The following is a 115043-nucleotide window of genomic DNA, read 5'->3' on the forward strand; positions in this document are numbered from 1 at the left end:
ATGTACTTGAATGGTCGCCACTCGGACCGCACCAAAGAGCGCGCTCTGCACCTTGGGCTGCCACTGATTGTGTCGGGCTTCTTGCTGCTCGGGGCGATTTTCACCCATAACCTGATTTTGGCCTACATCATGCTGGTGCTGACCGTCGGGCTGAACTGGGCCATCACCCCCATCTTCTGGGCGGTGACCACTGAGACGGTGGCGGGCGTGGCGGGTGCCGCCTCGATTGCGCTGATTAACGCGGTGGCGAACATTGCCGGGTTAACCTTCCCGCCGATTATGGGACGCATCAAAGACGTGACTCACAGCTACGACGCGGCGCTGATTGCCGTGGCTGCCGCGCTGATCCTGGGCGGGCTGCTGGGGCTGATTCTGGGCCGCAAACGCTCCATGCTGGTGAATGCGGGTAAAGGGGCCATGCCCGCCGCCAAATAGTGTTCCCATAAACAAAAACGTTTACTCTTAAACAAGGCCGCACAGGGGCAGAGAATAAGAGGAAGCAAACGTGGTGGGTGAAAAGCAGTTAACCGACGATGCTCGCGGGCATCAGCTGACCAACATTAACGTCTGGACGCCGGACGGCCAGTGGCTGGTCTATGATGTCCGGCCGCACGGCGGTTCATTTACCGGCTCAACCATTGAGCGGGTGAATGTCGAAACCGGCGAAGTGCAGGTGATTTATCAGGCCACGCAGGCGGCGCACGTCGGCGTGGTCACGACCAGCGCGCAGCCGCCGGTGCGTTATGCTTTTATCCACGGGCCAGAAAACCCAGATGCACAGTGGCAATATGACTTTCATCATCGCCGTGGCGTGATTGTCACAGAGCCAGAAGCTGAAGCAGTTACTCTCGATGCCCTTGATATTACGGCACCTTTCACCCCCGGCGCACTGCGCGGCGGCACCCACGTTCACGTCTTCAGCCCCGACGGCAGCCGCCTGAGCTTTACCTATAACGACCACGTTTTGCACGAGCTGGATTTGCGGCTCGATCAGCGTAATGTCGGCATCGCGCTCTCTTCCTCGGGCGTCGTTTCCCCTAAACATCACCCGCGTGAATATGACGGCAGCCACTTCAGCGTGCTGGTGAGCCACACCACGCCGGACCCTCGGCCGGGCAGCGATGATATTACCCGCGCCTATGAAGAGGGCTGGATTGGCGCCGAGGGCTATCTCAAGCCGGACGGCAGCCGCCAACGCTGGGCGCTGGCGTTTATCGGCGACACGCTGTCGGCCAGCGGCGAGAAGCTACCGGAAGTCTTTGTGGTTGATTTACCAGAAGATGACGCCAGCTATCGGCAGGCCGAAGAGTTGCCGTTACAGGGCACTCCGGCTTCGCTTCCCGCGCCGCCCAAGGGAGTGCGCCAACGCCGCATAACCTTCACCGCGCAGCAGGCTTTCCCCGGTGTCGCCTTGCAGCCGCGTCACTGGCTGCGTGCTTCCCCGGACGGCTCAAAAATCGCCTTTTTGATGAAGGATAACAACGGCGTAGTTCAGCTGTGGACGGTTTCGCCGAACGGCGGGCAGGCGCAGCAAATCAGCCGAACCACCACCGGAATTCAGTCGGCGTTTAGCTGGCACCCCAATGGCAAAGCGTTAGCACTGGTTTGCGATAACAGCGTGATGGTGCTGGACGTGGCGAGTGGCGAGATGCGCCGCCTGACCGAGCGCAGCGAAATCGCGCCCTGCGGCGACGCGGTGGTGTTTTCACCCGACGGGGCGAAAGTCGCCTATATGCGCCAGTGCGGCCAGTTTGCCCAGCTTTTTGTGGCGCAGAATGTAGGCTAAATAAAGAAGCTTGGCCGCATAAAAAGCAATAAACCGGCCTGATGAATGGGCCGGTCTGTTTTTAATAAAAGAGGCAGAGGTGGGGAATATTAATGTGATGCCCGCTTTTTCTGCTTCGTCGACTCAGTCATTGGCGGCACGTGGTCAATATCAATGCCGTGGCTGATCGCTAAATTCTGCTCCTCGCTGGCTTTTATGCGATCCCGCGTGTTGAGTTTGTCCTGGCGGTAATAGTCATAAGGCAGCAGCAGGGTATCAAGTAATGCACTAAAAGGCAGATCGACAATCAGCAGTGGCGTCATGGCCCAGCTGGTGTCGTCGCTTGAAATCATCGATACGTCGGCGCGTGTGCCCGGATAATAACCCTGATGGCCGCCGGTATGACTCATTACGCTAGAGCAACCGCTAACCGATAAAAACGCGCATCCCGTCACGAGCGGTAATAAAACTGATTTCATCATGTAGAACTCATCTCATGCTGTCGGGCTGAGGATATTTCGTCAACGTTGATTTATATCATTCAGCTAAAAGATTTAACAAAGCAAAGCGCGGCTCTGTGCTAGCCATCCCAATTTATCTTTTTCATCCGTGAATCGTGTTTATAAATGTCGCAGCGATCTGTCCTAATTATTTCGCTGGGTTATCTGTTTTGGCTTTGTCACAAAATTACAGCGTTAGTTATAGTGTAAGAGATAACTGAGATCCTGCCGCCCGATGTCAATTTTTATAGGGTTTAAGCTTTGTTTAGACATCTATAGCTCCCTGCTGACTTACACTGATAAAAAACTTTTCTTTCCCTGACTTGAAAATCTTTTTTCCGTCGCCATTTTTATCATACGACGCAGGAAAAGCATACGCCGACAGGGTATGAAGCGTCGCAGACCTGTCCATTAGGAAGGTCGTTTAACCGACTCGCTGCATAATCAGGAGAAGTAATAAATGCGTAATTTTGATTTATCCCCTCTATACCGTTCCGCTATTGGTTTTGATCGCCTGTTTAATTTGATTGAATCTGGTCAAAATCAGGGTGGCGGCTACCCTCCTTATAATGTTGAACTGGTAGATGAAAATCACTATCGTATCGCGATAGCGGTCGCCGGTTTTGCTGAGTCTGAGCTGGATATTACTGCTCAAGATAATATGTTGCTGGTCAAGGGCGCGCATAAAGATGCAGCCGCAGAGCGTACCTATTTATATCAGGGTATCGCTGAGCGTAATTTCGAGCGCAAATTCCAGTTAGCAGAACATATTCAAATTAAATCCGCCAATTTGGCGAATGGTCTGCTGTATATCGATCTCGAACGCGTGGTCCCCGAGTCTTCAAAACCGCGTCGGATAGACATTCGCTAATTTCTAACGAATTTTAAATTTTCCACCTTGCTCGCCGTCAGGGAGCAGCAGCGTCACGCCGATGAATAACGTGGCGCTTGATGAATAAACATTATCTCGCTTCACAGAAGGAGTTTTAATTATGCGTAACTACGATCTTTCCCCATTACTGCGTCAGTGGATTGGCTTCGACAAACTCGCCAGCTCCATGCAGGGCGCTGAACAAGGCTTCCCGCCATATAACATTGAGAAATCAGACGATAACCATTATCGCATCTCACTGGCGCTGGCCGGTTTCCAGCAGAGCGAACTGAATATTGAAGTCGAAGGCCCGCGCTTGACCGTCAGCGGCACCCCGGCTGAGGCGGATAAAAAAGTGGAATATCTGCATCAGGGGCTGGTGATTAAGCCTTTCAGCCTGAGCTTCACGTTGGCCGAACATATGCACGTGTCGGCGGCTGAGTTCGTCAACGGCCTGCTGCATATCAGCCTGGTGCGCGATGTTCCGCAGGCGCTGCAACCGCAGAAAATCGCCATCGGCACTGAGAAGCCTGCGTTAGAGAATCAATCGGCTGAATAACAGCCAAAAGCAGCAGAAATGAAAAAGGAGGACATCACGTCCTCCTTTTTTATGTGCGTTTTCCAGCAGTTAGCGAATCAGCCCTCGGCGTGTGCTCGCTCGACTTCTTCCGCCAGAATCTTCACCCCGCGTTCGATCTGCTCGGCGTCCGGCACGTAGTTCATACGCATACACTGGTGAGTGTGCGGCCACGGGTGCTCAAGGCCGGGGAAGAAGAAATGCCCCGGCACCATCAGCACGCCGCGCTGTTTTAGGCGCTGATAGAGCGTTTCAGTGCTGATCGGCAAATCTTTGAACCACAGCCAGAGGAAAATCGCCCCTTCAGGTTTATGAATTAAGCAGCGATCTTCCGGCAAATAGCGGCGTAAAGTAGCAATGGTTTCCTGCACGCGCTGATAGTAAAACGGCTTAATGACCTCTTCGGAGAGGCGCAGCAGATCGCCGCGAGCAATCATTTCATTGGCGATGGCTGGCCCTACGCTGCCCGGCGCGAGGCTGATAATGCCGTTCATGTTGCTGATTGCCGTAATGATTTTCTCATCCGCGATGACAATTCCGCAGCGCGAACCCGGCAGGCCGAGCTTGGACAGACTCATGCACAGAATGATGTTCGGATTCCACAGCGGCGTGGCTTCGCTAAAGATAATGCTCGGGAAAGGCACCCCATAGGCGTTGTCGATCAGCAATGGCACGTCGTGCTGCTGGGCGAGAGCGTCGAGGCGCTGTAATTCCTGATCGGTTATCACATTGCCGGTCGGGTTGGTCGGGCGTGAAACGCAGATCAAGCCAACTTCTTCATTGATGTTCAGATGGTCGAAATCAACGTGATACTTAAACTGCCCTTCGGGCAGCAGCTCAATGTTTGGTTTGGCGGAGATAAACAGGCTCTCGTCCAATCCGGCGTCGGCATAGCCCAGATACTCTGGGGCCAGCGGGAATAGCACTTTGGACATTGAACCGTCTGCGCGACGACCGGCGAACAGATTGAATAAATAGAAGAATGCGCTCTGGCTGCCATTGGTTAACGCAATGTTTTTTGCATCTAACTCCCAGCCCAGCTCTTTCTTCAATAGCGCCGCCAGCGAGTGGCGCAGCACGTCTTTACCCTGCGGGCCGTCATAGTTGCACAAGGCTTCTGTCAGCTTGCCTTCGCTTAACATCTCGGTAAACAGCGTCTGGAAATAGTCCTGCATTTCAGGTATTTGCGCAGGATTCCCCCCGCCGAGCATCACAGCGCCCGGCGTGCGCAGACCTTCGTTCATATCACCCATCAGGCGGCTAATGCCTGTGGAACGGGTAAATTTATCGCCGAAAACAGAAAACGTCATAGTCAAACTTTGTGTTATCAGAATGTGATGACCACCTTAACGCTTGCTTTAAAACAGTGCAATCAGGTGCAGGTTTTTGCATGAATTCCTCTCCCCGCGCAAGGCGAAGGGAGAGGTGAAGTGGTGCGGTTTTTACAGCAGAAAAGGCGGAAAAAATTACTTATTTAGAACCTGCGGGTTGACGCAATTCTCTTTCACATCGCCGGTCAGGGCGGCAATCAGGTTGTCCACCGCGCAGGCGGCCATGCCGTAGCGGGTTTCATGAGTGGCGGAGCCAATGTGTGGCAGCGCGACGACGTTCGGCAGGCTAAGCAGTGGAGAATCTTTCGGTAGAGGCTCAGTTTCGAACACGTCCATGCCTGCGGCGTGAATGGTGCCGTCCTTGAGCGCGGCGATCAGCGCCTTTTCATCAATGACCGGGCCGCGACCGGCGCTGATCAGAATCGCGCTGGATTTCATCTTCGCCAGCTGCTCTTTGCCGATGGTGTGGAAGGTCTGGTCAGTCAGCGGCAGCAGCACGCAGACGAAATCAGATTTAGCCAGCAGTTCGTCCAGCTCGCACTTTTTCGCGCCAAAACGCTCTTCCGCCGCTTTATGCTGGCTGCGGGCGTTGTACAGCACCGGCATGTCGAAGCCGAAGTGGGCGCGCTGGGCCAGCGCCATGCCGATGCGGCCCATGCCGATAATGCCGATAGTCTTGTGGTGCACGTCAACGCCAAACCAGTCCGCGCCGATGTTGCTGGTCCATTCGCCCGCTTTGACGCGCTCGGCCACGTTGACCACGCGGCGCGCGGTGGAGAGCACCAGCGCCATCACGGTGTCGGCCACGGTGTCGGTCAGCACAGTCGGTGTGTGCATCAGCGGGATTTCGCGGCGAGTCAGCTCGTCTACGTCGAAATTGTCATAGCCCACGGAAATGGTGGATACGCCGCGCAGGCGCGGAGCGTGGTCCAGCAGTTCTTTGTTCACCGCACCGCCCGAGCCTATCAGCCCTTCAGCCTGTTGCAAGGCATCGAACACCTTGGCGCGGTTTCCTTCATTAATTCCGTCGAATTCAACAATTGAAAAATGCTCTTCCAGACGTTGATGCAGGTCGGCAGGTAGTTTTTTGTATAAAACGATAGACGGCTTCATTACGGACTCCAGAAACGAATGAATGTACCCAACCTATTGAAATGGCTGGAATAGCGATTTAAAGGTAATGTCTAAACATAGCACAGGCTTAGGCCGACTGCGGCTTGGCGGCATCGCGTTCCGGCTTCACCATCAGGGTCAGTATCACGGACACCAGCAGGGAGACGGCCATGAAAATGAAAGAGGCCGCCGGGCTGCCGGTGTTGCCGTTGAGGTAGCCGACGAACCATGAGCCGAAGAAAGAGCCGAGCGCGCCGAGGCTGTTAATCAAGGCCATCGCGCCACCGGCGACGTTTTTCGGCAGCATCTCAGGGATGATGGCGAAGAAGGGGCCATAAGGCGCATACATCGCGGCGGCGGCGACCACCAGCAGCGAGTAGGAGATCCAGAAATTATTCGGCCCAATCGCCCACGACGCGAAGAACGCCAGCGCGCCAATCAGCAATAGCGGCCAGACGAAAATTTTGCGGTTTTGCATTTTATCCGACGCCCATGACACCAGGATCATGGCGATGGTCGCCGCCAGGTAAGGCACCGAGGAGAGCCAGCCGGCTTCCACCATGCCCATCTGCATGCCGCTGCGTAAAATCGACGGCAGCCACAGCACGAAGCCGTAAACCCCGATACTCCACGCAAAATATTGCATGCAGAGTAAAATCACATTGCGCGACTTAAAGGCTTCCGCGTAGTTATGCACGGCCTTGATGCCCTCCTGCTCCTTGGCCAACTGCGCGGCCAGCGCCTGTTTTTCGTCCTGCGACAGCCAGCTCACTTGCTCCGGTTTGTCCTTCACCAGGAACCACCAGCAGAAGGCCCAGATCACCGCCGGAATGCCCTCGAAGATGAACATTTCGCGCCAGCCGAAGGCGTGGATCAGATAGCCGGAGAGCACTGACATCCACAGCACGGTGACCGGATTACCCAAAATCAGGAAGGTGTTGGCCCGCGAACGTTCGGATTTGGTGAACCAGTTACTGATATACACCAGCATGGCGGGCATCACGGCGGCTTCTACCACGCCGAGGGCGAAACGGATCACCGCCAGCATCGGGATGTTGTTGACCACGCCGGTCAGCGAGGCAAAACCGCCCCACAGCAGCAGGCACCAGAAGATCAGTTTTTTGACGCTGCGCCGTTCGGCGTAAATCGTGCCGGGAATTTGGAAGAAGAAATAACCGAGGAAAAACAGTGCGCCGAGCAGGGAAGACATGCCTTTGGTGATGCCAAGGTCGTCATTGATGCCCGCGGCCGAGGCAAAGCTGAAGTTCGAGCGATCGACATAGGCCAGACTGTAGGTAATAAACACGATGGGCATGATATACCACCATCGTCTGATGGCAATTTTGGCTTCGTTCATGACTTTTATCCTCAGTTTCGCGACTGATTAGTATTATTTGATGTTATATAGGGTGCTAACTAAGTGTAGCAAACAGGGTATTTTAGGCTTGGCCCAGTTGCTCGCGGGTCGGCAATCCTTCGCTATCGCCCACCGCCTGCACCGCCAGGCTGCCAATTTTATTGCCGCGCTTCACGGCTTGCTCAAGGCTTAATCCTTCCAGCAGGGCGCTAATCAGCCCAACCGCGAAACCGTCGCCAGCGCCGACGGTATCCACCACGTTTTCCACTTTGCAGGCCGCAACGTCAGCCTGCTCGCCGCTGGCGCTTTTAAACCACGCGCCGTCCGCGCCGGTTTTGATGATCACGGCTTTCACACCTTGCTCGAGGTAGAAGTCGGCGATGCCCTCTGGCGTCTGTTGACCCGTCAGCAGCTGGCCTTCACCAAGGCCGGGCAGAACCCAGTCTGCGGCAAAGGCTAAGGCATTAATTTCTTTGCGCATTGTCTCCTCGCTGCTCCACAGTATTGGGCGCAGATTGGGGTCAAACGAGATGGTTTTGCCTGCTTTACGCATCTCGCTGGCGGCGAATTTCGACAGTGCCAGAGAGGTATCCGACAGCGCAGCGGCGACGCCGGACAGGTGCAAATGTCGCGCGGCGCCGAAGTAGTCCGGATTGAAGTCTGCGACCGACAGATGGCTGGCCGCCGAGCCTTTGCGAAAATACTCGACGCGCGGATCTTTACCGCCCAGCTCTTTGGATTTGAGCTGGAAGCCAGTCGGAAAACGCTTATCCACCGTCACCTGCCCGGCGTTAATCTGCTCTTTTTCCAACTGCTTAAGTACAAAGCGGCCAAACACGTCATCACCCACGCGGCTGGCCCAGCCGACCTTCAGCCCGAGGCGCGACAGGCCGATCGCCACGTTCAACTCCGCCCCCGCCACCTGACGAGTAAAATGGCTGACGTCCTCGAGAGGACCGGTTTCACAAGCGACAAACATCGCCATAGCTTCGCCGACGGTGACCACATCCAGCGCGTCGGGTTGCGACAGTTTCGACATCTTATTGCTCCTTGGCTTAGTCGCGGAGTAAATCCACATAGTGGCGCGTCACGGCGGTCAGATCTTCGCCCACCAGTGGGAATTCGATGCCGCGCGGCGCGTTCTGCGGTAGCTTCGCCAGCAAAGGTTTCCAGCTGCCATCGCTGTCGTCGAGGGCCACGGCGTGCCACTTGTCACCGCGTTTTTCGGCGGCTTTAACGTGGACATAGCCCACATGGCTCGCCAGGCGATCGGCGGCGGCCATCGGGTCTTGCCCGACCCACAGCCAGTTAGCCATGTCGAACGTCATCGCCAGAGGTAAATGGCGGGACTCGGCGGCAAACATAAACGAGTTCATCAATGACAAAATGCCGCAATCCGACGTCTGGTCATTTTCCACCACCAGTTTCACCGGGCTGGCGTCCAGCGTGACTTTCAGCGGCGTCAGGTCTGCGCCCACGTTGAAATGGCCCAGTGCCAATTTCAAGCTGCGCGCGCCTAGCGTTTCGGCTTCTTTTAAAAAGGTCGCCAGCGACGGGTTCACTTTTCCACCCTCGACAAACAGGGATTCCGGTACCGAATAAACCGTAAATAAATTTTTCTGGCGGATCTTTTCGGCCAATTCGGACAGGGAATTAAAGTCGGCGTCATCAAACAGTTCGCGACGAATTTCTACGCCATCGGCACCGGCGTCGGCAACCACCGATAGCAGCTCCGCCTGGCCGCCCAGCGCCTTCACGTTGTCGTTCCCATAGGCCGCCATCACTACCACAATGTCTCTTTTCATCTTGATGATCCTTGTTAGAAATGGCCCAGTCACGTGGGTCAACGTTCAATTTTAGACGGTTAAACGCAGTGCCGATTTTTGTTAAGCACTTGCTGCACCTTTTTAACGCCTTTTCCACAGTAATTGGGACCGGTACCATTCGAAAGTCGTAAGGCTGAAAAGTATGATCCCGCTCACGAAGTAAAAACTGGATTTCACAGCAATAGGGTATATGCTCAACAGTATGTGTGGACTCATTGTGCCCACAAATTACCGGAGGCGTTATGGAAACCAGTATCAAAGCCCGCGTGTCAGAGGAGCTTAAGCGCGAAGCGGCCGAGGTTCTGCATGATTGTGGGCTGAACGTGAGCACGGCAATCAGGCTGTTTCTCGAACAAGTGGTTAAGTCAGGAGGGCTGCCATTTGAGGTCAGGAGATATCCGTCCGAAAGTATGAAGACCGCGTTAAAAGAAACAGCGGAAATCGAGGCTTCAGGAAAGGAGCTGCACAGCTCATTGGAAGATATGTTCAAAGGAATGAACCATGAAATCGAAGGTCAGCAAAAGAGCTAAACTACCGCGCTGCGTGGCCTATACACGTACTTTTGAGAAAGCCTGGACGCGCTACAACAATGCAGGCCGGCATAACATGAACGCTGTTCGAACCGTTATGGGCCTGCTTTACATGGGCAATCCACTCCCGGCAGAGTATCTCGACCATGAGCTTAAAGGTGCAGAGTGGGATAAGGCCCGTGAGCTTCATATTGAGGGAGATTTTCTGCTGGTTTACAAAGTCTGAGAGGCACAAAACCTGCTGACATACATTCACTTAGGTACGCACAGCGAGCTATTCGGCTGATCAATTCATTCCTAATGTCGAACCACGCACAATCAGTTCTCCGGCGAAGGCTTGCTCGCGGATAGGGTCTTGGCTGCCCTGAATGCGGGTGACCAACTGCTCTAGCGCCGCGACGCCCATATCATAGGTGGGTTGCTTCAGGGTGGTGATGCCCACGCCCGCCAGCTCGGCCCATTCCAGTTCGTCGAAGCCTAACAGGCCAATGTCCTGACCCCATACCAGCTCCATCCGGCGCATGGCGCGGGCGACCAGCAGCGTCATGGCGCCGTTGGCGGCCAGCACGGCTTTGCATTTGTGCGGGTGGCGGGAGACGAAATCGTGCAGCAAAGCTTCCAGACCGGCGGTGTCGCTAAGCTCCACTTCGCCCTGTTCGGCAATGCGGTCCGGCTCGCGCTGCATGCGTTTGAGAAAGGTGTGTAGACGGTCAAGACGAGTGTTGACCGTCATCGGCTCGCTGAGGAACAAAATGGCCTCAAAGCCTTGCTCCAGCAGGTGTTCGGTGACTTCGGTGGTGGCCTGAGCATTGTTTAGGCCGATGACGTCGCAGGAGAAGTTCTCCACTTTGCGGTCAATCAGTACCATCGGCAGTTGGGCCTGTTGCAGCGTCGAAATCGCCGCTTCGCGCATACCCACCGCGTTGACCACCATCCCATCGACCCGATAGCTGCTGAGCAGCTGAAGATAGTGCTTTTCTTGGTCGAGCTGATTGTTGGTATTACACACCAGCAACGTCAGGCCCTGCTGGCGGCAGGCGGCTTCGACGCCGCGCATCACTTCGACAGAATAGGGGTTGGTGATATCCGCCAGAATCAGGCCGATTAAGCGCGTTTGCCCACTCTTCAGGCTGCGCGCCATCTGGCTTGGCTGGTAATCCAATAAGGTAATGGCCCGCTCAATCCTTTCTTTCAGATCGTCGGAAAGCAGATTCTTTTCGCCATTCAGATAGCGTGAAACGCTGGTTTTACCGGTTTTAGCCGCACTGGCGACATCACGTATCGTGGCGCGGACGGCGTTGCCCGGCTCCTTTTTTCTGCTCACAACCTTTTCCTCAAAATGCATAACCACAGGAGACTAGCATAAAAAACGGGGCCATTAGGCCCCGTAATTACCAAATCGATACCACTTACTGCAACGGACTGAGGGTAATTTCTACGCGACGGTTCTGCGCTTTGCCCTGTTCGGTGCTGTTGCTGGCGATTGGGTTGTCCGGGCCTGCGCCCTGAGTGCGCACGCGGCTGCCATCCACCCCTTGGGTGATCAGCGCGCTACCTACGCCGTCAGCACGCTGCTGGGACAGTTTCATGTTCAGCGCGCGAGTGCCGGTGCTGTCGGTGTAGCCGACGACGTTAACGGCAGTTTTCGGATATTCTTTAAGTACCATCGCCACGCCGGTCAGGGTGTTGGCACCGGCCGGTTTCAGGGTGCTGCTGTTGGAGTCAAAAGTGACGTTATTTGGCATGTTCAGCACGATGTTGTCGCCCTGACGGGTCACGCTAACGCCGGTACCGCGCATTTTGTCACGCAGTTTGGATTCCTGCACATCCATGTAATAACCCGCGCCGCCGCCCAGTGCTGCGCCTGCCGCTGCGCCAATCAGTGCGCCTTTGCCGCGGTCATGTTTAGATGATGAAAGCATCCCTACGCCCGCGCCCAGTGCGGCCCCAAGACCTGCGCCGATGCCTGATTTTCCTGCTTCAGATTCGCCGGTGTACGGGTTGGTGGTACAGGCTGACAGGCCCATAGTGACGCAAAGTACGCCCGCGACCACAAGAAGTTTTCTGTTCATCTTAATTTCCTTTAGGGATGTTTTATTTCAAGCCGAATCGTTTTGATTATGACGCCGCAATTCGTCATAAGTTGCACATAAAAAGGTGTCAAAACATAAAGAAATGAAACCGGCTGTCATAGGGATTTCGGCGTTCTGGCGCTCTTTATGCGGAATTTTGCTGCGTTAAGCAGTAGGAGAATTCCGGTTCTCTTTTTTTGTCACTTCTGCGGATTATTACGGAACTTTTTAAAACTTACTACGGCGCTAAAGGCTTTTGCCAGCGCAGTACCCAAGTGGGGAGAGAAGTACCGGGATGAGTTGTTTCATTGACCACCAAAAAACCCTCTTTGCGATAAAACGCCACCGCGCGGTGATTTTGTTGGTAAACCTCTAACAGCAGCAGTGGGAAATTAGCCTTGGCTTGCTGCATCAACTGTTGAGCAACACCTTGACCATAAAGGCTTTCCTTGATGAACAGCGCACCAATAAACTGCTTGTTAAGCACGCTGATGAAACCCTCGATCTCTCCCGACGCGTCGCAAGAAACCCAGGTTATTGCTTTAGGTAAGAACTCTTCGCGCACCATCGCGGCACTCTCGAACCAGTACGACTCCTCGATAAAGGGGTGGGCGGCGAGGGTGCTTTTCAGCCATAGCAGCATAATGGCTTGCGTGTCGTCGGGCGCGGCGAGGCGGATCATGCCGGGCGGTTTTTAGGGTGGCAGAAGCAGTAAGATTGATGATCGTTCACCAGCCCGGCGGCCTGCATAAAGGCATAGCAAATGGTCGAGCCGATAAACTTAAAGCCTTTCTTCTTCAATGCTTTGGACATGCTATCAGACACGGCGGTTTTGGCCGGAATGCCTTCTGGGCCGAGAGGGTTATTGATGACCGGTTGGTTATCGACAAACTGCCAAATGAAGGCGGAGAACTCTTCGCCGTTGGCTTGCATCGCCAAATAGGCCTGCGCATTGGAGATGATGGCTTTGATTTTACCGCGATGGCGAATGATGCCCGCATCCAGCACCAGCGTTTCGACATCCTCATCGCTCATTTTTGCGATGCGAACCGGGTCGAAATTGTGAAAACAGCGGCGATAATTCTCGCGTTTACGCAACACGGTTATCCAGGAAAGGCCGGCCTGCTGGCCCTCAAGACACAACATTTCGAACAGTTCGCGGCCATCTTTCACCGGAACGCCCCATTCTTTGTCGTGATACTCCAGATAAATGGGTTCTTTGGATACCCAACTACATCGTGTCATTACGTTAATCCTTATCGTCATGGCGGTGGCCCATAGTCCTACTAATGGGGCGAGTCTGCAACTTGATGAGACTACTCTGCAACTTCCCGCTTTTGCGTTCTCATCCTTGACTCCCCGGCATTCTGAACCATAGTCAACACCACAAATTACGCAATCCTTACATACAGATGGGTCTTCGACCTTCTCGTTGATGATGGAAAACATGATGATGAGCCAACACCTGATGGATAAGAATAAAAAACCTCTTTCACGCCTGACCCGATGTGCTCTGGCTACTGCCATTCTGCTTGGCACCAGCGCCTCAGCCCATGCCTATGACCAACTTTATGTGTTCGGCGACAGCCTGAGCGACACCGGAAATATCGGCCGCTGGACCTTCGACAGCAGCTCCCATCAGCTTTATGACGAAATTCTGGCTGGCAATATCGGCACCACCTTAACGCCTTCTTCCAAAGGCGGGTTGAACTATGCCGAAGGCGGCGGCGTGGCCGTGCCGGGGCTGGATTCCGACTACACCACGCAGGATCAGGTGAAAAACTATTTGGCCTCGACCGGCGGCAAAGCCGATCCGAATGGCCTGTATATCCACTGGATTGGCGGCAATGACTTGGCGGCTGCAGCGCTTAACCCATTAAAAGCCTTGGATATTGCGACTAACAGCGCGACTCAGGCCGCCTCGCAGGTTAATGACTTACTGAAAGCCGGAGCAGGAACCGTGGTGGTGCCGACGGTGCCGAACATCGGCCTGACGCCGGTATTGATGGAAGGCATTATTCAGGTCGGCATGCTGCCGGTGCAGCAGCAGGCGCTGGAAGCAGCCTATAAGTACCTCAACGCGCAAAACACCCCGAGCACCGATGCCCGTACTCAGGCCATCCACGACGCGTTAAAGGCCTCGACTACCGCCGGGCTGGACTCGGAGATCGTGCAGGACTTGGTGTCGAAGGGGATGATTGCCGCCTATGACGCGCTGCGCGGCGTAGCGGAAGGGCTGACTGAAACCTACAACACCACCGAAGATATCGCGCTGGCGAAAACCGGCGGCAACATCGCGCGCGTGGACATCAACGGCCTGTTCAACGAAGTGATCGCCAACCCGGCGATGTACGGTTTCGCTAACACCGCGGGCACCGCCTGTCCGGTCGGCACCTCGGCGTCAGAATGTACCTCGAACCTGCCGGGCTTCGACAGCAGCAAAAACTTCCTGTTTGCCGACCACTTCCACCCAACGCCGCAGGCCCACGCGCTGATCGCACAGTATATGCAGTCGGTGATCAACGGGCCGCTGGAAGTCACCGCCCTAAACCAAGGTTCACTGGCCTTAGCGCGTAATACCCAAGGGCTGCTCGACAGCCGCTACCAGCAGCTGCGCACGCAGGATAACAAAGCCGGTACCTTCGGCATGTTCGGCGGTTATGCCGGGCAGCACTTTGATAATAAAGCGAATTCGTCCCTGAGTAATGGCGATACCACTACCAACTCCGGCAACATCGGGCTGGATTATCAGCTGACCGACAACTGGATGATGGGCCTGATGATCTCCGGCTCCAGCGACAAGCAGGACCCGACCGACAACTACAGCTATCGCACGCGTGGCTGGATGGCGACGGCCTTCACCGGAGTGAAAATCGCCGAAAACGGCTGGATCAACGGCGATTTCCACTATGGCTCGCTGAACTATGACGACATCAAGCGCAGCATCACCCTCGGCCCGGCGACCCGCACCGAGCAGGGCGATACCGACGGTAAAAACATCGGCGGGCGCGTGACCGCCGGTTGGGATATCCCGGTGCTACCGGTGCTGACTACTGGCCCGGTGGCGCAATACAGCTGGGATTACAGCAGCGTGAACGGCTACGCCGAGAAGGACAACACCAGCACCTCAATGCGCTTTGGCGACCAGACCTCCCACTCGCAGATTGGCGCGCTGGGCTGGCGTCTGAACGCGCAGCTGGGCATCGTCAACCCGTATGCGCAGGTCACCTATGACCGTCAGTTCGGTGATAACAACTACACCGCCACCGGCGCGATTAAATCGACCCGCACGCGCTTTAGCCGCACCACGGAAGATCAGGATAAAGACTGGGTGGATATGACCCTCGGCGCCAACGTGCAGATAACCGACAGCGTCGCGGCCTTCGCCGCCGTTTCCCAGACCACTGGACTGGATTCTGGCGAGCAGACGTCATACAACGCGGGTATCAGTGCAAGGTTCTAAGCATTAAGTGAGTCATCAACAGGGGCTGATGAGCGATCATCAGCCCCTGTTTTATCAAAAAGAATCAGATCTTCATGTCAGTAGGGATTCTGGCTGATTATCTTCCGCTCAGCGGGTATACTGTCCGACTCTTTTAAACTCACTGTCTCGCGTGCGAAACCAACATGCAAAAGTTTGATACCAAGACCTTTCAGGGCCTGATCCTGACACTTCAGGATTATTGGGCGCAGCAGGGCTGCACCATTGTTCAACCACTGGATATGGAAGTCGGCGCGGGTACCTCGCACCCGATGACCAGCCTGCGCGCACTCGGCCCTGAGCCTTTTGCGGCAGCCTATGTCCAGCCGTCACGCCGCCCGACTGACGGTCGCTACGGTGAGAACCCAAACCGCCTGCAACACTATTACCAGTTCCAGGTGATGATCAAACCTTCCCCGGACAACATACAGGAGCTGTACCTCGGCTCGCTGAAAGAGCTGGGTATTGACCCGCTGATCCACGACATCCGCTTCGTTGAAGACAACTGGGAAAACCCAACGCTTGGCGCATGGGGTCTGGGTTGGGAAGTGTGGCTGAACGGCATGGAAGTGACGCAGTTCACTTACTTCCAGCAGGTTGGCGGTCTGGAATGTAAGCCTGTGACCGGCGAAATTACCTACGGTCTGGAGCGTCTGGCGATGTACATTCAGGGCGTAGACAGCGTTTACGACCTGGTCTGGAGCGACGGCCCGCTGGGTAAAACCACCTACGGCGACGTGTTCCATCAGAACGAAGTTGAGCAATCGACTTACAACTTCGAATACGCCGACGTTGATTTCCTGTTCACCTGTTTCGAGCAGCATGAGAAAGAAGCGCAAACCCTGTTGGCTCTTGAGAAGCCGCTGGCACTGCCTGCTTACGAACGCATTCTGAAAGCGGCGCATTGCTTTAACCTGCTGGACGCGCGTAAAGCCATCTCCGTGACTGAACGCCAGCGCTACATTCTGCGCATCCGTACCCTGACTAAAGCGGTTGCTGAGGCGTATTACGCTTCCCGCGAAGTGCTGGGCTTCCCGATGTGCAAAAAGAACGAGAAGTGAGAAACAGTGATGACTGAAAAAACTTTTCTGGTGGAAATCGGTACTGAAGAACTGCCACCGAAGGCTCTGCGTAGCCTTGCTGAATCTTTTGCGGCTAACCTGACTGCGGAGCTGGATGCAGCAAATCTGCCACACGGCGACGTAAAATGGTTCGCAGCACCGCGCCGTCTGGCGCTGAAAGTCTCCAACCTGAGCGCCACTCAGGCCGATCGCGAAGTCGAAAAACGCGGCCCGGCCGTGTCTCAGGCTTTCGATGCCGAAGGCAAACCGAGCAAAGCGGCCGAAGGCTGGGCGCGCGGTTGCGGTATTACTGTCGATCAGGCCGAGCGTCTGGTGACTGACAAAGGTGAATGGCTGGTTTACCGTGCGCACGTCAAAGGCGAAAGCGCGCAACACCTGCTGGCACCGATGGTCGCTAACTCGCTGGCCAAGCTGCCAATCCCTAAACTGATGCACTGGGGCGACTCCGACGTGCAGTTTGTGCGTCCGGTTCACACCGTAACCCTGTTGCTGGGCGATGAGCTGATCCCAGGCACCATTCTGGGCATCGAGTCTGCGCGCACTATTCGCGGCCACCGCTTTATGGGCGAGTCAGAATTCACCATCGACAATGCCGATCAGTATCCGCAAATCTTGCTGGAGCGCGGCAAAGTGGTTGCCGATTATGAGCAGCGTAAAGCCCTCATCAAGCAAGATGCCGAGAAAGCTGCCAAAGAGATTGGCGGTATTGCTGACCTGAGCGAAAGCCTGCTGGAAGAAGTGGCCTCGCTGGTGGAGTGGCCGGTAGTGCTGACCGCCAAGTTCGAAGAGAAATTCCTCAAGGTGCCTGCCGAAGCGCTGGTATACACCATGAAGGGCGACCAGAAGTATTTCCCGGTATACGACGCCGCGGGCAAACTGCTGCCGAACTTTATCTTCGTGACCAACATCGAGTCGAAAGACCCGCAGCAAATCATTTCTGGTAACGAGAAAGTGGTTCGTCCGCGTCTGGCCGATGCTGAGTTCTTCTTCAATACCGACCTGAAAAAGCGTCTGGAAGATAACTTGCCGCGTCTGGAAACCGTTCTGTTCCAGAAACAGCTCGGCACCCTGCGTGACAAAACCGACCGTATCGAAGAGTTGTCAGGTTGGATCGCCGATAAAATCGGTGCCAACGTTGAGAACGCCAAGCGCGCTGGCCTGCTGTCTAAGTGCGACCTGATGACCAACATGGTGTTTGAGTTCACCGATACTCAGGGCGTGATGGGCATGCACTATGCGCGTCATGACGGCGAAGCGGAAGAAGTGGCCGTGGCGCTGAACGAGCAGTATCAGCCGCGCTTTGCCGGCGACCAACTGCCAGAATCGCTGGTGGCCTGTGCGCTGGCGATCGCCGACAAAATGGACACGCTGGCCGGTATCTTCGGGATTGGCCAACATCCAAAAGGCGATAAAGACCCATTCGCTCTGCGCCGTGCTGCGCTGGGCGTGCTGCGCATTATCGTTGAGAAAAACCTGCCTCTCGACCTGCAAACCCTGACCGAAGAAGCCGTTCGCCTGTACGGCGACAAGCTAACTAACGCCAAGGCTGTGGATGAAGTGGTTGATTTCATGCTCGGCCGTTTCCGCGCGTGGTATCAGGAAGAAGGTCACGCGGTCGACACTATTCAGGCCGTATTGGCGCGTCGTCCGACCAAACCTGCTGATTTCGACGCCCGTGTGAAAGCCGTGAGTCACTTCCGTACGCTGGATGAAGCCGCGACGCTGGCCGCTGCCAACAAACGCGTTTCCAACATCCTTGCTAAGTCTACCGACACCCTGCTGGACCACGTTCACGCTTCAGTCTTGAAAGAAGCGGCAGAGCTGAAGCTGGCGACCCATCTGGTGGTGTTGCGCGACAAACTGGAACCGCTGTTCGCAGCAGGCCAGTATCAGGAAGCGCTGGTGGAGTTAGCCGCGCTGCGTGAAACCGTCGACAGCTTCTTCGATACCGTAATGGTTATGGATGAGAATGAAGCCATTCGTGTGAACCGCCTGACGCTGCTGTCCAAACTGCGTGAGCTGTTCCTGCAAGTCGCGGATATTTCTCTGCTTCAATAAGCAGGGGATTTTCAGCTTTTAGAAAGCTGAAGATTAAGTGTTGAGAGAGAGGCTGGGTCTGGTGACCTAGCCTCTTTTTTTGATTGCAAATTTTAGGTTTAAATTTAAGACATTGCGTTGCCACGCAAGCTACCACGCGGTTTTCCACCTCTTGCTCGGCGTCACTTCTGAATGCGGCTTACTGGCTTCTCAACCGAGCCGTTTCGGTTTGTTTTGTTTAGGATATTGACGTTGGTTTTATCCCTTCCCCCCTTTTTGGGGAAGGATCAGAACAGTTTGCGTGGCGGCCCACGGTTTTGACGTTGAAGTTGAATTTAAACCCTTTTGCACGCTTTTTTAAAAAGCGTTCTCACCCCAGATGTTCTATTCTATTACACGCATGGAAAGCCCAGATCGGCACGGAACTGGCCGGTAAAAAGAACATTGAAATCAGGAGTCAGGACTCATGGCTGTAGGGATCAGAAGCAGGGCATTCGGGCGTTGGTTAGCGCCGTTTGTGGCATTGCTGGTCGTGTTTCAACTCACGGCATGCGGCGATAAAGAGCCGGAGCAACGCAAAGCTTTTATCGATTATTTGCAAAATACCGTGATGCGCAGCGGGCAGAATCTGCCGTCGCTGAGCGAAGATCAAAAACAGAAGTTCGGCAATTACGCTAACGATTACGGCATCATTCTGTCGTTCTCGCGTCAGCTGAAGTCATCGGTTGAAGGCGGTCTGGTGCCGGCGGTTAGCGCCATTGGTCAGATTCGTGCTCCGCAGGACTACATGACGCAACGCTCTGCGCTGCAACAGGCGGCGGGTTCGTTAAATCTTCTGAGTGCGCAAATTCGTGACTCGAAGAATAAAGCGGATACCGCGATGGCCGCGCTGAAGCAGCCGGATGATTTGAAAGCGGTTTATGGTCAGGTTTATTCCAATGTCGTGACCGAACCGGCTAACGTGCTGACACCGCTGGTGCCTGCGCTCAGCAGCTTCACTCAGGACATCATTGCCGTGGGCGATTACCTGCAACAGCAGGGCAATCAGGTGGCTTTCGCCAATGGCGGCGTGCAATTCCCGACTCAGCAGCAGGCAACGCAGTACAACACCATGATGTCGAATCTGGTGGGCAAACAGCAGACGCTGCTCAGCGCGCAGAAAGTCGCGCAAGGCGATTACAGCCATTAATTTCTGGTAACTCGCTGAATTATTGTTAAATAATCGAGCCACGTGGGAAACCTCGTGGCTTTTTTGTCTCTTGCGCCAGCGTCAGGATCTGTAAATTTATAAAAAATAACAATTTCTCAACTGCAACTGGCTGCGATTTACTCTACTTTTCAGCAATACATTTTCCTCTTTCCCGACTTTATCGATTAAGGAGCTATGAATGAAACGTCAGACGATGACTTTGCTGGCCGCACTGGTAATGACCCCGACGCTAGCGATGGCGGCTGATGCCACCACCGCCGATTTCACCCCGGCTCAGCAAGAAGCGATTGGCAAGATTGCGGCCGATTACATGGTCGCGCACCCAGAAATTTTGGTGCAGGTGAGCCAGAAGTTGCAGGCCCAGCAGGCTGACCAGCAGCAGCAACAGGCTCAGGATGCCGTGCTGGCTAACGCCAAAGCGCTGGTGAATGACCCGGCGACGCCAAGCTATGGCCCGAAAGATGCCAAAGTCGCGTTTGTGGAGTTCTTCGATTACCAATGCCTGTATTGCAGCCGTATGGCCCCGCTGGTAGAGCAAACGGTGAAGGCCAACCCAACGGTGCGTTTCGTGTTTAAAGAGTGGCCAATCTTCGGCGATCGTTGGAAAGAGTCGATCACGGCCGCTGAAACCGGCATGGCAGTGTGGAAAGAGAAGGGCTCTCAGGCTTACTTCGACTATCACAACAGCCTTTATCGCACTGGCCATGACGAAGGTAAGCTGACCAACGCGGATATTGCCGCCGCGGTGAAAGCAGCGAAAGCCAGCACGCCAAGCGCAGAACAGCTGAAAGCGACCCATGAAGCTCTGGCATCCAATGACGAATTGGCGCGTACTTTAGGCTTCGGCGGCACGCCGGGCTTCGTCGTGATGCCAACCTCTGGCGCCACCGCTGCAAACACCACCGTATTGCCAGGTGCCGTGTCTGCCGAGGAGTTACAGGCCGCCATCGTCAAAGCTCAGGGTAAATAACTCGCAGCTAACATCTTCAGGCTCCTCGATCGGGGGCCTGATGTTTTTTCTCGCGTTGCTCGAGTGTCCGAATTATCGGACCCATATTCTGGTCACACATTCTTAGATCTAACCTTGAAAAAATCATATAAGTTAGTGGCTGTATTTAATCGTAACAGAGAGTCCAAGTAGCTCTTTTCTGCCAATCTCTTATTCCATTACTGGTCGGAATGAAGAAAATTATTTCTATCCATACATCCCTTATCCGCGAACTGTTTTTCCATAAATTCACAATGATTTTTAACGTAGTTATTCCATTCACGTTGTGGCTCGGGCTGAGCAATCTCTCTCTTATAAGTCTCTTTGTCGATTATTGCTTTTAGTTCACGATTTCTCTCGTATGTTTGCTGATACAAACATGCATTCTGAGTTATCTTATACTCTGCACCGTCATCAGGACTATATTTGCAAATTTCATCTCTAGCTTTGATCCATAGTATCTGAGTTCTCTTAACTTCATTTTTTATTTTAGGGAGCAATGTAACTATTTTGTTATATAAATAATTAAGGATTACATCCTCCGATTTATAATTTTTATAAGAACATATTTCCAATGCTGTAGTACTTTCACTTGTACAGTTTTCGTAAGACAAGGCAGAAAAGCTAATTAGCGATAATAGTATTAATTTTTTCATTGAGATATTCTTCCTCAAATAATTTGGCTTCATCTTCCATCATGTCTATCAAACACTCTGAGCCCTTTCCAATCAAGGGTCTTTTCATTGAGTGCAGCTTATTGGAGATGTCGCTCTAATGTTAAAATATGGACTTCTATTAATCCGTATTTCAGGCGTTCCTCTTAGCTCTAACCATGAAATTCACGAGCAGCCCTTATAGGCTGTAAGCATTTTAAAATGGGGCCTTTCTGTTGATTGCCAGAGGTCCCCGATAAGTGTTTCACGTTCATCCCAAAACTGAATGCTAATTATTTTCTTTTAGGTATTTTATGCGCTCATTCGTTTTATCAAGAAGACATTGAGTGTGTATACTTTGATATCCAGTTCCAGTCTGGGATTCGTATGTTTCATAATCACAGCTTGCATCCCTAAATCTGATCCATATTTGTTGGGATTTTTTCAGGAACATATCTTTCGATAAGGCTTGCCCATAAAAATCACCACCTTCTTTTTTATACTTCTGCATTTCGGTACTATACAATTCGTTTAACTCATGGTCTGCTTGTGTATATTTTCTTTTAATATCAAGATAATTTGACTCCTCATCCTTAGATGTTGCATGTGCAATAAAAGATACAATTAATAGTGAAAATATCATTTTCTTAGAAATTAACATTATAAATACCCCTTCCTGGAATTAAAACGCTCAACTGGAACACCAAAATTTTCCTTCCAATATAAATTAGAAATGTTCTCTTTGAAATGACCTCTCCCTGCGGTTAAGTCCTTCATGAAGTATCGTCTTGTACGCGGAGAGTTGTCTCCTCTGAACGTCAAGTCTACTAACACATCCTGTAAGTCCTGTTCGAGCGTATCGATATTGGCAGTGAATCTGACATTGTCGATTTCAGCGCCATTGGCTATGACTCTCTTTGTAACCTCATACTGATGTTCATAGACAGCGTTGAAAAGATAATGCTGTTGTTTTCGTGTAAGATATTGCTCGCCCTTAGATACGTATTGATCTATGTCGTTGCAATAACTTAAGGCTTCCGGCCCTTTCTTACCTACACTCCCCAACAGCCATTGTTTTAAATTGGCAGATAATGGATTTGTATGTTGTTCCATTTTTATAAAAAGATTCTTTACATAGGTTTCAGATTGCTGCCCAAGATCCAAGCCTCGTCCGAATGTAACTCCAGATGCACCAATGACGATGCCTTTATTATTTGGAACATGTGGGTGGCGTGAAAAATAAATACTATTCTCTATATCATTTCCCTCTGAGTTAAAAGTCAATTGCCCTTTGGGAACGTGCAACCATTTGAAATCCATTTCATCATCGCTACTAATCGCATCCAAAAAAACCAAAGGATGCATGTGCCACAGTGCCTCTGCGCTTCGAATTTCCGGCACCTCTTTCATCCATACCAGTGCGTTGATATGCGCGTGATTGTACTGTGCGATCGCGGGATAACGTTTCGACAACTCTGCCAGCCTCGGCCGCCATAGCGCGGAGTCCGCGTCGTGCAACCATTCGCTATGGTGCTTCACCAACAGTCGCTGCACGATGTCACGGCACCAGCTTTCACGACAGTGTAAACCACGCCATATCTCGTACCCGGACAGTTTCTGGTCCCCGTCTAAGTCCCACTTGCGCAGCCGTGTCTGGTAGTACTCCGTCAGGCTCAGCGAATACATCCCATTCTGCTTCGTCGAATGCACTTCAAGCTTTCCATAAACGTCACGCAGCCAGCTTTCCTGAAATCCTTTAGTGACGTCCGTCGGCGGCTCCTCCTGAACCAGCATGACAAAGCCCCGCGCAGACAAATCGTACTGTTCAACCTCCGTCACATCCGACGCAGGCAGCCAGCCGTTTTCCTGCTCAATGAAGTACCAGAGCTGGCCGTCAACCTCGGTCTTCTTCGCGTCAGTCAGTTTGGTAAATTGGCGGTCGCCGGTCTGGCGGGCCGAGTCTCCTTCCATCGCAACAAAGCGATTTTCTCGCTCGCGGTACCGCCACAGCGTTTTTCCCGCCTCTGACCTGAGCAGCTTCTCGCCCACACTCAGGCCCGCTTTGTTCTCCACAAAATCGGGGAAGCGGCTGTCCTGGCTAAATATCTCAAGGTGTGAAAACGCACAGGGCGCGACGCCCGGCGACTCATGGTTTCCGGCGTGGCCAATCTTTTCTCCCGCAGTCACGGCGATAAGGTCATCACCGGCCAGTGTTACCACCTGATTAAACACGTCCCGGGCTTTCGCCTTTTGCATCCAACCCGGAATGGTTGAAGGCTGACGTTTCAGGTATTTACCCAGTCCAGACACCCAGCCGGTTTCCCCCACCGCAAGCGACGAGTTTTTACCCGACGGGACGGAAATCACCCGGACAAATACAAAAGGAGAAGCGCGCCGCTTTAGGAAGAAACTGGCCTCCTCCAGTATTTCTACCTCGGCGCCGCGAGGCAGCGTGCCGCCGCTGTCGACGGGGGCGCCGTAGAGGGACAGATTCTCGCCAGACGCATTGACAGGATGGCCTGCGGGGATGCCGCCGCGCGCCCAGCTACCGTCCGTGCTGACCTGCCGGACCTTAAGGCTGCTTGCGGTGACCAAAGCAGGTCTATCACCGCCGTATTTTGACAGCGGAGAGAGCTGCATCCACAGGGTATAAAAGTCTAGCGCGTCCGCCGGTTTGTCAGCGTCGGGTGTGCAGGTCGATTTGATGAGGATGAATGTAGAGGTGAATTTCAACATTTTTGGCCCGCTAGGGGCTCTCAGGTAGTCGTCATTCAGCCGGTAGGCCACGATATGGCCGTCGGTCATGCTTCGAAAACCGGACGTTCCGGAAATGCTGTCTTTGAGGTGGATGCCGCCGTGCCAGTGACCTTCTGCTTTCGCCAGCCAGAACGTATCGCCGTTTGTTCCTTGCATTGCTTCCATCAGCGCGTGGGCTGACGCATACCCTTCCACGGGTAGTTCCGTTTTCATCACTCAATCCTTGAGGTAATTTGGTTGCCCCAGAATCATACTCGGCGCCATCTCAAACCAAAAAACTTTTTAAAGCTTGTTGTTCTACGCCATATAACCTCATTAGAGGGAGGGTCGAGGACATATCAGTAGTACCCAGCGCATTTCTGCCTCCCCAGACCGTAATTTTCTTTCAACCTTCCCCCTCGTAAACCGGTTCATTGACGGCGCTCGTACAGCTGGCCGCTTTTTGAACAGATTTTTTGCCGTCATCGAAAAATAAATTGTGATGAATGTCACATTTTAATAACAAAGCGACAAAGTAAAATTGTGATTTTAATCACATTTTAAGCGCGATAACGCGCAAAAATTATTCGTTGTACCTAAGTTTCAGGGGTGTTTTGTGATGAAAGTCACTAAAAAGTGGGGTGTGACGGGGTGGGCTGCGTGATCTTGCTCACGTAATGCGCAGCGTCTACGCGGTGCCATAATCACGTGGTAGAGTCCGCCTCGCAGACAGCAATTCGACGGACGGATTTTTAAAGCAGTGGCACGAAAACCGTATTAACCGTCACCGATAATTAACAGATATCACGCGCTCTTATTGTTAGCGCGTATCAATAGGGGTGCGTTTTATGTTTTCACCAGACGTTAAGGTCGGAGTTCAAAACTTTGGCCGCTTCCTGAGTAACATGGTGATGCCTAACATCGGGGCATTTATTGCCTGGGGTATCATCACGGCGCTGTTCATCCCAACGGGTTGGTTGCCTAACGAAACGTTAGCGAAGCTGGTTGGCCCGATGATCACTTACCTGCTGCCATTGTTGATCGGTTTCACCGGTGGACGTCTGGTTGGCGGCGACCGTGGCGGCGTGGTGGGTGCTATCACCACCATGGGCGTTATCGTCGGTGCAGACATGCCGATGTTCCTCGGTGCGATGATTGCAGGTCCGCTGGGCGGCTGGTGTATCAAGCGCTTTGACCGTCTGGTTGACGGCAAAATCAAAAGCGGCTTCGAGATGCTGGTTAACAACTTCTCAGCCGGTATCATCGGTATGCTGCTGGCGATCCTCGCCTTCTTAGCTATCGGCCCGCTGGTTGAAGCCTTGTCCAAAGTGTTGGCGGCTGGCGTGCACATCATGGTTATCCATAACCTGCTGCCACTGGCTTCTATCTTTGTTGAACCGGCGAAAATCCTGTTCCTCAACAACGCCATCAACCACGGTATCTTCTCTCCACTGGGTATCCAGCAGGCGACTGAAACCGGTAAATCAATCTTCTTCCTGATCGAAGCTAACCCAGGTCCGGGTATGGGCGTACTGATGGCCTATATGTTCTTCGGTCGCGGCAGCGCTAAACAGTCAGCCGGCGGCGCGGCAATCATCCATTTCTTCGGTGGTATTCACGAAATTTATTTCCCATACGTGCTGATGAACCCGCGCCTGCTGTTGGCGGTAATTCTGGGCGGTATGACTGGTGTGTTCACCCTGACCGTATTGAACGGCGGCCTGGTTTCTCCAGCGTCTCCGGGCTCTATCCTCGCGGTTCTGGCTATGACGCCAAAAGGCACTTACTTCGCTAACATCGCGGCAATCGTGGCGGCGTTCGCGGTCTCCTTCATCGTGTCTGCTTTCCTGCTGAAAACCAGCAAAGTGAAAGAGGGCGACGATCTGGACGAAGCCACTCGCCGCGTTCAAGACATGAAAGCACAGTCTAAAGGCGGCAAAGCTTCTACCGCTGGCGTGGCTGGTGACCTGTCTACCGTGCGTAAAATCATCGTGGCTTGTGACGCAGGTATGGGGTCAAGTGCCATGGGTGCAGGCGTGCTGCGTAAGAAAGTGCAGGATGCTGGCCTGACTAACATCAGCGTCACCAACAGCGCGATTAACAGCCTGCCGGACGACGTGGACTTGGTTATCACCCACCGTGACCTGACCGAACGTGCAATGCGCCAAGTGCCACACGCACAGCACATTTCACTGACTAACTTCCTCGACAGCGGCCTGTACACTGATCTGACTGCCCGTCTGGTTGAAGTGAATAAAACCAGCCAGTACAAAGAGAAAGTGAACACCACGCTGAGCGACAGCCTGGTGAGTGAGCAAGAGAACGAACACCTGTTCCGCCTGAGCGAAAGCAACATCTTCCTCGGCCTGCAGGCGAGCAATAAAGAAGACGCGATTCGCTTCGCCGGTGAGCAACTGGTGAAAGGCGGTTACGTTCAGCAGGAATACGTTGAAGCGATGCTGGCCCGTGAGCAGCTGACTTCCACTTACCTCGGCGAATCTATCGCAGTACCGCACGGTACTATCGAAGCGAAAGACCGCGTGCTGAAAACCGGTATCGTGTTCTGCCAGTACCCGGCGGGCATTCGCTGGGGCGATGACGAAGATGACTCAGCCCGTCTGGTTATTGGTATCGCGGCGCGTAATAATGAGCACATCAACGTGATCACCAAGCTGACCACGGCGCTGGATGAAGATGGCGTAATTGACCGTCTGGCCAACACCACCAGCGTGGAAGAGGTTCTGACCATCCTTCGCGGCTAATCAGCCAACAAGGGAAACGGTCGAGAGTATTACTAAGCGGGTCTTTCGAGACCCGCTTGTTGATTCGGACTCGAAGGAAATATTGTTATGAAAGCACTACATTTTGGCGCGGGCAATATTGGCCGTGGATTTATCGGTAAACTGTTGGCCGATGCGCAAGTTGAATTAACCTTCGCTGACGTCAGCCCTGTGCTGCTGGAAGCCTTGAACAGCCGTCATGGTTACGACGTGCACGTGGTTGGCGAGAAGGCCAGCGTCGAGCCAGTGAAAAACGTTAACGCGGTCAACAGCGCCGGTCAGGAAGCTATCGACCTGATCGCTAAAGTCGACTTGGTGACTACCGCCGTTGGCCCAACCGTGTTGGAAAAAATCGCTCCGAACGTGGCGAAAGGTCTGGTTCTACGTCACCAGCAGGGCAATGAGTCTCCGCTGAACATCATCGCCTGTGAAAACATGGTGCGCGGCACCAGCCAGTTCAAACAGCACGTGTTCAACGCACTGCCGGAAGATGAGAAAGCCTGGGTTGAAGCCCACGTCGGTTTCGTTGACTCCGCCGTTGACCGTATCGTGCCTCCGGCTGCGGCGGGCACCACCGATCCGCTGGAAGTGACGGTTGAAACCTTCAGCGAGTGGATTGTCGATCAGACCCAGTTCAAAGGCCCGTTGCCGACAATCGCCGGTATGGAGCCAACGGATAACCTGATGGCGTTCGTCGAGCGCAAGCTATTTACCCTGAACACCGGTCACGCGATCACCGCGTATCTCGGCCAGCAGGCAGGCCACGCGACGATCCGTGATGCGATTCTGGACGAGAAAATCCGTCTGGTCGTGCGCGGCGCGATGGAAGAGAGTGGTCAGGTGCTGATCAACCGCTACGGTTTTGACCCGGAAAAGCACTTCGCTTACATCGAAAAAATCATTACCCGCTTCGAAAATCCATATCTGCATGACGACGTTGAGCGCGTTGGCCGCCAGCCATTGCGTAAACTGAGCGCGGGCGATCGTTTAATCAAGCCACTGCTGGGTACACTGGAATATAATCTGCCACACAACAATTTGGTGATCGGTATCGCCGCCGCAATGCACTACCGCAGCGATGAAGATCAGCAAGCCAAAGAGTGGGCAGAGTTGCTGGAAAAAGTCGGTCCAAAAGCGGCGCTGGCCCAGGTTTCAGGCCTGCCAGAAGACGGCGAAGTTGTCGCGCAAGCCGTGAGCATCTACGAGAAAAAGCACTAATTTTCAAAAATTAATGCCCAAGTGATGGAGCTACAGCGGTTCGCGCCGTTGTAGCTTTAAGCACCACTGGGACTCACGGATGACTATGGACACATCAGAAGCCGTAATTCATGACGCGATTCGTAACGTAAGTAACTCGATGGAAAAAGCACAGGCGTTTGAAAACCGGGTACTGGAAAAACTGAACGCAGGCAAATCTGTGCGCAGCTTCTTGATGACTGCCGTAGAATTACTGGCTGAAGCGCTGGATATTCTGGTGATTCAAGTATTCCGCAAAGACGATTACGCGGTGAAATATGCCGTCGAGCCTTTATTGACCGGCAACGGCCCGCTGGGCGATCTGTCCGTCAGGCTCAAATTGATTTATGCGCTGGGCGTGATCAGCCGCCATGAATATGAAGACGCCGAGCTGCTAATGGCGCTGCGCGAAGAGTTAAATTATGACGGTGAAGACTATCGTTTTACCGACGATGAAATCCTTGGCCCCTTTGGCGAACTGCACTGCGTAGCCGCACTTCCTCCTGCGCCAACCTTCCTCAAACCCGGTGAAGCCGACGAATCCCTGATCGCCATGCAGCAGCAGCGCTATCAGCAAATTGTCCGTTCCACCATGGTGCTTTCCATTACTGGGCTGATTGCTCATATCAGCAATCAGCAGCCGTCGCGGCTCTCTCCCGTTCAGCGTTAATCCCTTTGTTACTTAGAAAACGCGCTAGTTAAAAGCATGGCGTAACTCGTCAAACATCAGCCAGACGGCGGTGATTGCCATCAGGCCGGCCATGATGCTGTTGAACAGTTTCAGCTTCCACGTCACCCGCAGGGCCTGGCGCAGACGGTCGCCCATCACCACCCAAACCAGAATGCACGGCAGGTTGATCAGCGCGAAACCGATACAAATCATCAAGGTATGGCTTAACAATGCCCCTTCGCGCGGGGTGAAGAGGATCGCCACATTGGTCGCCATCAGCCAGGCTTTGGGGTTCACCGCCTGAAACAGCGCGCCGTGGATCATCTTCATCGGTGCTTGCTCCGCACCTTCTCCCGGCGTGCCCGAGCGATAAATCTTCCACGACAACCAGAAGAGATAGGCGCAGCCCAACACCGCCATCGGCAGGCGGATCACCTGCATCCAATTGAGTAAAATCGCCAGAAGCGAGGTGGTCAGCGCGCATTGGATCACGCAGCCGAGGGTGATGCCGAGCATCATCGGCACGGTGCGGCGCAGGCCGAAATTCACGCCAGAGGCGGCGAGTAAAATGTTATTCGGGCCGGGCGTTATCGACATGACGGTGACGTAACTGACAAAAGCGGTGTCCAGCATAGGGCGTTCCTCGGGAAAAAATCTGTACCGCCAGAGTAAACAGTCAGTCAGTTAGGTAACAGAACCAAAAATAAGCTATTGTCATGGTTACAGTTTTACTAAAAATAAACTGTACTCATTCAATTTTGCGGAACTGACACCATGGCCGAGATGCTAACCCCTTTGATCGATGCAAACAGCGCGGGCGACACGCGCTACAACCTGTTGGCCGATAATCTGGCTGAGGCGATTCGGCGCGGCACCTTGCCCGCTGGCAGCCGTTTGCCTTCGGTGCGGCGCTCGGCCCAGACCTATTCGGTCAGCATTAATACCGTGGTGGCGGCCTATCGCCGGTTGGAAGATCGCGGACTGATTGAAGCGCGGCCGCAGTCGGGATTCTACGTGCGCACGGCGCTCCCGGCCCTCGAGGTGCGGCACTTGCCCCACGGGCCAGCGGCGGAGCCAGCCGACAACGTGCTGGACCTGATTGACACCGTGTTTGCCGCGCAAATCAACCCGGCCTACACCAATCTCTCGCTGGCTTGCCCGCAGGCCAACGACTTCTACCCCGGCGCGAAACTGGGGCGCATCATGTCCTCGCTGCTGCGCCGCCAGCCACACTTGATTGGCCAGTACGCGCTGCCGCCCGGGAATCTGCCGCTGCGCCAGCAAATCGCCCGGCGCTCGCTGGCTCTGGGCATGATGCTGGAAGCCGCCGACATCACTCTGACCCACGGCTGTATGGAAGCGCTGCAACTGGCGCTGCGCGTCACCACCCAGCCGGGCGACAGCGTCGGGCTGGAGACGCCGACCTACTTCTATTTGCTGCCGCTGCTGGCGAGCCTTGGGCTGAAAGCGGTGGAAATCCCTACCGATCCGCAGACCGGCCTGTCTCTCGACGCCCTCGAATTGATGCTCAATGAGAAGCGGCTAAACGCGGTGATTGCCATGCCAACCGCGCAAAACCCGATGGGCTTCACCATGCCGCTGGCGGCGAAAAAACGGCTGGCGCGCCTGATGAACGATCATCGCGTGCCGCTGATAGAAGACGGACTGTATGCCGAAATTCAGTTTAGCGACGCGCTCTCTCCGGCGGTGAAATCCTTCGACAAGTACGGCTGGGTGCTGTTTTGCACCAGCTTCACCAAGACGCTGGCCCCCGATTTTCGCATTGGCTGGATTGCGGGCGGGCGCTTTGCCGACAAACTGCGCAAGCTGAAGGCGGTGTCGTCGATGACCGAGTCCTCTTTGCTGTCGCAAACGCTGGCGGTGTTCCTCGAGTCAGGGGGTTACGACCACCATCTGCGCAGTTTACGCCGCCGCTATGAGGCGCAGGTGGACGAAGCGCGAGCGCTGATTGCAAAATACTTCCCGCAGGGAACTCGCTCCACGCGGCCGATGGGCGGTTTTGTGTTTTGGGTAGATTTCCCGGCGGGCGTGGATACCGTGGCGCTCTTTAAGCAGCTGATTGAAGAGAAAATCTGCCTGACGCCCGGCACGCTTTACTCGCCGAGCGGGCGCTACAGCAATGGCCTGCGGCTCTCATGCTGTTACCCTTTCGACGTGCGTTACACCGCCGCGCTGGCGCGCCTGGGGCAGCGAGCCTGTGAGATGAGCGGCCTGCCGCCGGGGCTGGCGGAAACTACCGATGATGCGCGGGCTGATGAAACCCGCACTTCCTGATACACTAGCGGCTATTGTCTTTAGCAACATCGTGCCCGCTGCGGCACCTACGGGTCGAAAATACTATGAAAGAAGTCGAAAAAGCCGAAATCAAACGCCTCAGTGACATGCTGGACGCGTTGAACCACAAAGATGCGACCGTTATCCAACAGGGTAACGCTGAGCTGATTGCCAAGCATGAAGAAGAGAAAGAGAAGCTGGCGGCCGAAATCGCTCGCCTGAAAGACGTGCGCGTTAAGAAGCTGAGCAAAGAAGCGCAAAAGCTGGAAACGCTGCCATTTAGCCGCGAAATCACTAAGAAAGAGCAGGCCGACATGGGCACGCTGAAGAAAACCGTGCGTGGCATCGTGGTGGTTCACCCGATGACCGCGCTGGGCCGCGAAATGGGCCTGAAAGTGGTGACCGGTTACGCCAAAAAAGCCTTCTAAGCCGCGAATCTCCTCCCTGCATCGCGCAGGGAGGAGCTAAAATCATTTACCCGCCGAACCAAACAACCTTCTGCCAAAATCCTCAATCTTGCGATTAATCAGCCGCATCTGCATGGTTTTATTCCAGCTGGCGGACAGCCCCGCTGCGTTCATTAATCGGCGATACTGCTCTTCGTCGAAAGGCATGTTGAAAGCGATGGAAATCGCCTCAGCCACCGACACGTCGCTGTTGCGGGTCATCAATTCAAAGGGTTTATCTCCGCTCACGCTGCCAGTGGCGATCACGCGGTAGAGCCAGCCGCATTTGCCGGTGTCTTGTAACACCTGCGACATCTGCGGGCAGTGCAAAAAGGTATTGAGCTTGTAGCAGGGGGATCGCGGCTGAGTGACCTGAATCAGCGCATCGCCCCAACGGAAAATATCGCCGATGAAGACGTTAGCTTCGGTCAGGCCGAGGGTGGATAAATTTTCCCCAAAGGCGGGCGGATGGAAACGCTCTTCCTGCTCGGGAAAGTGCTGGCGCAGCCACGCATAGTGCTCGCGGGGGAAGTGGCATAAGGCGCGATCTGGCCCGCCGTGGTAGCTGCTTTCGGCCTGCTCGTCACCTTCTAACCCTAGCGCTTTGAGCTGTAAAATACCGTCTACCTGCCGTTTGCCGATGGCGCTCGGTCTGTCATTCTCATAGGGTTTGACCGCGCCGATATACACGTCCGGGTAATGCATAAAAACCTCCTGTCATGTCGTTGCCCTGGTGCTTCAGCATACCCCGCAATTGCCCGGCTAAACAGGCGAAAAAAAATGCGCCCGGCTGGGCGCATTTCACGGGGAGGGTAACAGGCTTAGAAGGTTTCCCAATTATCCTGACTGACCCCCGCCGGGCGCGGCAGCAGCGGGGAGTGCAACTTTGGCGCGCGCGCAGTTACGGCTGACGTCTTGCTGTCACTGTCCGACAGGCGGAACACCGACACGGCCTCGGTCAGCAGGCGCGACTGCTCTTCGAGAGAATCAGCGGCGGCGGCGGACTGCTCAACCAGGGCGGCGTTCTGCTGGGTGGTGCTGTCCATCTCGACAATCGCTTGCGAGATCTGCGTGATGCCGCGGCTCTGCTCGTCAGACGCCGAGGCAATTTCGCCCATAATGTCGCGCACGTTGGTCACCGACTGCACGATGTCCTGCATGGTGCGACCGGTGCTTTCCACCAATTTAGCCCCGGTATTCACCCGCTCGACCGACTCGGCAATCAGCCCTTCAATCTCTTTGGCGGCCTGCGCGCTGCGCTGGGCCAGCGTGCGCACTTCGGAAGCCACCACCGAGAAGCCGCGTCCTTGCTCACCGGCGCGGGCAGCTTCCACCGCCGCGTTCAGCGCCAAAATGTTGGTCTGGAAGGCGATGCCGTTGATCACGGAGGTTATCTCGGCGATGCGCTTGGAGCTGCTGGAGATCTGCTGCATGGTGAGCACCACGTCGCCGACCTGCTTGCCGCCGAGGGTGGCGGTTTGGGAGGCATCAGAGGCCAGTTTGCTGGCATGGTGGGCGTTCTCGGCGTTTTGTTTCACTGTCGAACTGAGCTGCTCCATGCTGGCGGCGGTCTCTTCCACTGCCGCCGCCTGCTGCTCGGTGCGCGAGGATAAATCAGTATTCCCTGCTGCAATTTCCGCCGCCGCGTGGGACACCTGACCGACGCCCGTACGAATTTCATAAATCATTTTGCGCAGGTTCTGGCTCATTCCGGCCACGGCGTTCATCAACATGCCCAGCTCGTCGCGGCGGGCGGTAGGCTGCGCCGCCGTGAGATCCCCCTTGGCAATCAGCTCGGCGGTGGCCAGCGTGGCACGCAGCGGATGGGTTAACTGGCGGGTGATGTGCCACGAGAACAGGGTGCCGATAACCAGCACCGCCAGCGTAATAATACCCATCAGCATCAGCGCTTTGTTGATGTCGGCGTGGGTGCTCTCCAGCTCGTTTTTGAATATATCCGCCACTAAGGAGTTCATATCATTGGCTTTTACCGCCAAGATCTGCGAGGCCGCCTTCTCGCGCTCGACGGCAGGCAGGTAAGCCACGACGTGTGATTTATAGCTCGCCAGCGCGTTCATCAGCGGCGCCAGCGTCTCTTGCTGGTTTGGCAACAGCAGGGCGTTGAGCTTGGTAGCATTGGCCTTGGTATCGTCAATTGCCTGCAATAATGGCGCTTCTGACGCCTGAGTTGGGCTGAGCAGCAGGCCGCGAACGTAATAGCGGATGCTGATCAGCTTCTGAATCACTTCAGAAAGCGACATGCGAATCGACGGATCTACATCTTCTACCCGCAGCTGTTCTTGTAAGCGTTTGAGGATGTCTTCAGTGTCCGACAGGTTCCAGCTCTTGCGCACCGCGTCTTTTTCATCCACCGCGTGCTTGAAAGCCGTCTGCGCCTGTTTGTATTCCTTAATTTTTACCGGCACCTGATCCAAATTGGCTAGGTTTCTTGGCTCCCAGCTCATCCTGCCTTTGGACTCATCCAACAGTTGCTCAACCTGCGCGATGAGCTGCTGGTTTTTCTCCAGATAAACGGGGTCGTAATTGAGTTGATATAAAGTGCGATTGATGCGTGCGTCGTGTAGTAACGTATTAATTTTGTTACTGAAATCGACCTTATCGGCCCGCTGGTCGATGCTTTTAAACTTGATCATGCCGACGGCGGAAATCACCACGGCAATCAGCAAAATAAACCCCAGACCTAACCCGAGCTTGGTGCCGACTTTTAGGTTATCAATGCGCTGTACTAAACCGATTCCCATAACTATTTTCCCCCAACGTCCATGCTTAAAAAGAGATGCCTTTGTGATGGGTCTATCGGAATGACTTAAGCCAAACTTTAGGGGGATGGGGCAGGATATTTAAGAAGTGCGAGCAAGGTCTGAAAATTGAGAGAAAAGGCTGCAATAAGGGGGCGAAAAATGGGCGTAAAAAAGGCGGGGAAGCCCCCGCCTGATGTGCGTTGCTGAACCCCTAGGGGCGCGAAATTATTTCGCTTCAGCCAGGCGTTTTGCTGCTTCGTCCCAGTTCACAACGTCCCAGAATGCTTTGATGTAGTCAGGGCGTTTGTTCTGATATTTCAGGTAGTAAGCGTGTTCCCAAACGTCCAGACCCAGCAGAGGGTAGCCAGATGCGCCAGAGATTGCTTCACCCATCAGCGGGCTGTCTTGGTTAGCAGTAGAAACTACCGCCAGTTTACCGTCGGTTTTCAGCACCAGCCACGCCCAGCCTGAGCCGAAACGAGTAGTTGCTGCTTTCTCGAAGGTTTCTTTGAAAGCGTCAACGCTGCCGAAGTCACGTTCGATTGCCGCTTTCAGGTCGCCCTGCAGGGTGGTACCGGTTTTCAGGCCTTTCCAGAACAGGCTGTGGTTAGCGTGGCCGCCTGCGTTGTTGCGCAGAGCAACTTTCTTGTCAGCTGGCACTTTGTCCAGGTTGGCAATCAGTTCTTCAACAGACAGTTTTGCCAGTTCTGGCAGGCTTTCCAGCGCAGCGTTAGCGTTGTTAACGTAGGTCTGGTGGTGTTTAGTGTGATGGATTTCCATCGTTTGTTTGTCGAAATGCGGTTCGAGTGCGTCGTATGCGTAAGGCAGTGATGGCAGTGAATAACTCATGTTCATCGTCTCCATAGTGTAGGGCGGCACCGTCATTGTGAGCACCGCGTAATCAGTGGGATCATTATAGTTAATTAAATGATATTGAAAATGATTATCTATGCTCCGCACTTTGTGCGGGTATTCTCTCAGGCCCGTCAGGCGGGGCTTTCGGCCGCCCTTAGAGCAAGTACAAATAAGCTGGTAATAAACAATCTAACGCTGAATTGAGAGCAATCCGACGCGCTTAGCCTCTCAACCTCTGTGGATGAGTATAGACCGTCGCCCGCCCCGGCTTGCTGAAGCCGACCAGCGTCAGGTTACAGCGTTCGGCGACATCCACCGCCAGTTGCGTGGCGGCGGAGACGGCAAACAGAATTTCGACACCGCACATTGCGGCTTTCTGCACCATTTCATAGCTGGCGCGGCTCGATACCAGCGCCGCGCCCTGATGCCAGTCGGCTTTCTTGGCCCGCACGCCGAGGATTTTATCCAGCGCGACGTGGCGGCCGACGTCTTCACAGCCGCCGAGCAGTTCGCCCTGTGGGCTAATCCATGCTCCGGCGTGAGTGCAGCCGGTGAGCTGGCCGATGGTTTGCACCGATTTCAACTGGCTCAGCGCCTGATCTAACAGCGCTAAATCAAAGGCTTGAGTAAAAGGCAGCGGCTTGAGCGGGCGGAACAGATCGCCGAGTTGCTCAATGCCACACACGCCGCAGCCGGTGCGTCCGGCCATCGCGCGGCGGCGCTCTTTTAAACCGCTAAAACGTCGGGTTGATAACTCGATGTTAACTTCGATGCCATTGCAGTTGGATGACACATCCATACCGTAAATGTCAGAGACGGATTCGATAATGCCTTCTGATAAAGAAAATCCGAGCGCGAAGGCGTCGAGATCTTTTGGCGAAGCCATCATCACCACGTGAGAAATACCGTTGTAGACCAGTGCTACCGGCACTTCTTCGGCGATCCAGTCATCCTCTGGCGCATCCAGATGCCCGCGCTGCATCACCGGCTTGCGGGTTGCCCCGACAATCGACGTCAGGGTCTGATCGTCTTTTTCGTCAGAAGGGTTCTGGCGCAGAACATCCATCGAAATAACCTTTTAAACACTACGAAATTTAAACAATATTTTAACGCTTCGCTTCTCAGAGGGGAAAGCCTGATTGCGCAAAACCGAGGCTGACGCGGCAGAAAGGCATTTTTGGTGTAGGACGCGTGAAGGGCAATTCTTAAAAATGGCGCTTTGCGCGGCGTAGCTTGGTAAAGCGGGGCTTGGCTGCTAGCTTTAAAATAGGTCTTAACGCGGGAGAATATGATGAAGCTAGTCGGCAGCTACACCAGTCCATACGTGCGTAAAATCTCAGTCATGCTGCTGGAAAAGGGCATTCCTTTTGAGTTTGTGAATGACCCACCGAGCGAGCCGGGCAACAAAATCACCGACTACAATCCGCTGGGCAAAGTGCCCGCGCTGGTCACTGACGAAGGCGAGGTGTTTTACGATTCGCCGATCATCGTGCAGTTTATCGAGTTGCAGAATGCTTCCCCTACGCTGCTGCCCTGGCAGCCGCTGGAGGCATTGCGGGTTAAACAGATTGAGGCGCTGGCCGATGGCGTGACCGACGCCGCCGTGGCGCTGGTGTTAGAAAGCAAGCGCGACGCCGACAAGCGCAATGAAGAGTGGGTGGTAAGACAGCGCGCCAAGGTGCTGCGCGGCCTCGACACCTTAGAGCAGCATGCCGCAAATCGCACTTTGTTGAATGGCGAAAGCCTGAACGTGGCGGATATCGCCGTCGCCTGCGCACTGGGATATATCAACTATCGACGCGTGGCTCCCGGCTGGTGCGTCGAGCGCCCGAAGCTGGTTTCGCTGGTAGAGCGCCTGTTCCAGCGCGAAAGCTTTTCCCGCACCGCGCCGCCTTAATCTAGCTCTTTCTTGCCGATCTATCCCCCTTTGAGCATCTCGTGCGCCTCCGGCTGAAAAGTTGTGAGGCTGCTCGAAGAGTTCCCTTTACATCCCGCCACTAATTTCCTGACTGCCTACGCTTTATACAGCATTCTGCGTTTTACTCTCGTTCAAGGCAGCATAAAGGAGATTCACCATGGCTTATGACAAGACCCCGCACGCCGTAAAACCCGAAGAGTATGGTTTCCCGCTGAAACTGAAAAAACGTTATGACAACTTTATCGGCGGCGAGTGGGTCGCGCCGGTGAAGGGCGAATACTATTCCAACCTGACGCCAATTACCGGCGAGGCGCTGTGCGAAGTGGCCAGCTCCAGCAAAGATGATATTGAACTGGCGCTGGACGCCGCCCACGCCGCCAAAGCCGCATGGGGCAAGACTTCAGTGCAGGAGCGCGCCAATCTGCTGCTCAAAGTCGCTGACCGTATGGAGCAAAATCTCGAGCTGCTGGCCAATGCCGAAACCTGGGATAACGGTAAGCCGATCCGCGAAACCTCGGGTGCCGACGTGCCGCTGGCTATCGACCATTTCCGCTATTTCGCCTCTTGCGTACGCGCGCAGGAAGGCGGCATCAGTGAAATCGACAGCGAAACCGTGGCTTACCATTTCCACGAGCCGCTGGGCGTGGTGGCGCAGATCATTCCGTGGAACTTCCCCCTGCTGATGGCCTGCTGGAAGATGGCACCGGCGCTGGCGGCGGGTAACTGCATTGTGATGAAACCTGCCAAGCTGACCCCGCTTTCCGTGCTGCTGCTGATGGATCTGCTGAAAGACATTCTGCCCGCTGGAGTCATCAACGTGGTTAACGGCGCGGGGGGCGAGATTGGCGAATATCTGGCGACGTCTAAACGCATCGCCAAAGTGGCCTTTACCGGCTCCACCGAAGTGGGCCAGCAGATTGCCGGATACGCCGCGCAAAACCTGATCCCCGCCACGCTGGAGCTGGGCGGCAAGTCGCCGAACATCTTCTTTGCGGACGTAATGGACAAAGAAGACAGCTTCTTCGACAAGGCGCTGGAGGGCTTCACCCTGTTTGCCTTCAACCAGGGCGAGGTCTGTACCTGCCCGAGCCGCGCCTTGGTGCAAGAGTCAATTTACGAACGCTTTATGGAAAGGGCGATCAAGCGCGTGGAGGCTATTCGCACCGGCAACCCGCTGGACGCGGATACCCAGATGGGCGCGCAGGTGTCGGCGGGCCAGATGAAAACCATTCTGGACTATATCGAAATCGGCAAGAAAGAGGGCGCTCAGGTACTGACCGGCGGTGCACGCAAGAAACTGGAAGGCTCGCTCAATGAGGGTTATTACCTGCAACCGACCATCTTGCTGGGTAAAAACAACATGCGCGTGTTCCAGGAGGAGATCTTTGGGCCAGTGCTGGCCGTCACAACCTTTAAAGACATGGACGAGGCGCTGGAGATTGCCAACGATACGGCTTACGGGCTGGGAGCTGGGGTGTGGAGCCGCGACGGCAGCGTGGCCTACCACATGGGGCGGAACTTGCAGGCGGGGCGCGTGTGGACCAACTGTTACCATGCCTATCCGGCCCACGCGGCCTTCGGCGGCTATAAACAGTCGGGCATCGGGCGCGAAACCCACAAGATGATGTTGGACCACTATCAGCAGACCAAGTGCCTGCTGGTCAGCTATTCCGATAAGCCGATGGGTCTGTTTTAAGCATAAAAAGAAGGTCCGCTATTGCGGACCTTTTTCTGCTACACCACGCTGTTCGGTGCGACGAACACCTGACGGCGGCGGATAAACACGGCCACTAAGGCTAACCAGCACAGTCCGCTTATCAGGTTGAAAAGGTTAAATAAACCACTTCCACCCTCGACGTAAGCCACTTTCGCCAGCTCAATGCCCAGCGTAAACACCGCCATGCTGATCATCCCCATCGCGGCGGATACCGTGCCTTTGCTCATGGTGCTGGAGAACAGCGTTAAGCGATATAAGCCGGCGTTAGCCACCCCTATGCCGAAGGCGTAGAGGCTCAGCCCTGCGGTCATCCAGAAGTAGGCGTGGCCCGACAGCAGGGTGGCCGCCGCGGCAATAATCAGTCCGACTACCATGGGTCCGGCACCCAGCTTGATTAACTGCTCGACGCTGCGTTTGCCAGTCAGCTTCGCCAGCGTGATATTACCGATGATGAGCGCGCCGAAAATCGGCACCTGCAACAGGCCGTATTCGAACGGTGGCAGGCCTTCGCCGCTGATCAGAATCACCGGAGATTGGGCAATCCACGCCAGCAGCGGCAGGCTGGCAAAGCCAATGGCGAGCGCGCCGCACAGGAACTGACGGTTTTTCAGCACCTCTTTATAGTCTTTCCACAGGCTCTTCATGGAGAAGCTTTCGCCCAGGCGCGATGCGGTTTCCGGCATTGATTTCCACAGGCCCCAGAAGGCAATGGCGGCCAGCAGGGCGAACAGCACGAACATGGTTTCCCAAGGCGCGAACTGCACCAGCGCGGCTCCGGCCAGCGGCCCGAGTAGCGGCGCTATCAGCGCGACGTTAGCCATCATGGCGGTGATTTTGATGCACACCGACTCTTCGAAAGATTCCTGAATCGCTGCATACCCCACCGCGCCGATAAAGCACAGGCTAATCCCCTGCAAAAAGCGCATCACCATAAATTGCTCGATGCTTTGGGCGAACAAAATCGCCAGACAGGTTACGATGAAGAAACCGACCCCGGCCAGCATCACCGGCCGACGCCCACGGCGATCCGACAGCGGCCCGAGCAGCCATTGCAGGAACATGCCGCCAGCTAAATAGGCGGTCATCGAGGTTGGAACCCACTCTTCGCCAGCGTTAAAATTCGCCACCACGGCCAGCATGCCGGGTTGGATCATATCGTTGCCGATATAAGTGGCGAATTCAAAAAGCACCAGACAAAGCGGGAACAGAAGCGCCCGCCGATCCAAAAGGGACGCGGTATTTGGAGAGTTATGCATGTTGTTATTTCACGACGTAAGGCTAGATCATGGGAAACTAGCAAGAAAATAGGGACTGTCCGGGCAGGTAACGCAGGCGGGGCAGTAATGGCGGCTATTTTGCCGATTTTTTGAACTAAGCGCAATCCTCTTTTTGTGTTTAGCACTTTCTGAGAATGTCACTTTTAGCTTGTTAGCCTAGTCAAAGCTCATTAACCTGCTAATAAAGGTAGAAAGTGAAGGTCTTTGTAGGAAAAAAGAGTTTAATGAATCAGAAAATCAGCTGGATAGACAATTTGCGGGCGGTGGCCTGCATGATGGTGGTGATGATCCACGCCAGCACGGCGCAGGTAGTGAATTTCGCCGCCATCCATACTCTTGATTGGACCCTCGCCAATCTGCTCAATTCCGCCTCGCGGGTCTGCGTGCCGCTGTTTTTCATGATTTCGGGCTATCTGTTTTTCGGCGAAAAAAGCGCGGAGAAACGCCATTTCCTGCGTATCGGCTTATGCCTGTTGTTCTATAGCGCGGTGTCGCTGATTTACATCTTAAGTTTTACAAATGTTGGCTTTTGGCCTTCTTTACGTCTTATTCTACAAAAGCCGGTGTTTTACCACCTCTGGTTCTTCTACGCCATTGTGGTGATTTACCTGCTCTCCCCACTGATTAACGTCAAACAGGTGTCGGGTAAATATTTGCTGGTGGCCGGGCTGCTGCTTGGCGTGCTGGCTAACCCACAGCTTCCGGCGCTGCGCATTGACCGAGTGGCGATTTTGCCACTCAACCTGTATATCGGCGGCAACACCTTCTATTACGTGCTCTATGCGCTGATGGGGCGGGCGATGGGCATGATGAATACGCAGAAAACCGGCGTCACGCCCGTGGCCTGCGGGCTGTTTATCCTCAGCACTTTGGGGGTAGCTTGGGGGACTTACCACCAGTCGCTGATCAACCAAAACTTCGCCGACACTTACTATGTTTACACCGGCCCGCTGGTGTTTATCTCGGCGATTTCGCTATTCGTTATCGGCAAGAACGCGCTGGATTCGCGAGTGCTGCCGGGGCTAGGAATCATCTCGCGCCATTCACTGGCGATCTACGGCTTTCACGCGCTGATCATCATCGGCCTGCGCGGTGCGCACATTGGCTTCCCGCAGTGGCCGTTGGTCAATATCGCCTTCCTGTTCCTGTGCGGCCTGCTGGGAAGTCTTGGGTTGGCAGTGCTGCTGGCGAAAATCGATCGCCAAAAATGGGTCAGTTAGTGCCCACTCGGCCATCTCTCCTGTGCCCGCCGTAACTGTCTGCCGGAGGTAAATCCCGCGGCGAGGGCTGCTTTCTCAATGCCCAGACCTTGCTGCAGCCGCTGTTGGGCGACGGCGATACGCAACTGCTCATGGTAGTCGCGCACGCTGATCCCCAGGTGCTGGCGGAACAGGCGCGTCAGATGCCGCCCGCTGACATGGGCCTTCGCGGCAATCTCTTCCAACTGCCACGGGGCTTCTGGCGTGGCTGACATCAGATTTTGTGCGCGATGCACGGCAGGGTGAATGTGATTGCGATATCTCAGCCACGGCGAAAGCTGCGGGTCATCCCCGGCGCGGCGAAAATAGACTACCATCTCGCGGGCCACGTCCAGCGCGGCCTGCGCGCCTAACCGGCTGGAAATGATGTGCAGCGTCAGATCTATCCCCGCCGTGATGCCCGCGCTGGTCAGCACAAAACGGTCTTCGACAAAAATGCGATTGTCTTTCACCTGCGCGCTGGGCACTTGTTGCTTTAGACGCGCGATCACGTCGTGGTGAGTGGTGCACTGGTAGCCGTCGAGCAATCCCGCTTGACCCGCCAACAGGCTGCCGGAGCAGATACACACCAGCGTCACCTCTCCCTGTTCAATCGCCGCTTTTTGCTGTTTGAGCCAGTCGCGCACTTGCACTGCGGCGGGCGTGGCGAAGTTTTCCGCCGAATGCTCAACGCCCGGAATAACAATGATACTTCCACTGGCGAAGGAGGTCGGTAAGGGCTGCAAGCTGCCCACTTTCAGCCCGGTGGAGGTTTCTGCTTCGGTGAGCGGGCTGATGTAATGCAGACGAAACTGCCCGGCAAGGCGCAAAGCCTCACCGGGGCCGACTAAATCCAGCGCCATCACGCCCGGAAGCGTGACAAAGTAAACGTCTTGCATGGTGAAACCTCTTGGCTAACTCACGGCTGCGAAATCCCATCTTCACACAGCTTGGTCAAGCTCCGCCAGCGCGCCATCGACGTCGGTGATGGTGGCAAATCGGTCCGCCAGAACCAGCTCGGTGCGACGTTTAATGGCATCCGTGGAGAAGGTTTCCCCGCTGGCGTGGGTCATTGGGAAGGTCAGCGTCGCTTCGGTCACGAAAGTCGCGGTATAGCCGATGTCCGACGCCACGCGGGTGGTGGTTTCGCAGCACTGCTCGGTGCGCGCTCCAGCAATAATCAGGTGAGTAATGCCCTGTTCTTGCAGCCATTCGTGTAGACCGGACTCCAGCAGCGCGTTGTGAACGTGTTTGTGAAACACCTGAGTCGGCGTATGGCGCAGGAAGGGCATCGGCGTAACCAGCCCGGATTCCAGCGAGAAAACCCCCTCAGAGTTGACGTGGAAGACATCAATAACCGGCACGCCGCGCGTTTGGCAGCCGTCGATCAGTCGGTTCAACGCCTGTTGGAATGCGGGTAAATCCTCTTCTTGCCAGAAAGGGCGGTGCTCGAAGGAGCGTTGAACGTCGATATTTAATAAAGCGCTGCGGGTCATTTTAGGACTCCATCTCATGGGTGTGAAACCAGTGTGCGCCTGAAAAAATGGGAAGGACATGCCAAAAACGGACATCATGCTGGCGGAAAGGGACGAACTGCGATGAGGATAATTCGGTGGGTTATAGTTAAGGACAATTCTAATTATGTCTCGCGATTAATCCTGTAATGCATTGTTTAAATAGAGTTTATTGGTTTTCCCCCTGACTTGAGTATTAAAGTGATTCGGTAGAACAAGGTTGTTCTGCGATTTACCAATAACAATCTAAATGGAGATTTAAAAATGCGTACATTAGAAAAGCATGAGTTGAACGAAGTGTCTGGCGCCGGTCTGTTAAGTGATGTGGGCGCTCTGCTGGATAACGGTTTAGATCAAATCGGCTCTCTGATTAACGGCACCACCAAGCCAACGGGTTCTAATACTTTCGGCGTTGAAGTGGGTAATATTGTTGAATCAACATTCAAATCTGTAGCTGACATGTTCTGCGGCTTCTTCAAGCGTAAATAATAAATGGAGGGGAGAGTTTTAGCTCTCCCCTTTTTTGACGATTAAAGGCCTAACTCGCCGGAACATCCATTAGAACACCAGCTGCACCTTAGAGGCTTTGGATTTATCCATCGCGAATTCAAGCGCTTCCACCAGATCTCCTTGTGGGAACTCCGCAGAAAGCAGCGGCATCGGATCAACCGTTTTATTTGCCAGCCACTCAACCGCCGTATTGAACTCTTCCGTGAAGCGGAAGCTGCCCACCCAGTTAATTTCCTTAGCAATCAACATCATCAGCGGGAAGTCATTCACTGCGCCACCCATACCCACCTGCACCAGCGTGCCGCGCGCGCGGGTTAATTCCAGACAGCGGCGGATAGACGACGGATGGCCTGAGGCATCGAAAGAGACGTCAAAATAGCCTTTTTCCGCCTGATAGGGCGCGAAGTCGCCTTTTGCTGCATCAAGTGCAATATTGGCACCCATTTCTTGTGCCAGGCTCAGGCAGCGTTCACTCAGATCGGCGCAAACAATCTCCTTCGCGCCTTTGGCTTTGGCGGCAGCGACAATCAGGCTGCCAATCGGCCCAACGCCTGAGACAAACACCGTTTTACCCTTGATATCACCAGCCTGATTAACGGCGTGGATAGCCACGGCCAGCGGCTCGGCGAACACCATCAGGCGATCGCTAACCTGATTATCGAAGGCGATACACTGCTCGCTGTCGACAATTTTATATTGGGTGAAAGCCCCGTTGATGTGCGGGAAATACATGGCGCTGCCGAAGAATTTCATGGTAGTACACTGGTTTTCATCACCAGAAAGGCAGTATTTACAGGATTTACAGGGCTTGCTGGGGTTCAACGCCACTTTTTGGCCGGGTTTAAGGCGATCGGTGTCTGATTTCTCCACCACGCCAACCACTTCATGGCCCAAAACCATGGCTTCTCGCACCTTGAAATCACCAACCTGACCATGCTCGTAGTAATGCAGGTCAGAACCGCAGATGCCGCCGCGAGTGACTTTTACCAGCGTGCCCTGGCCCTGATAATCGATCTGCTGCTCGACCACGGAGACATCTTTTTTGCCGGTGACCACGCAGGATTGGGTGTCAATCTTCATCATAGTTTTGCTCTTTATTAGGTGCTTTGCCGCTGCGTTTTACAGCAGGAATGCTGCCAGTAAAGAGGGTTTATGGCGTCAGAAATGTGATCGCCATCACCTTAAAGCGTGTTACTAAATCCTGTTACCCAGAACTTGAAGGCCCTCAACATTTACAGTGCCTTTTGCTTGCCGAAAGTCAGCGCCCAGTGAGCTATCACCCCGCCAACCAGCCCCCAGAATGCCGAACCGACGCCCAGCAGCGTGACGCCAGAGGCGGTGATCAGGAAAGTAATGACTGCCGCGTCGCGGTGCGACTCTTCCGCCAGTGCGCGCTGCAAACTGCCCGCAATGGTCCCCAATAGCGCCAATCCGGCGATGGTGTGGATGAGCGGCGTGGGCAGCGCGGTGAACAGCAGGCCGATAGAGCCGCCGAACAGTCCGGCCAGCAGGTAAAACACCCCGGCAGCCACGGCGGCCATATAGCGTTTTTTGGCATCAGGGTGGATATCTTCTCCCATGCAAATCGCGGCGGTGATGGCGGCAATGCAGAAGGTGAAGCCGCCAAAAGGAGCGAGCAGCAGGGCGGTCAGCGCCGTCCATGAAATCAGCGGAGAAACCGGCACCTGATAGCCGTGAGCCTTAAGCGTGGCGATGCCCGGCGCGTTTTGCGACGCCATAGTGACCACAAAAAACGGAATGCCGATGCCCAGCAGCGCCGAGAGCGAGAAGTGCGGGGTGACGAATTCCGGCACGGCGAAGCTCAGGCTTTGCCCGTGCAGGCTAATGTCTCCCTGCAATCCCGCCACAATCAGCCCGGCGGCCAGTGTCAGCACGATGGCGTAGCGCGGGAGAGCACGGCGAGCCAGCAGATAGACCAGACACATCGTCCCTGCCAACGCAAAATTGCTTTGCAGCGAAGTGAAAGCGTTCAGGCCGAAACGCAGCAATATTCCGGCCAGCATCGCGGCGGACAGCGCCTGCGGAATGTAGTGCATCAGTCTGGCAAATAGGCCTGTCACGCTGCATAACAGCATCAGGCCGCTGGCAAAAATAAACACCCCAATGGCATCATTCATCGAGGTGCCCGGCAGGCTGGTGACCAGCAGCGCCGCGCCCGGCGTCGACCACGCGGTGACGATTGGCGTGCGATACCACAAGGAGAGGCCGATGGAGGTCAGCCCCATGCCAAGACCCAGCATGGTCAGCCAGCCACCAATCTGCAAGGGGCTGGCACCCGCCGCTTCCGCCGCCTGGAAGATAATGGCCGCCGAACTGGTGTAGCCGACGAGTACCGCCACAAAACCGGCGAGAATGGCGGAAAAGGTCACATCTTTGAGGCTAAGGCGCGGCAACATGGCTGGAAATCCTTGCAATAGACGATTAATTTAAGCGAAAGCACCCACTTATGTTTAACAGAGAGAACGCAATGAGCCAATCAAATGAGGTGAAAATTCGTACTTTGACCCCTGCTGACCGCCAAGGGTGGGAAGCGCTGTGGCGCGACTATCTCGACTTCTACCAGTCAGAGCTTGACCCGGCGCAGTTTGATTACACCTTCCAGCGTCTGTCGCAGAGCGATTATCCCGACATGTTTGGCTATGTGGCGGAGTATCAGGGGAAGTTGGTGGGCTTGGTCAATTGCATCAACCACGATCATGGCTGGCACATGCAGCAGGTGGTCTATTTGCAGGATTTGTTCGTGGATGACAGCGCGCGCAAGCTCGGCATTGGTCAGAAACTGATTGAAGCGGTTTATGACTATGCCGATCAGAACAACAAAGCCAACGTCTACTGGACCACTAAAACCTCCAACCATACCGCGCGCAAACTGTATGACCGGATTGGCACGCAGACTGAATTCATCAAATATCAGCGCTGAGGGTAGGTTATTGATCCGCTAGGTTTTTTACCATGGTCAGATTGGTTGGCGCATAGCCTAGACCGGCATACAACGCCTGCGCGCCGCTGTTGTGATAGAACACGTTCAGGCCGATGGACTTCAAACCCAGCTCGCGCACTTTTTCTTCGAGTTGTAAGAAAGCGGCGCGGGCGTGGCCCTGACGGCGAAACTCCGGGAACACCAATACATTATAAATAAACGCGCTGCGCCCCCCTTGTCGTTCCTCAACAGCAAACCAAATACAACCCGCCGTTTCACCCTGATCGGTTTTAATTTCAAACAGATAGTTGTCTGGAGTGGCGATGCCCTGTGGTAGCGATCTTTCCATTTCTCCCTTCGCTCGCTCCAGCGCATTGTGCTCTGGCCAGCGCCCGGATTTAACGTTTTCTTTAGCGTAATCTTCGGAGAGTTGCTGCTTGAATTGTTGGAAAAACTCTGCACGCATTGGGGATAACTGGGTCATCAGGTTTACTCCTTTTCGGTTTTTTTCACTGGTGTTACAAAGCATTCGCTGACGTTAGTACCATTTTTCTCAACGGTAGTAATGACATAACCCTGCTCGTTTATCACGATGGCGGCGTAAGGCAGGTCATCCTGTTTCACGCTAATCATCTTCTGAAACTCTTGAATAAGGTTGCTTTTCGCCGCGGCCTGCTCGGGTTTGTCCATTCCGTTTACGTCAATATAGGCCTGCTTAAACTCAGTGCTCATGCCTTTTGTCTTTAGGCGGCTTTCCACCACGGCCTTGACCGTCGCGGTCACGTCGTTACCCAGCAGAAACATGCTAACTATTTCATAAGTCAGCACATCTTTCTGTTTGGCGATCACATAGCCGCTTTCGAATGACTTCATTTTCTGGTTGTTGGGATAAGTAAACTCATCCAAACAAATGGTCTTGTCGCCAATCTGAAACTGATTAAACCGCGCTTTGATCGCCTGCGGAGACGAGCCGGGTGAAGGGGCTGCCTGAGCGGCGCTCACCAACAGGGGAAGCAATATTGCCAGCACAAATGTCCGTTTTTTCATGGGTTTTCCTGAAAGAGTCACGTCTTACCTCACGGCCTATTTTGCAGTATAGGGAGATGAATCGAGGATGAGAAAGATTAAATATGCGTATGACATAAACTTGTAACATTCAGACGCTGAAAGAACCTGCGACACCCCTGACGTTTTGCGCTATGTTTTTAATTATTAATATTTTTCCGCATTCTCAGGAGAGTAGATGAGCCAGTCCGCGCTGAAGTTATATTCTGATGCACAGTTTTTCAGCCCCTACGTGATGTCCGCTTTTGTCGCCTTGACCGAAAAAGGCATCCCTTTTGAGATAGAAACCATCGATTTGGCAGTGGATGAAAATCTGCATGATTACTATTCGGCGGTTTCGCTGACGCGCCGCGTCCCGACGCTGACCAACGGCACTTTCGTGCTGTCGGAGTCCTCGGCGATTGATGAGTATGTGGAAGAGCTGTTCCCCGCACCGACCTTCCCGGCAATCTATCCCGCAGACCCGGAAAATCGTGCCAAAGCGCGCGAAGTTCAGGCTTGGCTGCGCAGTGATTTAATGCCGATCCGCCAAGAGCGTTCCACCGAGGTGGTGTTCGCCGGTAAGAAATTCCCCCCTTTGAGCGAAAGTGGGCAACTGGCGGCGGAAAAACTGTTTAGCGCGGCGGAGCGTTTGCTCGGCGAGCGTGAGAATATGTTTGGCGAGTGGTGTATTGCTGACGTGGATTTGGCTTTGATGATCAATCGGTTACATCTGAATGGCGATGCCGTTCCCGAGAAGCTGGCGGCCTATGCCGATGCCCAGTGGCAGCGTCCGGCGGTCAAAGAGTGGCTGGCGCTGTCGGCCAAGTAAAATGCGACAATGGGAAGAGAGAGGTGGCGCGACAGGGAAGAACCCCGCCGCGCGCAGCCATCAGCCGAGACGTTTGGTTAAGTAAAAACGGGTATGGGTTGAAGGAGCTTCATCAGGCGCGCGGATATCCTTGATGTAATCTTCCAACGCCATTTGCATATGGAAGCCGTGGCGCTCGTAGAACGGGCGCGCCTGAAAACTAAAGGTATCGACCATGGCGTAGCGGCAGCCGCGCTGTAGCGCTTCTTGCTGGACATCCTGCAACAGTTTGGTGCCGATGTCCTGACCACGCAGAGACTCATCAACCCATAAGTAAATGATTTTAAGCCAGTTACCCACTGTTTCCGCAATAATGCCAGCCTGCTTCTTGCCCTGATCATCTTCGATAAAAATCGCTAAATCCCGGAATGATTGCTCGGGGATAAAGCCTTTATTGTAGCCGCGCAGGCCATCGATAATGTCAGTGATGTCAGCCTCAGTAGGCGTGTCGGTCATGCGCGTTTTCATAACTCTTTCCTTTGTTAACGTTTTGTCGTCGCGAGACGAACTGCAAAAGCGATAAATACTGTGCCGGTCAGGCGATCTAAGGTTTTCACCACGCTCGGGCGTTGCAGCCAGCGAGAGAGTGGTCGGGTGGCGGCGATCATGGTCAATGACCACAGGGTGCCAATCACCGCGTGCATGGCCGCCAGGCCGAAAATATATGGCGGAACCGAATAACCGGTAGCAACAAATTGCGGCAGAAACGACACGTAAAACACCCCGACCTTGGGATTAAGCACGTTGCCGAACAAACCTTTGATAAACCAACTGCCGAAAAGTGGATTTTTCTTGGCTTTGTCCTGTGCGCTAAACGACATGCTTTCACGCGGTTTTAGCAGCATTTGCACCCCAAGCCAGCACAGATAGGCTGCGCCAACCCATTTCAGCAGGTTGAATGCCAACTCTGACGCCGCCAGCAGCGCCCCTAAACCCAGCGCAACTGCCGCCCCCCAAACCAGACAACCCGTGCTAATGCCCAGCGCGGCCAGCACGGCTTTCTTGCTGCCCTCGCTGGCGGCGGTGCGTAACACTAAAGCAGTATCCAGACCCGGCGTTAGGGTCAGAATACCGGCGGCAAAGGCGTAAGAAACCAAAGATTCAGTCAGGGTCACGGCGTTGTCTCTATGCTGTGGTGAGCTTTTTGCTCAGGAAATAGCGGGTATGCGTGGTGGATTCCCCCTGCGGCGCCCGCGCGTCTTCAATGTAATCTTCCAGCGTCATCTGCACGCTGTAACCCATACGCTCGTAGAACGGGCGGGCCTGGAAACTAAAGGTATCCACCAGTGAGTACAGGCAGCCGCGGGCTTTGGCTTCTTCTTCGGCTTCGCTGATAAGCTGCGTGCCGACATCTTTTCCGCGCAGGGACTCATCCACCCACAGCATCTGGATGTACATCCACTTCCCGACGGTTTCCGCCACGATACCGGCCTGTTTTTTGCCGTGTTCATCTTCGACAAAAATACCCAGCTCACGGAGTTTAGGCCGGTGAATAAAATTGAGATTGAAAGTGCGGAGGGCCGTTTTTATTTCGTCGACATCATCGGCCGTCGGTGCTGCGGTGAGGCGTGTTTTCATGGCGGTTCCCTTTGCTGAAAAAATGACAGTCCAGAATAGTAACCGGCCTTGAGGGATGCAATGGGAAGCGTAAAGAAAGTCTTAAAGTGAGATCAGGAGAGTGTCTGATAATCATGACAAAAGCCTGTGGAATGCGCCGCTAAGACGCTTTCCACAGGCTTCTTGATTTCTGAGGGTATTAACTGACTGGCGAGAGCTTATTTGTAGATTTCAGCGTCGGCGTGCAGGCGGTTATTACCGGTCACGGAGATGATGCGGTAAGAAGAGGCACCAGCATCACTTGCCTGAGCTGCCAGTTTGCTTTCCAGACCACCAATAGTGGTTGGGCCAGAGGCAGAAATCACGCCCAGTTTTTGTTGACCGTCCATCGGCTGACTCACCTGCTGAGCAGCAAAACTACCGAAAGAAATCAGAGAAAGGGTTGCAGCTACAGCAAAAATTTTGACGTTTTTCATGATGTATATTCCATTCAGGTTATTAGACAGAAAGGTGATTGCCTTTCGATGTGTGAATAATAGGCCTGTAGTGGGCAGATGAAAAACGGATTGATTTGAGAATGTCATTCAAAAAATTAGTTGAATATTTTACGCTAATTTACAGCCGACTGCGAGAGGTTGACAATGGGGGTTCTGGCGTTGACACCGGTTTAAAAACACAGCACAAACTGACGCTTTATTACCCTTCCTGCTGATTTTGGGCGAGTTTCTGGTTTTCTGCTACCCTATAAGTGCAGTGGAAGAAAAAGCCGTCTCTGGTGGAATTTCAGCAGGCGATCATGCGAGGAGCAACCTCCTTCGCACTTGTTTAGCCACATTGGCTCAACAATATTCACGGTACGGAAATTTATTTGGAGGAGTCGAAAAATGGGAATTTTATCCTGGATTATCTTTGGTCTGATTGCAGGTATCTTGGCGAAATGGATCATGCCGGGTAAAGATGGTGGCGGGTTCATCCTGACCGTGGTTCTTGGTGTTGTCGGTGCCGTCGTCGGTGGTTACATCAGTACATTGTTTGGTTTTGGCCGCGTGGACGGTTTCAACTTCGGCAGCTTCGTCGTCGCCGTGATCGGTGCGCTGGTCGTGCTGTTTATCTATCGCAAAGTTCGCAGTTGATAACACCTCCCTAGAATATTTCTAAAAAAGCCGCGTTGAACGCGGCTTTTTTGTGTCTTGAAATCACCCCTCAAGCTTCTCCCACCCATTACCCTGTATAAACATTGTTGACACCGAGAGGGCTTTGTCTCACAGTATCATCATTGTTGATACTTCCTTGAGGAAAATCTATGCCGCAGGTCATTGTGAAAAAATGGGGAAATAGCCCTTCTGTGCGCCTACCGGTCGCTATCATGGAAGCAGCTTCTCTCAAGGTCGATGATACTGTCGAGATTGCAGTAGAAGACGGCAAAATCATCATCGTCCCAGTCCGTGCTAAAACCTATTCACTCGATTCCCTTCTGGGGGGAGTGACGGAAAGCAATATGCATGAAGAGGTAGATTTTGGCTCCCCGACAGGCCGAGAGGTGTTGTGACATGGTGAAGCCTTTTATTCCTGATGCCGGAGATATCATCTGGCTGGACTTTGACCCACAAGCCGGTCACGAACAGGCCGGGCACAGGCCCGCTGTCGTTCTGAGTCCTGCTGCATATAATGATCGAGTGGGGTTGCTGCTGTGCTGCCCGATGACCACCAAGATAAAAGGCTACCCTTTCGAGGTATTAATTGCTGGCACTAGGCAGAGCGCGGTGTTGTCAGATCAGATTAAAAGCTTGGACTGGCGTAAAAGAAATGCTGTCAAAAAAGGAACCGTGAGCCTGCTCGAGCTTGATGAAGTCAGAGCAAAGGTAAAAGCGCTGATTGACGGTTAACCCTAGCTTTAAGCAAAAAGCCGCGTTGAACGCGGCTTTTTTGTGTCTGCGAGTGGTTTAGGTGACTTTCCGTGGACGCCCGCCTTTTTTGCCATTCTCACGGCTGGCCTGGGCTTTTACCGCGCTGCGGATCGCGCCATTAATTGAAGCAGCGATCTTTTTCAAATCACTGGCCTCGAACAGGATTTTTGCTAATAAGCCGGGTAAAAAAATATCGACATCGCAGGCTGGAACGCGCAGGGCTTTGCTGAAACCGTCGACTTCCGCCGCCTGAAGCTGCTCAGGGGTAGCGTCCTGAAGTTCGTCAATTAAATCAACATTAATCAGGTAACCCACGCCATTGCCATGCATGATCATAAATGCATGTTGCTGAGGCCGATATTCAACGGAAACCGGTCGGGAAGGCTCGTTGGCAGCCTCTTCCCCGCGTTTTAGCGCGGCTTCAAATTGCGTCATTTGTAATCCATAAACCTAGCTGTTAGGTTTTAGAATAATCTCTTCGTGGCGGCAACGCGAGGAGAATTTGATTAAATCGCCACCAACCCCCGCACGCCTTCGGCTTCCATCTCCTTGCCGCGCCCGCTTTTAATAATGCTGCCGCGCGACATTACCAAATAGCTGTCGGCCAGCTCGGCGGCGAAATCGTAGAACTGCTCGACCAGCAGGATCGCCATATCGCCCTGAGCAGCAAGCTGCTTGATAACGGCGCCGATCTCCTTAATCACCGAGGGTTGAATCCCCTCGGTAGGTTCGTCGAGGATCAACAAGCTCGGTTTACAGGCCAGCGCCCGGCCAATCGCCAACTGCTGTTGTTGGCCGCCGGACAGATCGCCGCCGCGTCGATGCTTCATCTCCAGCAATACTGGGAACAGGTGATAGATGTGGTCTGGCACCTGTTTGGCTTGGCTACCGGGAAAGCGCGACAGGCCCATCAGCAGATTTTCCTCCACCGTCAGGCGCGGAAAAATATCGCGACCCTGCGGGACATAGGCAATGCCCGCCTGCACCCGCTGGTGGGGTTTACGGCCATTAATGGTTTCTCCCTGCCAGTTGATGGTGCCGGACTTGGCCGGGATCAGCCCCATTAGACATTTCAGCAGCGTGGTTTTGCCGACGCCGTTGCGGCCGAGCAGGCAGGTGACTTCGCCGATTTTCGCCTCGAAGCTTAACCCGCGCAGAATGTGGCTTCCGCCGTAAAACTGATTCAGTTCATTGACTTGCAGCATACTGGTTCCTCAGTTTTAGCGTCCCAAATAGACTTCAATAACCTGCTCGTTGGCCTGCACCTGTTGCAAGGAGCCTTCCGCCAGCACTTGACCTTGATGCAGCACGGTGACGTGGTCGGCGATGCTCTCCACGAACCCCATGTCGTGCTCGACCACCATCAGCGAGTGCTTGCCCGCCAGCTGCTTGAACAGCTCGGCGGTATATTCGGTTTCGGCGTCGGTCATCCCGGCGGCGGGCTCGTCGAGCAGCAGCAGGTGCGGTTCTTGCACCAGCAGCATGCCGATTTCCAGAAACTGCTTCTGTCCGTGAGACAGCAACCCCGCCAGCCGATGGCGCTCACCGGCAAGGCGCAGCGTCGCCAGCATTTCGTCAATTCTGTCGCGCTGTTCGCTGTTCAGTTTGGCGCGCAGACAGGCCCACACCGACTTATTGGTTTTCTGGGCGATCTCAAGGTTTTCGAACACGGTTAAAGCTTCAAACACCGTCGGTTTCTGAAATTTCCGCCCAATGCCTGATTGCGCAATTCGCACAGGATCTAGCTGCGTCAGGTCAGTGGTCTGGTCGTAAAATACCCGGCCACTCTGCGGCTTGGTTTTGCCGGTGATCACGTCCATCAGGGTGGTTTTCCCCGCGCCATTAGGGCCAATTACGCAGCGCAGCTCGCCCACGCCGATGCGCAATGACAGGTTGGTCAGCGCCTTAAAGCCGTCGAAGCTGACATTGATGTTTTCCAGCAGCAAAACCGGGTCGGTCTGCTGACGAAAACGGTCAGACGGATAGGATTGCGTGAACAGCTCTTCGGTCATAGTCATTGAATTCATGAGGATTTCCTCTTACGCAGCAATCCAATCACGCCCTGCGGCAGGAACAGCGTCACCAGAATAAACATGCCACCGAGGATAAATTGCCAATACTCGGGAATCGCCACGGTGAACCAGCTTTTCGCGCCGTTGACGATCCCCGCGCCGAGAATTGGGCCGATCAGCGTGCCGCGCCCGCCGAGGGCCACCCAGATTGCAGCTTCGATTGAGTTGGTCGGCGACATCTCGCTTGGGTTGATAATGCCCACTTGCGGCACGTACAGCGCCCCGGCGATGCCACACAGCATGGCGGAAACCGTCCAGACGAACAGCTTGAAGCCCTTCGGGTCATAGCCGCAGAAGATCAATCGGTTTTCGGCGTCGCGCACGGCGGTTAGCACCCGGCCATATTTGCTGCGCGCCAGGGCGAAACCCAGTGCCAGACTGGCGGCGAGTACGATAACGGTCATCAAAAATAGGCCGATGCGCGTGCCGGTTGCCGTGACCTGAAAGCCGAGCAGGGTAGTGAAACCGGTGAAGCCGTTGTTGCCGCCGAACCCGGTTTCATTGCGAAAGAACAGCAGCATGCCCGCGTAGGTCAGCGCCTGCGTCATGATCGAGAAGTAGACGCCTTTGATTTTCGAGCGAAAAGCGAAGTAGCCGAAGACAAATGCCAGCGCGCCCGGCACTAATACAATCAAGCACAGCGCCCAGGCAAAATGCTGGGTTCCGGCCCAAAACCACGGCAGCTCGCTCCACGAGAGGAATGACATAAAGTCCGGCAGGCCGCTGCCCGCCGCCTGACGCATCAGGTACATGCCCATGGCGTAGCCGCCGAGGGCGAAAAACAGGCCGTGGCCGAGGGAGAGCAAACCGGCATAGCCCCACACCAGATCGAGGGCGATCGCGACGATCGCGTAACACAGGATCTTGCCGACCAGCGTCAGCGTGTAGGTGGAGACCGCCAGCGGGTTAGTCGCTGGCAGTAATGCCAGAAAAGGCATGATAATCAGCGCAATAAACACCAGCGCGCCAATCGTCAGGGCGGCTTTCGGCGCTTTTTGTGCGCCAGTAACAGTGAGCGGTTGATTCATCAGTCGATCACCCTGCCTTTAAAGGCGAAGAGTCCCTGTGGACGTTTTTGAATAAACAGAATAATCAGCGCGAGGATCAGGATTTTCCCCAGAACCGCACCGATCTCCGGCTCAAGAATTTTGTTCACAATGCCCAGACCAAAGGCGGCCACCACCGTGCCTGCCAATTGGCCCACGCCGCCGAGCACCACCACTAAGAATGAGTCGATGATGTAGCCCTGACCCAGCTCCGGGCCGACGTTACTCAGCTGCGACAGCGCCACGCCGCCCAGCCCGGCAATGCCGGAGCCGAGGCCGAAGGCCAGCATATCTACGCGGCCCGTGGGCACGCCGCAGCAGGCCGCCATGGCGCGGTTTTGCGTCACGGCGCGCACATTCATCCCCAGACGGGTTTTGTTCAGCAGCAGCCAGGTCAGGGCCAGCACCAGCAGCACGAAGATGATCACCGCGATGCGGTTATACGGCAGCACCAGATTCGGCAGCAGCTGGATACCGCCCGACAGCCAGCCGGGGTTGGCGACTTCGACGTTTTGCGCGCCAAAGAGTACCCGCACCGCCTGAATCAAAATCAGGCTGATACCCCAGGTAGCCAGCAGGGTTTCCAGCGGGCGACCGTATAAATGGCGGATCACCGTGCGCTCCAGCGCCATGCCAATTCCAGCAGTAATAAAGAAGGCCACCGGCAGCGCGACCAGGGGGTAGAGCGCCAGCAGGCCCGGCGCGTAGTGCTCAAACAGCGACTGAACCATATAAGTGGAGTAGGAGCCGAGCATCAGCATTTCGCCATGGGCCATGTTGATCACCCCCAGCAGGCCGTAGGTTATCGCCAGACCCAGCGCCGCCAGCAGCAAAATCGAGCCGAGCGACAGGCCGGTAAACGCCTGACCAATCAGGTCGCCGATCAGCAAACGGTGCTCAACGGCTTTCAGGCTGGCCTGCGCGGCTTTGCGCACATTGGCGTCGGCTTCGGTTTTCGGGTCAGTCAGCGCCTGAAGGCGACCCTGCGTGTCTGGGTCCCCTGAAGCGCCCAGCAGCTCGACGGCTTTCAGCCGCACCTGCGGGTTAGCATCGGCGAGCTGCAAATTCGCCAGCGCGATATTCAGGGCATCATGCACAGCAGGGTCTTTTTCCAGCGCCAGACGATGGGTCAGCAGCGGCAGCTGGTCCGCCTGCGCCTCGCGCTGCAAGGATTTGGCCGCCTGTAGCCGCACATTGTTGTCAGTGCTGACCAGACGATGCGCCGACAGCGCGTTGGCAATCAAAATGCGTAAACGGTTGTTGAGCCAAACCTTTTTGCTGTCGCCCTGCGGCTTGGCATCGCCATCTAGCGGGGTCAGCGCGTCGCCCTGTTGCACAAAGGCGTGTTTGGCGTCGTCGATCACCACATTTTCCTGCTTCAGCCCCTCCAGCAGTGGTAAACGCTCCGGCTGCGGGTCGGCGGCCCACTGCTGTAATAACGTGGCTTGCTGGCTGCGATTGGCCGCCGCAAAGTCATTGGCCGCCCCGGCCTGAGCCAGCAGCGGCAGGCAACAAAGCAGGAAAAGCAGTGTCCTGAGGTTAAATAAAAGTGTCGTCATGGTGTTTTCCCGTTGCCCAAAGTTATCGCTAGCATGCTCCCTCGCCTTTTTAAGCAGAGGACAGAGGTGAGGTTTATCACTTCGGATGGAAACCACCCCTCATCCCAGCCTTCTCCCCGTGAAGGGAGAAGGAGCAATCAAATCAATTAGTGCTTTTCACCGGGGTGTCAGGCTTTTTGTCGTTACCGGCGATATACGGGCTCCACGGCTGGGCGCGGATAGGTTTGTCGGTCTGCCATACCACGTTGAACTGGCCGTTGGACTCAATCTCGCCAATCATCACCGGCTTGTGCAGATGGTGGTTGGTGGCGTCCATGGTCAGCGTGAAGCCAGATGGCGCGGCGAAGGTCTGCCCGGCCATGGCGGCGCGGACTTTATCGACATCCGTCGTCCCGGCCTTTTCCACCGCCTGCGCCCACATATGGATACCCACGTAGGTGGCTTCCATCGGGTCATTAGTGACGGCGGTATCGGCGTTCGGCAGCTTGTGAGCCTTGGCGTAAGCCTTCCACTCGGCGACGAATTTCTTGTTCACCGGGTTATCCACGGATTCGAAGTAGTTCCACGCGGCGAGGTCGCCGACCAGCGGCTTGGTGTCGATACCGCGCAGCTCTTCTTCCCCCACGGAGAAGGCGACAACCGGCACGTCGGTGGCTTTAACGCCCTGATTTGCCAACTCTTTGTAGAACGGCACGTTGGAGTCGCCGTTGATGGTGGAGATCACCGCAGTTTTGCCCCCAGCGGAGAATTTCTTAATGTCGGAGACGATAGTCTGGTAATCGCTGTAGCCGAACGGCGTATAGACTTCCTGAATATCGCTGTCTTTCACCCCTTTCGAGTGCAGGAAGGCGCGCAGGATTTTGTTGGTGGTGCGTGGGTAAACATAGTCAGTGCCCAGCAGGAAGAAGCGTTTGGCACCGCCGCCATCTTCGCTCATCAGGTATTCCACCGCCGGAATAGCCTGCTGGTTTGGTGCTGCGCCGGTGTAGAACACGTTTGGCGACATCTCTTCACCTTCATACTGCACCGGGTAGAACAGCAGGCCGTTCAGCTCTTCGAACACCGGCAACACTGATTTACGCGATACCGATGTCCAACAGCCGAACACCGCCGCCACCTTGTCCTGCGTCAGCAGTTGGCGGGCTTTTTCGGCAAACAGCGGCCAGTTGGAGGCCGGGTCGACCACCACCGGTTCGAGCTTTTTACCCAGCACGCCGCCGTGGGCGTTGATGTCGTCAATGGTCATTAGCGCCACGTCTTTCAGCGGCGTTTCAGAAATCGCCATGGTGCCGGAGAGCGAGTGCATGATCCCAACCTTGATGGTGTCGGCGGCCTGCGCGCCCCAGGCCAGACCCATGCTGACCACAGTCGCAGAGAGAGCAAAAGCTTTAATAAAATGTCGACGATGCATAGTAAAACCCCTGTTAGTTATTGGTTTAAGTCGAAAAATTTTTATAAAAGTCCTGATGGGTTGCCCTCATCATTTCGAGCCTGATGCAGCATGTGCAGCGTGATTTTGCGTACCTCGGCCTTACTGCCCGAGATATGGTCGTGAAGTTGGCGCTGAGCCTCCTCGGTTTGCTGGTGCAAGATGGCGAGCAGGATGCTCGCGTGTTCGTGATACGTGGCATCAATGCGCGAGCCTTTGGTGAAATCGAGGCGGCGGATGATGCGGATTTTCTCCGTCAGGTCGCGGTGAATGCGTGCCATTTCGGCATTGCCCGCCGCCTCGACCAGCGTCATGTGGAAAGCCTCGTCATAGCGCGAAACTTCCTGCCCGTCCTCGAGGCGTGGCGCGTCCACCCAGAACGCTTTTAGCTGGCCGAGTTGCACCGGCTGCAAGGCCGCGGGCATGGCGCACAGGCGTTTCACCGCCTCCAGCTCCAGCACGATGCGCAGGTCGTAAAGCTGCTCGAAATAGTCGAAGTCGAACGGCCTGACCTGCCAGCCGCTGCGGAAAAACACCTCGACATAGCCTTCGCGCTCCAGCCAAAACAGCGCCTGACGCACCGGCGTGCGGCTGGTCTCCATGCGGTCTGCAACATCGTTCTCACTGAACCTGTCGCCCGGCAGCAGGCGAAAGTTGAAAATGTCGTCTTTCAGCTGCAAATAAATACGCTCGGCCAGCCCTTCCGGGCGGATTTTGGTGCGCTTTTTATCCGCAGCGTTACGTGAATCAGTCAGTTGCATCTTGGCTCCTACTCTTCAGGGCTTAGGCCGATTGCGCCACGTCGAGCCACAGCAGTGCGTCGCCGGGGCCGACCGGACGGCCTTGCTGACAGCTGATTTTGCTTACCCGGCCCGCGCAAGGGGCGTAGACCGACAGCTCCATTTTCATCGCTTCAACTACGATCAGCGCCTGACCCTCTTCCACCTGCTGGCCCGGCTCGACCAGAATCTTCCACACGTTGCCATTCAGGTCGGCGCTCACCAGATGGCCGTCCTGTTCGCTTTGGTCTTCAACCACTTGTACCGCGTTGGCGGCGGCTTCCACGGCGGCACTCTCCTGCGCGGCCCAGTGGGCGACTTCGGCGGTGAAGGCGGCGGACTGGCGCGAACGGAAGTCGGCGATATCCGCCGCGTTGTCCGTCAGGAACTGGGTGTACTGGGCGAAATCAAACTCGGTTTCTTCAATCCGCACCTGCGCACGGCCTTCGCGGAAGGCGTCGCGCTGGGCGTCCAGTTCTTCTTCGGTCACTTCATAGAAACGCACCTGATCGAAGAAGTGCAGCAGCCACGGCTCGCCGTTTTTGAACTGGGCGTTCTTCAGATACTTGTTCCAAATCGGCAGGGTGCGGCCCACCAACTGGTAGCCCCCCGGCGAGTCCATGCCGTAGATGCACATGTACATGCCTCCAATGCCGACGGTGCCTTCGGCGGTGTAAGTGCGCGCTGGGTTATATTTCGAACTCAGCAGGCGATGGCGCGGATCGACAGGCACGGCGCACGGCGCGCCGAGGTAGACATCTCCCAGCCCGAGGATCAGGTAGCTGGCGTCGAAGATGATGTCTTTCACTTCCTGACGGCTCGCCAGCCCGTTGGTGCGCTGGATAAAGTCGACGTTGTTCGGCAGCCACGGCGCTTCAGCGCGCACGGTTTGCTGGTAGCGCTCCACCGCGCCAAGGGTGGCGGAGTCTTCGAACGCCATCGGCATATGCACGATGCGGGTAGGGATTTTCAGCTGGCTGACGTCGGCCAAGTCGTGTTCCAGCGTCAACAGGTGCTGTAGCAGGCGCGACTGGTGAATCACCCGGCTGTCATAGCGAATTTGCAGCGAGCGTACCCCCGGCGACAGCTCCTCAATGCCCGGCTCGGCGGCTTCGCGAATGGCCTTCATCAGCAGATAAAGGCGCAGGCGCAGAGCCAAATCCAGCACGTTGTCGCCGTACTCGATCAGAATGTAGCCGTCACCGGCCTGACGATATTGCACCGACGGGCGCTCGGCGCTGGCTGGAAGTTCAGCCAGCACGGTGGCGGACGCGGTGGTGTCAGGCAGCAGTGAAGGCGTCGCCAGCGCCATGGCCTCGACCGGCATTAATGAGTCAATGGTGCCCTGCTGGGCCAGCTCCAGCGCCTGCGCCTGCTCGAAGCTGATGGGGTGGAAGCGGATTTTATCCCCCGGTTTCACCTGACCGACTTTCCACAGCTCGGCTTTGGCGATGGTCACCGGGCAGACGAAACCGCCGAGGCTCGGCCCGTCGCGGGTCAAAATCACCGGGAAGTCGCCGGTAAAGTTGATCGCGCCAATGGCGTATTCGCAGTCATGGACGTTGGACGGGTGCAGCCCCGCTTCGCCGCCGTCCAGCCGCGCCCACTGCGGCTTTGGCCCGGTCAGACGCACGCCGAGGCGGTTGGAGTTGTAATGCACTTGCCACTCGGCCTCGAAAAAGGCGTCGATGGACTCTTTGGTGAAGAAGTCCGGCGCGCCGTGCGGCCCGTAAAGCACGCCAATATTCCAAATATTGCCGTAAGTCGGCACCACGTGCGGCGCGGCGGCCTGCGGTAAATCTACCGGCGCGGGAGTGGTGCAGGCCTCAAGCTCAGGCTGGGAAACGGTGAGCATATCGGCGACGCGCAGCGTGCGGCCCGCGTGACCGCCAAACTGTCCGAGGGCGAAGGTCGAGCGGCTGCCGAGGTAGACCGGCACGTCGAAGCCGTTGCGCACCGCCAGATAGGTGCGGCAGCCCTGAGTGGCGCGGCCAAGGGTTAGCGTCTGCCCGGCTTTGACCTGCACCGGCTGCCAATAGCCCAGGGGTTCGCCATCAAGGTCTGCCGGGCAGAGTGCGCCGGTCAACGCGATAGTGGCGTCGCAGTGGAAACGCAGGGTCGGACCTTGCAGGGTGAATTCCAGCCCGGCGGCGTCGAGGTGGTTGCCCACGATGCGGTTAGCCAGACGGAAGGCAAAATCGTCCATCGGGCCGGACGGCGGCACGCCGATATCCCAATAGCCGAGGCGGCCGGGGTAATCCTGAATGCTGCTGTAGGTGCCGGGCGCAATCACTTCGACGGCGTGCGGCGCGTACTCGAAGCTGTCGAGCATCCGCGTCCACATCTCGCCCTGATGGAACACCGGCGTGGCGACCACCTGGCGCAGATAATCAATGTTGCTGCTGATGCCGTGCAGGCGGGTGGCGGCCAGCGCGCGGGACATCTTCTCAAGAGCCTCTTGGCGGTCTTTGCCGTGAACGATAAGCTTGGCGATCATCGGGTCATAAAATGCTGAAACTTCACTGCCGGTAGAGACCCAGCCGTCGACGCGCACGTCGTCAGGGAACACCACTTCCGTCAGCACGCCGGGGCTTGGCTGGAAGTTTTTCAGCGGATCTTCGGCATAAATACGCACTTCCATCGAGGCGCCCTGCGGGGCTTTTTCCATCGCGGCCCAGTCCAGCGGCTGGTCGGCGGCCACGCGCAGCATGCACTCAATCAGGTCCAGCCCGGTGACCATTTCTGTGACCGGATGCTCAACTTGCAGGCGGGTGTTCACTTCGAGGAAGTAAAATTCGTTGCGCGCCGGGTCGAAAATAAACTCGACGGTGCCCGCGCTGCGATAGCTGACCGACTCCCCGAGCTGCACGGCGGCGCGGTGCAAGGCTTCGCGCGTGGCCTGCGGCAGATTGGGCGCTGGCGTCTCCTCAACCACTTTTTGGTTGCGGCGTTGCAGCGAACAGTCACGCTCGCCGAGGGCCACCACGCGGCCCTTGCCGTCGCCAAAAATTTGCACTTCTATATGGCGCGCGCGATCCACAAAGCGTTCTAAAAACACCCCCGCGTCGCGGAAGAAGTGCTCGCCGAGGCGTTTTACGCTGTCCCACGCGGCGCGCAGAGCGGCTTCGTCGTCACAGCGAGTCAGGCCGATACCGCCGCCGCCCGCGGTGCTTTTCAACATAATCGGGTAGCCAATTTCCGCCGCCGCGCTCACTGCTTCTTCAATGCTGTCCAGCAAACCGGTGCCCGGCGTCATTGGCACATTGGCGGCCCCCGCCAGCTCGCGCGCCCGGTGTTTAAGGCCAAACTCGCGGATTTGCGCCGCGCTCGGGCCAATAAAGGCAATGCCCGCTGCCTCGCAGGCGTCGGCGAACTCGGCGCTTTCGGACAGGAAGCCGTAGCCCGGATAAATCGCCTGCGCGCCGGTCTCTTTGGCGGCGGCCAGAATCTTGTCGATCACCAAATAGCTGTCGCTGGCTTTCTCACCGCCCAGCGCAATGGCGATATCGGCGTCGGTGACGTGCGGCGCATTGCGATCGGCGTCGGAATAGACCGCCACGCTGGTCACGCCAAGGCGTTTAAGGGTGCGAATTGCGCGGCAGGCGATTTCACCGCGATTTGCCACTAGTACGGTAGTCAGCATTGTCGTGATCCTCAGGCGTGATTCAGGGAGGCGAGGTGGGAGATGTAGCTTCTCCAGCCGCCAAAATGGGTAATGTCGGTGGCGTCGGAAATCGCCCATGGCTCGCAGATAAAGCCTTTCACCGTGCGGCCGTCGGCCAGTTGCAGCGAGCCAATGCCAAGCGGGGCGGGGATCTCCGCCACGAACTCGCCAAAGCGCGCCAGCGGGATGTCCCACAGCTCGACTATGATGGCGCTGCCGCCCTCGGCTCGCACCAGGCCGGGTTTTGGCGGCTGGGTGTTGGCCAGCGCAAACAGCTTGTAGTTGGCGGCGGTGGTGGTCTGCTCGACCCGCACGGCTTTGCGCTGGGTGAGCTGGAAGTTCAGCGGCATGCCGGTCAGATGGGCACCCACCACGGCGACGCGCACGTGACCTTTACTGACCGGAATGGCGTGCATCAGCGCGTTGGCGCTCAGCTCGCGGCCGGTCGCGCCGAGCGTCAGGGAGAGGCTGCGCTGCCACTGGCGGCCAAAGGCGGCCAGCGCGTCGTCGTGCCACGCCGGGGCAATCAGCGTGATGCCGGACGGCAGGCCGTCGGCGCGAATGCTGGCAGGTAGCGCCAGTGCAGAGAGGTCCGCCAGATTGGTGAAGTTGGTATAGGTGCCGAACTGTGAGTTGTAACGCACCGGCTCCTGCGCCATCTCTTCCAGCGTGCGAATGGTCGGGGAAGTCGGCACGATCAGTGCGTCAAAACCTTCGAGCGCCAGATTGATTTTGCGCGCCAGCTCGGCCCGCAGATATTCAGCCCGCCATGCATCGCAGGCGCTGTAATTCAGGCCATTCGCCACAATGCCGCGCACCGTGGGGTCCATCACTTCTGGCGTTTCTTCAAAGATTTTGCCCACTGCCACCGTGCGCTCGGCCACCCACGCGCCGTAATAGAGCTGCTCCGCCAGTTCGCGGAACGGCGTGAAGTCGATAGGTACCAGCGTCACGCCGCTGGCCGACAGGCGCTCAAGGGCCTGGTCAAATTCAAACTCTGCCAGCGTGTCGCCGAAGAATTCCAGACTGTTCGGCACGGCGAAGCGCGGATGGGCCGACATGGCGGCTGGCGCGGCGTGCGGGTTGGCGCGCGAATAGGCGTCGGCGGCGTCATACCCGCCGGCGGCGTGCGCCACGGCTTGGGCATCTTCCACGGTGAGGGCGAAAACGGAGACGGCGTCGTTCAAACGGCAGGCCGGAACCACGCCTTTATTCGACAGCCAGCCTTTGGTCGGTTTCAGGCCCACAATATTGTTAAAACCGGCAGGTACGCGGCCAGAACCGGCGGTGTCCGTGCCTAAAGAGAACGCGACCAGCCCGCGTGCCAGCACCGAGGCCGAGCCGGAGCTTGAGCCGCCGCTGACGTAATCCGGGTTGAACGTGTTGCGCACCGCCCCGCGCGGAGAGCGAGTGCCCACCAGGCCGGTGGCGAATTGGTCGAGGTTAGTTTTACCGACCACGATCGCCCCTTTGGCGCGCAGATTGGCGACCACGGTGGCGTCGTCTTGGGCGACGTAGGTGAATTCAGGGCATGCGGCGCTGGTGGGCCAACCGCCGACGTCGATGTTGTCTTTAACCGCGAAAGGCACGCCAAACAGCGGCAGGGAAGCCAGCGAGCCATTGGCGTCGCGTCGCAGCTGCTCCAGATGAGCAAATTGTGCCTCGAGCTGGGCGGGCGTCGCCAGATAGAGCCAGGCGGTGTCTTGCGGGTTCAGGCTGGCTACAACCATTGACAGCGAAGTGCGCAAACTGTCCGGTGCAGAAAGGTAGTGCCGTTGCCAGTCAGATAACGTGAAGGCATGAAAAGGGGGTGTTACCGAGCTTTTGCTGTCGTTCATTGGTTGAATTCCATCTGGTACACAAGATTGAATTCAACAAAGCAAAGGCTGTGCCATATTTTTAATTTTTGATTTTAAAAGGTTTTATGAGATTTTTGTTCCCCGCTGCGCAAATGTTGCACCAACGTTGCAATGCAACTGACCGAAAATGGCGCGGGAATTTTGCGAGTTGCCACGCACAAAATAGATAAAATTGGCTTCCTATTCTATGCGATGTATAGATAATTGCATAAATGATTTATTGTTGATTACAGGAAAGTGAGCTGACCTATGGCACAAGAGATGATCGACCACGCATTACTTACCCGTTTGAACGAGGCGGGCGTAGTGAGTCAGGTAAGTGTGATAGCCCAACATGGAGGATGGACAGTAATGATTAAATATGGCGCAAGTCAGGCGACCCTTATGGCCCAACGCAGTGGTAAGGTGCGCGTTTTCAAACGGTTTGAGACGCTCGCCGCCTACTTAAAAGAGTTCGGTATCAATCGCTTTGAAGTGGATATTACCGACTTTGACCCCGCAAACGGTGGAGGAGTAACCCGCCCGGATCGTTCCGAAGCCCTCAAACGCGCCCACGAGGCAGCGGCTCTTGATGCTTGGCTCCGCGAGCAGGTCCAGGAATCACTTGATGACCCACGGCCCAACGTTGCTCATGAAGACGTCAAAGCTTACTTCGCAGCCCGTAAAGCGGTGCTGAATAAAAAAGAGAGTGAATAAACGTTAAGGAAAACTATGCAACTGGTATGGAAACCAATGGCACTCGAGGACCGTGAACGCATTTTTGACTGGTTATCAGCCCAGAATGTGCAGGCTGCGATAGCGCTTGATGATGAGTTTGACCTCTTTGCCGAGCGGGTCTGTATCGACCCGCTAATTTATAGAGAGAGTAGAGTCGCGGGTTTACGTGAGGCAGTGATTCGGCCAAATTACATTATGATTTATCAGATACGGGGCGTTGAACTTCATATCGTTAGAATCATTCACACTGCCCAGCGCTGGCCCTAGGGAATACTGACTTCATGCACTTTCGAAAATTGTCGCGGCGTTTGAAAAGAGCGCTATTTGCCCTGTTGCTGGTGGCGCTAACTCTGTTTGGCGTCCGTGCTTATGACTCCCTTCAAGGAGCACCGCTGGAGCCGTGGCATCGTTTAGTGCCGGATGAACTGACCGAGGTGCAGCTTGATAAAAGCACCTGGGCGGATTATCTCAAGGCAGAACAGCGCGCATTTGAAGAGGTAAAACAGCAGGTTACGGATAAGCTGGAACCTGAAGATCGCATTCCTTTGAATCGCTATTACAACCGTAGCCCGATTTATCCCGAGCATTTTGCCACTGACTGGAATCGGTCTTACGAGCTGATGCCCGAGGGGAAGCCCCGAGGCGCAGTGGTGCTGCTGCATGGCCTGACCGACTCGCCTTATAGCCTGCGGCACATCGCTCAGGATTATCAGCGGCGCGGTTTCGTGGCGGTGGGCATTCGTCTGCCGGGGCATGGCACCGTGCCGGGTGGGCTGACCAATGTTGATTGGCCGCAGTGGCTAGCCGCGACAAGGCTCGCCGTGCGCGAAGCCCGCCGCGCAGCGGGTCCCGATGTCCCGCTGCAAATGGTCGGTTTCTCTAACGGCGGGGCGCTGGCGGTGAAGTACACGCTGGACGCGCTGGATGATGCATCGCTTGAGCGGCCTGCGCGTTTAGTGCTTATCTCGCCGATGATCGGCGTCACTAGCTTTGCGCGCTTTGCCGGTATCGCGGGCTGGCCGGCGATTTTCCCCGCCTTTGCCAAAACGGCGTGGTTAAATATTTTGCCGGAGTTCAATCCATTCAAATACAACTCATTTCCGGTGAACGGCGCGCGACAGTCTTATCTGTTGACCCGTGCCTTGCAAAAGCAGGTCGGCGCCGATGCTAAATCAGACAAACTGGCGCAACTGCCGCCGATTCTGGCTTTCCAGTCCGTGCTGGATTCCACCGTCAGCACTCGCGCGGTGGTCACGCACCTGTTTAATCTGTTACCCGCCAATGGCAGCCAGCTGGTGCTCATTGATATCAACCGCAATGCCTATGTCGGGCCGTTGTTGCGTACGTCCAGTGAAACGGCCATTGAGCGGCTGTTGCCCGCCGGGCCGCGACACTATCAAACCACGGTTATCACCAATGCATCGCCAGAACAGGCAGCGACGGTGGCACAAATCACCGAGGCGGGGCAGACTCAAACAATCACTACGCCGCTCGGCATCGATTATCCTGCGGAGTTTTATTCCCTATCCCACGTGGCGCTGCCTTTCCCGCTGGACGACTCGCTGTACGGGCGAAATCCGCAGGGCGCACCACAATACGGTATTCACCTTGGGCGCTTAGCCGCGCGAGGTGAAAGCGGGGCGCTGGTGGTCAGCATGGATCAGTTAATGCGCGTGTCATCCAACCCCTTCTACCCCTACATGCTGCAAAGAATCGCGCAGTGAAAGGTGGATATTGTCATGCAATTGAATATGCGTGAAAGAAAATGCTTGCGATAAAATCGCGCACTATATATATTGAGGCCCATGAAGACGAAAACTGAATCACCAATATCGACCAATGCTCTGCTCCATCTGGATCAACAGATGTGTTTTGCACTGTATTCCGCGAATCTGGCACTGCATAAAGTCTACCGTAAGCTGCTGGGTGAGCTTGATCTGACCTATCCGCAATATCTGGTGATGCTGGTGCTGTGGCAGCGTGATGACGTGATCGTATCGGAAATTGGGGAAAAGCTGTTCCTTGATTCCGCGACCCTGACGCCGCTGTTAAAGCGTTTGGAAACTGCCGGTCTGCTGGTTCGTAATCGGGCTAAAACCGATGAGCGTCAGGTGATTATTACCCTGACCGATGCCGGCAAAGCGCTGAAAGAAAAAGCAAAAGGTATCCCGGAGGCGATTATGTGCGCCACTGAATGTGATATCGATGAAATGTCAGCCTTGAAGGGCCAGCTTGAGTCCCTGCGTGAAAGGCTGAAAGATAAGTCCTGATTGCTGAATATCAGGCAGCGAGAAATTCTTTGTCGTCAGCAGACAAGTCCGGAGTAGAGCTTCGAGTTTGTCTGCGAATGATTAACAAGTCGTGCGCTATTAAATAGCGATATTAATTCTTACCCTAAACCCAACCTGTCTTAAAGGAATGAAATATGTCTATCGAAAAAGTAATGTACCGCGCTCATGTCTCTTCCACCGGTGGTCGTGATGGCCGTGCGGTTTCTGACGACGGCCTGCTGGATGTCAAACTGGGCCTGCCGAAAGAGATGGGGGGATTGGGTGGTGCAACGAACCCTGAGCAGCTGTTTGGCGCGGGTTATTCAGCCTGTTTCCTCGGTGCTCTGAAAGCCGTTGGCGCGAAAGAAAAAGTGAAAATCCCTGCCGACGCTAAAATCGAAGCGACCGTGGGTATTGGTGAAATCCCTGGTGGCTATGGCTTAGAAGTGCAGCTGGATATCACTCTGCCAGGTATCGAACGCAGCGAAGCCGAAGCTCTGGTTGAGAAAGCGCACCATGTCTGCCCTTACTCTAATGCCACTCGCGGCAACATTGATGTCACTCTGAACGTAAAATAAAATAATGGCATCAGTGGAAACCTATTAGTCACGCGTTTGCCACACCAGGTTTACCCACAAAGGAGGCTTCGGCCTCCTTTTCTCGTTTGGGGCTTCGCCTAATGCAGATCATTCTGGAAATCCTAGCCAAATCTCGTTTCTGACCAATATGGGTGAACCACCGGCCAACAAACATGTCACAATGATTCAGAATCTTTCTAAAACTGTCTGGAAAACCACATTACATGAATAGAGTGAAGACTCTATCGCAGCAAAATCTCTCCTTCTTGTTAGCGATTTACATCGGCATTTTCCTCAATGTCTCCGTGTTTTACCGCCGCTTTGCACCGATGGCCCATAACCTCAATCTGACTGAAGTGGTTCAAGCCTTCACAGAAGTGGTTGCCATCGTGCTGTTCACCTTCTTCTTGCTGCGCCTGTTATCACTGGGCGGGCGCCTGTTTTTCCGCATCATTGCCAGCTTTTTGCTGCTGATATCGGTGGCCGCCAGCTACTACATGGTGATGTTCAACGTCGTCATTGGCTACGGCATTATTGCCTCGGTCATGACCACCGACATTGACTTGAGTAAAGAAGTGATTGGCTGGTATTTCTTCTTGTGGATGGCCGTTGTCAGCATCATTCCTTTGATACTTATTTGGAAAAATGACCTGCGGCTAACGCTGATTGAGCAGATGAAAACGCCGGGTCAGCGCCTGATCCCGCTGGCTATTTTGCTCGCCGTGGTGGCGCTAGTATGGCTGCCGCTGCGCATGCTGGATCGCCAGCAGAGTTTGAATGAAAAACTGACCAACATTGACTTGCCGAGCTACGGCGGCGTGGTCGCGCACTCTTATTTACCCTCTAACTGGCTGGCTGCGCTGGGGCTTTTTGCCTATACGCAGGTGGATGAAAGCAATGACGCCAGTAACTTGTTAGACCCAGCTAAAAAGTTTACCTACATTCCGCCGGCGGGCATTGATGACACTTATGTCGTGTTTATCATCGGCGAGACCACCCGCTGGGACCACATGGGCATCCTCGGCTACGAGCGCGATACCACTCCTCGTTTGTCGCAAGAAGAGAATCTGGTGGCGTTTCGCGGCACCTCGTGCGACACCGCCACTAAGCTCTCGCTGCGCTGTATGTTCGTGCGGGAAGGCGGGGCAGAAGATAATCCACAGCGAACCTTGAAAGAGAAGAATGTGTTTTCAGTGCTTAAGTCACTGGGCTTTAGCTCTGAACTGTTTGCGATGCAAAGTGAGGTGTGGTTCTACAACAACACCAATACTGACAATTACTCTTTCCGCGAAATTATCGCCTCGGAAAAGCGCAATGACGGCAAGCCGGTAGATGACATGCTGCTGGTGAACGAATTGCAGGAGTCGGTGAAAAACCATCCGCAGGGCAAACACTTAGTCATTCTGCACACCAAAGGTTCGCACTATCAGTATTCGCAGCGCTATCCGCGCAGCTTTGCGCGCTACACGCCCGAGTGCATGGGCGTAGATCGCTCCTGTTCAAAGGCGCAGCTAATTAACGCCTTTGATAATAGCGTGCTGTATACCGACACTTTCATCGGCAACGTAATTGACTCGCTGCGCGATAAAAAGGCCGTGGTGTTCTATGCCGCCGACCACGGCGAGTCGATTGATGAGAATTCCCACCTGCACGGCACGCCGCGCCAAATGGCTCCTGACGAGCAATTCCGCGTACCTATGATTGCCTGGGCGTCCGACAGCTTCCTCGCCCAGCCGGACCATCAGGAAGCTTTCGACAGGTTAAAAGCCCAGCAGCGCGTGGGGGGTAAAAAACGCCACGAGGAGTTATTCGACTCAATTCTGGGTTGTCTGGGATATACCTCGCCCGACGGTGGCATCAATCCCGCCAATAATTGGTGTGCTAAACCTCAGTCTGCTGACCGTATTTAAGGCTGAAAATGCCGGTTCCGCTGAATTTCTAAGCAGTCAGCAGAGTTGTCATAAAAAGGCGTTGACGCTCTGAATCAGCAGCAGTAACATGCGGCCCAATTCGGCGAGTAGCGCAGCTTGGTAGCGCAACTGGTTTGGGACCAGTGGGTCGGAGGTTCGAATCCTCTCTCGCCGACCAATTTAAGAAACCTGCTTTTTAAAGCAGGTTTTTTTTCGCCCAAATTTTATGCCGGCGGACTTAAAGCGATATCATTTGGTTTTTGGTTCCATTTCAGGCGTTTCAGGGTGTTTCTACCAACTTCCTTCCAAAGACAAATAAGTTAATTTCCCCCTCTGCACCAAAATAGAGCGAAGGCCCTATTTTGGCGTCCATCTGCACCCTTTTCTGGCGCGTTCGCGGCGAATGATCTCATCCGTCCTCAGCATTTTCCGCTGGCTTATGGCCCGATCACACCAATAACCGTTCATATAATCATCATTTGGCAAGAAATTTTTTTCGAAAGAAAACGGGGTAAAGCGCTGAGATGATTCTATTAGGTAGGTGAATGTGTTGACTTTCTGCCATATAGCTGAACTTTCATCCTGCATATGTTAAAGAAAGGTTTTTTTATGTTTGTTTGCTGTTACTCACAGTCTTTGTAAATGCCTATTGGTTATATTGACGTCATCCATCAGAGTTGCCAAATTGATAGCCCGAAGTAAGACCAGAAGATTTTTCCGGTAATTTTTTGTAACGCTAAGTTTACGAGTTTTGCCTGAGAAAACGCCTCCTCGGCGTTCCTCCCTTTTTCTGGAAAGACTTTCCGCAGCGAATTGGGCAACACAGCCTCCCGTCTATAAAAAATAAAGGGGGCGTGAGCTGCAAATACAACACACACATCCACATCACCATTAATAGATGGAGCACAAGCGATGAAAATCTCCTTGGGTAAAGCAGGGCTACTGAAATTCAGTATGGGCCTGATAGCGCTGACCGTGGCCGCCAGCGTCCAAGCCAAAACTTTAGTTTATTGTTCTGAAGGCTCGCCTGAAGGCTTTAACCCACAGCTGTTCACCTCTGGTACGACTTACGATGCCAGCTCCGTGCCTATCTACAACCGTTTGGTAGAGTTCAAAATTGGTACCACTGAATTGCAGCCTGGTCTGGCTGAGAAGTGGGACATCTCCCCAGATGGCAAAACTTACACCTTCCACCTGCGCAAAGGCGTGAAGTGGCAAGACAGCAAAGATTTCAAACCGACTCGCGACTTCAACGCGGATGACGTGGTTTACTCCTTTGAGCGTCAGTTAGACAAAAACAACCCATACCACGGCGTTTCTGGCGGCAGCTACGAATACTTCGAAGGTATGGGCATGCCTGACCTGATCAACAAAATCGTTAAAGTTGACGACTACACCGTTCAGTTCGTGTTGAACCGCCCTGAAGCGCCATTCTTGGCTGACCTGGGTATGGACTTCGCGTCAATCCTGTCTGGCGAATATGCGGCTAACATGCTGAAAGCCGGTACGCCGGAGAAAGTTGACCTGAACCCAATCGGTACTGGTCCATTCCAGCTGCTGCAATACCAGAAAGACTCCCGCATTCTGTACAAAGCCTTCCCAGGCTACTGGGGCACCAAGCCGCAGATCGACCGTTTAGTCTTCTCCATCACGCCTGACGCTTCTGTGCGTTATGCCAAATTGCAGAAAAACGAATGCCAGGTTATGCCGTTCCCTAACCCAGCTGACATCGCGGCAATGAAGAAAGACAAAACCATCAACCTGATGCAACAACCGGGTCTGAACGTGGGTTATGTCTCCTTCAACGTTGAGAAAAAACCGCTGGATGACGTGAAAGTGCGCCAAGCACTGACCATGGCTGTGAACAAACAAGCCATCATCGACGCGGTTTATCAGGGTGCTGGCTCTGCGGCTAAAAACCTGATCCCACCAACAATGTGGGGCTACAACAAAGACATCGTTGATTACCCATACGATCCAGTTAAAGCCAAAGAGCTGCTGAAAGAATCTGGCCACGCTGACGGCTTCACCATCGACCTGTGGGCAATGCCTGTTCAGCGTCCATACAACCCGAACGCTCGCCGCATGGCTGAGATGATTCAGGCTGACTGGGCGAAAGTGGGCGTGAAAGCCAACATCGTGACTTACGAGTGGGGCGAGTATCTGAAACGCGCCAAAGCGGGTGAGCATCAGGCAGTGATGATGGGCTGGACCGGCGACAATGGGGATCCAGACAACTTCTTCGCCACCCTGTTCAGCTGTGCAGCGGCGAAAGATGGCTCTAACTACTCTCGCTGGTGCTACAAGCCGTTTGAAGACCTGATTCAGCCAGCTCGTGCTGAATCCGATCACGCCAAACGTGCTGCGCTGTACCAACAGGCTCAGGTTGTGATGCATGACCAGGCGCCTGCGCTGATCGTGGCTCACTCCACCGTTTATGAGCCAGTGCGCAAAGAAGTCAAAGGCTATGTGGTAGATCCACTGGGCAAGCACCACTTCGAAAACGTTTCTGTGGAGTAAAGCTTACTGAATGACCCGGGAACCGCGTTGTGCGGTGCTCGCAATCTTCGCCTACCTAATGGTATGTCTTGATTGCTGCGCTCCTCCGCCTTGTTCGCGGGCCATTCACTACAGCCTTGAGTCCATTAGTAAAGAAATAAATGTGAGCTAACAATAAGCCCGGCGAGCTACGGTTCTCCGGGCATTTTATACAAGAGAGTACGGGATATGTTTCAGTTCATACTCCGACGTCTGGGGTTAGTTATCCCAACGTTTATCGGCATCACTTTGCTGACTTTTGCCTTCGTGCACATGATTCCAGGCGACCCGGTGACCATCATGGCCGGAGAACGCGGTATTTCTGCTGAGCGCCACGCACAGCTGATGGCCGAAATGGGCCTCGACAAGCCGCTGTATCAACAATACTTCAACTATGTGATAGGGGTGCTGCACGGCGACCTTGGCGTCTCGTTAAAAAGCCGCGTCCCTGTTTGGCAGGAGTTCGTGCCACGCTTCAAAGCCACGCTGGAATTAGGCATTTGCGCCATGATTTTCGCGGTGATCGTCGGTATACCCGTGGGGGTATTGGCGGCGGTGAAGCGCGGCTCCATCTTTGACCACACCGCCGTAGGTATCTCATTGACGGGATACTCAATGCCTATCTTCTGGTGGGGCATCATGCTGGTGATGCTAGTCTCGGTGCATCTTAATCTCACGCCCGTGTCGGGGCGAATAAGCGACACCGTGTTCCTTGATGACAGCCAGCCGCTGACCGGCTTTATGCTGATCGACTCCTTAATCTGGGGCGAGCCGGGTGACTTCAAAGACGCCGTGATGCACATGATCCTGCCTGCCATCGTGCTCGGGACTATCCCGCTGGCGGTTATCGTGCGTATGACCCGCTCTTCCATGCTGGAAGTGCTGGGCGAAGACTACATCCGCACCGCGCGTGCCAAAGGCGTGAGCCGTATGCGCGTCATCGTGGTCCACGCACTGCGCAATGCGCTGTTGCCCGTCGTGACCATCATTGGTTTGCAGGTCGGTACGCTGCTTGGCGGCGCCATCCTGACGGAAACCATCTTCTCTTGGCCAGGACTCGGCCGCTGGTTGATTGATGCATTACAACGCCGCGACTATCCGGTCGTGCAGGGCGGTGTCTTGCTGGTCGCCATTCTGATTATCGTGGTTAACCTGCTGGTAGACGTGCTCTACGGCGTGGTCAATCCGCGTATTCGCCACAGAAAATAAGGGGCTCACTATGTCTCAAGTTATAGAGCCCGTTGCTAACGAAATAGTGACGGCAGCACCGACGCCGATGCCGCCAATGCGCGAATTCTGGCACTACTTTAAGCGCAACAAAGGGGCCGTGACGGGCCTGGTTTACATCATTATCATGCTGGTTATCGCCATTGGCGCTAACGTGATTGCACCCCACGGCCCGGCCGAACAGTTCCGTGACGCGCTGCTGCGCCCGCCGGTCTGGCAGGAAGGCGGAAGCTGGAAGTTCCTGTTAGGTACCGACGACGTGGGTCGCGACATCTTGTCTCGCCTGATGTACGGCGCGCGCCTGTCGCTGCTGGTGGGCTGTCTGGTGGTAGTGCTGTCTCTGATCCTCGGCGTGATTTTTGGCCTGTTCGCCGGTTACTACGGCGGCGTGGTTGACGCTACCATCATGCGTATCGTTGACATCATGCTGGCGCTGCCAAGCCTGCTGTTAGCACTGGTACTGGTGGCGATTTTCGGCCCGTCGATAGTCAACGCCTCGCTGGCTCTGACCTTCGTCGCCCTGCCGCACTATGTGCGTTTGACCCGCGCTGCGGTGTTGGTCGAAGTGAACCGTGATTACGTGACGGCTTCTCGCGTGGCGGGTGCAGGTTCCGCGCGCCAGATGTTTGTGAACATTTTACCTAACTGCTTAGCGCCGCTGATTGTTCAGGCCTCGCTCGGCTTCTCCAACGCCATTCTGGATATGGCGGCTCTCGGCTTCCTCGGCATGGGCGCACAGCCGCCAACGCCTGAGTGGGGCACTATGCTGTCCGACGTATTGCAGTTTGCTCAGAGCGCGTGGTGGGTGGTGACCTTCCCGGGCGTGATCATTCTGTTGACGGTACTGGCATTTAACCTGATGGGTGACGGTCTGCGCGACGCCCTTGACCCTAAACTCAAGCAGTAAGGGACGAGAGATGGAAACCACATTGATTAAAGATGTACCGGTTGGCAAAACCCTGCTGACCGTAGATAAGCTTTCCGTTCACTTTGGTGACGAAGGCACGCCGTTCCGCGCGGTTGACCGTATCAGCTACAGCGTTAAACAGGGCGAAGTGGTCGGCATTGTTGGCGAGTCCGGCTCGGGTAAATCCGTCAGTTCACTGGCGCTGATGGGGTTGATCGACTTCCCCGGCAAAGTGATGGCTGAGACGCTGGAGTTTGGTGGTCGCGACCTGCAAAAAATGAGCGAAAAAGAGCGCCGCCAGATTGTCGGTGCCGAAGTCGCGATGATTTTCCAGGACCCGATGACCAGCCTCAACCCGTGCTACACCGTAGGGTTCCAGATCATGGAAGCCATCAAGGTGCATCAGGGCGGCAACCGCAAAACGCGTCGTCAGCGCACTATTGACCTGCTGACGCTGGTGGGCATTCCTGATCCCGCTTCGCGCCTTGATGTTTATCCGCACCAGCTTTCGGGCGGCATGAGCCAGCGCGTGATGATTGCCATGGCGATTGCTTGCCGTCCAAAACTGCTGATTGCCGATGAGCCGACCACCGCGCTCGACGTGACCATTCAGGCGCAGATCATTGAGCTGCTGCTGGAGCTGCAACAGAAAGAGAACATGGCGCTGATGCTGATCACGCACGACCTGGCACTGGTTGCCGAGGCCGCGCAGCACATCATCGTGATGTACGCCGGGCAGGTGGTGGAATCCGCCCGCGCCTCGGAAATTTTCCGCGCGCCGCGCCACCCGTACACCCAAGCCCTGTTGCGTTCCCTGCCGGAATTTGCGGCGGACAAGGCCCGTTTGCAGTCATTACCGGGCGTCGTGCCGGGTAAATATGACCGCCCGAACGGCTGCCTGCTCAACCCGCGCTGCCCGTATGCTAACGATCGCTGCCGTAAAGAAGAACCTGCACTGCGCGACTTGAGCAATGGACGCCAGTCGAAGTGCCACTACCCGCTCGATGATGCCGGGAGACCAACCTATGAGTCATGATAATTCTGTGAAGTCAGAGCCGCTACTGCAGGCGATTGACCTGAAGAAACACTATCCGGTGAAGAAGGGGCTGTTTGCTCCTGAGCGCACGGTGAAAGCCCTCGACGGCGTCTCTTTTGACCTCGAGCGCGGCAAAACGCTGGCGGTGGTGGGCGAGTCTGGCTGTGGTAAATCCACGCTGGGCCGCCTGCTGACCATGATTGAAATCCCCACCGGCGGTGAGCTTTACTATCGCGGTCAGGATTTGCTCAAGCCTGACGCCACGGCCGAAAAGCTGCGCCGCCAGAAGATCCAAATCGTGTTCCAGAATCCTTACGGATCGCTGAACCCGCGTAAGAAAGTCGGGCAGATCCTCGAAGAACCGCTGCTGATCAACACCAAGCTGTCAGCCAAAGAGCGCCGCGAAAAAGCCCTCGAAATGATGGCCAAAGTGGGCCTGAAAACCGAGCATTACGACCGCTATCCGCACATGTTCTCCGGCGGCCAGCGTCAGCGTATCGCCATTGCCCGCGGGCTGATGTTAGACCCGGACGTGGTGATTGCCGATGAGCCAGTTTCTGCATTGGACGTCTCGGTGCGCGCGCAGGTGCTGAACTTGATGATGGACTTGCAGAAAGACCTCGGTCTGTCTTACGTCTTCATTTCGCATGACCTGTCTGTGGTAGAGCATATCGCCGATGAAGTGATGGTGATGTACCTCGGCCGTTGCGTGGAGAAAGGCTCGAAAGACGCCATCTTCAACAATCCGCGCCATCCGTACACCCAAGCGCTGCTCTCCGCCACGCCGCGCCTGAATCCGGATGAACGCCGCGAGCGCATCAAGCTGACCGGCGAACTGCCAAGCCCGCTGAACCCACCGGCCGGTTGCGCGTTCAACGCCCGCTGCCGCCGCGCCTTCAGCACCTGCAAGCAGTTCCAGCCGCAGCTCAAGCAGTACGGCGACCAGCTGGTGGCCTGCTTCGCCGTCGACCAAGACGAAAACGGCCAGACGCAAACCGTGGCCTAACAACCGGCCTCGACTCCTTTGCTGAAAATCAAAAAGCCCGCGATTGCGGGCTTTTTTTCGTCCAAATCATATTTAATATGCAATGGATACTCAGCCAATCCATTGCATATATACAATTATTTCCCCTGACTCGCCCACCAGGCCAGCAGTTGCAGGGTCGAGGAGTAGTAGTCATCTTTTGGTGCGAGGTCGGGGCTGATGGCGCTGCGATTTGCCATGGTGAAATCGCGGATTGCCAGCAGGCCGGGGGACATATTGTACTCCGCCTTGGTGCCGGTCATGACGTCAACCCAGGCAGGCGTGGCGTCGCGTGGTGATTTCTGCCACCACTGGATATAAGGCGCGAGCCCAGGGCTGCCAGCGTGTGCCCAGCCGAGGTAGAGCGGGATGCGCACCGCGTCGTAGCTAAAGCGCGGCGGCCATTTGCTGGAGGGTAGCAGAGTGCCGTCGGCTTGCAGCGTTACCCAGTCGGTCTGCAAACGCAGTTCGCCAAAGGTCATCTTGCCGAGCAGCGCGACGCCGCTTTCATCGAGATCTTTCCACACTTTCAAATGACTGTGCTGGTAAAACGCCTGCCACGCGGGGAACAGGAAATAGGACGGGTTGAGGGTTATCGAGCTGGTCTGGTTAAAGCCCGAAACGCCCGGCAGCATCACTTTATATCCGGCGTAGTCGATCACCGTTTTCTTGATGAGCGCCGACTGGAGCTTGTCCGAAGCCTGCGTGTAGCGCGGGTCATGCCAGCGATCGCCCGCCAGCAGTAGCGCCCAGGCCATTAAGGTATCGCCGTCAGAGGCGTTATTCTTGTCCGCTACTTTGGGAGTGGCATTCGGGTCATAGCGCCACGAATAGAGGCCAATATCCTTGCGATACAGGTTCTTATTGGCCCATTGCCACAGCTGGTCGAAGGTCCCCTGATCATTGTTGTACACCGCCAGCAGCATGCTGAAACCCTGCCCCTCGGTGTGACTCACGCCTTTGTTGGCGGTGTCGGCAATGCGCCCGTCGGCCTGCAAAAAACGGCTTTTATACTCTAACCAGCCATTGCTCTGCGACCAGCCACTGTTCTGTGCCATTACAGCCGCAGAGAACAGTGTTGCTGAAACCAGTGAACAGAAAACGCCAAGCCACAACAGCAGGCGACGTGCCCGAACTGACAACATAAAAATTCCTTACAATCCATTTTGATAACGGAAAAGCAGCACGCCTTCGCGGCCGCTTTCCTGCCAGCGGAGTGATACCGAAGCCTGCCCGCCCTGAGCCAGTAGCCATTCGCCATATGCCCCTTCCAGTACCGCAACCAGCGCGATTTGCCACAGGGCCTCATCACTGCCCTGCGGGGCCGCAGGCCAGGCAATATGGGCCAGCGTTAGCTGCTGGTTGGTCGCCTCAATCTTCACCACGCCCCAGTCGAACTGGCCGAGCAGCTGATTGAGCTGGTCTTCCAGCTCACCCAATGTGGCCGCCGTCGGAAGAGGATATTGTCTGGCTAAATTGCTGCCCATCAGTGCCAGAAAGCGTCGCCCGTCTTCATCATCCGCTGAGGAAAGGATCCCTGAGAACAGCACCTGCACCAGATTTTGCCAGCCAGACGTCTGTTTACGCTGGCGATAATACTGCTGCTCGACCCGTGTATAGTCTTGTTGTTGCATGGTTTTTTCCATCACTGAGATCAATTCTGGCCCATAAGATAGCGGAAGTAGAGCTGAGCTTTGCTTTCATTGTAGTCGCCGAAAGTGTCATAGCCCACTTGCCCGCCAATCTGCATATTTTTGTTCAGATGGTAGTTGCCGCCGACACCCGCGTTCCAGCCGATGCCGTTTTTCGAGCCGCCGGAGTAGAAGGCTTCCTGCGCTTTGCCATCGGCAACCAGCTGTTCCAACTGGCTTTGCAGGTTTGCGTCTTCCGGGAAGTACGGGCTTTCGTCCTGAGTGTAAGACTGATAGCCGACCGAGCCGCTGAGCTTCAGGTCCCAATCGTTATATTTCTGGGTGTATTCCACCGGGAATGACACGCTGACGTAGTTTTGCGGGCTGAAGTAGCCACCCTGACCATAGCTGAAGTAGCTGAGGTTTTTGTCGAAATTCATATAGCCGACGTTCACCCCGGTTTTCAGCTCGCGGTCGTTATAACGATAAGGTCGGATATATAAACCGACGTTGGCGTTAACCGCCTTGTTCGAGGTGACGTGGTCGCCCAGATAGCTGTAGTAGCCGCCACCGGCATAGAAACCGGCGTCGCCGTCGTCATAGGATAAATTGACGCTGCCGCCGTTTTTGGTGACTTGCCCCCACTTGTCGCCGGTGTAGGTATCTCGGGTGCCGACGTAAGAGAGCAGGCTGTCGTTAACGGCGCGGCGCTCTGCGGTCACGGTCAGGGTGGTGAAGTCGCCCAGTTTCGGCGCCCACTGTGCGCCGCCGACCAGCGAGGTTAAATCCTGACCCAGCGGCGTGGAGCCGACGTCCACTTTGTAGTTATCGCCACTCAGCGCGGCGTTCAGCTCGACGCCGGATTCGCTCTGCGAACCCGAAGACTCTTTGGCGATGTACTGCGACGGCGAGGCCGGAGTGTTGGAAGCATTTTGCTGTGCCTGAGCCAGCGGGCTGAGTTCGCCGTGCAGCGCGCCAGTACCAAAGCGATTATTGGCGCTGTCGCTGCTTGAACCGGCGTCCAGCGTGACCGGCGTGACCCCCAGCGTGACGCGCGACGAGTCGAACGGCACGAAGGAGAAGCTCATCGGCGCTTTGGCCTCGGTCAACTGGCTCAGGCCGCTTTCCCCATCGCGCCCGCGCACCGACAGTTCGCCCTGCACCCAGTTGGCGGTTCTGTCTTGCAGCTGGTCGAGCATATCGTCGATCTGCTTTTCAGTGGCATCACGCTGAACCACGGCGGTCGGCGTCGCACCCGGCAGAGGCGCCGTGCTGGTGGAAGCCGTTTGGTCCGACTGCTGCCACGGCATCACCGTGCCATACACCGACTGCGTGGTGCTGCGCGAGGTGCGGGTAGAACGGTTGATGAACGGGTTGTCGCTCAGTTGCAAACCGGCGATCTGCGACGAGCCGCCGTCAGCGCCTTCCAGCCCAATCATCTTGCCTTTCGCCGAACGCAGCAGCGCCAGCGCCTGCTGATGGTCGCCTTCGGCTTCGGCCACTCGCGCCGCCAGCAGCAGTCGCTCTGGGGTGCGCGGGCCGGTTAAACCGTTCATCAATTGCTGCGCCCGCGAGGTATCGCCTTCGGCCAGCGCGATGTTAATCGCACCCACCCTGGCGTCCTGCGTCGGCGTGTCGTTGCTCATCAGGTAGTTATAAACCTGACCGGCCTGTTTATTCATTTTGCCGGACTGATACAGACGGGCCATCGCCAGCATCAGGTCGCGGTTTTGCGGATCGGCCTGCAGGGCGACAACCAGCTTGTCGTAAGCCGCCGCGTACTGGCCCTGCTCGCGCAGGTCGTCGGCCTGATTAATCACAAAGCCGTTGCGCATACCGGCCATTTCCGTTGGTGTCGAGCTGGCCTGAATCTGAGGGTTTTGCAGGAATGCCTGCGCCTCGCCGCTCAGCCCCGCCTGATTCAGTACGGTGATTTGGTCGGCATAGTCTCCGGCATTGCCCTGCACGCCCTGACGCATATTCTGGCGCACAACCTGCACCGCCAGCGGAATTTGCCCGGTGGCGGCTAAGTTCTTCGCCAGCGCGCCCGCATCGGCAGGGGCCGACGGCGGATTCTGCGCTAAGGCGCGAAGGGTGTTGGCGGCGGCAGCGCTATCCCCTTGGCGTAGATAGGTTTCTGCCGAAGCCATCTGCTGATTGAAATTCGCCCGTTGGCCCAGTTCACGCATGGCGGTGGTCTGGCTGGCTCGCGGAATGCGCGCCAACAGGGCGCTGGCGCTGGACCAGTTTTGGGTTTCTGAAGCGAACAGGGCAGCGGCATACAGCTCGGTGGCCCCCGCGCCTGGCTGATTCGCGCCCGCCATCAGTGACTGCGCCTGCCCGGTTTGCCCCTGTTTTTGCAGAATGCGCGCTATGTCCAGCTTCACCCAGACGTTGTTCGGCTGCCTCTCGCGCGCCTGTTGCAGAATCATCAGGGCGCGCTGCGGGTCGTTGTTGGCGACGGCCTGCGCTGCCTGACGGCGCATAGGCTCGATGACGTCAGCCACCGCCGGAGGTTGCAGCTTATTGCGCAGCGCGGTCGGTAGGGTTTGCAGTACCTGATTGGCCTCGGCAGTTTTATTCTGCTGGCGTAAAACGTAGTACAGCCCCGCGCGGGCATCGGGATTGTCACCCAGCTGGCTGTACTGCTGCTCGGCGGCGGCCAGATCCCCTTTGCGGCGCAAAATGTCGGCGCGCAACAGGCTGGCAGACAGACCTTTGTCGCCACCGGCCTGGGTCAGCGGCGTGAGGCTGGCCAGCGCGGCGTCGAAATTGCCCGCTCCGGCGTCATTTTTGGCTTTGCTCAGTTGGGCATAAAACTGCGAGTCCTGCGCCTGTGTCGCCAATTGGGCGCTGTTGGTGCCGCCCTGTTGCGCCGCGCGGGAGAGGTAATCCGCCGCCGCCGCAAAATCGCCATTGCGCTGCGCGATATAACCCAGCCCGGCGAGGGCATCGGCGTCGTTAGGATTGCCATTTAAGACGGTCTCGAACCGGGTTTTGGCATCATTAACATTGCCACTATTCAGCTCATCGAACCCCTGACTTTTCGCCGCGCCGCCAATATTCTTCTGGAAGTAGGCCATCACGCTGGTGTCATTGGGGTGACGCGCCTGATAACCCTGATACAGCTCGCGGTCGCTTTCGCGCGGCACCATCCACAATAACGCCTGACGCAACGAGCGATCGGCCTCCGGGCTATTGGCCGCCATGCTGCCGAGCAAATTAATACCGTCGCGGCGGGTAGGTTCTTGATAAGTCAGCACTTTGCCGAGCGCGAGGCGCGCCGTGGCGTCTTCAGGGTGCTGGGCCACGCGCTGTTGCAGACCCTGAATCGCCTGAGGTTGCAGTGACTTGTCGCCCGCCATGGTCAGGTAATATTCGTTCGCCAAACTGTCCAGCGGCTGATCGCCATTGAACAGCGTGCGGTACGCCGTCAGCGCGCCGCTGATATTGCCCTGCGTCGCCATCTGCCGTGCGGCGGCCAGCTGGGCCGGGGGAATAGATTGCACAGCTTTCGCATTGCTTAGCGAGGCAAGACGCGGATCCTGCGGCGACACGGCGCTCAGCTTGTCCCGCCACTGGTTGGCGGCAGCCTTGTCGCCACTTTGCAGGGAATAGAGCGACATCAAATAGAGCGCCTGCGCGTTATTCGGGTCAACCAGCAGCACTTTGTTCAGCGCGTCTTTGGCTAAATCATCGTGGGCGCGATCGTGCCAATAGGCCGCCTGATCGAACAAGGCTTTCAGCGCCGGATTGGAGGTGTCCGCCGCCTGAGCCGCCAGCGCAGCACTTCCCAGTCCGGCGATCCCTACCAGATAAATCGCCCTGAACACCGCCAGAGATAGCTTATTGTTTTTCATGGTTAACTCCGGTGATCGCCGAGTCAGATATCATTGTTATTGTTATGTTCATTGTGCCGACTTCTTACCGAGACGCTTCGCCGCGTGCCTTGCCAGCAGGACATACAGGCTGAGGCCAAGCAGCAGGGAGATACCCACGGTGATAAGCGACAAGATCACGATATGCGAGCTGGCGTACCAGATGACCATCATGTACCACGGCATCTGCCCGGCCGGGAACTGCTTGCCGACGGTGAAGCTGCGAATGCCGTTTTCATCCGTAACAATGGCTAAATCGCCGCGCACCCCGGCGTTAATCTTCGAGGATTTAAGGTCACTGTGGATTTTCAACAGCTGCTGGTCATCGGTGCCGGTGGCAACCACCACCACGTGGGACGGCGACCAGGGCGAGCGATAACTGGCAAAGCCGCGCCACGCGCCCGTTGAAGAGAGATAACGGTCGGCATCCAGAGGCTGGCGATACCAGTCGCCGGTCAGGGCGTCGAGCACGCTTTGCCACTGGCTCGGCGTTTTCACACTCAGCGAACTGTTGTTGATGACAAACGGCGAGTCGTGCAGCAATTGCTGATTAAACGGCGAATCACCCAGCGTGCTAATAGCTAAAATATTTCGATCAAACAGCGGGTTATCCTGCTCATTGCCTTTCAAACCAAAAGCCACTTCCACGTGATTCACCGGCACGCCTGTGGCATTGCCCGCGCGCGCCGCCATGTTCAGCAGGGTATGAACCTCCCCGGCCGACGGCGTTTCTGGCAGCAGCATCAGCGTGTCGGCGAAGTCAGCCTGTTTGGAGAAAGGGAAGGACGCGCCGACGAAGTAAGAGAGGTTCGGCAGCTGGGCAAAGTGGTAGCTGTTGCTCAGATCGATGTAAGAGTTGGGGTCGATGCGGCTCTTAATGTTGTCGCTGCTCGTGATGCTGCACGGCGCGTCTTTTTTCGGCTGAATGTCGAAGTAGAACGCCAGCTGGTTATCACCGTAAATCAGGTACGGCTGAAGCTGTAGGTTGTAGCTCTCTTGACGGCTGTCGAAGCCAATGCGCCGCCAGACGTTCTCCAGCAGGCCGACTTTATTCACCGTCAGATTGCGCAGGAAGGTGCCGTTAATCGACACATTGAGCTGCGAGTTATCTTCATCAATCCAGTTTTCCGTTGGGAAACGGTAATCGATTTTCACCGGAATGGTGTGCCCATCCCACATAAACAGGTCCGGCGCGGCGCGGAACGGCACGTGGATTTCATTATGGTAAATGCCGGTGGCGGTCAGCGGATTTTGGTCACGGGCAACCAGTTCGCCCAGCGTGACCGGGCGCGTGGTGTCAATCCAGTGCGGCGCATCGTAAGGCTGGCGCGCCGGAATGGTTTGCTGGGTGACGTCGAGATATTCGGTATTGGCCGGAAGCGGGGCGCTAATCAGACGATAGGCTGCCTGGCGCAGTTGGTTTTCGTCATTGCCGGTGATCAGCAGCAGTTTGTAGACCGGATTATTTGGGTTATCAATCAGTTGAATTCGCGGCCCCTGACTGGCTGGCAGCGTTAGCGAGCCAATTTTATCCCCCGGCTTACCAAAGATAATCCCGCTCTGCTGAGGTAAGTCATTCAGCACCACTGGGAAGTCCACGCCGCGATAGTCAGAGAGCACGCCCAAATAGGAAGCGACCATCGCCGCCGCGCTGACATCCTGCGGCTGTAGCGACGAGGTGAAAGCCATCGGCACGATGGATTCTTGCATCTGCAGGGCGTCGAAGAACGGGCGCGGGAACTTGCCGAGGTCGCGGCCGATATTCAGCTGCTGGCCTTCCAGATTGATATGCGAGGTAGGCAGCACTTGGACCCAATACTTGTCCGACTGGTCCTTCTCACAGGCCATGGTGTTGTTGTCATGCACGCGGAAGCTGAGATTGTTGCGCGACACCACCATGGCTGACGGAATATCCAGCTCGAACAGGTCGCCGGCGCTGCTCTCTTCACTCAGCGGCAGGCTGCCCAGCGGCTGGCCGTTGAGCATAAGCTCTAGCGTGGTATTGCGGGCAATCAGCGCCGGGGAGATTTTCAAAGCCAGTGAAAGCTTGGCGTTGGTGATCACCTGATCGGTCGGCAGGGTGAAAATAATCCCCGACTGTAGCTGACCGCCGCTCAGGGTTAAGCCATTTTTCTGGCCCATATCGGCCACGCTGATGCTGTTGGCGAAGGGCTGAACCATGGACGCAGGCGCTGTTTCTACCTGAGCTGGCGTGACTTCGACGGGCGCAGGAGCGGTTTCAACAGGTGCAGGGACGTCCGGCAGCGGCGTCGCGGTTTCCACGGCGGATGCCGCCGGTGCGGGTGGCATCCACGAGGGGGCAGCAGGCAGGGCGCTGGCGTCAGCGTTGGCGGCCGACGGGGCCTCTTCCGCGCTGGTTTGGGTCAGCGGCAGCATGCCTAAGGCCAGCAGCACGCCTTGGGATACGCGGCGATAGAACCCAGAAGCTGTTGATTTATGAGGTAATGACTTCATGCTGCCTCACTCTTAGTGGCTGATTTTTGCAGCTTGTTTTTGGCGCGGCGCTCGCGCCAGGTGCCGAAGAACAGGTCAAAGACGCAACGCACAATGCCAAATAGCGAGTGCAGTGGGCGGTCTTGCGGGTATTCATCGCCAATCCACGCATCGGCGCGCGACAGCACCACGCGCACCAACTCACGGCGTTTGTCCAGCGGCAGATTTTCAAATTGCAGGCGGATACGGTCTTTATTGGCGCTGATTTGGCTGACCGGGAAGCTCTCTGCGCCCGAGGCCAGCTGGATTTCCACCTCTTCAATCTCTTCATTGATATAACGCTCGTCCGGCGTCACCAACTGCACGCCCCCCATCGACATATCAATGGTTTGGGTGCGCAGGGAGATGCCATTGGCGTAGTGAATAATGGCCGGAATGGCGGCTTCGACGCGAATGGTTTTGCGCACCTGACGCGTCTCTTTCGCCACGGCGATGGCCGCCAGCAGGATCAGCACGCTAAAGCTGCCCCACGCCACGTTAAGCGCGATGACGCTCGGATCGACATCAAAATAGTTGTGGAACACCACGCGAATAAGCCCCCAGCCGATGCCCATCAGCATCAGCGTCAGCGCGATGATGTGCGGTTTAACGATGTGGAAATCGAAGAAGCCGTTGTCGAGCAGGCCGCCTTTGTCCGTTACGTTGAATTTGCCTCTTTTCGGCGAAACCAGCGTCAGCAGGGTAGGGATAATCAGGTGGAAGGCCATGACGGTGTCATACACCTCGCCCCAGAAGGAGTAGCGGAATTTGCCGTTAAGCCGCGAGTTCATATAAATCGACATCACCAAATGCGGCAGGGCGTAGGCAAAAATCAGGCTCGAAGAAGAGGCAATGATATTTAGGTTGAACAGCAGGAAGGCGATCGGCGCGGTCAGGAACACCACGCGCGGCAAACCGGACTGGAAGCTTATCATCGCGTTCAGGTAGCACAGGCGCTGTGGGAAGGTCAGCCCGCGACCAAACAATGGGTTATCCATGCGCAGGATTTGCGTCATGCCGCGCGCCCAGCGGGTGCGCTGGATGACGTGCAGGCCCAGTCGCTCGGTGGCTAAGCCAGCGGCCAGCGGAATAGCCAAGAAGGCCGACTTCCAGCCCAAACGCTGCATTTTCAGCGCGGTATGGGCATCTTCGGTGACGGTTTCTACGGCAAAACCGCCAATTTCATCCAGCGCGCTGCGGCGAATAACCGCGCAGGAGCCGCAGAAGAAGGTGGCGTTCCAGTTGTCATTTCCTTTCTGAATAGGGCCGTAAAACAGCGAGCCTTCTTTGGGAATATTGCGGCCAATTGACAGGTTGCGCTCGAAAGGGTCGGGGGAGTAGAAATAGTGCGGAGTCTGCACCAGCGCCAATTTTTCGTCTTTCAGGAAACCGCCCACGGTGGCCTGTAAAAAGACCCGGGTCGCCACGTGGTCGCAGTCGAAAATACAAATAAGCTCGCCACGGGTTAATTTCATCGCGTTATTTAAATTGCCGGCTTTGGCATGGGCATTATTATTACGGGTGATATAACCCACGCCGACGTCGGCGGCGAACACCGCAAATTCATCGCGCTTGCCGTCATCCAAAAGATAAATTTTCAGCTTATCCTGTGGATAATCAATGCATTGTGCCGCCAGCACGGTATCGCGCACCACGTCCAAACTTTCGTTATAACTCGGGATATAAATATCTACCGTCGGCCATAACGACATGTCGGCTGGCAGAGGTTCGATGGTGCGATTTAATGGCCACATGGTCTGTAAATAGGCCAGCATTAAGACCACCCAGACATAAATATCCGCCAGAAATAGGCCCAGGCCCAAAATGGTTTCAATAGTGGAGTTGAAATGCAGGGTTTCAGTGGCCCGATAGTAGATATATCGGGTGGACATCAGTACCGACAGAATGACCAGCACAATAGAAATGCGGCGGTGTTTGATTCGACCCAGAATAAATAACAGGCCGATACTGATTAAGCCAAAAATATACTGTTTCTGGCTATCCATAGGGGTAATGATAATAACTGCCGCAACGGGCAGTAAAAGAAGTACGAGCAGGGAGAATAGGAATTTATTCATCGCTTTTAGGATCGCTTTCTGCTGGAGCTATTAATAATTATCTGGTTTTGGAGAGGCATGTAATTCCCCATCACCGACTTTGATCCCTAAAATAGCGGCGACTTTTTTGCTGATCAGTTCAATATCAAAGGCCGAAGCCGATACCGGGCTGAAATCAATAATCGATCGCTGCGAGGCATTGGCCTCTGGCACGCATTCGTCCCTGTGGATGGTGCCTAACAAGCGTTCATTCAAACGCTGCTCGAAGAATTGGGTGACGTCGCGGCTTAGTGTCCGGCGATTGTCACTTTGATTCACAACGTAATACTCACCTTTTTTATTATTCAAAGGTGTGCCAATCAGCCGATTTTTTTCCATCAAAGGTAATAACGACAGCGACGCCGTGTCCGCCAGCATCACCACCACGTGGAGATCGGCCAGCGCCTGCACGGCTTTCAACGCCGGGCTTGGGCCGGGAGGGAAATCAGCAATAATCACCAAGCCTGGATAGTTCAGCACGGTATTCAGACCGCGCTGCAGGAAGTGGGGATCGAGGGTTAACTGCTGCTCGAACTCCATCCGCTGCTCTTCGGTGACTTCGCCGTAAGGCAGCACGAAAGTGTTTGAACCGGCTTTGAGGATAAACTGGCTCCAGTCGGATTCATTCCCTGAGCCAGCGACAAAGCCGCGTGTGTCAGAGATGGGCACGCCAAAGTGCAGGCGCAGGGCGTTCTGTACGTCGAAATCGATAACCAGCACTTTGCTGCCGCTGCGGGCAAGTGAATACGCCAGATTCGACGCGACCGTGGTTTTACCGACCCCGCCTTTTGGGGAACACACACAAACTAACGGCATGAGGCAATCATCTCTAACAAGGGTTGAAGCGGCGTGTCGCGAGGCAGAGTGTTCTCCTCGCGCTGTGGCGCTTTTTGTTTAAACATTTGGCGAAATTGGCTGCCCGCCTCTTTATGCTGTGTGGCAGCCGCAGGGGCCTGGCTGGCAGCGAAAGGTGAGGCGGCCTGAGGTGCAGGCGGTTGCGCGACCGGCGGCGCAGCATCAGGCTCCGGCAGGGCGGCGCGCAGCGTGTCCAGAATATTCATTCCTGCGGGGACAATCGACGAGCTAACGATGTCGGGCGAGGCATTTTTAGGCTCGGCTTTAGGATTGGCAATGCTCGTGGAGATCGGCGATGGGATCTCGGTTTTATGCGCGGCGGATGCAAGGTTTTTGAACTCTCCCTGGTTGACCGGCTGTGGCGTGGGCTGGGTGGTGCGACCATTGTCCAGCGCCCCCTGAGGCTCATCGCCAGAGGAAATCTGCTTAATCAATGTCCATTTATTCATTGAGCTGGTAATGCCATTGCCCATCGACTTTGCATTTATTTCTTTATAATCAATGTCTTCTGTTTTTGACTTTTCCATGAAACGCTTAATGTCGTCATAATTATTCATATATTTTGCCTGATAGGAAATTTGTTATAAGAGGTATTAGGCGTAAGACTTCCCTGCTTAAAGCCACTATTTTCAGAATGTCTTAGTTAAAATCTAGATTATTTATGACGTAGGAATAATCTTAATGTAACAGTTATCGTACAGTTTGAACCAGTATTTACGAAAAATATGCATCTGCCTCAAATATGCCGATTTTAAAGTAACCTAAAGGTAAACAGTGAGTTAGGCGTGTTCTACTATTGTTTGCTGCTGAACCATTCATTCATCTCGTTTTTCACTGCCTATATAGCACACTAACCCCTTTGGTATCCCCCGCGTTAGACTAATAGCCGATTTTGCTCACGTTATTAGCCGCCGCATGGCTAAGACGATTAATATTAACTATTTATAATAGGGATACCATGAACCCTTCAGGGATTAAGTCACTATTATTCTTTGATATAAAAAGAGAATTTTAATGCATAAAACCCTCGCTTAAGGCATGAGAAAGGGGGCTTATCAGGTATACTGCGTCAAGCTATTGTTCCCCCGTTTGCACTGTTAGGATAGGCGGATTGATCAGGTTGGCAAGTCATGGAGAATTAGGTTGCGGGTCAGGCGTTCATTAACCATTAAACAGATGGCGGCGGTATCCACCGTTGCGGTGATCACTATCTGTATTTTTATCCTCATCCAACTGTTTCACTTTGTGCAGCAGCGGAGGGAGGATTACGCCCAACAGCTTGAAAATATTGCGCATTCAGTGAGAAAGCCGCTTTCTCAGGCGGTGCTTGATGTCAACCTGAATGAAACACAAGACATTCTCAATACCCTGCGTCCGGTAGGTATTCTCAGCCGCGCTGACGTGGTGATGCCCAATGAAATTGCCGCGCTACATACTAATTTCCCCGCGGGCCGCCCGGTGCCTGAATGGATCACTCGCGGTTTTAACCTGCCGGTGAAGATTTCCGTGCCGCTCTATTCGGCGGCGGCCAGCCCGAAAGATCCCAAACCTTTAGCGTATTTAGTGCTGCAAGCCGACTCCTATCGGATGTACCAGTTCATCATCAGCGCGCTCTCCACCATGCTGACGACTTATCTCTTGCTGGCGCTGATTTTGACTATTTCTGTGAGCTGGTGCGTGAATCGTCTGGTGGTAAAACCCTTGCGGGCCATTGCGCGAGAGTTGGAATCCCTGCCTGAAAACGAAATTTGCAGTCATCAGCTGGCTCTGCCCCCGCGCCACGAGGATGATGAGTTTGGTATGCTGATCCGCAGTTATAACCGCAATCAGCAGCATCTGCTTAAAATGCAGCAGAAGATGCAGGACATCACCTCGACGACCGACAGCTCGTTAAACAATGAAGCGCAGTTTATGGCGCAATTGCAGATGCGGCTGAACGCTGCGACGAAGGAGAAAGACTTCCATCTGCTGCTGATTGGTATTGAAAGCCTGCGCGACGATGGCCATCTGAGCTGCCCGCTGATTAACGCTATTATTGACGTGCTGCCTGCCAACTGCGTGCTGGCAAGGCTGAGTTACAACGAGCTGGCCTTGCTGGCGAGTGACATTCCCCGCCCTTTTATGGCGATGCGGCTGGCGCGCCATATTATGGAGCGCATCAATGCCCCGCAGCAAAGTGATGTCACACCGCTGGCGCTGCACCCGACGGGCAGTATCGGCATTGTGCATTATGATGGTGAAGCGCCAGTGACCGCCACGCAGCTGATGGCGAATGCCCGCGCGGCGCGCGCTTCCGCCTACCAACAAGGCAAAAATCAGATTCTGTTCTTTGAACCAGAGCTGACGGACCGAATTCAAAAACGGCTATTACAGGAAAACGAAATTTTGCACGCTGTCGGCCAAAACGACTTCATCCTGTTTATTCAGCCCCAGTTCAATATGCAGACCGGCAAAGTGATGGGGGCCGAAGCCCTGCTGCGACGCAGAATGGTGGACGGCAGTTATGGGCTGGAGAGTGATTTCATCGTGTTGGCGGAAGAAATAGGCGTGATGGGGCTGTTGGGTTATAAAGTGCTGGAATTAGGCTGCGGCATTTTGGCGGATTGGCAGCAGAGGGGAATTACTCTGCCGCTGTCGGTTAACCTGTCTGGAATTCAAATCCAGCAGCGAAATTTCTTACCTGAACTGCGCAGTTTGCTCAGCCGTTATAAAATCAATCCGGGCCAACTGGTGTTAGAAATCACCGAAACGGCGCGCATTGAGGATTTGGATCGCGCTTTAATCCTGTTAAGTGAATTACGCGCCGCCGGCGTCTCTATTGAGCTGGATGATTTTGGCCTGGGCTATTCCGGGCTGGAGTACCTTAATCGCCTGCGCAGCTTGCCAATTGATGTCATCAAAATCGACCGCAGCTTTATCAACGTGCTGCCAGAGGATGATGTGATGGTGAACATTGTGGCTTCCATCGGTAAAGCCATGGATATTCAACTGATTGCCGAAGGCGTCGAAACCAACGAGCAGCGCCAATGGCTGCTGGAAAACAATATTATCTTTGGTCAGGGTTATTATTTCTCTCCCCCATTGCCGCAAGCTGAATTCGAAAGTAAGTTTTGCGGTAAATAACTTTAGTTTTAAAACTAAAGTTAGTGAGAGTTATTTATCTCCAATAAATGCCTCCCTTCTTTTAATAGCAAAAATAGCGTTAAGGTTTTAGTGACTTTCCCCCGTGGGGCAACAGTTCTTATGTATTTTCTCGCCTATTACTTTTTAACTGAATCGTTTCAGCTCTTATTTTAAAACAAAGATAATTACAAAGCGGAACAAGTTATTTCCATCTTGTTATGGCGGTGTTATTTTCCCGCCTATCAATTTTGAGCGGTAGCCTTGGTATTTATCACGGCTGTTGTATCTATACAGGGTGGGCAATAAATGAAAAAAAGTCTCTTTAAAAGCCTCTATTTCCAGGTATTAACGGCAATTACGCTGGGCGTGTTGCTTGGGCATTTCTATCCGGATCTAGGCGCACAAATGAAGCCGTTAGGTGACGGTTTTGTTAAATTAATCAAGATGATCATCGCTCCGGTGATTTTCTGTACTGTCGTAACCGGCATAGCCGGGATGGAGAGCATGAAGGCCGTCGGCCGGACCGGCGCCATCGCTCTGCTCTATTTCGAAATCGTCAGTACCATTGCGCTGATCATTGGTCTGGTGATCGTTAACATCGTTCAGCCAGGCGTGGGGATGAACGTTGACCCAGCCGCGTTAGACGCCAAAGCCGTCGCGGTTTACGCCGAACAAGCGCAAAGCCAGGGGATCATTCCTTTCCTGCTAGACATTATTCCAGGTAGCGTGATTGGTGCCTTTGCCAGCGGTAACATCCTGCAAGTGCTGATGTTTGCTGTACTGTTCGGCTTCGCGCTGCACCGTCTGGGTGACAAAGGCCAACTGGTCTTCAACTTCATCGACAGCTTCTCAAAAGTCATTTTCGGCATCATCAACATGATCATGCGCCTTGCTCCACTGGGTGCATTCGGCGCGATGGCCTTTACCATTGGTAAATATGGCGTTGGCTCTCTGGTGCAGCTGGGCCAGCTTATTCTCTGCTTCTACCTGACCTGCGTGCTGTTTGTGGTAGTGGTGCTGGGGCTGATTGCGCGCTTCACCGGCTTTAGCATCTTCAAATTTATCAGCTATATAAAAGAAGAGTTGCTGATCGTTCTCGGCACCTCCTCGTCTGAATCCGTTCTGCCACGCATGTTAAATAAAATGGAGCGCCTTGGCTGTAAGAAGTCAGTGGTGGGTCTGGTTATCCCTACCGGCTACTCCTTCAACCTTGATGGCACCTCGATTTACCTGACCATGGCGGCGGTGTTTATTGCTCAGGCAACCAATACCCACATGGATATCTGGCACCAAATCACCCTGTTGGTTGTGCTGCTGCTCTCCTCTAAAGGTGCGGCGGGCGTGACCGGCAGTGGCTTCATTGTTCTGGCAGCAACCCTGTCAGCAGTCGGCCACCTGCCGGTTGCCGGCCTGGCGCTGATTCTGGGTATCGACCGTTTCATGTCCGAAGCACGCGCCTTGACCAATCTGGTGGGTAACGGTGTTGCCACTATCGTGGTCGCCAAATGGTGTGACCAACTGGATGAAGGTCAATTGAACGCCGAGCTGTCTGGTAAAAATACCGAGCTGGCGGCGGGGAAAACGGTTTAATCGGATCCGTTGTTTCTAAAAACCGTTCGTAAGTTATAAAAAAGGCAGGTTGGAATACTCCAAACCTGCCTTTTTCATGCTTAATTTCCCTATAAATCCAACGGTTGCTTGATGTAACCCTAAGATTATCTTCATAATGTGCATCCCCGATGTCCCTGCGGCAGTTTTTTCTTAAAAATTTTCATGTGAACGGTGACATCGGCGAAAACGTGCGGTCTAACACAGTGCTAAACTTTGCCGTCTTCGTTTCAACACATCGATATCCTGTGGGCCAGTCGTCAGACACCGGCAGGACAGACAAATTGAAAATTGGATTGTCATTACGTAGGGGTTCACATGCAGGGCACCAAAATTCGTTTACTCGTTGGTGGATTGCTGCTGGCAGTTGCCGCAGGCAATGTTCAGGCTGAGGCGCTACAACCCGACCCAGCCTGGCAACAGGGTAAATTAGACAATGGTTTTACCTGGCAGATGCTGGCAACGCCGCAACGCCCAAGCGATCGCATTGAATTACGTCTTATTGTCCGTACCGGCTCTTTAGCCGAATCAAGCCAGCAAACTGGCTTCGCGCATTTTCTTCCTCGTATCGCCTTAACGCATTCCGAAGGGTTTACCAGCGCACAATTACAGTCTTTCTGGCAACAGGCTATCAGCACCGTAAGACCTCTTCCGCCAGCCGTCTCTTCTTATGATTTCACCATGTACAACATCAGCTTGCCAAACGGCCGTGCTGATCTGCTGAAAGAAGCCCTGTCATGGTTGGCGTCAACCGCCGGTCAGTTGCCTATCACTCCAGATACTGTTAGCGACGGCGCGCGCATTTCCCCTGATCCCGTGGGCTCGATCCCGATGGATACTCAGGATGCCTGGTGGCGTTATCGCCTGAAAGGTTCAACATTATTAGGTCATGACCCAAGCCAGCCTCCGGCACATCCGGTCGATGCCAAGGCGCTGAGCCAGTTCTATCATCAGTGGTACTCCCCGGACGCCATGACGCTGTACGTGGTGGGGAATGTCGATAGCAGCCGCAATCTCAGCGAGCAGATCAACAAAACCTTCTCCAAGCTGAAAGGCACTCGCGAGACGCCGCAGACCTTGCCAACGCTTGCCAGCCTGCCACCAAAAGCCATGACGCTGATGGATGACTCCATCACGCAGGATAAGCTGTCGCTATTGTGGGATACGCCGTGGCAGCCGATCCAAGACTCACAGGCATTGAGCACTTATTGGCGCAGCGATTTAGCGCGGGAAGCCTTGTTCTGGCATTTACAGCAGGCGTTGAAAACTTCGCCTGACGGTAAAGAGTCAAAAGCCAGCGCCGATATGCCGGTGCCTAACTTAAGCTTCGACTGCCGCGTGCAATACCAGCGCGCCCAGTGTGCAATACGCATGGACGCCGCCCAAGACAAGATGCTTGATTCGCTGAAGCACCTGTCACAAGAGCTGCTCAAAGTGCGCGATACCGGACTGTCTCAGGCCGAGTTTGATGCCTTGATTGCGCAGAAGAACGATCAGCTCAGCAAGCTGTTTGCGACTTATGCCCGCACCGACACTGACGTGCTCATGAGCCAACGCCTGCGTTCCCAGCAGAATGGCGTGGTGGATATCGCTCCAGAGCAATATCAGAAACTGCGTCAGGAGTTCCTCTCTTCCCTGACCCTGCCGGTATTGAATCAGGAGCTGAAACAGCAGCTTTCACGCGACCCGGCCTTGTTGCTGGTCCAGCCGAAAGGCGAGCCAGAGATGAGCGTCAAGCTGTTGCAGGAAACCTACGATCAAATCATGGTTCCTGCTGTAGCCCCTGAGGCGGCACCTGCCGATGCGGCGAGTAATGCAGCGGCGGCAGTGCAGGGGCAATAAAGTTTTAGAGTTTTTAGCTCCTTCTCCTCTGAGAGGAGAAGGAGCAAACCCACTCCCATCCTGAACTAACCCGACCTTCCCCTAAAACTTTTTACCCAGCTTTTTTCAAAAAGCCACATCCCTAGGAATGATCGCCCCGCGATATTGGATAACCGTGCTGGCCGTCTTGTGGCCGCGAATGGCGGCTTCTTCTGGGCTGCCGCCGTTCAGGCGGACGGCGAGATAGCCGGCGCTGAAGGAGTCTCCGGCAGCGGTGGTGTCGATGACTTTCTCTTTCGGCAGCTTCACCGCAGGCACGTCATACAGCTTGCCGTCAGAGGCGGAGACGATGCAGCTCTCTGCGCCGCGCTTGATCACCACTTCGCTGACGCCGAGCGCGTGAGTGCGGGCGATAACTTCGTCATACGGCTTCGCGCCCCACAGCATGTCTTCGTCATCCAGCGTCAGGAAGGCGATGTCGGTGCAAGAGAGCATCGCGTTATAAGCTGACTGGGTTTGCTCTTTGCTGGCCCACAGGCGTGGGCGGTAATTGTTGTCGAAAATGACTTTGCCGCCGCGTGAGCGGCAAGCCTGCAATAAAGTCATCAGTCGCTCGCGGCTTTTATCGTTAAGAATAGCGAGGCTGATGCCGCTGAGGTAAATGTAATCAAATTCAGCCAGTTGCTGACAGATCTCGGCGGACTTCGGGCTGTCGAGCCAGTAACGCGCGGCGGCGTCATTACGCCAGTAATAGAAGGTACGCTCGCCCGTTTCATCAGTTTCAATCACATATAAACCCGGTAGTTTGTTATCGAGACGCTGGGTCAAATCAGTTTTCACCCCTTCCTGCTGCCATGCTGACAGCATCTCATTGCTGAAACTGTCCGTGCCCAATGCCGTGACGTACTGCACTTCCAGCGCGTCTGCGGGAACCTGGCGGGCGATATAAACCGAGGTGTTGAGCGTGTCGCCGCCAAAGCCGCGATGCAGGGAGGAGCCTTTCTGAGACAGTTCAATCATGCACTCGCCGATAACGGCAATTTTTCTGGTCATTGAAACGGGCCTTGTCTTAAGAGATGGAAGCGACTGTTTGGCGCAATCAAGTTGGCGAAATCATGCACGTAGTCTCTTCGCTGACGAGGGGGCAGTCAATACTATTAAAACGCAGTTTTACTTTTTTTCGAGGCGTCTCGAAGAAGTGAAAAATAGCCATATAAAAAGCGAAAGCCGGAGAGCTTTCGCCGTTATCTTGGTCACGAAGGGTGGCGCTTATTTAGCTGCGTTACGACGCTCGGTCACGCTCTGCCCGCCAATGCCCCAGTTGTCAGTGTCGATCTCGTCGATGATGACCGTGGTGGTGGCTGGGTTTTTATCGAGGGTATCCACCAATAGTTGGGTAACGCCTTCAATTAGCGCCTTTTTTTGCTCAGCGGTGGCACCGTCGCGGGTAATTTTAATATTCACGTAAGGCATGGCTTTCTCCATATTTATAAGCGTTGTTAAGTCATCAATGTAGAGCCTGAGAGGGGAGACGTCTAGCCTGATAGCGGGCTATTTTGTGCTGCTGCGCGTAGTACCGGGCAAGGTGATTAAAGTTTCCTCCGGCGACGCCGATAGTTATCACTACGAAGTGGAAGCAGGGGGGCGGGCTGTCCGTAGAGCCACGCAAAGCATGTTGCCGCATGTGACCTGATTGGATGATTTTTATTTCTGGCAACAGAAAGTATGGCGGCATAAAAATATGATAACGAAGATGATGTTAGGTCTGATGATGCCAACATTTTCTGTCATCGAACGCGTCAGGGCACAGTCCTACTGGCGCCAGTGTCAGAGGGTGTATCGCTTTCAGCCCATTTACCGCACGTCTGGAAAGTTACTGGGTATTGAATTACTTACCGGGATTTTCCATCCGTCGGCACCACAGAAATTTGTCTCGCCAGAAGAGTACTTTGTCGCCGTTGCGATAGGCAAACGTGTACAAATCGTTCAAGAACAACTCGATTTATTGCAGCAATGGCAGCAACTGTTTGTCGAGCACGGCCTGCTTGCTTCCATTAACGTTGATGGGCAAGTGCTGGAGGCTTTGCAGTCCGATAGCGCCCTGAAACGGCAGATCAATACCATGCCCTACGTGCGCTTCGAGTTAGTCGAAAGCGCTGAACACGCGCTGAGCATCCCACTTTCCAAAATTGAGCAGTCTGACCGGCTATGGCTCGACGATTTCGGTCAGGGCATCGCCAACTTCTCTTCCTTTACCACCTGGCATTACGAGTACATCAAAATCGCGCGCGACCTGTTTATTCTGCTGCGCCAGAGTGAAGAGGGGTCGAGGCTATTTTTCACCCTTGTCACGCTGATGAATCGCTACAGTAAAGGGGTGATTATCGAAGGTGTCGAGACGGCGCAAGAGTGGGCGATGGTGCGTGAATCTGATGCGCTGGCGGCTCAGGGATACTACTTATCGCGGCCGAAAACCTTCGATCAACTCGATAAACTGCCTATACATTTCCCAGAATAATCACGTTCTGTCACGTTTTTCCCTCCCGTGCCGATTATGCAAGCTGCGGCAAACTCAACTATGGTTAGGTCTATGAATCAGTTAACTCTCTGATAGGAATAGACTAATGACGCGCACAGGTAAAGTGGTTAGCTGGGTGGTGGGGATTATCGTTATTTTGTTGATTGCCATCGTGATTTTCATCTCGCTGTTTGACTGGAATCGCCTGAAACCCACCATCAATCAGAAGGTCTCTGCCGAATTAAACCGCAGCTTTGCGATACGCGGAAACCTCGGCGTAGACTGGTCGCGTCAGAAAGATGAAGCTGGTTGGCGGGCCTGGGTGCCCTGGCCGCACGTGCATGCCGAAGATATTGTCTTAGGAAATCCTGAAGACGTGCCGGGCGCCACCAAAGATGCACAAATGGTCACGCTGGCCCGCGTAGACGCCAGTCTGGCGCCGCTGGCCCTGCTGCATAAAGAAGTGCTTATCCCGCGTATTTGGCTCAAACAGCCGAATGCTTCGCTGATCCGCCTCGCCAACGGTAAAAATAACTGGACGTTTAATCTGGCGAACAGCGACACCAAAGATAAAGACCAGCCCGCCTCGCCGTGGTCCTTCACCCTTAATGACATCGTGTTTGACCGTGGGCAGATTGATTACAAAGACGCGCCGCTCAAGGCGGATTTCCGCGCGGTGATTGATCCCTTAGGCAAACCGCTGCCTTTCACCGAAGTGGTCGGCGAGAAGGGCGACAAGAAGACGGCGGATAAAGGCAAAACGCCAGATTACGTTTTCGGCTGGAAAGTGGATGGTAAGTACAACGGCGAGCCATTGTCGGGTAGCGGCAAAATCGGCGGCATGCTGGCGCTGAAAGACCCAGACTCCCGCTTCCCACTGCAGGCTGACGTGCGTTCGGGCAATACCCGCGTTGCCGTCGCCGGGACCCTGACCGACCCGATGAACCTTGGCGCTCTGGATTTGCGCCTTAAATTCTCCGGCCAGACGCTATCCGACCTCTACGGCCTGACGGGCGTGCTCTTGCCGCAGACTCCGTCCTATTCCACCGACGGCCACTTAACCGCGACGCTGCACGACAAAGATGGCGCGGTTTATCGCTATCAGAACTTCAACGGCCAAATTGGTGACAGTGATATTCACGGCTCGCTGACCTATCGCGCCAGCAAGCCTCGCCCAAGCCTAAGCGGCAGTGTGGAATCCAAGCAGCTACGCTTTGCCGACCTCGCGCCGCTGATTGGTGCTGATTCCAACAAAGACAAGGCCAAGCGTGGCGAAACCACCCGCCAGCCTTCAGACAAAGTGCTGCCGGTGGAGAAATTTGACACCAAGAGTTGGGACGTGATGGATGCTGACGTGAAGTTCAGCGCCAAACGCATTGAACACGGTAAGTCGCTGCCGCTGAGCGACCTGAGCACCCATCTTAAACTCAACAACGGCGTTATCCTGATGGATCCGCTGCGCTTTGGCGTGGCGGGCGGCAATCTCAACTCCACCGTGCGACTGGAGGGGGACAAGTCGCCAATGCGCGGCCGAGTGGATATGCATGCGCGCGGCTTGAAGCTGAAACAGCTGCTGCCGAACGTCCAGTCGATGGAGCGCAGTCTGGGTGATTTGAATGGTGATGCTACTTTGTCGGGCACCGGCAACTCGGTGGCGGCTCTGCTGGTTAGCAGTAATGGCGACATGAAACTGCTGATCAATGACGGGGTCATAAGCCGCAGCCTGATGGAGATCGTCGGCCTGAACGTCGGTAACTACGTAGTGGGTAAAATCTTCGGCGATGACGAAGTGGCTATCAACTGCGCGGCGGCCAATGTGAACATCAAAAATGGTTTGGTTTCGCCACGGTTGTTCGTCTTCGACACGGAAAATGCGGTGATCAACATTACCGGCACAACCAACATGGCAACCGAGCGTCTCGATTTAACCATCGATCCTGAGAGTAAGGGAGTTCGCGTGCTGACCCTGCGCTCGCCGCTCTATGTGCGTGGCACCTATAAAAATCCAGACGCCGGCGTGAAGCCTGGTCCTCTGATTGCTCGCGGTGCCGCCGCCGTGGCTCTCGGCGCGGTCGTCGCCCCAGCCGCTGCCCTGCTGGCACTGATTTCCCCAAGTGATAATGAGCAAAACCAGTGCGGCCCAATCTTACAGAAGATGAAAGAGAAGTAGCAGCAATCCTCCCCCTCGTGCAGAGGGGGAGAAAAGATCAAGACTTCGGCACCGGATTCAGGACTGCGCAATCGTGGTCCTGAATCTCTTCGGTCGAGGCGTTGTTCATTTTGAGCAGATTACGCTGGTTGGCCAGCAGCAGGAAATCCCCGCCAGACAGGCTCACCATCGCCATACCGAAATGCCCCATCTTCTCGCGCGCTTCCGGAACACCCTCGGCCAGCAGGCGGAAAGCTCCTTTTTGATTCAACTCGGCAGGCGCGACTTTGCGCACTAAGTAGGTGTGGCCAATCAGCTGATCCGGCAGCTCTTGCCAGCGATAGCCTATCTGCCCGGCGTCTTTCACCAGCGTATTTTTCACTTCTGGCAGCAGGCAGGAGATATGGATATGCAGCTGGTTTTGGGTGCGTCCGTACTGTGAGTTAATCGCCAGTGAGACATTGCTGTCATCAATAGGTTTGCCGTATTTATCCGCCATATAGTGCCGCGCTTCCCACGCCTGGCTGAAGTAGTTCGGCGTGGCGTCTTCCAGCAGCGCCGGACTTTCCATGCCGGTGACTTTAGCCGTCGGCATCAGCAGGAATTGCAGCGGGCCGTTTCTATCCTTCATCACCACAAAGCCTTGCTTTTCATCGACCTGAGAGCAGGGAGCGGGCTGCCCGTTGGCGCGCTGGTTGGGCACACACTTCTGGCTAATGATGTTCCACAGGGCATTTGGGTTGGATTTATTGGGCAGGAATAACCATAAACCGGCGGCGATAATGACGGCCAAAATCACCAGCGGAATGAGGGAACGGCGAGTCAAACGCATGAGGGATAAGTCCTTAGAAAATCCCCGCACCGAGTGATGCGGGGGAATCAATCAGAGTGACTGGTCGCGAGTCTCTTTCGACAGCAGCAGCGCGATCAGGGTGATCAGCGCCATGGAAGCCAAATAGACGCCGACATAGAACAGGCCGTAGCGGGTTGCCAGCCAGGTCGCGATGTAAGGCGCAACCGATGCACCAAGAATCGATGCCACATTATAAGAGAATGACGCGCCGGTATAGCGAACTTCGGTCGGGAAGAGTTCTGGCAGCAGGGCGCCCATCGGGCCGAAGGTCAGCCCCATCACCACAAAGCCGCACAGCAGGAAAATCATTACCAGCGTCTGTGAACCCGAACCCAGCAGGGAAGGGAACAGCAGGGCAAAGACAATCATCAGCAGAGTAATGCAAATCATGGTTCTGCGACGGCCAAAGGAGTCCGCCAGCTGGCCGGCAATCGGCACCATCACGCCAAAACCAACTACGCCAATCATCAGCATCAGCAGGAAGTCATTACGAGTAATGCCCAAGCCCAGCGGCTTCGGCTGCGTGCCGTAACTCAATGAATAGACAGTCATAATGTAAAACAGGGTGTAAGTCGCCACCATGATGAACATGCCCAGTACGGTGGCTTTCAGGTGCTTGCTAAACAGGGTGCCGATAGGGATGCGAACCTGTTTTCCGGCCTTAGCAATTTTAGCGAACACCGGCGTTTCATGCAGAGAAACGCGCACGTAGAGGCCAATCAGTACCAGCACGGCGGAGAGCAGGAAAGGCACGCGCCAGCCCCAGTCGATAAATTGTTCTTCAGTCAGCAACCAGGACAGCAGCAGGAACATGCCGTTAGCGAAGAAGAAGCCAATCGGCGCACCAAGCTGCGGGAAGGAGCCGTAAAGCGCGCGCTTCTTGGCGGGCGCATTCTCCGTCGCCAGCAGCGCCGCGCCGCCCCACTCACCGCCCAAGCCCAGGCCCTGACCAAAACGCGCCAGTGCCAGCAGCAGAGGGGCGAAAACGCCAATGCTGGCGTAGGTTGGCAGCAGGCCAATCACCACGGTTGAAATCCCCATGGTGAGGAGCGAGGCAACCAGCGTGGCTTTACGGCCAACGCGGTCGCCGAAGTGGCCGAACAGCGCCGAGCCAATTGGGCGGGCGATAAAGGCAATGGCGAAGGTCGCCAGAGACTGTAGTGTTGCCGCCGTTGGGTCACCCTGCGGGAAGAAGATGTGCGGGAAAACGATCACCGCTGCCGTGGCGTAGATATAGAAGTCGAAAAATTCGATGGCCGTGCCGATCAGCGACGCAACGATGACTTTGCCGCGGGAGTTTTGGCTGACCAGGTGGGCGTCAGCTGCTAATTCTGGTGTGACTGAGGCTTGCATAAGCGATGATTCTTATTGTGATTGAAAGGATGGATGTTATGTAAAGAAATGTTTGCTAAAGGCATATTAAGCAGGGAATGTGACGTTTTCAACGCCAGAGGGCGGAGGGAGAAAGGCGCAATTGCACCAAATGGGGGAATGTTTTCCATCTGAAGTGATATCAGGTTTATCTGTTCAATAAATGGATAAAGGTTAGAACAACTCACTGGTAAATGGCCAAATAAAATGCCAGACAACGAATATTGTCTGGCACGATATAAATCAGGGCACTTATTGAGCGGCGTTATGAGTCTCTGGCTGCTCAATTTCCTTATCCCCCTTGTATTGCGCGGTGGCAATCCAGGCGGCGACAAACAGCGTTAGCCGGGCGAAAAAGTAGAAGAAGGCCATCAGGCCGATAACCGAGCCGAAAGCCGCGCCGGAGGGCGAGCTTGCCAGCCGTGGCAAGGTCATGGTCATGACGAACTTGATCACTTCAAAGCCGATGGCCGCCAGCAAAGTGCCGCGCAGCAGGGCTTTTTTACGCGGCTTGTGGCGCGGCAGCATCCAAAATATCCACAGGAACAATAAATAGTTAGCCGCAATGGAAATCACCAGCGTGACCGAGGTCATCACCGGGCGAAGCCACTCAATGCCGCCAAGGCCTAAGGCATCAACAATCGATTTCTGCGCCGAACCGGCAATCGAGGTCAGCGACAGCGTGATAATCAGCGCCAGCACCAGACCCGTCAGCGAGATGAAATCGCGAATATAGCGCTTATAAATCACCTCTTTATCCTGCGGATTGCGCTCCCACACGTCGCGGGACTGGGCGCGGATCGCTTCGCGCAGATTCCCCATCCAACTAATCCCGGAATAAAGCGCAATCAGCAAACCGGATAGCCCCACCGCCGTACGCTGCTGAATTGCCGTGTTGACGGTGTTTTTCAGCGTGCTGGCAAGGTTGGGATCGCTGATGCTGTTGACGATTTTGCCAATCAGCCGCGCCAGCAGGTCGGGGTTGGAGGCCAGAATGAAACCCACTGCGGCAAAGGACACCATCAAAATCGGGATCAGCGACAAAAAGGAGAAATAGGTAATGGCCGCGCCGAACTGGCTGCCGAGGCGATCGTTGAATCGCTCCGTGGCCCGCAGCAAATGGGCGACCCAGCCCCATGACTGGATGCGCGTCACCAGCTTCGAAGCCCGGGTAATATTTTTATCCACAGTGTGATTGCCGGTTTTGATATTAATCAGCGGCTTAGCGTCTTCCTGTTCGAGCGTTTCTGGTTTATTGGTGGTTGGCATTAATCCACGGAGTCCTTATTTTTGAGATTTTCCATCAGTTTAGTATAGCTGCTCAATCGCGCCCGCTGCCGGGCCAATGGCTGATTGCTCAGCCACTGCTCAAGAGGCCGGCCCTATTTGAGATGGGCATGGGTGATTTCGGTCAGCCAATCCATAAACACTTTGGCTCGCCTGGAAAGATTCAGCCGATGGGGATAAACCAGTGAGATAGGCATTGGCGGCGCGTTGTACTGCGGCAAGATTTTGACTAATTGGCCTGTCTCGAGGTACTCGCGCATCCCCATCAGCGGTACCTGAATGATGCCTAAACCCGCCAGACAGGCGCTGGAGTAAGTCTGGGTGCTATTGACCGTCACCGCGCCGCCGGTCTTCACCGAACGCAGCGTTTTGCCTTCTAAATATTCAAAGCTGGAGGTTCGCGCCCCCAACGTCTGCTCGTAATGCACCATGGCGTGCTGGGATAAATCGTCCGGGTGCAGCGGCGTGCCGTGGCGCTGGAGATAAGCCGGGCTGGCGCAATTTATCATGCTGAGTTGCCCGAGCGGGCGAGCGATCAGCCCCGAATCCTTCAGCGTGCCGACGCGGATCACGCAGTCAAAACCTTCGCGAATGACATCAACCCGATGGTCGGTGCTGCTGAGTTCAATCTCAATGGCCGGGTAGCGGTTGAGGAATTCGCCCAGCTTTGGCAGCACAAAATCGCGCGCCATGGCGACCGACATATCTACCCGCAGGCGGCCGCTGATGGTCGCCGGGTTAGCCTGAAACAGGGTTTCCATCTCTTCGACGCTGGCCAGCAGCTCTTTGCAGCGGTCGTAATAGACCTGACCGTCCTGCGTCAGTTGCACCCGGCGGGTGGAGCGATGCAGCAGGCGCACGGCAAGTTGGCTTTCCAATTGCTGAATTAGCCGCGAGACGCTGGCCTTGGGAAGACTCAAACTTTCGGCGGCGCGAGTAAAACTGTTCAGCTCTGCGACGCGAACAAATACCTGCATCGATTGAATTTTATCCACATTTCCATCCATTGTTGTTTTATATGGAACAGTGAAACCCATTTAACATTGTTTATCGTTATCCATTCTGCCAATAGACTCTATTTCATACAACGAGTACCCACAATATTCACTGCGGAGTCTGATATGAGCAATAAAATCGCGATAGTGACCGGCGCAAGCCGTGGTTTGGGCAAGAATGCAGTAGAAAAACTGGCAGATCAGGGCGTGGATGTGATTTTGACTTATCACAGCCAGCGTGAAGAAGCCGACAGCATTGTCCGCGCCGTGCAGGCCAAAGGCGGCAAAGCCGCGGCGTTGCAGCTTGATGTCGGCGACAGCACATCTTTTATCGCGTTTGCCGCGCAGGTGAAGACCCTGCTGGCGGATATCTGGCAGCGCGACAGCTTCGATTTTCTGGTGAATAACGCCGGTATTGGTTTAGGCGTGCCTTTTGCGGAAGTGAGCGAAGAGCAGTTTGACCTGCTGATGAATATTCATCTAAAAGGGCCGCTGTTCTTGACCCAAAAACTGCTGCCGCTGATTGCGGACGGCGGCCGTATTCTCAACGTCTCTACTGGCCTGACGCGTTTCTCTCTGCCGGGCTACTCGGTGTATGCCTCAATGAAAGGCGCGATGGAAGTGCTGACCAAGTATCAGGCGAAAGAGCTGGGCGCGCGCGGGATCCGCGTCAATATTCTGGCACCGGGGGCGATTGAGACTGACTTCGGCGGCGGCCACGTGCGTGACAATAAACAAACCAATCAGATGGTGGCATCCAACACCGCGCTTGGGCGCGTCGGCCTGCCGGATGATATCGGCCACATGGTGGCGCTGATGCTCAGTGACGCGGGTGGCTGGATGAACGCCCAACGCGTGGAAGCATCGGGCGGCATGTTCTTATAAGACTGATTGAGTCATTAATCGCGGAAGCGTTTCGCTTTCTGATGCTGCTGCTTTTCCAGCTCAAATATCGCCCGTTGCAGGTCGCGCTCCTGCGCGGGGGATAAATAAGGAAAACGGAAACTGAGCCGCTGGCTGGTGACCGTTTCTCCTTTACTGCTTACCGTTTGCCGGTCCATCGCGCTGATAAACTCCAAATCCAGTTTGAAAGAGCCAAACTCGGCTAATTCCACCAGAGAGTCTTTAATCACCGTGCCAGCTTCAATCGCCAGTGGCATCATTTTGTCGACGTGCAGGCCGATGCCTCCCAGCGAGATATCTTTCAGGCGAAAGCTGAAATCACTGGTGTCGGGGAATTTGCCGCGACAGACATAAGTAGGTTGCAGCGGAATATTGACGCGGAAATACTCGCGGCGCTGAATGAAATAGAGCTCCGGCGGGATTTCGCAGCTAAAGGTCGGCAGATTTTGCCAGCTGATTTCCTGCGCCTGTCCCGAGGTGAACTCGACTTTTGCTCCTGCCGGTTCCGCCACGAAATTCAGGGTTTGCGCCTCTTTTGCCAGCTGGTTGTCGTAATCACCACTGCCCAGATCAAACAGCAATTGGTTGGTATCCGGCAAAACGTCCAGAATTTTGCTGATAAATTGCCCGCGCCCGTGGGACACCATGACCAGCGTGTTGTTCTTCTTCAAATCACGCAGAACGGCCAAAATGCCCAACTTATTGCGACGGACAAACTGCTCTTTAGATGCTTCGTTCACCAGCGATACCCCACCTGACAGTTTTTATGATTGTAATGGTTTTAATTTGACTTAAAGGATGTGCATAACGGTTATCGGCAGGCCTGATGGAAGCTTGATGCTTATTTCTCTTTATTGCGAAATCGCCGCCAATACAAAAATCGAAAAAAATTTCTAAAACCATCGAATAAAAATCACCACTCAAGTGTTTACTGACAAATCGGACACTTATGGGCCTTTCTTTATGCAAAACACTTCAGCTCCAACGCTGCGCCGTCGCTATGACGGCCTGACGATCACTCTGCATTGGGCCACCGCGCTCATTGTTATCTTCATGTTTGCCAGCGCGCATATTTGGGAATTGCTGGATCGCGGCACCCCGCTGCGCAAAGGGCTGCAATCCGTGCATATCTCCGTGGGCATCCTGCTGGCGGTGATCATTATCGGGCGTTTGCTGTGGCGGTTATTCACCGTGAGCACCGGCCGCAGCAAGCAGGAACCTATTGCCATGCCGACGGCGATGAAAGCCGCGTCGCACCTGACCCATCTGGTGCTCTATTTGCTGCTGATTTCGCAAATTGTGCTCGGCTTTTTATTCCGCTGGGCGCAGGCCGAGCCGTTCTACTTCTTCGGTTTATTCCCGATCCCCGACGTTTTCGATTTCGACAGCGTCATGCCGCGCACCTTCGGCATGCTGCATAACAACGTGGCGTGGGCATTAATCATTGTGGCCGGGGTGCATGCTCTGGCGGCGCTATTCCACCATTACGTCTTACGCGACGGCACGCTGCGTCGCATGCTACCGGGCAGCCACGGCCGCTCATAAGAAACAAAGCCAACACCTTGCTACTCAGGACCCTACAATGAAAAAAAATAATAATCTCACCACGCTCTCCGCCCTGTGCCTGTGCGCGGGCCTGTCGATGTTCTCAATCGCGGCCCACGCCATGGGCGATGACTCGGAGAAAACGCCGGACTGCCCGAAAGGTCAGGTTTATGACAGTAAAACCAAAAGCTGTATGGTAGAAAAAGGCAGTAAGATTTCCGATCAGGATAAGACGCAATATGCTTATCATCTGGCGAAAACCGGTCGCTTCCAGGAAGCCTTAAATCTGCTCGATACGCTGCAACAGCCCAACACCCGCGAAGCCTGGAATTATCGCGGCTATGCTACGCGTAAATTGGGGCGCACGGATGAAGGGATCGGCTATTATCAGCGTTCCATCGCGCTCGACGGGCATTACGCCAAAGTGCGTGAATACCTTGGCGAGGCGTACATGATCAAAGGCCGTCCGGACTTGGCTAAGGCGCAGCTCGCCACGATTAAAGGGATTTGCGGCACGGGCTGTGAAGAGTATCGCGACCTGAATGCCGCGATCGAGGGCCACCCGGAATCTTAAGATCGATTGACCGCGAGGTAGTGAAAAATCACATCCACCGAGATCCGGCATGAATTAAGCCTCTGTCTGGCGCGTCTTTGGCGTTACGGCATGGTGTTGTCGCGAAAACGCGATGTGGCTGATGATTTAGTGCAATCGACCTGCGTGCGGGCGCTTGAGCGCAGCGCGCAGTTCGAAGAGGGCACGCGCATCGATCGCTGGTTATTTTCGATTTTGCATTCGATTTGGATCAACGAGCTTAGGGCGCAGCAAGTTCGTCAGGGACAGGGATTTGTGGATATTGATGAAGTGAGCACCTCGCATGAATCAGGTGATTTTGAGAGCCGCCGCTGGCAATTGCAGGTGATGCAGCAGGTCGGCGGCTTACCCGAAGCCCAGCGAAACGCGGTGTTTCTGGTTTATGTCGAAGGTTTTACCTATCAAGAAGCCGCCAACACGCTGGCCGTGCCGGTGGGAACCATCATGAGTCGGCTGGCAACCGCCAGACAAACCTTGGCGAAATCCGCCGTGACGCCTTTCCAACCACAACAGGGAGAGAAAAAATGACGCAAGAACGTCTGCCGATCCCTTTCCCTGACGAAGCGCTGGTGGCCTGGCTCGACAATCAGTTGAGTGACGCCCAGCGCGAACAGGTTGCCCAGCGATTACAGAGTGACGAAGTTTTGGCCGATCGCCTCAATCAGCTTTCTTACAGCAATCTGCCTTTCCATGAAGCCTATGAGCCTTTGCTGTCCGAAGCGCCAATTGCCAGCTTGCAGGCCCGGCTGGATGCCATTCCAGATCCCGTTAGTGTGCCAAAAGTTGCGAATAAACAGGGCGTTAGCCGTCGGCACCTGCTGGCCGCCGCGGTGAGTTTCCTTGCAGTAGGGATTGCCGTCGGGCGCTACGCCGTGCCTTTTGCCGAGCCTGAGCAAGATCTCGGCTGGCGCAATCTGGTCGCAGAATATATGTCGCTCTATTCCGCCGACACGCTGGCTGATATCCATGAATCTCCAGAGCAGCAGCAACAAGAATTGCAGCGAGTGAATGCCTCGCTGGGTACCACCCTGACCCCCGATAGACTCGCTCTACAGGGGGCGACGCTGAAAAATGCCCGCCTGCTCAATTATGACCAGTACAATATCGCGCAGATCACCTATCTCGACGCCACCCACGGCCCGATGGCCCTGTGCATCACTCGCTCATCCCAGCGCAGCGACACCGCCCAGCAAAGTGAAATCCGCCGGGGTATGAATGTTATTTATTGGCGCGCCAAAGGTTTTAACTACATGTTAATTGGACATAATCCTGCCGACCAAATGGCACTGCGCGGACAAATATTGTTGAGTGCGCTGAGTTGAAACTAACTTATTAATTTCCATAAGAAACTACTTTGCTGAATTAGTTTAATAATTAAAGTTATTTTTAGCTGACGTAGCGTTAATGTTACATTGGTTGCGAAAGGTCGATATTTGGAATATCTAGCAACAACAATGTGTGTTTAATTTGTTAACACATTCCGCAGTAAATAAAACCCTTTCATTCTGTCAGGGATAATCGCTTATCTCTGTACGCATCAGGTTATTGATTTCACCAACTACAATGAAATCTGGGCATTTTTCACCTGAAAGACAAAACTAAACTTAAGAGATACAGACGTCATGAGAAAGTTACTCGTCATGATCCTCTGCCTTAACGCTATGGCGCTAACCCCGCGCGCGTTTGCAGCAGAAGAAGAAAAATCCGTCGATGTGTTACTGATCGGCGGAGGAATCATGAGTGCCACTCTGGGTACTTACCTCCAGGAACTTGAGCCAGACTGGTCGATCAACATGGTCGAGCGTCTTGATGGCGTTGCTGAAGAGAGTTCTAACGGCTGGAACAACGCCGGTACGGGCCACTCGGCATTGGCTGAGATGAACTACACGCCGGAAAAAGCCGACGGTTCAATCGATATCTCCAAGGCAGTCGAAGTCAACGAAGGTTTCCAGATTTCCCGCCAGTTCTGGTCTTATCAGGTTGAGAATGGCGTACTGCACGACCCACGTTCATTCATCAACAGCGTGCCGCACATGAGCTTTGTATGGGGCGACGCCAACGTCGACTTCCTGCACAAACGCTACTTGGCTCTGCAAAAAAGCACCCTGTTCCGTGGCATGGAATACTCTCAGGATCCAACCAAAATTAAAGAGTGGATCCCACTGGTCATGGAAGGTCGTGATCCTAATCAGAAAATTGCTGCGACCCGTATTCCAATTGGTACTGACGTTAACTTCGGTGAAATCACTCACCAGTTAGTGGCATCGCTGCAGAAAAATCAAAACTTCTCCCTGAGCCTTGGCCACGAAGTTCGCGACATCAAACGCAACCCAGACAACACCTGGAACGTGACCGTCGCTGACCTGAAAAACAACGGCAAAGAGAGCGTTGTGAAGGCGAAATTCGTGTTTATCGGTGCTGGCGGCGCGTCCCTGACCCTGCTGCAAAAATCCGGTATTCCAGAAGCTGACAACTACGGCGGCTTCCCGGTTGGCGGCCAATTCCTGGTGACTGAAAACCCAGAAATCGTAAACCGTCACTTGGCGAAAGTGTATGGCAAAGCCTCTGTGGGTGCGCCTCCGATGTCCGTTCCACACTTGGATACTCGTGTTTTCAACGGTAAACGCGTTCTGTTGTTCGGACCGTTCGCGACTTTCTCCAGCAAGTTCCTGAAAAATGGTTCTCTGTGGGATCTGTTCGGTTCCGTGAACTTCTCTAACATCGGCCCGATGACTGACGTCGGCATCGACAACTTCGATCTGGTTAAATATCTGATTAGCCAAGTTATGTTGAGCGACAACGACCGTTACGAAGCGCTGAAAGAGTACTTCCCAGACGCGAAGAAAGAAGACTGGAGACTGTGGACTGCGGGCCAACGTGTTCAGATCATCAAGAAAGACCCGAAAGAAGGCGGCGTGCTGCGTCTGGGTACCGAAGTGGTTAGCTCTAAAGATGGCAGCATCGCGGCGCTGTTGGGCGCATCACCGGGCGCATCGACTGCGGCTCCAATCATGCTGCACCTGATGGAAACCGTGTTTAAAGATAAAGTTGCTACCCCAGAATGGCAGACCAAACTGAAGCAGATCATTCCTTCATACGGCACCAAACTGAACGGCAACGTGGAAGCGACCGAGAAAGAATTGGGCTACACCAGCCGCGTTCTGCAACTCGACAACCCAACGCCAGCAGCCCAACCTGCTGAGCAGGCACCGGCGGCAGAAGCAGCTCCGGCTCCACAGGGCAACACCGAGAAGAAAGACCAGAAACAACCAGCCGATATCGCGCTGTAAGTTAAGTTCTTTCTGAATAATGAAAACCGCCTTTAGGGGCGGTTTTTTGCTTTCTGGAATGCGGATTCCAAAGAATGACAAAAATCTTCGGCTTTATTGGCGATTTTACTCCGAGGGGTGAATGATGCCCGTAGCAGAACACCGGAGGGACTTAGCAATCTATGGGAAATGTCAGCTCAAATAATCATCAGCAACGGGGCGGTTATGGTAGTATTTGTGATACTGAATTTAGTACCACAAATCACACTACTGAGGTGCCTATGCCTGTCCAGCCTGTCTATGCCAATGCCGCCGTCAGCATCAGCGACTTTAAAAAATCCCCCAATGCCGTACTCAAAGAATCCCATGGCCAGCCCGTGGCCGTGTTAACCAATGGCCGAATTTCAGGCTATTACGTTTCCGCCGAAACATGGGAATCCCTTGCGGAATACCTCGAAGACATGGAGTTGGGCGAGCTGGTGCGTTCGCGTCAGGCCAGCAAAAGGATTAAGGTCAATTTGGATGACTTATGAGCTTGAATTCGAAGAGAAAGCTTTAAAAGAATTTAGAAAAATAAGTGAGCCGCTGAGAGTGCAATTTAAAAAAAAGTTAGCCGAGGTGTTGGTCACTCCTCATATTTCCGCCAATCGGCTCCGGGGAATGTCAGATTGCTACAAGATAAAGCTGCGTGCCTCAGGTTATCGTTTGGTTTATCAGGTCATTGATAAGCAAGTTGTTGTGTTGGTTTTGGCCGTGGGGAAACGCGAGCGGTCTGAAGTTTATCAGACCGCCAAGCAGCGAATGTGATCAGTCCGCTTTACGCCCCAGCCCCCAGCAAACCAGTGCGGCAATCAACAATGACGGCAGCGTAGCCCCGACGTCTGGCAGGAAATTCGCCATCAGGTGATACACCGCGATACCTATTACCCAAGCTGCAAGCGAGCGCATATTCAGGTCGTGCTGAGTATGGCGGCGCAATATGAAGTGATGAGTTAGCACCACGCCAAACAGTGGCGCAAACACCGAGCCAATCAGCAGCAGGAAGTTCTCATACTGGGTCAGCGGCACGCTCCAGGCAATCAGCGTACACAGCAGGCCAATTCCCAGCGTCAGTTTGCCGATGCCAATAGGCAGCGAGGTGCCGGCGGACACCGCCGCCGAGTGAATATCCGCGAAGGCATTTTCATGTTCGTCGACCAGAATCAGCAATAGAGGAATGCCCAAGGCGACGCCCGAAAGAGCCAGCAGCAGGGCATTGGCGTCAGCCGAGTTGGTGACGAAAGCCAGCGTGTAGGCCACGCCGAGCGACATCATCCAGCAGCTGCCGAGGAAATACCCGCAGGCAGTTCCCCAGAAGTTCTGCCGCGCCGATTTGCCAAAGCGGGTGTAATCCGACACCAGCGGCAGCCATGAAAAGGCCATCGACACCACGATATCGCAGGCCAGCGCGAACGGCATCGAACCGTCTCCCGCTTTGTGCCACAGGGCGGCGAGATCCGCATGCTGGAACAGATAAACCGTCAGCCACGCGCAGCTTGCCATCAGCAGCCAGATACCCCAGCGGCGTAGCACTACGCGAATAAATGCCAGAGGGCCACTGGCCGCCAGCAGTGTCGCCACCGCGCCAAAAATAAAGGTCCACAGGGTCGGGTTCGCCCAAGGCGTGCCGCTTCCCCATGCTCGCTGGGCCAGCAGGCTTGCCGCATCGCGCATCACCACGATTTCAAACGCGCCCCAGCCGACCAGCTGTATCAGGTTAAACAGCACCGGCAGGGCAACGCCGCGCTTGCCGAGGGTCAGCCGCAGCGAGGCCATCGACGACAGCCCGGTCTGCCCGCCAATCACGCCGACCAGCGCCAATAGCGCCACGCCCACCGCGCTGCCAAGCAAAATGGCCGCCAGCGAACCCGCCAGCCCAAGGCCCGGCGCCAGAATCGCGCCCGCTTGCAGCACCATCAGACCCATGCCGAGCGAGAACCACAGCGAGAATAAATCAGACCAGCCGAGCACCCGAGATTTCTCAGGAATCGACGTTTGAGGCGAGTAAATACTATTATCTTTCATGGGGTTAATTTCGTTATCACAGCGAACGGCTGTTATAGCATATCTGCTGAGTGTTCAGATGACAGAGGGGAGGGAAAGGCACTTTTCGGCTGAATAGCCTCCCTCATCCCCCTACTTCGAATGAATCACAATCACCCCGAGCTTCTCCAGCAAATGGCTTTGCTGCCAGTCGTCGATTTTCGCGCCGTCGAGATCCACCGTGCGCAGGTTGAGTTCGCCGAGGTCTGAGTTGGTCAGGTCGCAGTGGGTGACGTTAATGTCATTCCAGTTGAATTCGGTGAATTCGCCGCCGGAAAGGTCGGAGCCGCTGAGGTTTGCGCCGCGCAGATTGGCGCCGGTCCAGCGGTTTTCCCACAGTTCGCATTTCTCCAGAACCACCTTGCTGAAATTGGTGTAACTGAAGTTGTTTTTGGTGAGAAAGGCGCTGCAAAACCAGCTGCGGGGGGTGATCATATTCATGAAATTAGCCCCGGCAAAGTCTGCGCCGGTCGCTTTGCATTCGCGCATTTCCAGCCCTAACGCCTGAATATATTTGAAATCCGCCATGGTCAAATCGCAGTGTTTAAAGCTGGCATCTTTCATTTGGGCGTTCTGGAAAGAGCAGCCTTTCTGGTTCTCATCATCATAAAAGCTGCAATTGAGGAAGGCGGTGTCGCTCAGATCTGCGCCGTCAAAAAGGCATTGCAGAAAGCGGCAATCCTCTAAAATTTCACCGGTGAATTGCAACTGGCTGATGCGTTTCTGAATGAAGATCTGATTTTTTATCATGAGAGTTACCTGTAATTATTTACAGGTGTTATAACCTATGAACAGCAGAATTCACAATAATCTCATCACGATTTTGCTGATCCAGCGAGCTGTTACTATGCTCAAGGACTTAACGGAAATTAGGCAAAGGAACCCTTCAATGCGTCTTTCAAACCTCTTTTTGGCTATCAGTTTGGCATGCAGCTCGTACGTGGCAGTGGCGGAGACCCCTTCCACGGCGACCTCAAAGCAGGAAAATGTCATGAACAGTCCCGAACAAACGGTAAACCCTTTCTTTGAACGCAGCCCGTTGATTTATCAGGCTCCGCAGTTCGACAAATACAAAGAGAGTGATTACGCCCCGGCGATTGCCGAAGGTATTAAACAGAAGCTGGCTGAAGTCGATAAAATTGCTAATGACACGGCGCCGCCAACCTTTGAGAACACCTACGTGGCGCTGGAGAAATCCGGCGTGCTGCTGACCCGCGTATTGAGCGTGTTTGATGCGATGACCTCGGCCAATACCAATGACGGCTTGCAGAAAATTGATGAAGAGACCTCGCCAAAACTGGCGGCAATGTCGGACAGCATTCACCTCAACAGCAAGCTGTTTGATCGCCTGAAAACGGTTTACGAGCAGCGTAATTCCTTAAAATTAGATGCCGAGTCCCAGCGGCTGATTGAAGTGACATATAAAGATTTCGAGCTGGCGGGTGCCAACCTGTCTGATGCCGATAAAGAAAAACTCAAGGCCCTGAACCAGCAGGCGGCGACGCTCAGCACTCAATTCACCAATAAGCTGCTGGCGGCCAGCAAGGCGGGCGGGCTGACGGTGAAAGACCAGAAACAGCTGGCCGGTTTGAGCGAGGCCGAGCTTTCAGCTGCGTCTCAGGCAGCAAAAGATCGCAAGCTGACCGACGCGTGGCTGCTAGTGTTACAGAACACTACCCAGCAGCCGTTGCTTCAGCCGTTGGAAGACCGCGACACCCGCAAAGCACTCTATGAGGCGTCAATTAATCGTGCCGAGCACGGCGATGCAAACGACACGCGCCAGCTGATTTCCAAGCTGGCGAAGGTCCGCGCCGAGCAGGCGCAGATCCTGGGTTTCCCTTCTTATGCTGCCTGGAAATTGCAAAACCAGATGGCGAAAACGCCGCAGGCCGCGCTCGACTTCATGCATAAAATTGTTCCAGCCGCTACTGCTCGCGCTGAACGAGAAGCACAGGACATTCAGACGCTAATTGATAAGCAAAAAGGCGGCTTCAAGCTGGCGGCATGGGACTGGCAGCACTATTCCGAGCAGGTGCGCAAAGAGAAATATGACCTCGACGACGCGCAGATCAAACCCTATTTCGAGCTGAACAATGTGCTGGAAAACGGCGTGTTTTATGCTGCCAACCTGCTCTACGGGGTGACTTTCAAAGAGCGCCATGACCTGCCGGTTTATAACCCTGACGTGCGGGTGTTCGAGGTGTTCGACAAAGATGGCCAATCCATGGCGCTGTTCTACGCCGATTATTACCAGCGCGATAACAAAGGCGGTGGTGCGTGGATGAGCAATTTCGTCGATCAGTCCAAGCTGTTTGGCACCAAGCCGGTGATCTATAACGTCGCCAACTTCCAAAAACCGGCAGAGGGCAAGCCTGCGCTGCTGTCATGGGACGACGTGATCACCATGTTCCACGAGTTCGGCCACGCGCTGCACGGCCTGTTCGCCGACCAGCAGTATCCAAGTCTCTCCGGAACCGCGACCCCGCGTGACTTCGTTGAATTCCCATCCCAGTTCAACGAGCACTGGGCGAGTGATCCGAAAGTCTTCTCTCACTTCGCCAAGAATTACCAAACCGGCGAGGCCATGCCGCAGGCGCTGCGCGACAAAATCGAGAAAGCCAGCAAGTTCAATAAAGGCTATGAGATGACCGAACTGTTGGCTGCTGCGCTGCTCGATATGCACTGGCACAGCCTGAGCGCCAGTGAGCCAGAGCAGGACGTGGACAAGTTCGAAGCGGCTTCGCTGAAGAAAGACAATATCGATCTAGCCTATGTGCCGCCGCGCTACCGTTCCAGCTACTTCCAACACATCTGGGGCAATGGCTACGCCGCCGGTTATTACGCCTATCTGTGGACCGAGATGCTGGCCGATGACGCCTTCGCGGGTATCGAAGAGCAGGGCGGGCTGACCCGTGAAAACGGGCAGAAGTTCCGTGACCAAATCCTGTCTCGCGGCAACAGTGAAGACCTCGAAAAGCTCTATGAAACCTGGCGCGGCAAGGCTCCATCCATTGAGCCAATGCTGATAAATCGTGGGTTGAAAGAGGAGTAATCGATGGAAGGCCCGGAGTTATTTCTGGGCCTTTTTTTGATTTGGCAAAAAGAAAAATAGACGCCCGAAATTTGGCGCTGCGGCCTCGAAACTTCCTCTACCCTGAGAATCATTGTTCCCATCGCGCGAGCTCAATCATGCTTTTCGACCTACCCAGTGATGATGTGCTGTATGACGCCCTGATTGCCCGAGACCCGGCCTACGACGGTTTTGCGTTTGTCGGGGTGAAAAGTACCGGCATTTTTTGCCGTCTGACCTGCCCGGCGCGTAAGCCAAAACGTGAAAATTCAACCTTCTATCCTTCCATCGTCGCCGCAATGGAGGCCGGTTTTCGCCCCTGTAAACGCTGCTGCCCGCTCTCCCTTGGCGGCGAAAAAGATCCCTTGGTATTGAAGCTGTTGGCGGCGCTGGAAAGTGAGCCAGATAAAAGGTGGAGCGAAGAGGATTTCATCGCTATGCAGGTTGACCCTTCAACCGTCAGGCGCGCCTTTAAACGCCAGTTCGGCATCACCTTTCTCGAAATGGCCCGTCTGCGGCGTTTGGGCAAAGGCGTCGACCATTTGACCTCTGGGAATCAGGTGATTGATGCCCAGTTAGAAGCTAATTACGAGTCGGGAAGTGGTTTTCGCACGGCGATCAC

At 54.8% G+C, this 115043-nt stretch carries 105 protein-coding genes and 1 tRNA gene (2 of these 106 cut by a window edge); 52 read left to right on the plus strand and 54 right to left on the minus strand.

The genetic code is table 11. The features are described from left to right. Both SBO83_RS12660 and SBO83_RS12665 read left to right on the plus strand, forming a co-directional pair. Positions 1-435, plus strand: partial view of an MFS transporter gene (locus tag SBO83_RS12660; RefSeq protein WP_396131751.1) — the 3' portion only. 882 nt of this gene lie to the left of the window's left edge; only the last 435 of its 1317 coding nucleotides appear in the window; its start codon lies off the left edge, out of view; it ends in the stop codon at positions 433-435. Positions 436-505: 70 nt separating this feature from the next. After that, positions 506-1786: a DUF3748 domain-containing protein gene (locus tag SBO83_RS12665; RefSeq protein WP_396131752.1), complete on the plus strand. Its 1281-nt coding sequence runs from the start codon at positions 506-508 to the stop codon at positions 1784-1786. Between the two features lie 89 nt (positions 1787-1875). Here the strand turns inward: SBO83_RS12665 and SBO83_RS12670 are convergent, their stop codons facing one another. Continuing rightward, complete coding sequence (locus SBO83_RS12670) at positions 1876-2244, minus strand: YceK/YidQ family lipoprotein (RefSeq protein WP_353504049.1); 369 nt, start codon at positions 2242-2244, stop codon at positions 1876-1878. 481 nt (positions 2245-2725) lie between these two features. On the opposite strand from SBO83_RS12670, the gene ibpA reads away from it, so the two are divergent. Both ibpA and ibpB read left to right on the plus strand, forming a co-directional pair. Beyond that, complete coding sequence (gene ibpA / locus SBO83_RS12675; protein WP_140475544.1) at positions 2726-3136, plus strand: small heat shock chaperone IbpA; 411 nt, start codon at positions 2726-2728, stop codon at positions 3134-3136. Between the two features lie 121 nt (positions 3137-3257). Further along, positions 3258-3695 (plus strand): small heat shock chaperone IbpB, encoded by a 438-nt coding sequence (gene ibpB, locus SBO83_RS12680; protein WP_353503760.1) that lies wholly within the window; start codon positions 3258-3260, stop codon positions 3693-3695. A gap of 77 nt (positions 3696-3772) precedes the next feature. Here ibpB and SBO83_RS12685 read toward each other — a convergent pair whose 3' ends face one another. The 5 genes from SBO83_RS12685 to SBO83_RS12705 all read right to left on the minus strand — a co-directional run bounded on the left by SBO83_RS12685 (position 3773) and on the right by SBO83_RS12705 (position 9319). Then, the gene (locus SBO83_RS12685; protein WP_396131753.1) at positions 3773-5023 is read right to left on the minus strand and encodes a valine--pyruvate transaminase; all 1251 of its coding nucleotides are present in this window, start codon (positions 5021-5023) and stop codon (positions 3773-3775) included. A 156-nt stretch (positions 5024-5179) separates the two neighbouring features. Then, positions 5180-6157 carry a glyoxylate/hydroxypyruvate reductase GhrB gene (ghrB, locus tag SBO83_RS12690; protein WP_100936533.1) on the minus strand — a complete coding sequence of 326 codons (978 nt, stop codon included), beginning with the start codon at positions 6155-6157 and terminating at the stop codon, positions 5180-5182. Positions 6158-6245: 88 nt separating this feature from the next. Next, a complete protein-coding gene (locus SBO83_RS12695; RefSeq protein WP_396131754.1) occupies positions 6246-7514 on the minus strand; it encodes an MFS transporter in 1269 nt (422 codons plus the stop codon). Positions 7515-7596: 82 nt separating this feature from the next. After that, positions 7597-8553, minus strand: a complete 957-nt coding sequence (locus tag SBO83_RS12700) for a PfkB family carbohydrate kinase (RefSeq protein WP_396131755.1) — start codon at positions 8551-8553, stop codon at positions 7597-7599. 16 nt (positions 8554-8569) lie between these two features. After that, positions 8570-9319, minus strand: a complete 750-nt coding sequence (locus SBO83_RS12705) for a sugar phosphate isomerase/epimerase family protein (RefSeq protein WP_396131756.1) — start codon at positions 9317-9319, stop codon at positions 8570-8572. Between the two features lie 263 nt (positions 9320-9582). Between SBO83_RS12705 and SBO83_RS12710 the strand changes: the two genes are divergently transcribed. Beyond that, positions 9583-9870, plus strand: coding sequence for a type II toxin-antitoxin system RelB/DinJ family antitoxin (locus tag SBO83_RS12710; protein ID WP_396131757.1), 288 nt, complete (start codon positions 9583-9585; stop codon positions 9868-9870). After that, complete coding sequence (locus tag SBO83_RS12715) at positions 9842-10096, plus strand: type II toxin-antitoxin system YafQ family toxin (protein WP_396131758.1); 255 nt, start codon at positions 9842-9844, stop codon at positions 10094-10096. The genes SBO83_RS12710 and SBO83_RS12715 overlap by 29 nt, the downstream gene beginning before the upstream one ends. 60 nt (positions 10097-10156) lie before the next feature. Here SBO83_RS12715 and SBO83_RS12720 read toward each other — a convergent pair whose 3' ends face one another. The 4 genes from SBO83_RS12720 to SBO83_RS12735 all read right to left on the minus strand — a co-directional run bounded on the left by SBO83_RS12720 (position 10157) and on the right by SBO83_RS12735 (position 13187). Next, positions 10157-11194 (minus strand): substrate-binding domain-containing protein, encoded by a 1038-nt coding sequence (locus SBO83_RS12720; protein ID WP_396131759.1) that lies wholly within the window; start codon positions 11192-11194, stop codon positions 10157-10159. An 85-nt stretch (positions 11195-11279) separates the two neighbouring features. Beyond that, a complete protein-coding gene (locus tag SBO83_RS12725; protein WP_396131760.1) occupies positions 11280-11942 on the minus strand; it encodes an OmpA family lipoprotein in 663 nt (220 codons plus the stop codon). Between the two features lie 238 nt (positions 11943-12180). After that, positions 12181-12624 (minus strand): N-acetyltransferase, encoded by a 444-nt coding sequence (locus SBO83_RS12730; protein ID WP_396131761.1) that lies wholly within the window; start codon positions 12622-12624, stop codon positions 12181-12183. Further along, on the minus strand, positions 12621-13187 hold the full coding sequence (locus tag SBO83_RS12735) for a DNA-3-methyladenine glycosylase I (protein WP_396131762.1): 567 nt from the start codon (positions 13185-13187) through the stop codon (positions 12621-12623). The genes SBO83_RS12730 and SBO83_RS12735 overlap by 4 nt, the downstream gene beginning before the upstream one ends. Positions 13188-13395: 208 nt before the next feature. Here SBO83_RS12735 and SBO83_RS12740 point away from each other — a divergent pair, with 208 nt between their 5' ends. The 5 genes from SBO83_RS12740 (at position 13396) to SBO83_RS12760 (ending at position 20722) form a co-directional block, all read left to right on the plus strand. Beyond that, the gene (locus SBO83_RS12740) at positions 13396-15405 is read left to right on the plus strand and encodes an autotransporter outer membrane beta-barrel domain-containing protein (protein WP_396131917.1); all 2010 of its coding nucleotides are present in this window, start codon (positions 13396-13398) and stop codon (positions 15403-15405) included. A 164-nt stretch (positions 15406-15569) separates the two neighbouring features. After that, positions 15570-16484, plus strand: coding sequence for a glycine--tRNA ligase subunit alpha (gene glyQ / locus SBO83_RS12745; protein WP_034794259.1), 915 nt, complete (start codon positions 15570-15572; stop codon positions 16482-16484). Between the two features lie 9 nt (positions 16485-16493). Beyond that, positions 16494-18563: a glycine--tRNA ligase subunit beta gene (gene glyS / locus SBO83_RS12750; protein ID WP_396131763.1), complete on the plus strand. Its 2070-nt coding sequence runs from the start codon at positions 16494-16496 to the stop codon at positions 18561-18563. Between the two features lie 445 nt (positions 18564-19008). Continuing rightward, positions 19009-19731 carry a DUF3053 domain-containing protein gene (locus SBO83_RS12755; protein ID WP_034794254.1) on the plus strand — a complete coding sequence of 241 codons (723 nt, stop codon included), beginning with the start codon at positions 19009-19011 and terminating at the stop codon, positions 19729-19731. Positions 19732-19930: 199 nt separating this feature from the next. Continuing rightward, on the plus strand, positions 19931-20722 hold the full coding sequence (locus tag SBO83_RS12760) for a DsbA family protein (RefSeq protein ID WP_353503742.1): 792 nt from the start codon (positions 19931-19933) through the stop codon (positions 20720-20722). Positions 20723-20919: 197 nt separating this feature from the next. Here the strand turns inward: SBO83_RS12760 and SBO83_RS12765 are convergent, their stop codons facing one another. The 3 genes from SBO83_RS12765 to SBO83_RS12775 all read right to left on the minus strand — a co-directional run bounded on the left by SBO83_RS12765 (position 20920) and on the right by SBO83_RS12775 (position 24363). Then, complete coding sequence (locus SBO83_RS12765; RefSeq protein WP_396131764.1) at positions 20920-21396, minus strand: lysozyme inhibitor LprI family protein; 477 nt, start codon at positions 21394-21396, stop codon at positions 20920-20922. A gap of 286 nt (positions 21397-21682) precedes the next feature. Next, positions 21683-22054: a lysozyme inhibitor LprI family protein gene (locus SBO83_RS12770; RefSeq protein ID WP_396131765.1), complete on the minus strand. Its 372-nt coding sequence runs from the start codon at positions 22052-22054 to the stop codon at positions 21683-21685. Continuing rightward, positions 22054-24363, minus strand: a complete 2310-nt coding sequence (locus SBO83_RS12775; protein WP_396131766.1) for a pesticin C-terminus-like muramidase — start codon at positions 24361-24363, stop codon at positions 22054-22056. Before SBO83_RS12775 ends, SBO83_RS12770 begins: the two co-directional genes overlap by 1 nt. A 614-nt stretch (positions 24364-24977) precedes the next feature. Between SBO83_RS12775 and SBO83_RS12780 the strand changes: the two genes are divergently transcribed. The 3 genes from SBO83_RS12780 to SBO83_RS12790 all read left to right on the plus strand — a co-directional run bounded on the left by SBO83_RS12780 (position 24978) and on the right by SBO83_RS12790 (position 28815). Further along, the gene (locus SBO83_RS12780; RefSeq protein ID WP_353503741.1) at positions 24978-26891 is read left to right on the plus strand and encodes a PTS mannitol transporter subunit IICBA; all 1914 of its coding nucleotides are present in this window, start codon (positions 24978-24980) and stop codon (positions 26889-26891) included. 87 nt (positions 26892-26978) lie between these two features. Further along, positions 26979-28127, plus strand: a complete 1149-nt coding sequence (locus SBO83_RS12785) for a mannitol-1-phosphate 5-dehydrogenase (protein ID WP_396131767.1) — start codon at positions 26979-26981, stop codon at positions 28125-28127. A gap of 139 nt (positions 28128-28266) precedes the next feature. Beyond that, positions 28267-28815, plus strand: coding sequence for an MltR family transcriptional regulator (locus SBO83_RS12790; RefSeq protein WP_034794420.1), 549 nt, complete (start codon positions 28267-28269; stop codon positions 28813-28815). A gap of 24 nt (positions 28816-28839) precedes the next feature. Here SBO83_RS12790 and SBO83_RS12795 read toward each other — a convergent pair whose 3' ends face one another. Beyond that, entirely contained in the window at positions 28840-29448 is a 609-nt protein-coding gene (locus SBO83_RS12795; RefSeq protein ID WP_396131768.1) for a LysE family transporter, read from the minus strand. Positions 29449-29598: 150 nt separating this feature from the next. Between SBO83_RS12795 and SBO83_RS12800 the strand changes: the two genes are divergently transcribed. Both SBO83_RS12800 and SBO83_RS12805 read left to right on the plus strand, forming a co-directional pair. Beyond that, entirely contained in the window at positions 29599-31110 is a 1512-nt protein-coding gene (locus SBO83_RS12800) for an aminotransferase class I/II-fold pyridoxal phosphate-dependent enzyme (protein WP_396131918.1), read from the plus strand. 65 nt (positions 31111-31175) lie between these two features. Continuing rightward, positions 31176-31538, plus strand: a complete 363-nt coding sequence (locus tag SBO83_RS12805) for a YibL family ribosome-associated protein (RefSeq protein WP_034794235.1) — start codon at positions 31176-31178, stop codon at positions 31536-31538. A 42-nt stretch (positions 31539-31580) separates the two neighbouring features. Here SBO83_RS12805 and yiiM read toward each other — a convergent pair whose 3' ends face one another. The 4 genes from yiiM to fdhD form a co-directional block, all read right to left on the minus strand. Continuing rightward, positions 31581-32261 carry a 6-hydroxyaminopurine reductase gene (gene yiiM, locus SBO83_RS12810; protein WP_396131769.1) on the minus strand — a complete coding sequence of 227 codons (681 nt, stop codon included), beginning with the start codon at positions 32259-32261 and terminating at the stop codon, positions 31581-31583. A gap of 116 nt (positions 32262-32377) precedes the next feature. After that, positions 32378-34318 (minus strand): methyl-accepting chemotaxis protein, encoded by a 1941-nt coding sequence (locus SBO83_RS12815; protein ID WP_396131770.1) that lies wholly within the window; start codon positions 34316-34318, stop codon positions 32378-32380. 225 nt (positions 34319-34543) lie between these two features. Further along, positions 34544-35167 carry a superoxide dismutase [Mn] gene (sodA, locus tag SBO83_RS12820; RefSeq protein ID WP_034794232.1) on the minus strand — a complete coding sequence of 208 codons (624 nt, stop codon included), beginning with the start codon at positions 35165-35167 and terminating at the stop codon, positions 34544-34546. 226 nt (positions 35168-35393) lie between these two features. Continuing rightward, on the minus strand, positions 35394-36239 hold the full coding sequence (fdhD, locus tag SBO83_RS12825) for a formate dehydrogenase accessory sulfurtransferase FdhD (protein WP_396131771.1): 846 nt from the start codon (positions 36237-36239) through the stop codon (positions 35394-35396). A gap of 225 nt (positions 36240-36464) precedes the next feature. Here fdhD and SBO83_RS12830 point away from each other — a divergent pair, with 225 nt between their 5' ends. Continuing rightward, positions 36465-37070, plus strand: a complete 606-nt coding sequence (locus SBO83_RS12830; protein ID WP_396131919.1) for a glutathione S-transferase — start codon at positions 36465-36467, stop codon at positions 37068-37070. A gap of 178 nt (positions 37071-37248) precedes the next feature. Continuing rightward, complete coding sequence (gene exaC / locus SBO83_RS12835) at positions 37249-38787, plus strand: acetaldehyde dehydrogenase ExaC (RefSeq protein ID WP_353503731.1); 1539 nt, start codon at positions 37249-37251, stop codon at positions 38785-38787. Between the two features lie 38 nt (positions 38788-38825). On the opposite strand, the gene SBO83_RS12840 is transcribed toward exaC, so the two are convergent. Continuing rightward, positions 38826-40064, minus strand: a complete 1239-nt coding sequence (locus SBO83_RS12840; RefSeq protein ID WP_353503730.1) for an MFS transporter — start codon at positions 40062-40064, stop codon at positions 38826-38828. Positions 40065-40309: 245 nt separating this feature from the next. Here SBO83_RS12840 and SBO83_RS12845 point away from each other — a divergent pair, with 245 nt between their 5' ends. Further along, positions 40310-41305: an acyltransferase family protein gene (locus SBO83_RS12845; protein ID WP_396131772.1), complete on the plus strand. Its 996-nt coding sequence runs from the start codon at positions 40310-40312 to the stop codon at positions 41303-41305. Here the strand turns inward: SBO83_RS12845 and SBO83_RS12850 are convergent. Both SBO83_RS12850 and SBO83_RS12855 read right to left on the minus strand, forming a co-directional pair. Continuing rightward, positions 41302-42222 (minus strand): helix-turn-helix domain-containing protein, encoded by a 921-nt coding sequence (locus SBO83_RS12850; protein ID WP_396131773.1) that lies wholly within the window; start codon positions 42220-42222, stop codon positions 41302-41304. The genes SBO83_RS12845 and SBO83_RS12850 overlap by 4 nt on opposite strands. Positions 42223-42264: 42 nt before the next feature. Next, positions 42265-42819 carry an isochorismatase family protein gene (locus tag SBO83_RS12855; protein ID WP_396131774.1) on the minus strand — a complete coding sequence of 185 codons (555 nt, stop codon included), beginning with the start codon at positions 42817-42819 and terminating at the stop codon, positions 42265-42267. A 282-nt stretch (positions 42820-43101) separates the two neighbouring features. Between SBO83_RS12855 and SBO83_RS12860 the strand changes: the two genes are divergently transcribed. Further along, a complete protein-coding gene (locus SBO83_RS12860; RefSeq protein WP_185688973.1) occupies positions 43102-43326 on the plus strand; it encodes a hypothetical protein in 225 nt (74 codons plus the stop codon). A 69-nt stretch (positions 43327-43395) separates the two neighbouring features. On the opposite strand, the gene idnD is transcribed toward SBO83_RS12860, so the two are convergent. Together idnD and SBO83_RS12870 are read right to left on the minus strand one after the other, a co-directional pair. Continuing rightward, on the minus strand, positions 43396-44427 hold the full coding sequence (gene idnD / locus SBO83_RS12865; protein ID WP_396131920.1) for an L-idonate 5-dehydrogenase: 1032 nt from the start codon (positions 44425-44427) through the stop codon (positions 43396-43398). Between the two features lie 152 nt (positions 44428-44579). Then, a complete protein-coding gene (locus SBO83_RS12870; protein WP_396131775.1) occupies positions 44580-45764 on the minus strand; it encodes a benzoate/H(+) symporter BenE family transporter in 1185 nt (394 codons plus the stop codon). Between the two features lie 71 nt (positions 45765-45835). On the opposite strand from SBO83_RS12870, the gene SBO83_RS12875 reads away from it, so the two are divergent. Beyond that, on the plus strand, positions 45836-46288 hold the full coding sequence (locus tag SBO83_RS12875) for a GNAT family N-acetyltransferase (RefSeq protein ID WP_396131776.1): 453 nt from the start codon (positions 45836-45838) through the stop codon (positions 46286-46288). Positions 46289-46295: 7 nt separating this feature from the next. On the opposite strand, the gene SBO83_RS12880 is transcribed toward SBO83_RS12875, so the two are convergent. Together SBO83_RS12880 and SBO83_RS12885 are read right to left on the minus strand one after the other, a co-directional pair. Beyond that, positions 46296-46772 carry a GNAT family N-acetyltransferase gene (locus SBO83_RS12880; protein WP_396131777.1) on the minus strand — a complete coding sequence of 159 codons (477 nt, stop codon included), beginning with the start codon at positions 46770-46772 and terminating at the stop codon, positions 46296-46298. A 5-nt stretch (positions 46773-46777) separates the two neighbouring features. Next, positions 46778-47335 (minus strand): hypothetical protein, encoded by a 558-nt coding sequence (locus tag SBO83_RS12885; RefSeq protein ID WP_396131778.1) that lies wholly within the window; start codon positions 47333-47335, stop codon positions 46778-46780. Between the two features lie 196 nt (positions 47336-47531). Here SBO83_RS12885 and yfcF point away from each other — a divergent pair, with 196 nt between their 5' ends. Next, positions 47532-48164, plus strand: coding sequence for a glutathione transferase (gene yfcF, locus SBO83_RS12890; protein WP_396131779.1), 633 nt, complete (start codon positions 47532-47534; stop codon positions 48162-48164). 60 nt (positions 48165-48224) lie between these two features. Here the strand turns inward: yfcF and SBO83_RS12895 are convergent, their stop codons facing one another. The 4 genes from SBO83_RS12895 to bhsA form a co-directional block, all read right to left on the minus strand. Further along, positions 48225-48671, minus strand: a complete 447-nt coding sequence (locus tag SBO83_RS12895; protein WP_353503720.1) for a GNAT family N-acetyltransferase — start codon at positions 48669-48671, stop codon at positions 48225-48227. A 14-nt stretch (positions 48672-48685) separates the two neighbouring features. Next, complete coding sequence (locus SBO83_RS12900) at positions 48686-49318, minus strand: LysE family transporter (RefSeq protein ID WP_396131780.1); 633 nt, start codon at positions 49316-49318, stop codon at positions 48686-48688. Between the two features lie 10 nt (positions 49319-49328). Further along, complete coding sequence (locus tag SBO83_RS12905; RefSeq protein WP_353503718.1) at positions 49329-49781, minus strand: GNAT family N-acetyltransferase; 453 nt, start codon at positions 49779-49781, stop codon at positions 49329-49331. A gap of 197 nt (positions 49782-49978) precedes the next feature. Further along, the gene (gene bhsA / locus SBO83_RS12910; protein ID WP_353503717.1) at positions 49979-50236 is read right to left on the minus strand and encodes a multiple stress resistance protein BhsA; all 258 of its coding nucleotides are present in this window, start codon (positions 50234-50236) and stop codon (positions 49979-49981) included. 408 nt (positions 50237-50644) lie between these two features. Here bhsA and SBO83_RS12915 point away from each other — a divergent pair, with 408 nt between their 5' ends. The 3 genes from SBO83_RS12915 (at position 50645) to mazF (ending at position 51646) form a co-directional block, all read left to right on the plus strand. Beyond that, entirely contained in the window at positions 50645-50893 is a 249-nt protein-coding gene (locus tag SBO83_RS12915; protein WP_185688980.1) for a GlsB/YeaQ/YmgE family stress response membrane protein, read from the plus strand. A 170-nt stretch (positions 50894-51063) separates the two neighbouring features. Further along, positions 51064-51309, plus strand: coding sequence for an AbrB/MazE/SpoVT family DNA-binding domain-containing protein (locus tag SBO83_RS12920; RefSeq protein ID WP_154145766.1), 246 nt, complete (start codon positions 51064-51066; stop codon positions 51307-51309). Between the two features lies 1 nt (position 51310). Next, positions 51311-51646 carry an endoribonuclease MazF gene (gene mazF / locus SBO83_RS12925; RefSeq protein ID WP_353503716.1) on the plus strand — a complete coding sequence of 112 codons (336 nt, stop codon included), beginning with the start codon at positions 51311-51313 and terminating at the stop codon, positions 51644-51646. Between the two features lie 57 nt (positions 51647-51703). Here mazF and SBO83_RS12930 read toward each other — a convergent pair whose 3' ends face one another. The 9 genes from SBO83_RS12930 to atzF all read right to left on the minus strand — a co-directional run bounded on the left by SBO83_RS12930 (position 51704) and on the right by atzF (position 64054). Further along, positions 51704-52102: a DUF2442 domain-containing protein gene (locus tag SBO83_RS12930; RefSeq protein WP_396131781.1), complete on the minus strand. Its 399-nt coding sequence runs from the start codon at positions 52100-52102 to the stop codon at positions 51704-51706. A gap of 71 nt (positions 52103-52173) precedes the next feature. Further along, positions 52174-52872, minus strand: coding sequence for an urea ABC transporter ATP-binding subunit UrtE (urtE, locus tag SBO83_RS12935; RefSeq protein ID WP_396131782.1), 699 nt, complete (start codon positions 52870-52872; stop codon positions 52174-52176). Between the two features lie 15 nt (positions 52873-52887). Beyond that, on the minus strand, positions 52888-53685 hold the full coding sequence (urtD, locus tag SBO83_RS12940) for an urea ABC transporter ATP-binding protein UrtD (RefSeq protein WP_396131921.1): 798 nt from the start codon (positions 53683-53685) through the stop codon (positions 52888-52890). Between the two features lie 5 nt (positions 53686-53690). After that, on the minus strand, positions 53691-54767 hold the full coding sequence (gene urtC / locus SBO83_RS12945; RefSeq protein ID WP_396131783.1) for an urea ABC transporter permease subunit UrtC: 1077 nt from the start codon (positions 54765-54767) through the stop codon (positions 53691-53693). Further along, on the minus strand, positions 54767-56344 hold the full coding sequence (gene urtB, locus SBO83_RS12950; protein ID WP_396131784.1) for an urea ABC transporter permease subunit UrtB: 1578 nt from the start codon (positions 56342-56344) through the stop codon (positions 54767-54769). Before urtB ends, urtC begins: the two co-directional genes overlap by 1 nt. Before the next feature lie 142 nt (positions 56345-56486). After that, on the minus strand, positions 56487-57755 hold the full coding sequence (gene urtA / locus SBO83_RS12955; protein WP_353503711.1) for an urea ABC transporter substrate-binding protein: 1269 nt from the start codon (positions 57753-57755) through the stop codon (positions 56487-56489). Between the two features lie 41 nt (positions 57756-57796). After that, positions 57797-58534, minus strand: coding sequence for an FCD domain-containing protein (locus SBO83_RS12960; protein ID WP_396131785.1), 738 nt, complete (start codon positions 58532-58534; stop codon positions 57797-57799). A 22-nt stretch (positions 58535-58556) separates the two neighbouring features. Continuing rightward, entirely contained in the window at positions 58557-62195 is a 3639-nt protein-coding gene (uca, locus tag SBO83_RS12965; RefSeq protein ID WP_396131786.1) for an urea carboxylase, read from the minus strand. A gap of 11 nt (positions 62196-62206) precedes the next feature. Continuing rightward, positions 62207-64054, minus strand: a complete 1848-nt coding sequence (atzF, locus tag SBO83_RS12970) for an allophanate hydrolase (RefSeq protein WP_396131787.1) — start codon at positions 64052-64054, stop codon at positions 62207-62209. Between the two features lie 270 nt (positions 64055-64324). On the opposite strand from atzF, the gene SBO83_RS12975 reads away from it, so the two are divergent. From SBO83_RS12975 to dppF, 12 genes are all read left to right on the plus strand, one after another. Beyond that, complete coding sequence (locus SBO83_RS12975; RefSeq protein WP_396131788.1) at positions 64325-64771, plus strand: antitoxin PaaA2 family protein; 447 nt, start codon at positions 64325-64327, stop codon at positions 64769-64771. Between the two features lie 15 nt (positions 64772-64786). Then, a complete protein-coding gene (locus tag SBO83_RS12980; RefSeq protein WP_396131789.1) occupies positions 64787-65059 on the plus strand; it encodes a type II toxin-antitoxin system mRNA interferase toxin, RelE/StbE family in 273 nt (90 codons plus the stop codon). Positions 65060-65073: 14 nt separating this feature from the next. Continuing rightward, positions 65074-66516, plus strand: a complete 1443-nt coding sequence (locus tag SBO83_RS12985) for an alpha/beta fold hydrolase (RefSeq protein ID WP_396131790.1) — start codon at positions 65074-65076, stop codon at positions 66514-66516. An 81-nt stretch (positions 66517-66597) separates the two neighbouring features. Continuing rightward, entirely contained in the window at positions 66598-67062 is a 465-nt protein-coding gene (locus SBO83_RS12990; RefSeq protein WP_353503703.1) for a MarR family winged helix-turn-helix transcriptional regulator, read from the plus strand. Positions 67063-67217: 155 nt separating this feature from the next. Then, positions 67218-67640, plus strand: a complete 423-nt coding sequence (locus SBO83_RS12995; protein ID WP_034794086.1) for an organic hydroperoxide resistance protein — start codon at positions 67218-67220, stop codon at positions 67638-67640. Between the two features lie 224 nt (positions 67641-67864). After that, positions 67865-69550: a kdo(2)-lipid A phosphoethanolamine 7''-transferase gene (gene eptB, locus SBO83_RS13000; RefSeq protein ID WP_396131791.1), complete on the plus strand. Its 1686-nt coding sequence runs from the start codon at positions 67865-67867 to the stop codon at positions 69548-69550. A gap of 101 nt (positions 69551-69651) precedes the next feature. After that, positions 69652-69728, plus strand: a tRNA-Pro gene (locus SBO83_RS13005). A 734-nt stretch (positions 69729-70462) separates the two neighbouring features. Further along, positions 70463-72070, plus strand: coding sequence for a dipeptide ABC transporter periplasmic-binding protein DppA (gene dppA, locus SBO83_RS13010; RefSeq protein ID WP_034794072.1), 1608 nt, complete (start codon positions 70463-70465; stop codon positions 72068-72070). 207 nt (positions 72071-72277) lie between these two features. Then, a complete protein-coding gene (dppB, locus tag SBO83_RS13015) occupies positions 72278-73297 on the plus strand; it encodes a dipeptide ABC transporter permease DppB (RefSeq protein ID WP_396131792.1) in 1020 nt (339 codons plus the stop codon). Between the two features lie 10 nt (positions 73298-73307). Continuing rightward, positions 73308-74222: a dipeptide ABC transporter permease DppC gene (dppC, locus tag SBO83_RS13020; protein ID WP_396131793.1), complete on the plus strand. Its 915-nt coding sequence runs from the start codon at positions 73308-73310 to the stop codon at positions 74220-74222. A gap of 10 nt (positions 74223-74232) precedes the next feature. Further along, on the plus strand, positions 74233-75258 hold the full coding sequence (dppD, locus tag SBO83_RS13025) for a dipeptide ABC transporter ATP-binding protein (protein WP_353503698.1): 1026 nt from the start codon (positions 74233-74235) through the stop codon (positions 75256-75258). Further along, positions 75248-76264: a dipeptide ABC transporter ATP-binding subunit DppF gene (dppF, locus tag SBO83_RS13030; protein WP_034794069.1), complete on the plus strand. Its 1017-nt coding sequence runs from the start codon at positions 75248-75250 to the stop codon at positions 76262-76264. The genes dppD and dppF overlap by 11 nt, the downstream gene beginning before the upstream one ends. A 116-nt stretch (positions 76265-76380) precedes the next feature. On the opposite strand, the gene SBO83_RS13035 is transcribed toward dppF, so the two are convergent. From SBO83_RS13035 to bcsO, 7 genes are read right to left on the minus strand one after another with little or no spacing between them, the layout of a single operon-like run. Further along, on the minus strand, positions 76381-77427 hold the full coding sequence (locus tag SBO83_RS13035; RefSeq protein ID WP_396131794.1) for a glycosyl hydrolase family 8: 1047 nt from the start codon (positions 77425-77427) through the stop codon (positions 76381-76383). 9 nt (positions 77428-77436) lie between these two features. Then, entirely contained in the window at positions 77437-77916 is a 480-nt protein-coding gene (gene bcsD / locus SBO83_RS13040) for a cellulose biosynthesis protein BcsD (RefSeq protein ID WP_396131795.1), read from the minus strand. Positions 77917-77936: 20 nt separating this feature from the next. Continuing rightward, positions 77937-81773 carry a cellulose biosynthesis protein BcsC gene (locus tag SBO83_RS13045; protein ID WP_396131796.1) on the minus strand — a complete coding sequence of 1279 codons (3837 nt, stop codon included), beginning with the start codon at positions 81771-81773 and terminating at the stop codon, positions 77937-77939. A 48-nt stretch (positions 81774-81821) separates the two neighbouring features. Then, positions 81822-84266, minus strand: coding sequence for a cellulose biosynthesis cyclic di-GMP-binding regulatory protein BcsB (gene bcsB, locus SBO83_RS13050; RefSeq protein WP_396131797.1), 2445 nt, complete (start codon positions 84264-84266; stop codon positions 81822-81824). Continuing rightward, complete coding sequence (gene bcsA, locus SBO83_RS13055) at positions 84263-86362, minus strand: UDP-forming cellulose synthase catalytic subunit (protein ID WP_396131798.1); 2100 nt, start codon at positions 86360-86362, stop codon at positions 84263-84265. Before bcsA ends, bcsB begins: the two co-directional genes overlap by 4 nt. 30 nt (positions 86363-86392) lie before the next feature. Further along, positions 86393-87196 (minus strand): cellulose biosynthesis protein BcsQ, encoded by an 804-nt coding sequence (bcsQ, locus tag SBO83_RS13060; protein WP_353503692.1) that lies wholly within the window; start codon positions 87194-87196, stop codon positions 86393-86395. Further along, positions 87187-87792 (minus strand): cellulose biosynthesis protein BcsO, encoded by a 606-nt coding sequence (bcsO, locus tag SBO83_RS13065; RefSeq protein WP_396131799.1) that lies wholly within the window; start codon positions 87790-87792, stop codon positions 87187-87189. Before bcsO ends, bcsQ begins: the two co-directional genes overlap by 10 nt. A gap of 586 nt (positions 87793-88378) precedes the next feature. Here bcsO and hmsP point away from each other — a divergent pair. The 3 genes from hmsP to SBO83_RS13080 all read left to right on the plus strand — a co-directional run bounded on the left by hmsP (position 88379) and on the right by SBO83_RS13080 (position 93808). Further along, on the plus strand, positions 88379-90358 hold the full coding sequence (gene hmsP, locus SBO83_RS13070; RefSeq protein WP_396131800.1) for a biofilm formation regulator HmsP: 1980 nt from the start codon (positions 88379-88381) through the stop codon (positions 90356-90358). A gap of 306 nt (positions 90359-90664) precedes the next feature. Continuing rightward, positions 90665-91948 (plus strand): C4-dicarboxylate transporter DctA, encoded by a 1284-nt coding sequence (locus SBO83_RS13075; protein WP_396131801.1) that lies wholly within the window; start codon positions 90665-90667, stop codon positions 91946-91948. Positions 91949-92284: 336 nt separating this feature from the next. Continuing rightward, entirely contained in the window at positions 92285-93808 is a 1524-nt protein-coding gene (locus SBO83_RS13080; protein ID WP_396131802.1) for an insulinase family protein, read from the plus strand. A 105-nt stretch (positions 93809-93913) separates the two neighbouring features. Here the strand turns inward: SBO83_RS13080 and SBO83_RS13085 are convergent, their stop codons facing one another. Further along, positions 93914-94840: a 2-dehydro-3-deoxygluconokinase gene (locus tag SBO83_RS13085; protein ID WP_396131803.1), complete on the minus strand. Its 927-nt coding sequence runs from the start codon at positions 94838-94840 to the stop codon at positions 93914-93916. Positions 94841-95056: 216 nt separating this feature from the next. Then, positions 95057-95272 carry a 2-hydroxymuconate tautomerase family protein gene (locus SBO83_RS13090; RefSeq protein WP_154145740.1) on the minus strand — a complete coding sequence of 72 codons (216 nt, stop codon included), beginning with the start codon at positions 95270-95272 and terminating at the stop codon, positions 95057-95059. A gap of 256 nt (positions 95273-95528) precedes the next feature. Between SBO83_RS13090 and pdeH the strand changes: the two genes are divergently transcribed. After that, positions 95529-96305, plus strand: a complete 777-nt coding sequence (gene pdeH, locus SBO83_RS13095; RefSeq protein ID WP_396131804.1) for a cyclic-guanylate-specific phosphodiesterase — start codon at positions 95529-95531, stop codon at positions 96303-96305. A 106-nt stretch (positions 96306-96411) separates the two neighbouring features. Further along, positions 96412-98475, plus strand: a complete 2064-nt coding sequence (locus SBO83_RS13100; protein ID WP_396131805.1) for an AsmA family protein — start codon at positions 96412-96414, stop codon at positions 98473-98475. Between the two features lie 37 nt (positions 98476-98512). Here SBO83_RS13100 and SBO83_RS13105 read toward each other — a convergent pair whose 3' ends face one another. The 4 genes from SBO83_RS13105 to SBO83_RS13120 form a co-directional block, all read right to left on the minus strand. Then, the gene (locus SBO83_RS13105; protein WP_396131806.1) at positions 98513-99286 is read right to left on the minus strand and encodes a CDP-diacylglycerol diphosphatase; all 774 of its coding nucleotides are present in this window, start codon (positions 99284-99286) and stop codon (positions 98513-98515) included. Positions 99287-99337: 51 nt separating this feature from the next. Then, positions 99338-100660, minus strand: coding sequence for a metabolite/H+ symporter (locus SBO83_RS13110; protein WP_396131807.1), 1323 nt, complete (start codon positions 100658-100660; stop codon positions 99338-99340). Between the two features lie 270 nt (positions 100661-100930). Beyond that, positions 100931-101947: an inner membrane protein YhjD gene (gene yhjD / locus SBO83_RS13115; protein WP_396131808.1), complete on the minus strand. Its 1017-nt coding sequence runs from the start codon at positions 101945-101947 to the stop codon at positions 100931-100933. A 113-nt stretch (positions 101948-102060) separates the two neighbouring features. Continuing rightward, positions 102061-102960, minus strand: a complete 900-nt coding sequence (locus tag SBO83_RS13120; RefSeq protein WP_396131809.1) for a LysR substrate-binding domain-containing protein — start codon at positions 102958-102960, stop codon at positions 102061-102063. A gap of 126 nt (positions 102961-103086) precedes the next feature. Here SBO83_RS13120 and SBO83_RS13125 point away from each other — a divergent pair, with 126 nt between their 5' ends. Beyond that, entirely contained in the window at positions 103087-103845 is a 759-nt protein-coding gene (locus SBO83_RS13125; RefSeq protein ID WP_396131810.1) for an SDR family oxidoreductase, read from the plus strand. A gap of 14 nt (positions 103846-103859) precedes the next feature. Here SBO83_RS13125 and SBO83_RS13130 read toward each other — a convergent pair whose 3' ends face one another. After that, the gene (locus SBO83_RS13130) at positions 103860-104603 is read right to left on the minus strand and encodes a flagellar regulator YcgR PilZN domain-containing protein (protein WP_396131811.1); all 744 of its coding nucleotides are present in this window, start codon (positions 104601-104603) and stop codon (positions 103860-103862) included. Between the two features lie 223 nt (positions 104604-104826). Between SBO83_RS13130 and SBO83_RS13135 the strand changes: the two genes are divergently transcribed. From SBO83_RS13135 to SBO83_RS13165, 7 genes are all read left to right on the plus strand, one after another. Beyond that, on the plus strand, positions 104827-105408 hold the full coding sequence (locus tag SBO83_RS13135) for a cytochrome b (protein WP_353503677.1): 582 nt from the start codon (positions 104827-104829) through the stop codon (positions 105406-105408). Positions 105409-105445: 37 nt separating this feature from the next. Further along, positions 105446-105982: a tetratricopeptide repeat protein gene (locus SBO83_RS13140; RefSeq protein ID WP_396131812.1), complete on the plus strand. Its 537-nt coding sequence runs from the start codon at positions 105446-105448 to the stop codon at positions 105980-105982. A gap of 90 nt (positions 105983-106072) precedes the next feature. Then, positions 106073-106528 carry a sigma-70 family RNA polymerase sigma factor gene (locus SBO83_RS13145; protein ID WP_034794021.1) on the plus strand — a complete coding sequence of 152 codons (456 nt, stop codon included), beginning with the start codon at positions 106073-106075 and terminating at the stop codon, positions 106526-106528. After that, positions 106525-107322 carry an anti-sigma factor family protein gene (locus tag SBO83_RS13150; protein WP_396131813.1) on the plus strand — a complete coding sequence of 266 codons (798 nt, stop codon included), beginning with the start codon at positions 106525-106527 and terminating at the stop codon, positions 107320-107322. Before SBO83_RS13145 ends, SBO83_RS13150 begins: the two co-directional genes overlap by 4 nt. 300 nt (positions 107323-107622) lie before the next feature. Further along, the gene (locus SBO83_RS13155) at positions 107623-109290 is read left to right on the plus strand and encodes a malate:quinone oxidoreductase (RefSeq protein ID WP_396131814.1); all 1668 of its coding nucleotides are present in this window, start codon (positions 107623-107625) and stop codon (positions 109288-109290) included. Positions 109291-109550: 260 nt separating this feature from the next. Then, positions 109551-109802: a type II toxin-antitoxin system Phd/YefM family antitoxin gene (locus SBO83_RS13160; RefSeq protein ID WP_341462542.1), complete on the plus strand. Its 252-nt coding sequence runs from the start codon at positions 109551-109553 to the stop codon at positions 109800-109802. After that, positions 109792-110076: a type II toxin-antitoxin system mRNA interferase toxin, RelE/StbE family gene (locus SBO83_RS13165; protein WP_396131815.1), complete on the plus strand. Its 285-nt coding sequence runs from the start codon at positions 109792-109794 to the stop codon at positions 110074-110076. The genes SBO83_RS13160 and SBO83_RS13165 overlap by 11 nt, the downstream gene beginning before the upstream one ends. Here SBO83_RS13165 and cytX read toward each other — a convergent pair whose 3' ends face one another. After that, positions 110077-111333 carry a putative hydroxymethylpyrimidine transporter CytX gene (gene cytX / locus SBO83_RS13170; RefSeq protein ID WP_396131816.1) on the minus strand — a complete coding sequence of 419 codons (1257 nt, stop codon included), beginning with the start codon at positions 111331-111333 and terminating at the stop codon, positions 110077-110079. A gap of 111 nt (positions 111334-111444) precedes the next feature. Further along, on the minus strand, positions 111445-112101 hold the full coding sequence (locus tag SBO83_RS13175; protein ID WP_396131817.1) for a Qnr family pentapeptide repeat protein: 657 nt from the start codon (positions 112099-112101) through the stop codon (positions 111445-111447). Positions 112102-112240: 139 nt separating this feature from the next. Between SBO83_RS13175 and dcp the strand changes: the two genes are divergently transcribed. Both dcp and SBO83_RS13185 read left to right on the plus strand, forming a co-directional pair. Continuing rightward, complete coding sequence (gene dcp / locus SBO83_RS13180; protein ID WP_396131818.1) at positions 112241-114403, plus strand: peptidyl-dipeptidase Dcp; 2163 nt, start codon at positions 112241-112243, stop codon at positions 114401-114403. Positions 114404-114540: 137 nt separating this feature from the next. Then, positions 114541-115043, plus strand: partial view of a methylated-DNA--[protein]-cysteine S-methyltransferase gene (locus SBO83_RS13185; RefSeq protein ID WP_396131819.1) — the 5' portion only. Its footprint extends 556 nt past the window's final position; the window shows 503 of its 1059 coding nt (coding positions 1-503); it begins with the start codon at positions 114541-114543; the stop codon falls past the right edge of the window.

Origin of the sequence: Ewingella allii (assembly GCF_044430645.1) — a bacterium.
GTDB lineage: Bacteria > Pseudomonadota > Gammaproteobacteria > Enterobacterales > Enterobacteriaceae > Ewingella > Ewingella allii.

Bases quoted from the DNA above. Each gene is read 5' to 3' on its own strand.
- SBO83_RS13160 (WP_341462542.1), top strand. From the start codon at position 109,551: ATGCCTGTCCAGCCTGTCTATGCCAATGCCGCCGTCAGCATCAGCGAC.
- glyQ (WP_034794259.1), top strand. From the start codon at position 15,570: ATGCAAAAGTTTGATACCAAGACCTTTCAGGGCCTGATCCTGACACTT.
- SBO83_RS13035 (WP_396131794.1), bottom strand. From the start codon at position 77,427: ATGTTGTCAGTTCGGGCACGTCGCCTGCTGTTGTGGCTTGGCGTTTTC.
- SBO83_RS13165 (WP_396131815.1), top strand. From the start codon at position 109,792: ATGACTTATGAGCTTGAATTCGAAGAGAAAGCTTTAAAAGAATTTAGA.
- SBO83_RS13150 (WP_396131813.1), top strand. From the start codon at position 106,525: ATGACGCAAGAACGTCTGCCGATCCCTTTCCCTGACGAAGCGCTGGTG.
- SBO83_RS12830 (WP_396131919.1), top strand. From the start codon at position 36,465: ATGAAGCTAGTCGGCAGCTACACCAGTCCATACGTGCGTAAAATCTCA.
- mazF (WP_353503716.1), top strand. From the start codon at position 51,311: ATGGTGAAGCCTTTTATTCCTGATGCCGGAGATATCATCTGGCTGGAC.
- eptB (WP_396131791.1), top strand. From the start codon at position 67,865: ATGAATAGAGTGAAGACTCTATCGCAGCAAAATCTCTCCTTCTTGTTA.
- atzF (WP_396131787.1), bottom strand. From the start codon at position 64,054: ATGAACGACAGCAAAAGCTCGGTAACACCCCCTTTTCATGCCTTCACG.
- SBO83_RS13135 (WP_353503677.1), top strand. From the start codon at position 104,827: ATGCAAAACACTTCAGCTCCAACGCTGCGCCGTCGCTATGACGGCCTG.
- ibpB (WP_353503760.1), top strand. From the start codon at position 3,258: ATGCGTAACTACGATCTTTCCCCATTACTGCGTCAGTGGATTGGCTTC.
- SBO83_RS13110 (WP_396131807.1), bottom strand. From the start codon at position 100,660: ATGCAAGCCTCAGTCACACCAGAATTAGCAGCTGACGCCCACCTGGTC.
- bcsQ (WP_353503692.1), bottom strand. From the start codon at position 87,196: ATGCCGTTAGTTTGTGTGTGTTCCCCAAAAGGCGGGGTCGGTAAAACC.
- exaC (WP_353503731.1), top strand. From the start codon at position 37,249: ATGGCTTATGACAAGACCCCGCACGCCGTAAAACCCGAAGAGTATGGT.
- SBO83_RS12815 (WP_396131770.1), bottom strand. From the start codon at position 34,318: ATGGGAATCGGTTTAGTACAGCGCATTGATAACCTAAAAGTCGGCACC.
- sodA (WP_034794232.1), bottom strand. From the start codon at position 35,167: ATGAGTTATTCACTGCCATCACTGCCTTACGCATACGACGCACTCGAA.
- SBO83_RS13175 (WP_396131817.1), bottom strand. From the start codon at position 112,101: ATGATAAAAAATCAGATCTTCATTCAGAAACGCATCAGCCAGTTGCAA.
- SBO83_RS12930 (WP_396131781.1), bottom strand. From the start codon at position 52,102: ATGACGCAATTTGAAGCCGCGCTAAAACGCGGGGAAGAGGCTGCCAAC.
- SBO83_RS12760 (WP_353503742.1), top strand. From the start codon at position 19,931: ATGAAACGTCAGACGATGACTTTGCTGGCCGCACTGGTAATGACCCCG.
- dppD (WP_353503698.1), top strand. From the start codon at position 74,233: ATGGAAACCACATTGATTAAAGATGTACCGGTTGGCAAAACCCTGCTG.
- SBO83_RS13140 (WP_396131812.1), top strand. From the start codon at position 105,446: ATGAAAAAAAATAATAATCTCACCACGCTCTCCGCCCTGTGCCTGTGC.
- SBO83_RS12770 (WP_396131765.1), bottom strand. From the start codon at position 22,054: ATGTTAATTTCTAAGAAAATGATATTTTCACTATTAATTGTATCTTTT.
- fdhD (WP_396131771.1), bottom strand. From the start codon at position 36,239: ATGGATGTTCTGCGCCAGAACCCTTCTGACGAAAAAGACGATCAGACC.
- uca (WP_396131786.1), bottom strand. From the start codon at position 62,195: ATGCTGACTACCGTACTAGTGGCAAATCGCGGTGAAATCGCCTGCCGC.
- SBO83_RS12920 (WP_154145766.1), top strand. From the start codon at position 51,064: ATGCCGCAGGTCATTGTGAAAAAATGGGGAAATAGCCCTTCTGTGCGC.
- urtE (WP_396131782.1), bottom strand. From the start codon at position 52,872: ATGCTGCAAGTCAATGAACTGAATCAGTTTTACGGCGGAAGCCACATT.
- SBO83_RS12880 (WP_396131777.1), bottom strand. From the start codon at position 46,772: ATGACCCAGTTATCCCCAATGCGTGCAGAGTTTTTCCAACAATTCAAG.
- SBO83_RS12765 (WP_396131764.1), bottom strand. From the start codon at position 21,396: ATGAAAAAATTAATACTATTATCGCTAATTAGCTTTTCTGCCTTGTCT.
- SBO83_RS12905 (WP_353503718.1), bottom strand. From the start codon at position 49,781: ATGAAAACACGCCTCACCGCAGCACCGACGGCCGATGATGTCGACGAA.
- SBO83_RS12755 (WP_034794254.1), top strand. From the start codon at position 19,009: ATGGCTGTAGGGATCAGAAGCAGGGCATTCGGGCGTTGGTTAGCGCCG.
- SBO83_RS13100 (WP_396131805.1), top strand. From the start codon at position 96,412: ATGACGCGCACAGGTAAAGTGGTTAGCTGGGTGGTGGGGATTATCGTT.
- ghrB (WP_100936533.1), bottom strand. From the start codon at position 6,157: ATGAAGCCGTCTATCGTTTTATACAAAAAACTACCTGCCGACCTGCAT.
- dppF (WP_034794069.1), top strand. From the start codon at position 75,248: ATGAGTCATGATAATTCTGTGAAGTCAGAGCCGCTACTGCAGGCGATT.
- urtC (WP_396131783.1), bottom strand. From the start codon at position 54,767: ATGAATCAACCGCTCACTGTTACTGGCGCACAAAAAGCGCCGAAAGCC.
- SBO83_RS12870 (WP_396131775.1), bottom strand. From the start codon at position 45,764: ATGTTGCCGCGCCTTAGCCTCAAAGATGTGACCTTTTCCGCCATTCTC.
- yfcF (WP_396131779.1), top strand. From the start codon at position 47,532: ATGAGCCAGTCCGCGCTGAAGTTATATTCTGATGCACAGTTTTTCAGC.
- glyS (WP_396131763.1), top strand. From the start codon at position 16,494: ATGACTGAAAAAACTTTTCTGGTGGAAATCGGTACTGAAGAACTGCCA.
- bcsO (WP_396131799.1), bottom strand. From the start codon at position 87,792: ATGAATAATTATGACGACATTAAGCGTTTCATGGAAAAGTCAAAAACA.
- SBO83_RS13045 (WP_396131796.1), bottom strand. From the start codon at position 81,773: ATGAAAAACAATAAGCTATCTCTGGCGGTGTTCAGGGCGATTTATCTG.
- SBO83_RS12715 (WP_396131758.1), top strand. From the start codon at position 9,842: ATGAAATCGAAGGTCAGCAAAAGAGCTAAACTACCGCGCTGCGTGGCC.
- SBO83_RS12860 (WP_185688973.1), top strand. From the start codon at position 43,102: ATGCGTACATTAGAAAAGCATGAGTTGAACGAAGTGTCTGGCGCCGGT.
- SBO83_RS12705 (WP_396131756.1), bottom strand. From the start codon at position 9,319: ATGAAAAGAGACATTGTGGTAGTGATGGCGGCCTATGGGAACGACAAC.
- SBO83_RS12740 (WP_396131917.1), top strand. From the start codon at position 13,396: ATGAGCCAACACCTGATGGATAAGAATAAAAAACCTCTTTCACGCCTG.
- SBO83_RS13145 (WP_034794021.1), top strand. From the start codon at position 106,073: ATGGTGTTGTCGCGAAAACGCGATGTGGCTGATGATTTAGTGCAATCG.
- SBO83_RS12875 (WP_396131776.1), top strand. From the start codon at position 45,836: ATGAGCCAATCAAATGAGGTGAAAATTCGTACTTTGACCCCTGCTGAC.
- SBO83_RS13085 (WP_396131803.1), bottom strand. From the start codon at position 94,840: ATGACCAGAAAAATTGCCGTTATCGGCGAGTGCATGATTGAACTGTCT.
- SBO83_RS12960 (WP_396131785.1), bottom strand. From the start codon at position 58,534: ATGCAACTGACTGATTCACGTAACGCTGCGGATAAAAAGCGCACCAAA.
- ibpA (WP_140475544.1), top strand. From the start codon at position 2,726: ATGCGTAATTTTGATTTATCCCCTCTATACCGTTCCGCTATTGGTTTT.
- pdeH (WP_396131804.1), top strand. From the start codon at position 95,529: ATGATAACGAAGATGATGTTAGGTCTGATGATGCCAACATTTTCTGTC.
- cytX (WP_396131816.1), bottom strand. From the start codon at position 111,333: ATGAAAGATAATAGTATTTACTCGCCTCAAACGTCGATTCCTGAGAAA.
- bcsB (WP_396131797.1), bottom strand. From the start codon at position 84,266: ATGAAGTCATTACCTCATAAATCAACAGCTTCTGGGTTCTATCGCCGC.
- urtB (WP_396131784.1), bottom strand. From the start codon at position 56,344: ATGACGACACTTTTATTTAACCTCAGGACACTGCTTTTCCTGCTTTGT.
- SBO83_RS12850 (WP_396131773.1), bottom strand. From the start codon at position 42,222: ATGCAAGACGTTTACTTTGTCACGCTTCCGGGCGTGATGGCGCTGGAT.
- SBO83_RS12800 (WP_396131918.1), top strand. From the start codon at position 29,599: ATGCTAACCCCTTTGATCGATGCAAACAGCGCGGGCGACACGCGCTAC.
- SBO83_RS12845 (WP_396131772.1), top strand. From the start codon at position 40,310: ATGAATCAGAAAATCAGCTGGATAGACAATTTGCGGGCGGTGGCCTGC.
- SBO83_RS12895 (WP_353503720.1), bottom strand. From the start codon at position 48,671: ATGAAAACGCGCATGACCGACACGCCTACTGAGGCTGACATCACTGAC.
- dppC (WP_396131793.1), top strand. From the start codon at position 73,308: ATGTCTCAAGTTATAGAGCCCGTTGCTAACGAAATAGTGACGGCAGCA.
- bcsA (WP_396131798.1), bottom strand. From the start codon at position 86,362: ATGAATAAATTCCTATTCTCCCTGCTCGTACTTCTTTTACTGCCCGTT.
- SBO83_RS12805 (WP_034794235.1), top strand. From the start codon at position 31,176: ATGAAAGAAGTCGAAAAAGCCGAAATCAAACGCCTCAGTGACATGCTG.
- dppA (WP_034794072.1), top strand. From the start codon at position 70,463: ATGAAAATCTCCTTGGGTAAAGCAGGGCTACTGAAATTCAGTATGGGC.
- SBO83_RS13155 (WP_396131814.1), top strand. From the start codon at position 107,623: ATGAGAAAGTTACTCGTCATGATCCTCTGCCTTAACGCTATGGCGCTA.
- SBO83_RS12685 (WP_396131753.1), bottom strand. From the start codon at position 5,023: ATGACGTTTTCTGTTTTCGGCGATAAATTTACCCGTTCCACAGGCATT.
- yhjD (WP_396131808.1), bottom strand. From the start codon at position 101,947: ATGCCAACCACCAATAAACCAGAAACGCTCGAACAGGAAGACGCTAAG.
- urtD (WP_396131921.1), bottom strand. From the start codon at position 53,685: ATGACTATGACCGAAGAGCTGTTCACGCAATCCTATCCGTCTGACCGT.
- SBO83_RS13080 (WP_396131802.1), top strand. From the start codon at position 92,285: ATGCAGGGCACCAAAATTCGTTTACTCGTTGGTGGATTGCTGCTGGCA.
- SBO83_RS12780 (WP_353503741.1), top strand. From the start codon at position 24,978: ATGTTTTCACCAGACGTTAAGGTCGGAGTTCAAAACTTTGGCCGCTTC.
- SBO83_RS12670 (WP_353504049.1), bottom strand. From the start codon at position 2,244: ATGAAATCAGTTTTATTACCGCTCGTGACGGGATGCGCGTTTTTATCG.
- SBO83_RS12790 (WP_034794420.1), top strand. From the start codon at position 28,267: ATGGAAAAAGCACAGGCGTTTGAAAACCGGGTACTGGAAAAACTGAAC.
- SBO83_RS12915 (WP_185688980.1), top strand. From the start codon at position 50,645: ATGGGAATTTTATCCTGGATTATCTTTGGTCTGATTGCAGGTATCTTG.
- SBO83_RS12975 (WP_396131788.1), top strand. From the start codon at position 64,325: ATGGCACAAGAGATGATCGACCACGCATTACTTACCCGTTTGAACGAG.
- dcp (WP_396131818.1), top strand. From the start codon at position 112,241: ATGCGTCTTTCAAACCTCTTTTTGGCTATCAGTTTGGCATGCAGCTCG.
- SBO83_RS12795 (WP_396131768.1), bottom strand. From the start codon at position 29,448: ATGCTGGACACCGCTTTTGTCAGTTACGTCACCGTCATGTCGATAACG.
- SBO83_RS13105 (WP_396131806.1), bottom strand. From the start codon at position 99,286: ATGCGTTTGACTCGCCGTTCCCTCATTCCGCTGGTGATTTTGGCCGTC.
- SBO83_RS12990 (WP_353503703.1), top strand. From the start codon at position 66,598: ATGAAGACGAAAACTGAATCACCAATATCGACCAATGCTCTGCTCCAT.
- SBO83_RS12700 (WP_396131755.1), bottom strand. From the start codon at position 8,553: ATGTCGAAACTGTCGCAACCCGACGCGCTGGATGTGGTCACCGTCGGC.
- urtA (WP_353503711.1), bottom strand. From the start codon at position 57,755: ATGCATCGTCGACATTTTATTAAAGCTTTTGCTCTCTCTGCGACTGTG.
- dppB (WP_396131792.1), top strand. From the start codon at position 72,278: ATGTTTCAGTTCATACTCCGACGTCTGGGGTTAGTTATCCCAACGTTT.
- SBO83_RS12840 (WP_353503730.1), bottom strand. From the start codon at position 40,064: ATGCATAACTCTCCAAATACCGCGTCCCTTTTGGATCGGCGGGCGCTT.
- SBO83_RS12785 (WP_396131767.1), top strand. From the start codon at position 26,979: ATGAAAGCACTACATTTTGGCGCGGGCAATATTGGCCGTGGATTTATC.
- bhsA (WP_353503717.1), bottom strand. From the start codon at position 50,236: ATGAAAAACGTCAAAATTTTTGCTGTAGCTGCAACCCTTTCTCTGATT.
- SBO83_RS12710 (WP_396131757.1), top strand. From the start codon at position 9,583: ATGGAAACCAGTATCAAAGCCCGCGTGTCAGAGGAGCTTAAGCGCGAA.
- SBO83_RS13075 (WP_396131801.1), top strand. From the start codon at position 90,665: ATGAAAAAAAGTCTCTTTAAAAGCCTCTATTTCCAGGTATTAACGGCA.
- SBO83_RS12725 (WP_396131760.1), bottom strand. From the start codon at position 11,942: ATGAACAGAAAACTTCTTGTGGTCGCGGGCGTACTTTGCGTCACTATG.
- SBO83_RS12980 (WP_396131789.1), top strand. From the start codon at position 64,787: ATGCAACTGGTATGGAAACCAATGGCACTCGAGGACCGTGAACGCATT.
- idnD (WP_396131920.1), bottom strand. From the start codon at position 44,427: ATGAAGATTGACACCCAATCCTGCGTGGTCACCGGCAAAAAAGATGTC.
- SBO83_RS12695 (WP_396131754.1), bottom strand. From the start codon at position 7,514: ATGAACGAAGCCAAAATTGCCATCAGACGATGGTGGTATATCATGCCC.
- SBO83_RS12885 (WP_396131778.1), bottom strand. From the start codon at position 47,335: ATGAAAAAACGGACATTTGTGCTGGCAATATTGCTTCCCCTGTTGGTG.
- SBO83_RS12995 (WP_034794086.1), top strand. From the start codon at position 67,218: ATGTCTATCGAAAAAGTAATGTACCGCGCTCATGTCTCTTCCACCGGT.
- SBO83_RS12730 (WP_396131761.1), bottom strand. From the start codon at position 12,624: ATGATCCGCCTCGCCGCGCCCGACGACACGCAAGCCATTATGCTGCTA.
- SBO83_RS12775 (WP_396131766.1), bottom strand. From the start codon at position 24,363: ATGAAAACGGAACTACCCGTGGAAGGGTATGCGTCAGCCCACGCGCTG.
- SBO83_RS12855 (WP_396131774.1), bottom strand. From the start codon at position 42,819: ATGACCCGCAGCGCTTTATTAAATATCGACGTTCAACGCTCCTTCGAG.
- SBO83_RS13125 (WP_396131810.1), top strand. From the start codon at position 103,087: ATGAGCAATAAAATCGCGATAGTGACCGGCGCAAGCCGTGGTTTGGGC.
- SBO83_RS12985 (WP_396131790.1), top strand. From the start codon at position 65,074: ATGCACTTTCGAAAATTGTCGCGGCGTTTGAAAAGAGCGCTATTTGCC.
- SBO83_RS13090 (WP_154145740.1), bottom strand. From the start codon at position 95,272: ATGGAGAAAGCCATGCCTTACGTGAATATTAAAATTACCCGCGACGGT.
- yiiM (WP_396131769.1), bottom strand. From the start codon at position 32,261: ATGCATTACCCGGACGTGTATATCGGCGCGGTCAAACCCTATGAGAAT.
- bcsD (WP_396131795.1), bottom strand. From the start codon at position 77,916: ATGCAACAACAAGACTATACACGGGTCGAGCAGCAGTATTATCGCCAG.
- SBO83_RS12735 (WP_396131762.1), bottom strand. From the start codon at position 13,187: ATGACACGATGTAGTTGGGTATCCAAAGAACCCATTTATCTGGAGTAT.